Origin of the sequence: Labilibaculum manganireducens, from assembly GCF_002843385.1 — a bacterium.
In the GTDB taxonomy this organism is placed as follows: Bacteria; Bacteroidota; Bacteroidia; order Bacteroidales; family Marinifilaceae; genus Labilibaculum; species Labilibaculum manganireducens.
Genome location: NZ_MVDE01000009.1, coordinates 1 through 115,343, shown reverse-complemented (window position 1 = coordinate 115,343; position 115,343 = coordinate 1). Strand labels below are relative to the sequence as shown.

Sequence of the window (115,343 nt, the reverse complement as noted above, 5' to 3'; positions counted from 1 at the left end):
AAAGTTCTGTTGGGTTTTATATTTTTGTCACAAGCTAAATTTCATAAGAATATCATGAATTTGAATTTAAAGAATCCAATTGCCTTTATCGACCTTGAAACAACAGGAATTAATGTTGCGAAAGATCGTATTGTAGAAATGTGTATTGTAAAAGTGAATCCTAATGGTGGTGAAGAGGTGAAGACCTTTCGGGTAAATCCGGGAATGCCAATTCCGGCTCAGTCAAGTGCTATTCATGGCATAACTGATGAGGATGTTAAAAACGAACCATTGTTTAAAGAAGTAGGTAAAACTATTGCAAAATATTTGGAAGGGTGCGATTTGGCCGGATATAATTCCAACCGATTTGATTTCCCTTTACTGGCAGAGGAGTTCTTACGTGCGGATATTGATTTTGACATGAAAAAAAGAAAGTTTGTGGATGTGCAGACTATTTTTCATAAAATGGAACAGCGCACACTTGTTGCAGCCTATAGGTTTTATTGCAATAAAGAACTAGAAGGTGCTCATGGTGCCGAGGCAGATACAAAGGCGACGTATGAAGTTTTAAAATCACAGTTAGACAAGTACGACAATCTTGAAAATGATATCGATTATTTGTCTAAGTATTCATCTCAGAATAATAATGTTGATTTCGCCGGTTTTATTATCAAGGATGAAAATGGGATTGAAACATTTAATTTTGGAAAAAATAAAGGTGTGGCTGTAGAAAAAGTATTGGCTGATCAACCTGGTTATTATGGTTGGGTGATGAACAGTGATTTTCCATTGTACACCAAAAAAGTGCTTACAGAGATTAAATTGAGAGGGTTTAATAAGTAATAGATTATTGATGAAAATTTTAGCAATAGGAAGAAATTACGAAAATCATGCTAAGGAGCTTAATAATCCGGTTCCTGAAGAGCCTGTGGTGTTTTCAATGCCCGACTCTGCACTTCTAAAAAACAATAATGATTTTTACTATCCTGACTTTTCAAAAGACATTCACCATGAGGTGGAAGTGGTGGTGAAAATTTGTAGAGTAGGTAAGAACATACCTTTGGAATTTGCTCACAGGTATTACGATGAAATCGGTTTGGGCATTGATTTTACCGCCCGGGATATTCAAGCTGAATGTAAAAAGAAAGGCTTGCCATGGGAAAAAGCAAAGGCATTTGATGGTGCTGCACCAATCAGTAAATTTATATCGAAAGATAAGTTCAGGGATGTTAATCAGTTGAATTTTCATTTGGATATAAATGGAAATCGGGTGCAGACAGGTAATACTTCAAATATGATTTTTTCAATTGATTATCTGATCTCGTATTTGTCACAATATTTCACGCTGAAAATCGGAGATCTGATTTATACAGGAACACCGGAAGGTGTAGGGCCGGTTAAAATCGGCGATCATCTGATTGCTAAACTGGAAGGGGAGAAGATGATGGATTTTAGCATTCGCTAAGTAAAATACTGTATTATTTCTTTATTTAATATATGGAACGACCGAAACACTTATGTTTACGGTCGTTTTTTTATAACCTGTTGAGAGGTAACTACTTTGATGATGTTTTGTTTGAGAGATGTTCTATTTCTATGATATTTAACACTTTAGCTTATTGGCTTTGCTTTCGAAAACCTTTTAATAGTAAGGAAACATCACTATCTTTGCGCTAATATCACAACTAAATGACTTTTATGGAATATCAACATTGGGGCAAATTAATTCGAGATCGTATTGAAAAATATTCAGATCGAATTGCTATGCACTATAAGGATGAAAAAAGTGGGGAATGGGTTGGTGTAACCTGGACTGAATTTGGATTGGAAATTCGGCAAATATCAAAAGCGCTGATAAAAATAGGTGTTGAGGAAAAGCAAATGGTTGCTATATTCTCACAAAATATGCCGGAGTGGATTACAGCCGATTTGGCGATTATGTGTGTGCGGGGTGTAACTGTTCCAATCTATCCAACGAATTCAACAGCAGAAGCAAAATATATCATTGAAGATTCTGAAACGCAGGTTATTTTTGTTGGAGAACAAGAGCAGTATGATCGCGCAGTGGAATTAATTAAGACAGTTCCTCATGTTAAAATGATTGTTGCTTTTGATAAGGATATTGTATTGTCCGATTTTGAAAGATCAATGCATTGGGATGAGTTCTTGATTTATGGAAAGAATGCTATGAATGGTGCTGCTTTTGAAGAACGGTTTGGAAGAGCAGAATTAGATGATCTTGCTACTCTGATATATACTTCGGGAACAACAGGAGAACCAAAGGGAGTAATGATCGATCACAACAATATTTCAAGTGTACTGGTCTCACATGATAAGGAATTGAATGTATCTGATAAAGATGTTTCTCTTAGTTTTTTGCCTTTAAGCCATGTTTATGAACGAATTTGGTGTTTCTTCTGTTTTCATCGTGGAATAGAAATTTATTTCAATCTTGATCCTAAAAAGATTGGTGATGCGATGAAAGAAGTGAAACCTACCCTAATGTGTACGGTTCCCCGAATTTACGAGAAAATTTATGCGGCCATTCAGGAAAAAAGTAAAGGTGCTTCAGCTGTAAAGAGATCTTTAATGAATTGGGCGATTAAAATTGGCGGTAAATATTATAATGAATACCTCCTGTTTGAGAAGAAAGTTCCTGCTGGTTTGAATTTCAGGCATAAGCTTGCTGATCAATTAGTACTGAGTAAACTTCGTGATATATTTGGTGGCAGAATAAATTTTATGCCTTGTGGCGGAGCTCCGTTAGATTCAAATATTATTGAATATTTTCATGCCACTGGTTTAAATGTAAAAATGGGATATGGCTTAACCGAAACCATGGCAACTGTATGTTTGTACGGTGATAAGTACATAGATTTTAACACAACAGGGCGTATAATTGTTGGAACTGAGATTAAAATTGGTGATAACGATGAAATTTTAGTGAAAGGACCCGGTGTTATGCGGGGATATTACAAGAAACCTGAAGCTACTGCTGAAGTAATAAAGGATGGTTGGTTTTGTACTGGTGATGCAGGTAGAATTGATGAAAATGGTGCTGTAACCATCACCGATCGGATTAAAGATTTGATGAAAACTTCGGGAGGAAAATATGTTGCTCCTCAAAAGTTGGAAAAAACCTTGGTTAACGATCAGTTTATTGAGCAAATAGCTGTAATTGGTGATTGCAGGCAGTATGTAACGGCTTTGGCAGTTCCGGCAATGGAACCTCTCCAAAAATATGCAATACAGAATAATATTGGTTTTGAAACCATTGAAGAGTTATTGGGTAATTCTCAAATAATAGAGTTTTTCGAAAAACGTTTTGAGGAAATGCAAAAAGAATTTTCGCGTTTCGAGAAGATTAAAAAATTTACTCTTTTACCGAAAGAGTTTTCGATCGAGGCTGGCGAGATAACTTCAACTTTAAAATTGAAAAGAAAAGTTATTCAGGAAAAATACAAACATCTTATTGATAAGATGTATAAAGAATAATAAACCCACCAGTTTATTTAGTAAACTCCGGCAGAATTAATTTTCTGACGGAGTTTTTTTGTTTTGCACATCACGTTTTTTGTGCAACAAATCCAATCCATGGACTGTTTTCCTCGAAAGGTTTTCCTTGAAGATCCGACCAATAGTCTTTCACACTAAATCCGCTTTCTTTTATCGTAGAGACAGCTCGTTCCAACGAAAAATAATGTTTCCATATATTATGAGTCCGGATTTCGCCGTTTTTTAAAATCAGCGTGTATTTATCCAGTCTAACCTTATCTTTCTTGTATTTGTAATGAGATTGTAACAAAAGGTGCTCTTCCTCACTCCAAAATCCGTCTTCTTTGCTAATGTACCACGATTGGTCTGGTTCTTCATTCTCGAAATAATGCTTTGTGAATACATCAAAAATCAAGTAACCTCTGGGTTTTAACGCTTTTTTTACTTTTTGCAGAAGTAAGGTTCTGTCATCATGAGATAACACGCATAAATCGCCGTAAATGAGAGTGATTACATCGAATTCTTCTTTGTAATCCATTTCCATATAGTCCTTGCAGATGTATTTAATACGATAGTTAAATTCTTCAGCTTGCTCTTTGGCATAATCAATAGAACTCTGCGAGAAATCAATTCCAGTTACAGCAAAACCCTGACCATAGAAATTTTCGCTGTACAAACCGGGACCACAGCCCAAATCAAGTAATTTACTGTCTTCCGGAAGTTTCAGGTATTCGCTCAGCCAAAGTACAGATTGCAGTATGTCCTGATATTTTCTGGAACCCTGATCCGATTCATCGTCAAGATGAGCATTTAGCAGATGCTCTGAAACGTACGGGTCTTGCCAAAAATTCCCATCGTCTTTTGCAAACAATTTAGGCTTTTTGGTAATTTTTTCAAGAAGGGAGAAGTCGAGCAATCCCTTAGGTGAAATTAAAGTCATAGTTTTCTAAAAAATATATTACTGATTTTGTTGCAATTTTACTCTTTTAATTCCTGAAATACTAGAAACATAAGTCAAATCAGTTTATTTTACAGAGTGTAATGCGTGATTTTGTTTTTAATGCCTTCGTTTAATCATTACTTCGTATCCTTCAAGGATATTAAATCCTTGTTCTTTATAAATATTTAGTGCTGTTTTGTTTGAATGATGAACCTCCAGTTTAATTTGCATGTTTAAGCTTTTAGCATGTGCCAATGCTGTTTCTGTGAGAAGTTTTCCGTATCCTTGGTGTTGATATTCAGGATGAATTCCCAAATGGTGCAGATACAGTCGTCTGGAATCATTGGTGACCCAACAAGAACCAATCAGTTTTCGGGTTTTGGAATCTTCAAGAATCCAGAATTTGCCTCCGTGCAACAAGCTTACCTCGATTGTTTCTGCATTGTCGCCACGTTCTTCACCTCCCAAATTGGTTATTTCCCATAATTTAAGAATGTGCTGGTAATCGTCCGATTTATAACTCCTAGGCTTAATTGAGCTCATCATCTTCTTTTTTTATAACATATACCTGACCGGATTCAAAACGGATTACTTCTATGAGTGTGTCTTTGTCTATAAAACCATCCTCCGATTTAGCATCGTAAATTTGGTTTTCGATAAATACCTTGCCCGAAGGACGAAGAACGCTAAGGACGGTTCCTGTTTTCCCTATTAATGATTTGCCTTTCATATCCACACTAACGTAACCATCTTCTGATTTTTCGATTGTGCCAAGAGCTAAATGCCCTAAAAATGAATTGGTGGCAAACAGCCTTTTGCTTGCATAAATTGATCCCAGTATGGAGGCTAACATAGAAAAGACAACCAGCATAATTGCACCAAGCAAAGCTCTTATGTGACGAGGTTCAAAATCAAAAGCAACATTGTCAACCAAACTTAAAGCGAGACCGGTAATAATGAGAATGATTCCGGAAATACCAGCAACACCAAAGCCTGGAATAACAAATATTTCCAGCGCGAGGAGGATGACACCCGCCACAAATAAAAGAATTTCCCAGTTTTCGGCCATTCCTTCCAAATAAAGGGGCGAGAAGTAGAGAACCGCCGCAATCGCAGATGCCAGTATCGGAAATCCGATTCCCGGAGTTTGTAATTCAAAATAAATTCCTCCAATAATAATCATGATTAAGATACCTTGTAAAATAGGATTAATCATGAAATCAATCATTTTTTCAATTCCCGTTGGCTCATATTTTTTAATCGTATATTCTTTTATCCCAGCCTTAGCAAGGACTTCTTCCACACTGTTTGCGATTCCTTCGCAGTATCCGTTTTTAATTGCTTCAGCCGGAGTGAAAGTTAAAACTTTTCCTGTGTCAATCACATTTTCAATATAGGTACGGGGATCAACCATCGCTTCAGCAATTAACGGATCTCTTCGCCATTTGTAGATTGTGTCACCTTTTTGAATCAATGTGTCCTTTCCATGCGATTCGGCTGTTGCGCGCATTGTCGATCGCATGTACGATTGATATTTATCGGGCATTGCTGCACCTGTTTGATTTACAACGGTTGCAGCTCCAATATTGGCTCCGGTCCTCATGTAAATACTATCGCAGGCAATAGAAATAAGAGCTCCGGCAGATGCTGCATTGTTATCAATAAAAACATAAACAGGAATTTTGCTGTTTAAAATGGCTGTTCGAATTGAATCTGCATGAATCACCGTACCTCCGTAGGTATTCATATGAATAAGAATGATATCAGCATTCCATTCAACGGCTTCCTGAAGTGCATCTTTTGTCTGTCTCCAGACTGCAGGCCCAATCTCCCGTTTAATATCAAACTTGTAAACCTGTGTTTTGTTAATTTCGGGAATACTGTCAGCAGACTGATTTGCCATGAGCTGGAAAGCCAGCGATATAGAAAAAATGATAAGAAGAAAGCGACGAATGTTATTCATATTTGTATTTGTTTTACTGTGTCCGATTGTACTCAAAACCTAAGCCTGATAATTCACAGGAGGAATTTGAACTTATATGTAAGATAGCAATTAAGTTTAAATTTTGTTTGATTTTCTATTTAGGTATTTGTCATCATCCCAAATTTCGTTTACAGCTAAAGTTCCTGCAACAACTGAAATAATAGCCGCAAAACTTGAAAAAGAAACGCCGCAAAATGGAACGATCAGGCAGAGTGAAAAAATAAAACCATTGGCAATTACGATTCCTTTGTTTTCTCTCATGAACAGAACACTTTGTGTAATGCTCATTTTTTTGCGTTCAATTGCATAGTCAAGAAATGAAAATCCGTAGAAATACGCTGAAATGAAAAACAGGAATATGGCGGCAATCCAACCTATTATCGGGATAAAACTTAAAATAAACATGAGTATCGTTAAAGCCAGTTCTATTAGCAAGTTTCGAACAGCAATAAAAACACCGCGTACAATGTCTTTTAGAAATTGTTTTATTTCAAATGGATAGTCATTTCCTGTTTTTATTTTTTCTGTTCGTTCTGATAAATAGGAGAATACAGGTGACATAATGATGAGGATGATGTAGCCACCAAAGTAGGCGAATATCAAAAAGAATAATAATTTGAATATCACCCAAATAAATCCCCCAAGAGTCGCTTTTAAGAAACCGGAACCCCAAAATTCAGCATTTTTTAAATCCAACCATCCTTCAAGGCAGGTTTGCGATTGCTGAGCCAAATCGCCAATGTAATCCCAGCCAACCCAAAATAAAATGATATTGAGAAGAATTGGGAATATGAAAAACCAAGCCAATCGTTTTCTGAAAATATATTGAATGGCTTCGGTGTAAGTTCGTAAGCCAAAGCTGAAATCTTTAATGAATTTCATCGATTCTTTTTTAAGTTAAGTGACTTAACAAAAATAACATTTATCGATAAAATGCGAAATATAAGGTTCAATGTTTGATTAGATAATGCTTTCTTATTGCAGATCATTCTCTGAAAGCTTTCGGGACTCATCGCTTTTAATTACCTTTGGGCTTCTAAATAACCATTATTGACATTTAATTTTTTTGAAATGCAGAGTTTGACAGCAATTTCGCCGATTGACGGACGTTACCGTGATAAGGTAAACGTTTTAGGAGAGTATTTTTCGGAATATGCTTTGGTGCGATACAGAGTTTTGGTAGAAGTAGAATATTTTATTGCTTTATGTGAGGTTCCTCTTCCACAGCTAAAGGATTTCGATAAGGATTTATTTGCAGATTTGCGTAGTTTATATCTTGATTTTACAGTTGAAGATGCGCAAAAAGTTAAAGATATTGAAAGTGTAACAAATCATGATGTTAAAGCAGTTGAGTACTTTATTAAGGAAAAATTTGATACTTTAAATCTTCAGAAATACAAAGAGTTTATTCACTTCGGATTAACTTCTCAGGATATTAATAATACTGCAACACCCTATTCATTGCGCGATGCAGTGCATGATGTTTATTATCCGCTTTTAGACGAATTGATTAATAAACTGGACAGTCTTTCTGAGGATTGGAAAGAAATTTCAATGTTGGCCCGTACGCATGGTCAGCCAGCATCTCCAACTCGTTTAGGAAAAGAAATTCAGGTATACGTATATCGTTTAAAGAAGCAATTGGATCTTTTAAAAAGTGTTCCATGTTCGGCCAAATTTGGTGGAGCTACCGGTAACTTTAATGCTCATCATGTAGCATATCCTAAAACCGACTGGAAAGAATTTGGGAACCATTTTGTAAATGATATTTTGAAATTGGAACGTGAGGAATTTACCACTCAGATTTCCAATTACGACAACATGGGAGCTATTTTCGATAATCTAAAACGTATCAATACGGTTTTGATTGATTTGAATCGTGATTTTTGGACTTATGTATCCATGAATTATTTCAAACAAAAAATTAAAGAGGGCGAAGTAGGATCATCGGCAATGCCTCATAAGGTTAATCCTATCGATTTTGAAAATTCAGAAGGAAATCTTGGATTGGCAAATGCTGTTTTTGAGCATTTATCGGCAAAATTGCCTATATCCAGATTGCAACGCGATTTAACCGATTCTACTGTTTTAAGAAACATTGGAGTTCCTTTTGCTCATACTATTATTGCTTTTAAATCTTTATTAAAAGGTTTGGATAAATTAATTATTTCGAAAGAAGCGTTTCAGGCCGATTTGGATGCGAACTGGGCGGTTGTTGCCGAGGCAGTTCAAACCATTCTTCGCCGCGAAGGATATCCAAATCCTTATGAAGCATTAAAAGCTTTAACTCGTACCAATAGTCACATCACAAAAGAAAGTATTGCTGAGTTCATTGATACTTTAGAAGTTGATGACGTCTTAAAGGTTGAATTAAAGGCAATTAGTCCTGCTAATTATACAGGAATCTAAAATATTAAATCTTGTTAATACTTTGTAAATAGGCTGTAAGAGTTGTACTTTTACAGCCTTATTTTTTTACTGCTTATTGATGAATTGTAAGCTTTTGTTTCACCCATTAATTACTTGATGAAAGATTTTATTAAGATTCTTAGACGATTCCTTCCTCCTTATAAGAGTGATTTAATAATGAGTTTCGTTTATAATTTACTAGCTGCAGTTTTTGGAGTATTCTCTTTTGCTATGATGCAACCTGTTTTGGAAATACTTTTCAATATTGCAGAGCCAGTAGTAGAACTTGTGCCATGGGAGTTTAAATTTGGTTCAATTAAGGCAAATTTTTATTTCTATACATCACAGGTAAAATTGGAATATGGCTCCGACTCAGCTCTTATTTTTGTTGGGATCTTCCTTGTGATTGCGGTGTTTTTTAAAGTTGCGTTTACTTATCTGGGATCATATCACACAGTTGGATTGAGAAATGGAGTGGTTCGTGATATGAGAAATCTGATCTACAACAAGATTGTTAGTTTACCAATTCCTTTTTTTACTGATGAAAAGAAAGGTGATATTATAGCACGTTCAACTGGTGATGTTCAGGAAGTAGAAAATTCGGTGATGGATTCATTGGACATGTTCATCAAGAATCCGATTATAATTATTGTATCCTTGTCGGCAATGATTATTATGAGTCCTCAACTGACTCTTTTTAGTTTTGTTCTTCTGCCTATGGCCGGTTTTATTATTGGTCGAATTGGTCGAAGCTTGAAAAAAACGTCACGCTTGGGACAAAACAAGATGGGAGAACTTTTATCTACCATTGAAGAAACCCTTTCAGGTCTTCGAATTATTAAAGCCTTTACAGCAGAGGATAAAGTAACAGAAAAATTTTCCGCCGAAAATAATGATTATCGTCGTATCATGAATAGTTTGATGCGTAGAAGAGTTTTGGCTCATCCTGTTAGCGAATTCTTGGGAACGATCGTTATCGTTATCGTACTTTGGTATGGTGGACGTTTAATTTTAAATGGAGAGGGAAGTCTTAATGGTGCCAGTTTCATGGTTTACTTGGTGCTATTTTACTCGATTATAAATCCAGCAAAGGCTTTTTCGAAAGCCTTCTTTAGCATACAAAAAGGTTTGGCTGCTATGGAGCGTATCGATCAAATTTTAGGAGCTGAGTCGACAATCGTAGATCAACCAAATGCAAAACACATAGGTCGATTTGAAAATGCAATTGAATACCGAAATGTAGGTTTCTCGTACAATGGCGAGAAACAAGTTTTGAAAAATATAAACCTTGAGATCCCGAAAGGGAAAACGATTGCCTTAGTAGGCGAATCTGGTTCGGGTAAAACAACTTTCGTTGATTTATTACCTAGATTTTACGATGTAATTGAAGGTGGAATTTTTGTTGATGGCCAGGATATTCGTGATCTCAAAATTGCTGATGTGCGGAATCTTATGGGGAACGTGAATCAGGAATCAATTCTGTTTAATGATACAATTTTCAACAATATTGCATTTGGTGTAGAAAGTGCTACACTGGAAGAAGTTGAAGCAGCAGCAAAAATTGCCAATGCTCATGACTTTATTTCTGCAACAGAAGATGGTTATTATACTAATATTGGAGATCGTGGAGGTAAGCTTTCGGGAGGTCAGCGTCAGAGGTTGAGTATTGCCAGAGCAGTTCTTAAAAATCCTCCTATTATGATTTTGGATGAAGCTACTTCGGCTTTGGATACGGAATCGGAACGATTGGTGCAGGATGCTTTGGATAAATTGATGCAGAATCGTACTTCAGTTGTAATTGCTCACCGCTTGTCAACAGTTAAAAATGCCGATTTAATTTGTGTCTTTCATGAGGGAGAAATTGTTGAACGTGGCAAACATGAAGAGCTTATTGCAAAAAATGGCACTTATAAAAAATTGTATGACATGCAATTGCTATAAAATTCAATATAGTAAGTAGTTATTGGTCTTTGAACTTCAGGATAGAAACTTAAGTATGAGAATTTGTATAGGGCAAACAAATCCGATAAAAGGTGACATTGAAAAAAATATTGATCAGCACAAAAGATTTTTAGACATTGCTGTCCATGAAAATGCTGATATAATGATTTTTCCAGAATTGTCGTTGACTGGTTATGAACCGAAATTAGCAAAGATCTTAGCCACGACACAAGACGACACAAGACTTGATGTATTTCAGGAAATTTCTGACTTGAATAAAATAGTGATTGGAGTTGGATTACCAACTAAAGAAAATGATGATACTTTCATAAGTATGGTGATTTTTCAATCGAACAAAGAACGGCTTATTTATTCAAAGCAATATTTATATCCAACTGAAATAGATGTTTTTACTCCAGGACAGAAGCAAATTTATTTGAATTTTGAAGGTGGAAATGTTGTAGCACCTGCAATTTGTTATGAATTATCAATTTCTGAACACTCAGAAACTGCGCATAAAAATCATGCGAACATTTATATTGCAAGCGTATTGAACTCTATAAATGGTATTGAAGACGATATTAAAAAGTTGTCTGAAATTGCAAAAGAGTTTAAAATGACTGTGTTTATGGCTAATTATATTGGACAATCAGGTGGATATGAATGTGCTGGAAAAACTTCGATATGGAATGAAGAAGGAAAATTAGTTGGACAATTAAATGATAAAAACGAGGGGCTTTTAATTTTCGATACAGAAACGAAAGAAGTGATCGAAAAAGGCATAAAATAAACCATAATTTGATATATCTATCAAATAGATATGGAGTTGCTGTAACTTTTGTCTGACAAAATTGGTTACCACTCTAATACTAAATGATGAGCCAGTTAATTGGCTCATCATTTTTTTTGTCACTTTTTTTTAGTACTTACGTAGAAAATAAATGATAGTGTACACTTAGTTTTTTTTAAAATTTAAAGTTATGTCGAAAACTATTAGATCAGTTCAGCCCCAAAAAGAGAAGAAAAAAAGGTTTCATTCGGAAAAATCAAAAAGAGAGATTCCAAACTATAAATTGAGAGAAGGAATTGTAGAGATGGATGCAAATGAAAAGTACTACTTAAAGGATAATTTATAAAAAAGTGAAAAGCGATCAGAAATGGTCGCTTTTTTTATAAAATAAAAAACCTTCCTAAATAATTAGAAAGGTTTTTGCACGGGTGGAGAGACTCGAACTCCCGACACCTGGTTTTGGAGACCAGTGCTCTACCAACTGAGCTACACCCGTCTGTAATTAGCCTTTTCAAAAATATTTTCCTGAAAAGTCTGCGACAAAAGTAGGATATTTTTTTTGATGTGCAAGTCCTTTTTTTTATCTGGATTTATTTTTTTACAGATGAAACTTTCCTTTGGTTTTGCAGGGGTTTCAGAATGAGATGATTGCTGTTGAAGGAGTAATTTTATTTGTTGGAAAATAATTTAATAATATTCATGAAAATGTAGTAAATTAATAGGTGAAGTAAAAAACATCAAAAATAATGAGCCATGATAAAAACGAAAAAGGAATATTCCAATGGAGTGGTTACAGTAGTGTACGAATCTGATTTATGTATTCATTCCGGTGTTTGTTCTAAAGGATTGCCAGATGTTTTTCAGCCGGGAACAAGACCTTGGGTAAAAGCAAAAGGAGCTGGTACTGAAGAGATCATTAAACAGGTGCAAAAATGTCCGTCCAGAGCACTGTCTTTTTATATGAATAGTCCCGATCGTGAAGACGGCGAAAAAGGTTCGGTTAAAGCAATTGAAGCCGGGCACAAAGTAGAAGTACTTAAAGATGGTCCTATTATGATGGAAGGACCAATAACTCTTGTTGGTTCAGATGGACAGAGAAAAGTAATGGCAGATGCTTGCTATTTTTGCCGTTGCGGTTCTTCTAAAAGTAAACCATTTTGTGATGGTTCCCATAAGGACATCGGGTTTAAAGAATAAAAAAAGAAAAGAGCACCAAAAGTGCTCTTTAAATTTATTGTTCAATGTTAACAGTGATGGAGTTGCGTGTGATGGCATAAACTGCAAAAAAGCCAACTGCATCATTCGAAATATTGCTTCTTATATTGGCGGGCGGACCTGAAAACATGGGTGTTTGTGTTTGATCCATAGTTTGAAATTCGTTAACAAAGTCAAAATAGTCTTCAGTCATAGCATAAGTTTCTAAAGTAATTTTGTCATTATCATAAATTATTTCGTCGGGTTTTTCCTGATCGAAAAATCCAACGTCAACACCTTTTGAATCTCCTCCATTAAAGAAAGTGTCTTCGGCTATCACAACTTCGGTTATGGTATCGTGTACCAATTTATTATTAATTTGGCAGGCAAAACCATAATAATTTTCTGTTTCGATATCATCTTGTAAATACAAGGAAAGAAGCCAATATGCTTTTCTATCACCATCGTCATTCATGTATCTTTTGTCGTAATTCATCTTAATTGAATCAATATCATATGGGAATGGCATCACGGATTGAGCTTGGTATATTTCCTTTTCACCATTCTGATCGATATCAACATCAGAGATTGATAAAGAGTATGTTGTGCCTGGCATTCCCGAAAATTTGGTAACGCTTTCGTAATATCCCTGGCTTGTTTCTTCATAAAGATAATCGGATGTGCCATCGCTGACTTTTATATTCGCTTTAGTAACAGGGATTGCTTCTTTGTTAAAGAATACGTCGCTCGATTCACTTAATTTTACGAAATGCTTTTTGAAATCATTTGTAATTTTGGCTTCAACACATAAGCGGGTAGAAGAGCTGTCTAATTCTACATCCATCTTCTCGGTGCAAGAGCTTAGTATTAATATAGATGTGATAAGATATATTATTCGTTTCATTATTTTAAAATTTAAAATTATAGGTCACTGAAGGAACAAAAGTGAACAGATACGTTTTTTCTGCATAAATCTTTTTAGGATCATTTTCATCCTGAACGAAATTTACGACCCAAGGATTTTTTCTTCCGTAGGCATTGTATAAGGAAAAGTTCCATTCTCCTTCCCATTTCCTATTTGGTTTTTTCTTATTCTTAACGGTTAAAGCCAAATCCATTCGATGATAATCCGGCAAACGGTAGGAATTTCTATCCGAATATATTTTTATAAATGCACCTTGATATTCTGCCCGTCCAGTTGGGAAGGTTATTGGTTTCCCTGTTGAATAGGTAAAATTAGCAGAGATGCTTGTTCTTTTCGTTAATTGATAACTTAGGGCAGCCTTAACATCATGAGGTACGTCGTAAGGTGAGCGATAGGTGTTGCCCTTATTAATACCTGTAACAGTTCGTTTGGTGCTTGCATAGGTATACCCAAACCATCCTTCCAGACGATTTAAATTAAGCTGTGCCATAAATTCTATACCGTAAGCTTCAGAGGAACCAAATCGTAATTCGCCTTCCAGTTCTTTGTTTAAAAGCAGATTGGCAAAATCTTTAAAATCAACAGTGTTTTTCATTTTTTTATAGTACAGCTCCACTGATGTTTCTATTGCATTGTCTTTGAAGTTTCGGAAATAACCTATGGCATATTGATCTGATTTTTGTGGTTTAACATTAGGCGAAGAGGGAAACCAAACATCCAAAGGCATTCCCCCTGAAGAATTCTGAGCAAGCTGCATGTATTGTGAGGTTCTGGAATAGCTCATTTTAACAGAAGAAACCTCATTTAAGGAATATTTTGCTCCAAGTCGTGGTTCCCAGTTGGTATATGTGTTATATATATTTCCTGATTTGTAAATTGTAGAATCAGTAACTTCATAATTGTTATTAAAATCATAAACGGTACCTTTTCCAATATTGTTAAACATCGAAAAACGTATTCCATATTTTAATGTTAATCGTTCTCCTATTTTTTGTTCGTTGGAAACAAACAGGGCTTCTTCCAATGCATTCGAATTATTAACCTTGTATTCTGATATAAAGGATTCCTCACCAATTCCGCGTGCATAACCAGGTTCAAATTTATGGTAGGTGAATATTCCTCCGAATTTGATTGTGTTATTTGAGTTTAAAAAATAATTGAAATCTTGCTTTACGGACAAATCTTCAAGTTTAGAATCCCACATAAAGGCATTAGCTCCACTGCTATTAGATAATTCATAATTGTATTTGCTCCAAAGCAGAGACGTATTTGAGAAAAGTTTGTTTGAAAATAAATGATTCCATCTAAGAGTTAAGGTTTGATTTCCAAACGAAAGTTGGTTGTCGTTGTTTTTAAACTTGTCTTTCCCAAAATAGGTCGAAATAAATATTCGATTCTTACCATTAATCCGATGATTAATTTTAGCGTTTAAATCGTAAAAATACACGATGTTGTCTTTTACATCTTCATTTGAAGAAAGACGAAGAAATAGATCCAAATAACTTCTTCGGCCACTTAAAATGAATGAGGTTTTATCATTTTTTCCAATTGGTCCTTCCAAAGTTAAGCGTGATGAAATGGTTCCTATTCCACCGCTTCCAGAGAATTTTTTAGAATTTCCATTTTTCATTCTGATATCTAAAAAAGAGGATAACCGGCCTCCTATGCTTGCAGGAATATCTCCCTTGTAGAGTTTTAAATCGCTGATGGCGTCGTTATTAAAAATGGAAAAGAAACCTAAAAGATGAGAAGCATTGTAAACGGGAGCTTCATCCAAAAGAATTAAATTTTGATCTGGATTTCCTCCACGAACGCTAAATCCGGTTCCTCCTTCGGCAGCAGGTTTTACTCCGGGAAGCATTTGAATGGCCTTGATTAAATCAACTTCACCCATTAGTGCAGGAAGTTTTTTTACCGTTGAAACAGGAAGTTTTACAACACTCATTTCATTTCGCTTGATGTTTTTGGCAGCACCTTCTCCGGTTACCACAACTTCATTTATTTGCTGACTTTCATTGTCTAATTCAACAGTTAAAACTTTATCTTCTTCAATTTCAATAATCGATTCGTTTGTTTTGTTGCCTAAAAAGGAATAGCTAACAGTGTATTTCCCGGAAGGTATACTGAGCGAATAAAATCCGTACACATTGCTAACTGTTCCCCTTGCCAATTCTTTAATGTAACATGCCGCTCCAATTAAGTCTTCACCCGTATTCTTATCACGAATATACCCACTAATGGTTACTGTTTTTTTTTGTATGATTTTAAATGATATCTGTTTCTCAATTATCCTGTATTTAAGTTGCAGTTGAAGAGATATTTTGTCTAACAGAAGATCCAGTGCATATTCCTTTTTACCCAGATTAATTGTTTTTTGACTGAGATCACTATCTGTTGGATACGTGTAATTGTATCCGGATTGAGTCTTTATCAGGTTCATTAATTCATTAAATGTATAGGAATTCTTTTCTGTTTTTATAATATTATTGATTCTATTTTGTGACAATAGATTTGTACTCCCCAGCAACATTATTATGCAGCTAAGAGTAAGAATGATGTGCTTCATTTATTAATTTATTTTAGTAGGATTATATTTTCTTTTTGTTCGGATTCGAGGTTAAGAGTGAAGCAAAGAGATTTTATTATGCTTTCCAGATTTTCATCCTCAAATACCGCAGAAAGCGAAAGTTGAGATTTTGCTACATTTTGGGTCTGAATTGTAGTATGAAAGAGTTCGCTTAAATCTTTGCAAATAACTTCTAACCTCTCGTTATTATATTTTAATAGCTTTACAGTAAAATCAATTTCACTAGATTCAGAATCCCTTTTTAGAACCACTTTTTGATTGTTTACAAATTGTGCACAATCACCTTTCAGTAATCTGGTTTTATTTTTCGGATTTCCTTTTTCCATAAACTCCACAATTCCAGTCCGAACTGTTATCGTTGTTCTGTCAATTTCTTCTTTTATTCTAAAAGATGTTCCAACGACCATTGTTCGGGTTTGCCCAGATAAAATAACAAAAGGTTTTTCTTTATTTTTGGCAACATTAAAAAAAGCTTCTCCCTTTAAGGTAACCAGTCTTTCTCTCTTCGAAAAATGATCTGGATATTCAATTCTGGATCCTTCTGCAAGAATAATGGATGTACCATCAGGAAGTACCAGAGTTTTTTCAGTTTGTTCCATGTTCGAAACAATTAAGTTTGAATTTTCAGGAGCAATAAAAAGATATCCGAACAAGCTGGTTGAAATAAAAGCAACTATAAGGGCCGCATACCGAAGTGTTCTTTTTAGATATTGTGATTTTATTTTTGATTTTTTAGCTAATAAATTTTGAAATCCTGCTTCTGAATCGAATTCGATTTTTGCAGTTATGGATTTTTTCGCATCCCAATATATCTTTAGTTCATTAAGATACTTCTGATTATCAGGATCTTTATCGAGCCATATTTCTAGCTTTTGCTTTGTTTTCTCGTCACATTTTTCATTTAAATAATCGGTTAATATTTCGGTGTTTACCTTCATGGCGCATGATATTATTGGCATTCGAAACAAAAAAATTGCAATTTTAGTTGTCAGAGTTTCTACAAAATGTGAGGTGTTTTGTTTAAACTCTATTGGTAAGACAATGATTATGCATTTTACCCCTAGTTGAAAAGTGATTTTTTTTTATTTTTTTTCGAGAAAGAAAAAATAGATTAGAAAATCGGACTTGCTTAATTGAGTTCTCAACTTTTTAATTGCTGAATTCATATGATTTTCAATGGTCTTTTTCGAGATATTCAATTCAATTGATATTTCATTATAAGACATTTGAAAATTACGACGAAGCAAGAAAATTTCCTTGCATTTTGGAGGTAGTGAATTGATCGCTTTTTCAATCTTTTTGTTTAAAGCTGTCAGGTCTTTTTCGCGGTTTAATTCATAAGGGGAGTCAATAGGATCTTCAATTTCTTCAATTGGAATAATCGACTGCTTATAACTTTTTCTCATATGGTCAAAGCAGGAATTTTTAACAGCTTGATATAGGTAAGATGATATGGAAGTGTTAATATCAGGAGATTTATCCCATATTTTCAGGAAAACATCTTGTACCAGATCTTCACATAAATCATGGTCAGGAAGGAAGGAGTATGCAAAATTGCACAATGGAGAATATAACTCTTTGAATGTTTTTTCAAAATCAAGATTTGTTTTTGTTTTAGAAAGCGCAAGCATAATATCTCCGTTTTAAAAGTCAAAAATAGAAAAATAATCTTGTATTAATGGCTTTTATTGTTTCGTTGACAAATAATTGAAGATGGAATAAGAGTAGGGAAGGGAAAAAGAAAACCCCCTGCGAATGCAGAGGGTTGATATTTTATTTGCTGGCTTTTACTTCTTTGTATTTTAATATTTGAGTTCGTAAAGCTTCTGAAACTAGGTCGGCAGCTTCTTCAAAAGAGGTGCTTTTCTTTTTTGCAAAAAGCTCACTTCCCGGAACTTTAATTTTCACTTCAACTACTTTATTGTCTTTTGTACTTGATTTGTCAACATTAAGTATTATATCGTAACCAGTAATTGTACTTTCCAACTTTTCAAGTTTCTTAAATTTTTGGTTAATAAAAGCTTCTAATTTGCTATCTGCCTTAAAACCTACGGATTGCATTTTCATGTTCATCACAATTCCTCCTATATTTTAATATGCAACTTATTGCACAAGTTAATATTCTGTTAAATATAAACCGGTTCTTGTTATTCGCGCGCTAATGACTTTTAAAGCCATAAATGATTAATCTTTCTAGATTGAAAATACGCAAAAAAACTAAGGAAAAGAAATGAAAAAGATGAATTTAAATGTCTTTAACAATTTTAATTTCACAAGAGCTTAAGGATAAGGTGTATAATTTTTATTGAAAATTTAACTTTTAAAATTCTATTGTTTCAATTTACCAAAAGGGGTTGGTTTTTTACAGAAAAAGGCGAAAAACAATACTGTTTTCCGCCCTTTTCAAATCAACTAATATTAACTAATCTATAAGCGTAAAATTAACTTGCTTAACTTCCTGTGAATTACCTCCAACATAAATGTGATATTCTCCCGATTCTATCAGGAATTCTCCTTCCGGGGAATAATATCCCAGGTCTTCAGGTTTTAATTTGAATGATACCTGTATGTTTTCGTCTGGTTTTAGCTTGATTTTTTTGAATTGTTTTAGTTCCTTAACCGGACGGGCATAGGTTGCTTTAGGATCCTGAATGTATAGCTGAACAACTTCTTCACCTTCATATTTTCCTGTATTGGCAAGTGAGATTTTAATCTCAATGGTTTCATCCTTTTTTATAGCACTGGAATTGATTGTTGCTTCCCCATAGGCAAAAGATGTGTAGCTTAAACCATATCCGAATGGATATAATGGTGTATTTGGTGCATCGGTATAGTGTGACCAAAATACATTGTTCGTAGAAGTGGGTCTGCCTGTGTTCATGTGATTGTAGTAAATCGGACATTGACCTGCATTTCTTGGGAAAGACATGGTTAATTTACCTGATGGATTGTAATCTCCAAAAAGAACATCTGCAATTGCATTTCCTGCTTCGGAACCACCAAACCATGTTTCCAGAACAGCAGCTGCATTTTCAGCTATTTCGGGAATGGCAAGAGGCCGGCCATTCATTAATACGACAACAATGTTCTTGTTTACTTTTTTTACTGCATTAAATAAGTCCTGTTGCTGTCCTTTTAAACGAATGTCTGTTTGACTTCTGCCTTCGCCGGATTGCCAGCAATCTTCTCCAAGAGCCATAATTACGACTTCTGAATTCTGTGCCGCTTTTATTGCATCCTGAAATCCTGATTTGTCATTTTGTTCATAAGAGAGCTCCTGAAGAAAACTTCTGTCTCCAATCGTCAGATTACAGCCTTTACTGTAGTTTATTTTCGTTTTTGCAGATACGGCTGACTGAATTCCTTCCAGTAAGGATACAGCCGAGTTTTTAATAGCTTTTGCTCTCCAACTTCCCAGAGGGATATCCTTACTGTCGGCCAAAGGGCCAATAAGGGCAATCGACTTTATTTGTTTAGATAAAGGAAGTAACTGAGCCTTATTTTTAAGAAGTACCATTGAGTGACGGGCTACGTTTCGGGCAGCAGTCCTATTTTCTTTGCTGTAGATTTCTTTTTTCTCACGTTCAATATTAGAGTATTGATATGGATCATTGAACAAGCCTAGTTTGTACTTAATTTTTAAAATGCGTTTAACTGCATCATCAATCAACTTTTCATCTACTTTGCCTTCATCTACCAATTCTTTAAGATATTTGCTGTAGGCATTGGATTCCATATCCATATCCGAACCTGCTTTAATTGCAAGCAGGCCAGCCTCTTTTAGATTTTCGGCAGCTCCGTGATTCGAGATTTCCTCAATGCTTCCCCAGTCAGAAACAACAAATCCTTTAAAATTCCATTTGTTTTTTAGTAAGTTGCGTTGCAGATATGGGTTTGCTGTAGAGGGCGTACCATTTATAATATTGAATGAATTCATGAAAGTAGAAACATCGGCTTCAGCTACCGCTTTAAAGGGTGGTAAAACAATATTGTGAAGTGTATAGGATCCAATATCAACAGTATTGTAGTCTCTTCCGGATTCGGAGAATCCATAGCCGGCAAAGTGTTTTGCACAAGCAGCAATGGTATTGTTTGCCGATAAATCAGTTCCTTGAAATCCTTTAATACGAGCTACAGACAAAACACTTGCTAAATAAGGATCTTCTCCGCAGCCTTCCATTACTCTTCCCCAACGTGCATCTCTACCCACATCCATCATGGGGGCAAAAGTCCATTGTAAACCGGCAGCAGAAGCTTCTTTCGCAGCAACTTGTGCTGATAGTTTAACGATTTCAGGATCCCAGGAAGAGGCTTCAGCTAAAGGAATTGGGAACATGGTTTGATAACCGTGAATTACATCGTAACCAAAAATCATAGGAATGCCTAAGCGGCTGTTTTCAACGGCTAATTTTTGGGCATTAAGAGTAGCTTCTGCTCCAGTAACATTTAGCATGGATCCAACTTCACCATTCTTTATTTGTTCCAGTTGATCCTGAGAGTCATTATTTTTTGGAGCAGGTCCTGTCATTTCCCACCGGCTTGTGTGTTGGTTTAATTGTCCTATTTTCTCAGAAAGAGTCATTTTACCGAGAAGTTCAGACACAAATTCATCTTCTTTAGATACGGGGCTTTTCTCTTGATTACAGGATAAAAGCACAAGTAATGAGATGATGACCAGATTTACTTTTTTAATCATTATTGTAGTATTTTATATGGAATTTTATTTGATTAAAATATAATGGTTTGTATGGCTCTTGCCGGAATTTCAATTGATGTTGCAATATTGGCTCCAATGTATAATTTGTAACTCATAGTTTTTTCTGAACTGTTCATCACAATTGTTGCCATTTTACCATTTTCATTTATAAATGAAGTGCTTTGAAGAAAGCTGGAACTTGTAACAGTACTTACTCTTTTTGCTCCCGGGCGGATATATTTTGAGAAATGTCCCAAATAGTAATACGATGGGGTGTAAATTAAGCTGTCTGTTCTAGTATCTGCATGAATAGGGGAGAAACATAAATTTCCAACATGATTTGGGCCTCCGGTTTCATCCAATAGAATGTTCCAGTCAGTCCAACCAACGGTTCCACGATTAAAGTCATTAATTATTGAACGACCATATCGTTCTGCATTTGGCCAATACTGATATTTTGAAGAATCGAATGCTTCGTTACAACCTTCGGTAAAAAGTAGTTTTTTATCTGGATAGGCTTCTTGTATTTTCTGTACGTTGTCGAACATTGGTTCGCCGCCTCTCCAGGTTTCATACCAATGAAAACCGATTCCCCAAGCATATTTTGCAGCTTCAGGATCATCGAAAATGGTATTTGCCCTGTGTGTGATTAAATCTCTGTTGTGATCCCAAACTACAATATTTTTATCACCAAGTCCTTCTTGTTCTAATATTGGACCTAAATGGTTTTTCAGGAAATCTCTTTCTTCTTCTGCAGTGTAAATGCAAGATTCCCAGCGTTGAACCGCCATGGGTTCGTTCTGGATTGTTATTCCCCAAACAGGAATGCCTTCCTTTTCGTATGCATTAATGAATTTGGCGTAGTATCTGGCCCAGGTATCGTAATATTCAGGAAGCAATTTACCTCCCTGAAGCATGTTGTTATTGTCTTTCATGAATGCTGGCGGGCTCCATGGACTTGCATAAAATAGAATAAAACCTCCGGCTTTTGCAATTGCTTGTTTAATCATTGGCAAACGATATTGTCTGTCGTGATCAATTGAGAAGGTTTCTAAATTTTTGTCTCCTTCTTCGATATATGTGAAGCTGCCACTACTAAAATCGCAGCTGTGAATAGACGTACGAATTAAGGAATAAGCATTTCCTTCTTTGCCATAGTAGGCTGTAATCAGTTCTTTTTGTTTTTCTTCTGAAAGTTTTGCAAATACTTCGGCAGATGCATCGGTAATGGCTCCACCTATTCCGATAAATGTTTGAAATGTATTGTTTGGATTAACAAAAACGGAATTCTCAGTTTCCTGAGCTTGTTTGGTTTTAATAAATTCTACTTCTCCTGTTTTGGTTAATCTAAGATCTGTATCCTTGGCAGTAGTAATTACAGTTGCCGTTTTTCCTTCAGCAATAAATCCTTTAGTAAAATTGGTTTTCTCGTTCTTATTTGGTTGTGAGCATGCTGTTAAGGCAATTGCTATAATGGGGATAAATCTTTTCATAGTCTTTTTTCTATGTTCTAATGAATTAGTAAAAGACTACCCTAAAAATAAGGGTAGTCTTCTCTATGATTCAAATTTGATATAATAATATATTAATATCCAGGGTTTTGATCTGCCTGACTTAGTTCATTATTAAGATCTATTTCGATTTGTGGGATTGGAAGTAATTCGTTTTTTCCAGCTGTAAATTTTGGACCTAATTCAGAAGTATCCCCCCATCGAACACAGTCGAAAAAACGATGCCCTTCAAAAGCTAATTCAAGTCTTCTTTCGTCTTTAATATTTTGCAAACTAACAGAAGATAAATTAGATAAGCCTGCCCTGACTCTAACTTTATTAATTTCGGTTAAGGCTTTGTCTGCTTGACTGCTTTCAAGGTAGGCTTCAGCAGCCATCAATAAAACATCAGCATAACGGATTACTTTAACTGGGAATTGCCAGTTCGTTTCAAAAGCTGGTTTGCCTGTTTCGAGAGTGTCACATGTATATTTCAAACGAAGATATCCTTCATAATCACCCCAGTTGAAAGTTCCAGGCCCCTCATAGTCCTTGTTGTCGCCTGTATAAATGGCTGCAGCTTCGGGGGAATTAATATATCCACCTGCGGCACTGAAATCTGTTCCTGAAATTACAGAAGCTGGACCTCTAACATCACCATTTGCAGCAGATGCTTCTAATAGTTCTCCAATTTCTCGAGTAGGAACATTCATTCCCCATCCATTAATATACTCTTTTCCAAGTGCTACGTCAAGATTATTGAATGAATGATCTCCTCTAATTCCCATTAGCTGGGTCATATAGTTGGATTCACCTGTACCGTCCCAAGTATCCCAATTGTTACCTGATTCACTAGAATAAAGAATTTCAAACACAACTTCCTTACCAGCTTTAGCAACTCCATCATATATTTCTCCATAATTATCTTCCAAATCGTATTCTTCGCTTGAGATTACGGCAGCAAAATTAGTTGCTGCTTCAGCATATTTTTTCTGGAATAGCTGTGCTTTTCCTAAAAGAGCTTGGGCAGTACCTTTTGAAGCTCTAAATTTGTAAGCAGCGCTATAAGCACTTTTTAGTGGAAGTGAGGCTACAGCAGCAGTAAGATCTAATTCAATTTGTGCATAAATCGCTTCAACTGAACTTTTAGCTACATGATTGTCTGCTTCTGTTTTTGGATTTTCTAATCGTAATGGTATTGAACCAAATAGGGTTACTAATTCGAAATAGTTGTATGCTCTAACAAATTTTGCTTCGGCAATTATAGTTTCTGCACTTGCTAGTTCTGGAGGTACATTATCAATAATGTTATTGGCCATATTAATAGCCTTGTAATACCCCTTCCATACGTTTTGTACAGCAGCATTGTCTGCTCTCTGAGTGTAATCATCAATTTCTTGGAATTTTTGCTGATCGGTAGCGCTACCACCTCCGGCATTGGAATCATCTGATAAAAGAACACGTGTAAGAAAAACACTAGACCAATCTTCTTGGTTGTTGTTATTCACCTGCATGCGATCGTAAAGACCGATTAATGCATCAAATGCTTCTTTTTCGGTAGTTAAATATTCTTCACTTGCCAATTTACCCGTTGGCTCTAGTTCTAAAAAATCAGAACTGCACCCCAAAAAGGTAAAAAGGCTAAACAGAACGATTGCTATTTTATATATTCTATTTTTCATTTTATTTTTTTTTAATAGATTAAAGACCTACAGAAAATCCAAACATTACCTTCTTTATAGAAGGATATACTCCTCTATCAATTCCCTGTGAGTCATTACGATTTGTACCTGCTTCAGGATCTAATCCTGGATACTTCGTAAATGTAAAGAAGTCGTCTAATGATACAAATGCTCTGAATTTTGAAAGGTGAAGTTTATCTAGGTATTTTTGAGAAACATTATAGCCTAATTGAATCTGCTTTATTCTTATATAAGAGGCATCTTTTACCATTAAATCGCTACGGTATAAATTATCGCTACTGTTGTCTGGTTTAGGCATAGAAGCAATATCGCCAGCTTGTGTCCATCTATCGGTAAAGAAATACTTAGGTTTGTTAGAATAAGTACGGTCGTTTCTGAACCAAGCCATATAATTCTCATTTCCAGCTGTCCCTTGCATAAATACAGCAAAATCGAATCCTTTATAGGCTAAATTAAGATTTGCACCAAAGATTAAATCCGGATGTGGACTACCAATGTTAGTCATGTCATCAGAAGTTATTTCTCCATCTTCATTTACATCAACGATGTTTACTGATCCATCAGCAGAATTTATACCATCGGTTTTGTATCCTTTGTAGTACCAGATTGGTTCTCCTTGCTCAAACCATGTTAACTTTGAACTTCTAACTTCAGCTCCAGGAACCGGGGTGTTACGAGTTAAGCTGGTAACCTTATTTTTAACTGTTGCCAAGTTCAAGTTGATGCCGAATTCCAATCCATCAAAATTATCTCTGTAACCTAATTCAAAATCGAATCCTTTATTAGAAACATTACCTCCGTTTATCATTGGATTTGCGTTGTTCCCAACTGAAGGAGCAGTTTCCCCGGCAACAATCAGATCTTTAGTTGTTTTTTCGTAATAGTCAGCGGCGAAAGTCAGTTTACTATTAAAAGCTCTCAATTCTACCCCAATATTTGATTGTTCTGATTTTTCCCATCGAAGATCTGTATTTACAGCTTTTTCTACGCGAGTACCTCCGGTAAATAGTCCTCCTGTAGGATTAGGATATCTTAGACCTGATTGCCAAAACTCACGATCTTCGAAACCAGGGGTGTTTGCAACACTACCATTTTGTCCCCAACTGGTTCTCAGTTTTAAATAGTTGATAGCATCTGATTTCCAAAAACCTTCTTCAGATATCAACCATCCTGCTGAAATGGAAGGGAATGTATCCCATTTATTTCCTTCTGCCAAGTTAGAATGACCATCATATCTTAAAGTAGCTTCTACCATGTATTTCGCTGCGTAGTTATATGATAATCTACCGAAATAAGAGTTTTTAGTATTTTCTTCAAGTTTTCCTCCGGTTCTGTCCTGAGTATCATCTAAGGTATAATCATGATAGGCATAATTAGAGCCTTCTTTAACCATTGGGCCTGATTTTAAATAATAGTTAGGATGAGTATATTGTTCAGCCGCTGTACCTAAAAGGAACGTAAAATCATGATCTCCAAAAGTAGTGTTGTATGAAGCAAAGTTTTCCCACAACCAAGTATAATATCTATCAATATTATCTTCGACATTGGTTGTTTCATTTTTTTGCTCGGTTGAAAAGTTATAAAGAGGAGCCCACCTACTTTGGGTGTTGTAGGATAAGTCTAAGCCAATACGAGAGGTAAAGGTTAAACCTTTTAATGGTTTTATGCTCGCAAAAGCCATTCCCAAAACTTTGTCGACAGTATATTTATTGTTACTCATTTCAATAAATGCGACAGGATTTTGAATTTCACCAGTTACATAGTTTGCTTTTCCATAAGCTTTTCCACTTGGAGAAATCCAACCGGAATTGTTCGAGTCAAAAACAGGAGATAAAGGATCAGCTAAAAGAACATTGTTCATGATTCCTCTATACTCATCATCTTCCGAAATGGTTTTTCTGGTATGATGTGAATAACTCATATTTACACCAACATCCAACCATTCTTTCATTTCACTTTTCAGGTTGATACGAGTTGTAAATCGTTCAAAATTTGCATTACTGCCTCCAATAGCTCCATCTTGATTCAGATAAGATCCTGAAAGCATGTAAGATGTTTTATCTGTTCCACCTGCAAAGCTTAAATAATGCTTTTGAATAGAAGCATTTTCTGAAACTTCATCAATCCAGTCTGTATCAACTCCTGAATCATCGCTAATCGAGTTTCCGGCCTCTGTTTGAAATTGCATGTATTCTTGAGCATTCATCATTTCAGCTTTGGTTGAAATCGACTGAATCCCTGTGGAAAAGTTGTAGTTAATTTCACCCTTTTTTCCTTTACCAGATTTGGTTGTAATAATTAATACACCATTGGCTCCTTCGTTTCCGTAAATTGCTGCCGATGCAGCATCTTTAAGGATTTCAACAGATGCAATATCAGCGGGTTGAATGTTATCAATAGCACCTGTTTTCATCCCATCGACGATGTATAATGGATTTGAGTTTCCATTTGAACCTACACCTCGAATACGTATTTTAACACCTGAACCCGGAGCTCCAGAAGTTGGTAAAATAGATACTCCTGCAGATTTTCCCTGAAGTGCTTGTTGCAATAATCCGGTTGATGTTTTTGCAATATCTTCGCCTTTTACGCTGGAAATTGATCCAGTATTAAGTGTCTTTTTCTGAACACCATAACCAACAACAATAACTTCATCCATGCCTATTGCATCTTCAGACATAAGAACATTGATTGTAGTTTGATTACCAACTAGAATTTCTTGGCTTGTGTAGCCAATAAAACTATAAACGATAACGTTTTCGGAATTGGCAGAAATAAAATAATTTCCATCAATATCGGAAACTGTTCCAACTGTAGTTGCCTTTAAGGAAATATTAACACCAGGTATACCAAAACCGGAGGAGTCAGTTATCTTACCAATAATTTCCTTGTTAGTACTTTGACCAAACATGATGGATACATTGCAAAATACCATCAGTAATAACATGGATGACTTCAAAAGCCATCTACGGTTGTTTAGCTTCCCTGTTTTAAGGCAATGTGTGGGAGCATTAAAAATCTCAGATTTTTTCATAAAATTAATTCATTAGCGTATTATGGTTACAATTTATTTCCCAAAAGGAGAGGACCAACACATCCTAATGGGTTTTTGATATAAACTTTTTTTAATCTTTGTTTTTTATCATATGTGTATTTTTAGACTTTAAAATTTATGTGTAGTTACTGAAAATCAGATTTACATCGTTTTCGATATTCACAAAAGAGAAAATAAGAGTATTGTCTTTTGTGAATAGTTGTTTCACTATTGCTTATCAGAGAATTAGTGTTCTTCTAATTCCCCTTTTTTTTTATAAATTTGCGCCGATTCATTAGCGTATTAATAAAATGAATTATTTGTCGGAAGGAGAGGACCAACTAATCTTTCCGGCATTTTTTTATTCTTCTTTACGACCTTTTCCATAAGCATCGATTCCTGAGGTTAAATAAACAAGCGGAGCATTCCAGTTAATGGCAATTTCATTAGTCGAATAACTACATTGCTCATCAGCATAGGATTTAGCAGGGTAAGTAGATCTGATAACATCAGAACCACAATCGTTGGGAACAATTAAATTGGGGCCGCCAACCAAAAAGCCAGGCACAGGTTCATGAACAGAATCGGCAGCAGAAGGTCGGTGGTGAATATTCATTGGGCTCAAAGAACCAAAACCTGTTACAAAGCAATAAGCAGTTGCATTTCGGCCAAGCAAATAGTCTAAACTCTCTCTTGCTGAGTTCAGGTATTTGGAATTCTTTGTTATTTGGTATGCAAGTAATTTCATCATTCCTTGATTGGCAAATTCTGAATTACTTCCCCATTCGTATTTCTCAACAGCGATTTTATATGGTGAATTGTTTTCAATCTCAATTAGTTGATCGATGTTCTTTAAAAAAACATCTTTCAATTCGGTGTATTCACCCTTCATATCAGAAGTTAGTAAGGAAATTATGCCTAAGGTATTTACATCCTGCCATCCCGGAGTTGTAATATTAATATCATTGTTTTTGTGATGCTTATTATACTTATTGTTGGCTGTTGCCAGATATAATTCGGCAGATGCCCAGTACCATTCATCGCTTAAATTAGTATCGTCATAGGCTCCGGCATTTATATCAGAGGCTTGTTCGTATAAGATATTTGGATTTTTAACTGCCCATTTCCATGCTTTTTCTGATTGAATTAAGCAAGAATCAGCCAAACCAGGCAAGCTCGAACTAAAATCAGCAAAAAGCCGGGAAGCATAAGCCATTGTTGCAGCAAAATCCAATGCTGCAGCCGTACTTTTCTGAACCAAATATCTTTTATTGGCAGCTTCATGCGGCATTACAAAACCTTCAAAATTTTTAGTGGTTAGCTTGTGATAAACGCCACCATCAAAAGTATCCTGCATTGTCATCATCCATCGTAAATTGTACAATGCTTCGTCCAAAATATCAGGAATTTCGTTATTTGATTCCGGAATGTTCACGTTCAGTTCATTGAAGTAAGCTGGGAATGATTTATATGCAAAAAGTAAAGTGTAGGTTGAAATACTGCTGTTAACGATGTATTTGTTGTAATCCCCGGCATCGTACCAGCCTTTTGGTGATGATACAATACTATTTTCGGGATGATTTTTATCTGCAGCAGAAGAGTGATAATATACAATTGTATCGGGGTGACCTTCCGGGCGAGCCCAAATTCCACCATACAAACTGTCAATTTTCATTCCTGATCGATTCAGATAGAAAGACTTAAGCGAAGCTTTTGCAAGTTCCGCGTAAGGTCTTTCTGATATGATGATTTTATTTGAGATGATGCTGTCATTTGCTATAATATAATACTCCCCCTTATCTGTTAATTCCGAAAAATCTATTGATTGGATCGTATCACCTGATAATGAACTATATTGTTTCGAACCAACAGCTTTTTCAAGTATGATTTTACCATTGCTGTTTTTAATTTGAAACAGATCGGCACTTGTTCTGATCATTGCCTTTTTAGGAGCATTGTTCTCATATCCAACTTGATTGGCAAGTATGAGTTGTTCGTTTGCCGGAACAGGTTCATCCATTTTTTGGGTACAAGCAAATGCTGTAAATAATACAGAAAGCAGGCATGCGTATATTTTATAGTTCTTGATCTTCATCACTATGTATTTATTATCCTATTATAACCGTTACTTTATGAGTTCCTGATTTTAAAATTGGAATTATGTTGCCATTCACTGGTGCTCCATCAATTTCCATTGATTTTACTCCTTTGTTTTTCCCATCAGGATTCAAGATCTTAATTTCATAACTTACTCCACGAAATTGACGGGTTATGGTGTATTCTTTCCATTTTTTAGGAATACAAGGATCAATTCTTAATCCATCGTAATCTGGTTGAATACCTAAAATGTATTGAGAGATGGCATAGAAATTCCACGATGCAGTTCCAGTCAGCCAGCTGTTTTTTCCTTCGCCTGGTTTAAAAGCATCTTTCCCGGCTACCATTTGGCAGTACACGTAGGGTTCAACTTTGTGTAATTCACTGATTTCTTCTAAGTAAGAAGGACAGATTTTACGGAAATAATCCCAAGCTTGATCGCCTCTTCCTAAAAGGGCTTCACCAATGATTATCCATGGATTGTTGTGACAGAAAATACCTGCGTTTTCTTTGTATCCGGCAGGATAGGTAGAGATTTCACCATACTCAATTTTGTATTCGGTGAAGGCTGGATTATTTAAAACAATTCCGTAAGGCGTATCCATTCGTTCCTTAACACTGTCAAGAGCCTTTTCCATCAAGCCTTCCTCACGGCCAATTTCGGCCATGGTGCACCAACCTTGCGATTCAATGAAAATTTTACCTTCTTTGTTTTCTTCTGATCCCACTTTTTTACCGTAGTAATCATATGCTCTCAAGAACCATTCACCATCCCATGCATGATCCTTAATTGTTTGAGTCATTGCCTCAACATGCTTGGTGGCTTTGTCGGCCTCTTCGGTATTACCAATTCGATTGCAAAGTTTTATGAATTCTTTCCCATAAACCACGAACAATCCTGCAATCATAACAGATTCAGCAGTTCGTCCTTTTTTATTCCCTGTTGTTTGGAATGATTCGTTTGGATTTGTTGAGAAGCAGTTCAGGTTCAAACAATCATTCCAATCGGCACGACCGATTAAAGGCAGTTGATGAGGTCCTAAATTATTGATGACGTGATTGAATGATACTTTTAAATGATGGAATAAAGATTGTGCTTTCGATTCATCATTATCAAAAGGAACCATTTCATCCAGAATACTGAAATCACCAGTTTCTTTGATGTAACATGTTACAGATAAGATTAACCATAGCGGATCATCATTAAAATCGCCGCCTAAGGCATGATTTCCCATTTTTGTTAATGGTTGGTATTGGTGATAACATCCGCCGTCCTCAAATTGGGTGGCCGCTATGTCTAAAATTCGTTGTCGTGCTTCGGCAGGTATCTGATGAACAAAACCAATGATATCCTGATTGGAATCACGGAATCCCATGCCTCGGCCAATTCCACTTTCGAAGAAACTTGCACTTCGCGACATGTTAAAGGTGACCATGCATTGGTATTGATTCCAGATGCTAACCATTCTGTTTAGCTCGGTTTCTTTACTTTTTAAATTGAATTTGTCAAGAAGTTTGGACCAATAACTTTCTAAATCTGCGAAAGCAGCATTTACTTTTGCGGTAGTGTCAAATTGAGCCATCATGGCTTTGGCTTTCGCCTTATTGATGATTCCTTTTGAACTCCATTTTTCTTCGTCTTTGTTTTCTACGTAACCTAAAATGAAAACAAATTCCTTTTCTTCACCTGGCTGCAATTCAACTTCGATGTAATGCGATGCAACTGGCGACCATCCATGAGCAACACTGTTTCCAGCTTTGCCATTTTCGATTGCCTGCGGTTTGTCGAATCCGTTGTGCATACCAATAAAGCTTTCTCGATCGGTATCAAAACCGTTAATTTCAGAATTTACCGAAAAGAATGCATAATGATTTCTGCGCTCTTTGTATTCTGTTTTGTGATAAAGAGCAGAACCTTCTATTTCCACTTCACCTGTCGACAGGTTGCGCTGAAAGTTGGTCATGTCATCTTCAGCATTCCACAAACACCATTCAGCAAATGAGAATAGTTTTACTTTTTTTGCTTTGTCTGTTTCATTTTTAAGTCTCAAAAGATGCACTTCTCCCATGTAGTCGAGTGGGATGAAGCAAAGTAAATTTGAAGCAAGTCCATTTTTACTACTTAAAAAACGGGTATAACTAAGTCCGTGACGGCATTCATATTTATCCAGTTCTGTTTGAGTTGGTTTAAAGCCTGGGTTCCATGTGCACTCCTCATCTTTTATATAGTAATAACGTCCGCCCATGTCTACAGGAACGTTATTGTAACGATATCTCGTTAATCTTCGAAATTTCGCGTCTTTATAAAAAGTATATCCTCCTGCTGTGTTTGATATTAACCCAAAAAAATCTTTATTCCCAAGGTAATTAATCCAAGGGAACGGAGTTTTTGGTGAGGTAATAACATACTCCTTGTTGGCATCATCAAAGAAACCGTACTTCATAATACTAAAATTAAATTGTTTACTCTTTTAGGTGTTGTTGGTACCTAATTATACTTATATATTCTATTTTTTTTCTCTTGTTCTTCTGTCTGTAAGTTCCAGAGTTATTTCATTCATTTTCGTTTGATTCAATGGATATATTGTCATGAAAACTGCACCTAAAATGGCAATGATCGCGGGTACCCAACTCATCAGCATTGTAATTCCTGGAATTGCTCCCTGAATGGCTGAATAATCTTGCCCGTTGTAATGAAAAGTAGCCAAAATAAAACCGATTATTGCACCTGCTATACCACCACCAAATTTGGTGGCAAACGAACCTGCGGAATAAATTAATCCGGTAGCGCGCCGGCCATTTTTAAATTCGGAATAATCGGCAGCATCCCCAAGCATGGCAAAGAATAAGGTTGGGAATATTGCGGCAGCAAATTCAGAAATAATACCTAAGGCAAAAATTGCGCTTATATCGCCCGGGCCGCAAAATATGATTGATGCATTCACTACTCCTGAGAAAATTAGTGCGTAGATGAACAGCTTTTTCTTTCCTAATTTCTTGCTTAAGGGTGCAGTAATCATTGCGCCAGCAATAGAAGCAAACATTAATGCAACCATAAAAGAAGCAGCTAAAATCTGATTGTGTAAATAATGAGTGAAATAAATTACTACGATTCCCTGCTTAATTGAATTGTAGATGCTGAATAACAATCCGATTGTTAATAAGACTACCCAAGGTTTGTTATTGATTAAATCTTTTAAATCTCTCCAAAGATCGCTTTGCTGCTCTTTAGGGGGGTGAACTCTTTCTGTGGTAGTCCAAAAGGTGATAAACATGAAAAGAGCTAAAAAAGCCGACATCAGATAAATGGAATAGCTATAACCACTTTTCTGATCGATCACAATTATTTTGTCTTTGTTTAGGTTCTTTTCACCTGAAACGATAAATGAATATGGCTTGTTGGCTTCCATTGAGAAACTCTTTCCTGTAGTAGGAGAATTAGTTGAATTGTTATTGTTTTCCCAAATAAAGTTTGCAATGCCATCTTTTGTTTTAATGTTTACATTTTCTACATCGGAAGGAGCAGAGACAGTCACCTGAAATCTATCGGAAGCCAACTCGCTTACACTAACCGTTGGATTGATATTTCCAAAATGTGCAACCAAATAGAGTAAAGCTCCTTGTACGAGCATTCCGCCGGCAAAAGCACCTACCATTCTGTACGATCCTATACTAGTTCTCTCTTTGTCGTCACCTGTCATTACCGCCATTAATGCGCCGTAGGGAATATTGTTGGCGGTATAAACTAATGTGAAAATAATATAAGTTGTATAGGCATATATTATTTTGCCTGTAGGACCTAGATTTGGAGCAGTGAAAAGAAGGGAAAGAATTACGCCTAATGGTATTGCTGTAAACAATATCCAAGGTCGAAATTTACCATACTTCGTATTTGTTCTATCGCCGGCAATTCCCATTAGAACATCACTAATGCCATCTGAAAAACGAGCAATTAACATTAGTAAACCTACAGCAGCTGGATTTATCCCAAAAACATCAGTGTAGAATATGAATAGAAAAGTTGCTACACCTCTCCAGGCTATATTAGCAGCGCCATCGCCAAGAGCGTAGCCAAGTTTTTCTTTAAAAGATATTTTAGTTGAATCTGACATTTTTATTTTTTAGACTGTGAAATCAAATAATTCCTTTTTTGTTTTTTCATAAACCTCTCTGCTAAATACATAAAGGCGTGCGGGTTTATGAGCAACTCCTGTTTGTTTTTCATCCGTAGGAATCAAATATTTCATGCGGGCAATTTTTTTTCTGAAATTTCTCTTGTCCAACTCAGTGCTTAATATCACCTCGTATATGTTTTGTAGTTGTGTCAGACTAAATTTTTCAGGAAGCAATTCAAAGCCGATTGGTTCTTGCTTAATTTTATTTCGTAATGCAATTAAAGCTTCCTCCAGAATTTGATTGTGATCGAATGCCAGTTCTCCAACTTCTGATACAGGAACCCATTTCACGTTTCTGCCTTTCCACTCTAAGGTAATATTCTGTGTTGCCAGAAGGGCAAAATATCCAATTGATACAATTCTTTTATCAGGGTCTCTGCCATCGTGAATTAACCATCTTCTGTCATTCTCTTTTTTTAATCTGTCGGGATGCGCAAATGTTTTAAATTGATCAAGGAATACATTTTTTAAACCTGTTAAGTCAAATAAAACACGATAAGCTGCCTGCTCAATAGTTTCATCTTCATAGATGTGATTTCCTGTTAATGTTAAATCAGTAAACTCGGGCTGTCCTGTGGAATTATTAGTAAGTGTTCTATCTACAAGTAAAACTTGTAGTTCTTGTCCATTGTATCCGAATATTACGCAATCTACAGATATGTAATCGTTAAGTGGTCTGCTTGGCATCTTTATAGTTGAGGTTTGTATCTTATTTTTTTAATTAAGTGTTAAAGTAACACTAACTATATTTAATGCTAATGTAAATCCTTTTTTAGAAAAATCAAAAAATGATTTATGTCTTTTTCGAAATCGTATGCGGAGTAGGTTGTATAAAGTACACTAAGCTAGGCTGTTTTTCGGGATTTCAGGATGTTGATTCTCTTTTATAGAAAATGTTATTTATAATAATTATAAATAAAATTAATCTGAAATTGAGGAGGAAGGAATTGACGTGGAAAATCATGCATAGTTAATAACTGTGCATTAGGATGAAGTTGAGGAGGTGTGGTGTAGATTAAATGAGATTTTAGATGTGTCTTTAGTCAGTCATATAAAAACAGCAAAGAGGGTGTCCAAAAAGGAATATTTTGTATTGGATTGTCATGTTGAGCGATTCCGATGGCTATCGGGACGAAACATCTGTTTTTCAAAGGGAAAGATTCTTCGACAGGCTCAGAATGACAATAGAACAATACTTTTTGGACACCCTCTTTGCTGAAGTGTGTTATCTTTTTTTTGAAATTCTATTGAGAATTTCTTCATATTCTTTGAATCTATGTTCTCGAACAGGCCTTATTTTTGGTTCTGTTGAAAAATAAAGTAACAAACAAGGAGTAATGTTTTTGTATTTCTCAACGTATTCGTAACGTATCAATTCATTGTTATTAATCCGTTGTTTAATCTTGTTATGATAGGGATACATTATTTCAAATTTAAACCATTTAAATCCACCGGCAAAAATGAGAAACCGATGAATAGTAAAAATAAAATTTATTTTTTCATTATTGAACTGTAGTTAGCTGGTTATTTTTGTTGAAACATTTATTGATTGCATCCAACAGTGTTTTTTTACCTACCGGTTTTGAAAGATAGAGGTCGCAGCCGGTGGATAATATTTTTTCCCGATCACCAGACATTGCATATGCTGTTTGTGCAATAATTGGAAGTTCCGGTTTTATATTTTTTATTTGTTTTGTCGCTTCATACCCATTCATTACAGGCATATTGATATCCATTAACAGTAAATCAATTTTTTCTATCGTTTTGCAATAATTGACTGCCTCCCTGCCATTTTTAGCATGAACGCATTTGGCGCCTTCTCTGCCAAGTATTTCTACCAAATATGAATAACTTGAAGCGTCATCTTCGGCAATAAGAATCGTTTTTCCTTTCAGACTAAGTTTTTGCTGACAAGTGCTATTGGTATTGATGTGTTTTGTATCGTCCACATAAATGGGAATCGTAAAAAAGAAGGAAGCACCTTTTCCTATTTCAGATTCAACCCATATTTCACCACCTAATAAATTAATTAATCGTTTGCATATAGTTAATCCTAAGCCGGTTCCGCCATATATTCTGGTTTTAGATTCATCGACTTGTCTAAATACCTCGAAAATTAGTTCCTGCTTATCAGGAGGAATACCAATTCCAGAATCAATAACAAAAAATTTCAGCATTGGAATTTGATTCTGGATAGATTCATGGCAGCCAAATTCAACGCTTCCCCAATGTGTAAATTTTAATGCATTTTTTAACAGATTAAGTAAAACCTGTTTGATTCTATTTTGATCTGAATTTAGAATCGGATTTATGTTTCCAAAGTCAGCATACATTTTAAGTTCTATTTCTTCTTTCCCCAAAATTAGCTGCTCATTTTTAATGATGAACTGTACTTCATCTAACATGGATTGGATTGAAAATAATTCACTCTCAATTCTGATATCGCCTGTTTCTATTAAAGAGATATCAAAAAGATCTTCGATAAGAGCTAATAAATTATTACCACTTTTGTTTATTATGTCATTAAAACTGAGAATATCCTCCATGCTTGAATTCTCATTAATAAGTTCTGAAAATCCTATTACAGCATTCAAAGGAGTTCTCAATTCATGCGACATACTTGCTAAAAAAGTCGATTTTATCCGGTCACTTTTTTCAGCATCTTCCTTGGCTGTAATTAAAGCTTCGGTAAGGTTTTTTCTTTGTGTAATATCTTCTATCATAGCTAAATGGCATGAGTCCCCTTTGACCTGTACATCGACTTTCGCAACGGTTAAAGTGATCCATACGTAATCTCCGTTAGGCCTTGTCAGCCTTTTTTCCAATGTAAAATCGGTAATTTCTCCTGTATTTAGCAATTTCATTTGATCCAGGTCTTGCTGTATATCATCAGAATGCGTTATCGATTGCCAATTGATTTTTTTTAAATGCTCTTTGGAGTATCCCGTGATTTCGCAATATTTGGAATTCATTTGAAGAAATTGGCCGTCAGCAGAATTGATCAGGGCAATGCCTAAAGGAGCTCCTTCAAAAATCTTTTGAAATTTTTCTTCGCTTTCTTTTCTCAATTTATCCTCCGCATCTTTAATACGAAGCATAGCATTCAATTGAGGAATTAATTCTTCTTCCTCAATTGGTTTGGAAAGGAATGCATCTGCTCCTATTTCTAATCCTTTAATTCTGCTTTTTTTATCGTCGCGCATGGCTGTAACCAGAATTATGGGAATGTGTTTGGTTTTTGCTTCTTGTTTTAATTTTTCAGAGGTTTCAAACCCATCCATTCCTGGCATAATAATGTCTAAAAGAATGGTGTCGGGTCGTTCTTTTATTGCTGTTTCGATTCCTTCTGAACCCGATTGGCAAGTTAAAATTGTACAGGTAGGATAGTACCTTTTAATTATTGTCTTATAAACCAATAAATTATCGTTATTGTCGTCAATTGCTAGAATTTTTCTCATAGAATTAAATAAAGAATTTTTCAATTTTTGATAGAATTTCCAAATGCCCAACCGGCTTTGTTTCATAAGCGTCGCAATCTGCTTGCAGTATTGCTTCTTTGTCTTCGGTCATTGCCATTGCAGTCAATGCAATAACTGGAATGTGTTGTATTTTTATATCAGACTTAATTTATCTTACTGCTTCAATAATGTCTATGTTTTAAGGAAAAACAGATACTTTCCCCGAGCATAGAAAAAATATTTGTGTAAAATAAAAACTTCGGAAATGCTACTAAAAATATTCATTATAACGCAAATAATCAATATAAATAGATTCTATCTTGTTAAATAAAATATTTATATGTGATGAATGAAAAAGAGAGATGGTAAGTGCTGACGATTTTAGAATAATCCCTTTAAAATTGGGTATTTATCTTGAGAAAGATAAGTTGGAAATAAGTACCTTTGATTTTATTCATTACATTATTCTATAAAGACAAAATAAAAGCGCGTATGATAAATGAAACTGTAAAAGTTCATGATAAATTTTCTGTAGAGATTAAATTGGGCTATGAGCCTCGTAAAGATCGAAAGGTGAGTGAGTTTTCTATAAAAACCTGGCTTTTTATACCCAGTGGTTTGGATATTAATTCGTCAACTTATACAAAAGAGGACTTTTACAATGACTTTAATTCGAACATTCGTCTGATTACACCGACCTATTTATTAAGGGATATTTCTTTAGGCGATCATTCAGTTTTCCAGTATCTGGAGGAAGCCTTTCATAAGCTGGCTGATGAATCTAATTCTAAAAATGAGGCCAATTATGAGTACCATATTCGAATGTTTCATATTATTACCAGATCGGCGCTTCGAAGGGAAATTCAGCATATTCTTCAAAACGAATTGCCTGAAGATCGACAGTACCTTATTGATGAATACATTTCGAATGTTCGGAAAATTGGACGACATTACCGCGATTTGCGTAGAATTGTGAATGTGCCAACAATTCAAAAGGAAATGTTCGATTACTATTTGTTCGGCGATGAGTTCATGAGCAATCAGTTTGAGCAGCATTCCTACTATTTGCATCGGGGACTGCAGAAAATGCACCATTCCGATTTTGAGCTGAGCAAAGATGAGATTCTACGCTTAGTTAGGGAAGAAGTAGCCTACAAAAGAAGCAAGGGATACTTGGTAGTTGAAGACAAGGCACATGATAAGAATCGTTGGCTGGTGCATCGAAGAGGTGCCTTTAATAAATATTTTGAAGGTCAGTTGCTGCTCAACTCCCGTAAGAAAAAGGAGGGGGTTTTGGCCATGCAGGTATTGTACAGTCTGGCTGCAGGTTTGGCTATGATTTTTGGAGCAGCACTTACCTTTCTTTTTCAGAAAAGCTTAGGAACTTTTACCATGCCTTTGTTTGTGGCTCTGGTGATTATTTATATGCTTAAAGATAGAATTAAGGATCTTAGCCGGCTTTATTTGGTGGGGAAGATTAACAAACGCTTTTTCGATCATAAAACCGTTATTCGCGTAAAAGGAAATGAGGAAATTGGTTGGTGCAAGGAGAGTTTTGACTTTGTTCGTGAAGATACTGTTCCTTTGCGGGTGATGAAACACCGCGACCGGTCTAGAATTGTTGATGTTGAAAGTCGTGGAGTTGGAGAGAAAATTATTTTTTATCGCAAACTGCTTCGTTTGGATAGGATGGCATTGGATAATTCGTATGGAGATTACAACATTACAGGAGTAGTTGATATTATTCGATTTAATGTATCGAAGTTTATTCAGAAAATGGATAATCCTGAAATACCGCTTTACTATTTAAAAGACGATGATTTTGAAAAAATATCCGGAGAGAAGGTATACTTCGTTAATATGATATTCCGCTTTAAACTCGACAATCAAACCAGTTACCGCCGTTACCGGATTATTTTTAACCGGCGGGGGATAAAAAAAGTAGAGAAAGTATAAGAAGCTATAAATTGAGAAGAGGCTGTATCAGTATATGATGCAGCCTCTTTTTTTTTGAATATCCTCAAATTATTTTTAGTTGGAGATTGTGTTTTTTTAGCGCTTGTTTTGGTAGTGTTATTAAGTATTTAGGATCAGAACTTTATAATACAGAATACATCTATACGGCAAGTACTTTGCAATACTAGGTAATTTATTTATATTTGCCATGTGGAAATCAGTAATTGTTGTTTGACTGAAATAAAAACAGAAAGAGTCTTATAAAAGGTTAGGAATAACAGCTTTTATTGAGATGTATACAATTGAGTATAGGAAGATGTTAAAAAAATAGAATTCATCATGAACAAGAATATATCCAAAGAGTACGATGTAATAATCATTGGAGGAGGAGCTACCGGCGCAGGAACAGCGCGAGATTGTGCGATGCGCGGGCTAAGTGTTTTGCTTGTTGAACGTCATGATTTTGCTGCCGGGGCTACCGGACGGAATCATGGTTTGCTGCATAGTGGTGCACGATATGCTGTGACCGATCATGAATCAGCTGCAGAATGTATTAAGGAGAATATGATTCTGCGTCGTATTGCGAATCATTGCGTGGAAGAAAATGATGGATTGTTTATTACTCTGCCGGAAGATGATATCTCTTTTCAGTCTCAATTTGTAGATGCCTGTAAAACTGCGGGTATTGGAACTGAGATTATTGATCCAGATTTCGCTCGTCACATTGAGCCTTCTGTTAATCCAAATTTAATTGGAGCAGTTAAGGTGCCAGACGGATCTGTGGATCCTTTCCGTCTGACAATGTCGAATGCTTTGGATGCCAGAATTCATGGAGCAGTTCTTTTAACACAACATGAGGTGACTGGTGTTGTTAAAGAGCAGAATCGGGTGACTGGTGTTGAATTGTTCAATCATGAAATAAAAGAAAAAGTAAAATATTACGGGAAAATAATAGTGAATGCCGGGGGAATTTGGGGGCACCATATTGCTAATTTGGCCGGTGTCAGTATCAATATGTTTCCTGCAAAAGGTTCCTTACTTATTTTTGGACACCGCGTTAATAAAATGGTGTTGAACAGATGCAGAAAGCCAGCTAATGCTGATATTCTGGTACCTGGAGATACAATTTGTCTGATTGGAACTACTTCGGAACGTATTCCTTATGACCAAATTGATAATATGTTTGTATCCAGAAAAGATGTGGATGTTTTGATACGTGAGGGGGTGAAACTTTCTCCGGCATTGGCAGCTACTCGTATTTTACGTGCTTATGCAGGTGTACGTCCTTTGGTTGCTGCAGACAATGATCCAAGCGGACGAAGCATTAGCCGCGGAATTGTACTTCTGGATCATCAGGAGCGGGACGGGCTTTCAGGTTTTATCACGATTACTGGCGGCAAGCTGATGACATACCGTTTGATGGCTGAAGAAGCTACTGATTTAATCTGTAAAAAGCTTTCTGTTGATAAGCAGTGTGAAACAGCCGAAAAATCATTGCCAGGAGCTGAAAAGAGTGAGCATCCACTAAGTATTGCTACGGAAAAAGTTTATACAGGGGCTAATATCTCTCAAAAGTCAGCGAAGGATCGTCATGGTACACTTGCGAAGAATATTTCGAATGGAGACAACTACGAAGATTCATTGGTTTGTGAGTGCGAGGGAGTGTCGATTGCCGAAGTGAAATATGCGGTTAATGAATTGCATGTTAATGATTTGATCGATTTACGTCGCCGTACACGTGTAGGTATGGGCACATGTCAGGGAGAATTGTGTGCCTGCCGTGCGGCGGGTCTCCTTTGCGAATCTTCCGAAAAATCAGGCAAGGCAAAAGATGATTTGGCTAATTTTCTTCAGGAACGATGGAAAGGAATGCTGCCAATTACCTGGGGAGAGGGAATCAATGAGATTCAGTTTACTTCCTGGATTTACGAAGGCATTTATGGTTTGAAACCAGATAACAATTAAGCAGGGATTAGTATGAAATTCGATAACATTATTATAGGAGGTGGGTTGAGTGGACTCACTTGTGGAATTAAATTGGCAGAGCAAGGAAAAAAATGTGCAATAGTTTCATCGGGACAGAGTGCCATCCATTTTTTTTCCGGTTCGTTCGATTTGCTTGGAAAGATGGATGGACAAGATGTAAAAAATCCGCTGGAAGCGATAAAAATATTGCCCGATACGCATCCATACCAACGTGTTGGGATTGAAAATATATCCCGGTTGGTAGTTGAAGCTCCCCGGTTATTGGATCGTGCCGGCTTAAATTTTTTTGGCAAGGCAGACGAGAATCATTTTGTGTTAACCCCAATGGGAATTATGAAACCGACGTGGTTGACTATTGATGATTTTACCCGTTTCGAACAAAATGATGCATTTCCCTGGAAAAAAGCAGTCATCCTAAATTTCAGTGGATTCCTCGATTTCCACACTTTATTTGTTCAGGACGGACTGAAGAAATACGGCGTGGATACGCAAATTAAGAACTTTGCCATGAAGGAATTTGAAGCAATCCGCCGTAATCCGAGTGAAATGAGATCTACAAATATTGCGAAGGTATTTGATAGTGGAGATGCTCTTGACGAATTTGCTCAAAAGGTAAATCAGCTTAGTGAAGGTTTTGAAGTAGTCCTTTTGCCGGCAGTATTCGGGTTGTTTACTAAAAATGTTGCTTTAAATCTTAAAGCAAAGGTAAATAAACCAGTGGTACTCCTTCCGGCCATACCACCATCAGTTCCTGGTATCCGAAGTCAGATATTGCTTCGTAAACGATTCGAAGAATTAGGTGGGACTTATTTTTTGGGTGATAATGTGGAAGAAGGTACTTTCAAAAACAACCGACTGGTTGCTGTTCAAACCAATAATCATGGAGATATTAAACTGGAAGCTGATCAATTTGTTTTGGCCAGCGGAAGCTTCTACAGTAAAGGTATTGTGGCGACGCGTGAGAAGTTATACGAGCCTATTTTGGGGCTTGATATTGATGGAGATACCGATAGTGAAAAATGGCTCGATGAGAAGTTCTTTAACGATCAGCCGTATATGCATTATGGGGTTAAAACCGACAGTGGCTTTCGTGCATTAAAAAACGGGAAACCAATTGAGAATTTATTTGTGGCAGGTTCTGTGCTTGGAGGGGCTAATGCTCTTAAAGAAGGCAGTGGAGCAGGCATCAGTTTATTGACTTCGCTGCATGTAGCTGAGCAAATTTTAAAATAACAGGACGATGAAAAAGGAAATGTTTGAACCATTCAATAGCAGCGATAATAATTTTGAACAGTGTGTGAAGTGTACGATTTGTACTGTTTATTGTCCTGTTCTGGAAGTGAATCCGGATTATCCGGGACCAAAGCAGTCAGGCCCAGATGGAGAAAGGTTACGCTTGAAGGATCAAAATTTTTACGATGAATCATTAAAGTTGTGCCTCAACTGCAAGCGTTGCGAGGTAGCTTGCCCGCACGGAGTGAAAATTGGAGATATTATTCAGCTGGCGCGGATCAAATACAGTAAGAAAAAGCCGAAAGTCAGGGATATGATTCTTGCAAATACTGATATTGTAGGTACTATGGCGAGTACGTTTGCACCTATTGTGAATCCTATTGTTGCTCTAAAGCCTGTTCGGCTTATGATGGATGGTGTGCTGAAAATAGATCATCACCGTATATTCCCTGAATATGCAGGGATGAGGTTCGAAACCTGGTACCGCAGATATGCTGCATCAAAGCAAACTGATTTTAAAAAACATGTCAGCTACTTTCATGGCTGTTATGTAAATTATAATTTCCCTAAGCAAGGCAAAGACCTGATTAAAATTATGAATGCAGCAGGTTATGGTGTTCATCTTCTCGAAAAGGAAAAATGTTGTGGGGTAGCTTTGATTTCTAATGGTCTTATTAAACAAGCCACAAAACAAGCACGTCACAATGTGGAAGCCTTTAAAAAATCGATCGTAGACAAGAATATGCCGGTAATATCCACATCCTCAACCTGCATATTCACCATTCGCGATGAGTATCCGCATTTACTGGGGGTGAAGAACGACGAAATTCGCAACGAAAGCGAGCTGGCTACCCGCTTCCTGTTCCGTTTAATCGATTCAGGAAAGCTTAAATTGGTTTTTAAGAAGGATTACAGGAAACGTATAGCTTACCATACTCCTTGTCACATGGAGAAGCTTGGTTGGTCTGTTTATTCCACCGCCTTACTTAAAATGATTCCGGGAATTGATTTTGTATCGCTTGAATCGCGGTGTTGCGGCATTGCGGGGACTTATGGCTTCAAAAAAGAAAATTACAAAACGTCGCAGGGAGTAGGGAAACCGCTCTTCGATCAGATAGAGAGCTCAGATATCGATTTTGTAGCTACCGATTGTGAAACCTGTAAGTGGCAAATTGAGATGTCGACCACAAAAAAGGTAGAACATCCTATTTCTATTCTTGCCGAAGCATTGGATGTGGAAGCAACTGTAAAATTATGGCAAAAGTAAATTGATGAGAATCATGAGAAGGGTGGCTTAACAGAGTGCCCGGTTTTTATAAATGTTAGGGTGTAATGCCGCAATTATTGGATGATAAAATTCTTTGTTTGTGGCATTATTGTTTCTGGTCGATTCGGTTTTTCTTTCAATAAGTATCGGTAAAAGCATAAAAAGAGACTATCTCATTTGAGACAGCCTCTTTTTAAACTAGTTTCTCTGTTTACTTTTTAAATTTAAGAAATCATTTATGTCATTAGGCTCCTTCCTGAATCAACGAATGTCTAAATGCCTGCTCAACACAATCTTTGTGAGAAAAATAGAAATTACTTTTTAACCAGGTAAACAATTCTACTTGTTCCTTTTCGGTTAACCATTCGAATGATTTCAGAAGTTCTTTTCGAAACAAATGTTTCTGATCTGAAACCGATTGTAAAACAAATTTCTGATGTTCTAACATAGCGGTACTATTTTTGATTTCAGTAACTTTCTTCAAGTTAAGTTCCATTAGGGAAGCAAACTAGTTCTTCCTTTTCTTGTCTTTAGGTAATAGAAATACTTCTTGAAGGTTTAGGTTTTGCTTCTTCCTTTTTGGGCAGACGAATGGTAAGAATTCCATCGTTGTATTTGGCAGAAATTTTATCGCCGTTTACCAAATTGATAGGTAATTGAAATGATCTGTGAAACGACTGATAACAAAACTCCCTTCGTGAGAATTTTCCATCTTTGTTTTCCTTTTCTTCTTTTAGTTCCGAAGAAATAGTAAGCAGATTGTTGTCCACATTAATTTTGAAATCACTCTTTTTCATTCCTGGAGCAGCTACTTCAATAATGTATTCATTATCGTTTTCGCGAACATTTACTGCAGGTAATGTGGTGTTGGTGTTCGAAAAGTTCGAATTGTTCCAATCCATCCAGTCTCTTGAGAAGAAGTTGTCGAACAAAGATGGAAAGAGATTGTCTGAATTTCTTTTTACTAGTGTCATGATAAATCCTCCTAATTTTACAGTTCTTAATTCAAAAATAAATAAGTACGTACTTGCAAAAGTATTCGAATCGTGATTCATTATAATCCAATCAAAACAGATGCCAAGATAGAAAAGATTAGGAGTGTAATTCTTTTGTAAATGTAATAAAACCAAGTGTTTGAGGCAAAAACTTTTTGATGGTACAGGCAGTCTTTTTGCTTGACATTTTGGCGCTCAGGATTCGAAATGAATGTCATTTTGACGTTTCAGATTCGAAATAAATGTCATCCTGACTTAAGAGAGGCAAGCACTGTTGCATCTCCATGCAAAAGCCGCCGAACATAAGCATTATTAATTTTTAGGAGTCCTTAAATATTTGAAATCAGCTTGTTGTTGATGCGTTTTTTTGACCAATTTATTTTTTTGTTTTGCCAACGAATAAGATTTACTTTTACAAGGCTGTTGAGAATGGCTGCAGACAGTGTTTTAGCCGTCATCAGGAAAGAAAAATATTGTAAAATTAAATACAAAGGAGATTGATATGAGTAAGTTGAAAATGATTTTACTTATGGGATTTGTGTGCTTGTACAGCATTAAATTGCAGGCACAATACATCATCGAACAGATAGAATATGAGATTCCCATTAACTACGAATTGCTTCCGGAGGATATGGAGTTTGATGATATTGCCGATGAGGCCCGGTTTTTTCTTCAGCTTTCCGAAAGTAAATTGAGAGATGCGGCTCAAAAAGAGTACGGGGATATCGAGATTATTAAATCAACAATTTATATCGACGGCGATAACTTTGCGGTGGAATCTTCCTCACAGGAGGACGGAAAAACCACCGTGATTCTAAATCATAACAAAGGCCTAATTTACTACGTTTTATGGTCGCAGAAGAAGATTTACGAGATGTCGGCTGAGGATATGGCAGAAATTCAGAAAGGTGTTGGTGATGCCATGCAAAAAATGATGGCAGACTTGCCGCCCGAAATGAAGGACCAGCCGCAAACCGCAAAACAAATTACAGCAACCGGACGCGGGATGGTTAAATACGGACAGCGATGCAGCGAATATTTATTGGAAGATGAGCAGGAGATGATGGTAATTTGGGCCTCGGACGATAATATGGGTTTGGCCAAAAAAGCAAAAAGCATGTCGGAGAAACTGGCTGAAATTTTTCCTTCGATGGATGAGGACGAGCAGGACGAATGGGATTTAGTGGCAGGGAAAATACCCGTTGAAGTAAGAACCTTTCGCCTCGATGCAATGGATGATGCTCAAATGGGGATTCAGGCAATTACCCGGATTATGAAAACAACTCCGCCTGCCGAAAAATTTATTTTGCCTGCCGAGGCTGTCGGCTTCGAGAGAGGTTCTTTTAAAGACATGATGACCCAAATGCAGAAAATGATGCAGGGAATGGAAGAAGAGTAATCTCGAAGATTAATTTTTTAGCATTAAATAACTACTCGTTAAAGTAAGCAATTTTTCTTTTTTTATCGGTTTTGAAATAAAATCGTTGCAGCCTGCGGCTATCGCTTCTTCTTTCTCCTGAGATGTTGTGTATGCTGTCTGTGCAATAATGGGTAGGTTGTACTTCAATTGTCTTATTTTTTTGGTGGCATCGATACCGTTCATTACCGGCATTTTAATGTCCATAAGAATTAAGTCAATCTGATTATTGGTTTTACAAATATCTAAGGCTTCTTTTCCATTTTTTGCGCGAAGGATTGTTAATTTGTCATCAAACTCGGAAAGAAGAATTTCTAAAAACAGGAAATTAACGTCTTCGTCTTCGGCAACCAAAATGGTAAAGTTTCTTGTTTTGTCTGAGTTGGGAACAGGACTGCTTGGTGTATGACTTATGGTTTGTTTTATTGACTTATAAGGCAGACTCACATAAAATGTTGTCCCTTTCCCTTTTTCCGATTCCAAAGTGATTTTTCCACCCAAAAGTTCTGCGTTTTCTTTGGCTATTGATAAACCCAGCCCTAAACCTCCAACATTCTGAGAGACTTCTTTATCTTCCTGCGAAAATCGTTCAAAAACAAGCTCTTGTTTTTCGGGATGTATTCCAATGCCTGTATCTTTCAAATAGATTACGATCTTATCATCCTGCAAAGTATATCCCAGTTCTATGAATCCGTCTTGCGTAAATTTTAATGCATTCTCCAATAAATTACTAACGATCCGGTTCAGTTTATAGGGATCGGTGAGCAGGGTGCTTTTGCTGTTGGGAAGTCCCATCTTTAGAGATAGCGGCGTCTGGTTTTTTTTTGCCTTTCTTTCGAATATTGTGAATAATTCCGATAAGAATTCATTTAGGCACAATGCCTCTATTTGAGGTTTTACTTGTTTTGTTCCAAGTGCAGAAATTTCAAGAATATCATCGATAATGTGAAGTAACTGATTTCCGCTGCTTTGAATGATTTGGATGTAGTATTGTCTTTTCGCATTTGTAATATTCTGTTCATTTAATAAATCTGAAAATCCGAGAATCCCATTCATCGGTGTTCGGATTTCATGCGACATATTATTAATGAATTCAGTTTTTAGCCGGTCACTTTCTTCAGCCTTTTCTTTTGCTGTTTTAAGTTCGTATTCGGTTTTTTTCTGATCTGTAATGTCTCTAAATTCTACAACCCGAACATTTTTTTCCCCATATGGAATTTGGCGGGCTTCTAATCTTATCGGGTATTCATCTCCATTTTTCCGCAAGCCAATACTATAATACGGGGTTTCGTATTCGCTTAAGATATTTTCCATAACAAGCTCACGTTCCTGCTCAGCGATCAGCAGCAATCCATTCATTCCAATTAGCTCTTCAGTAGAGTAGCCGGTTATGGCAGCAAGTCCCTGATTGCAGTCTAAAATTATTCCTTTATCGTGTATGGTTATTCCTCCAAAGGAAGCATTGTGCAGTGTTTTAAAACGTTTTTCACTTTTTTCTGCTGTTTCTATAGCTGATAACAATTCTTCATTTTGGGTTTGATATTCTTCGTTAAGAACCAGATATTCTTCATTTTGTTCCTGAAGAAGAGTCTCTGCAATTTTCTTATCGGTAATATCTTCAACACTCGACCATATAAGCTCCTGATCACCTTTCTTAATCATTTTCCCATGCAATCGAATGGGAATTAATTTTCCCGACTTGTGAATGTATTCTTTTTCGTAAGGACCATAAGCTCCGGTATTAGCTAGCGAAGCTAATTGCAGTTCTTCCTGCCTGGTATATTTCTCAGGAGTAATATCCCAATACGTTAATTTTAGCGTTTCTTCTATAGAGCGGCCAATGATATTTGCATATGCGGCATTAACCTCTACCAATTCGCCGGTAAGTTTGGTTAGCACCAAACCAATTGGAGACTCGCTGAAAAGCATTTGAGTGAATTTTTCACTTTGGATAGACTGCTCTTTCGCACGTGTAGTTTCCTCGTGTTTTTGGTGTAATTTTTTTGATTGATCCGCTATTATTTCTTGATTTTTTTGTTTTGAAGCAATTTCTGCCGACAGCCATTTTTTGATCAGAATAGTTAAAATTACAATGGCTGCAATAAGGTTTATCATTTTTGGAATAAATACAACCTTAGCCTGGGCTAAATAGTGGAATATTTCAATTGGAATTATTTCGGAAAGCGAAGTATACCAGGCGCCAAAATAGATGCTTTCGAAAAGAGTGCGGAAAGCATCAATCGATAAAACAATAAGAAGTAATTTCAATAATTTGTCTGACTTACCAAGTAACCTTATTTTTCTGACATAAAATATAAGGATGTAAGACCAGATTAGTACCAATAGCCAATAGGTAATTGGTGTCGCAAATTTAAAAAAATTGTCCATATTATTGGTTTGGTGTTAATACAGCTGTTGATTATTCTACCTAAGATATTCATTTTTTTTAATATGCTGCTGATGATGTTATTGAAAAAGAGTTGCTGTTTGTTGTTGTTTATGTTTTGTTGTGGCTGATGCGGGGGAGAAGCGTGTTTTTGTATCGGTTTAATATAATTCCGATATTTTTTATTTACCTGCTATTTTTTTTAGTTCGTATTTTAATTCTTGTTTGTATTGTTACCAATTTCTTATTTTTTGGAGTTTGAAACTAAATACTTATTTCTAATTTTCAGTGGATTGGATCAATTTCGGAATATGTAATCATTTCATGAAAAATAAAAATTATCACTATGCCGGACGAAGGCAGACAGATTTTTTTTAAAGAGTTTGTAACCCGCTTTATTAATGAGTTATAATACATGTTTTTTTACCGTTTGCAATTAAAAAGTCTAAAATACTTTTATTATATTTATGAGCGTTTTATGACTGATGAAAATGAGGTGGTAAGTAAAATATATGTCAACTCATTTATCTCATGCATGGAGTCTCATTATTTAATTGAAAACCAATATCTAATTAAATATTTTTCGTATGAAAAAAAATACAATTTATTCAATTTTGCTTTTTTCCTTAATCAGCTTCAGTGCGATTGGGCAAAATACAATGACGGTTCATACCGATCTTGCAAAAACAAAAATTAACAAAGAAATCTACGGGCATTTTGCTGAACATTTGGGGCATTGCATTTATGGTGGGATTTATGTTGGTGAAGATTCTCAAATTCCGAATGTAAAAGGATTTCGGGAAGATGTAGTTGGCGCGCTTCTGGATATGAAAATTCCTTTATTACGTTGGCCCGGTGGTTGTTTTGCTGATACATATCATTGGAAAGACGGTATCGGACCCAGACAGCAAAGACCTTCTATGGTGAATATTCATTGGGGAGGAGTTACTGAGGATAATAGTTTCGGAACTCATGAATTTCTTGATTTTTGTAAATTGATTAAAGCGGAACCATATATTAATTTGAATGTTGGATCGGGAACGGTTCAGGAGGCTTCGGAGTGGGTTGAATATGTTACTTCGAAAAACATTAGTCCGATGACTGATCTACGAAAGAAAAACGGACAAGAGGAGCCTTGGAATGTTAAGTTTTGGGGAATAGGCAACGAAAATTGGGGTTGCGGTGGTAATATGACTCCGGAATACTATGCTGATTTGTACAATCGATTTGCTTCGTATTGTGGTGGTAATTTGTATCGTATTGCTGGCGGACCTAATGTTGATGATTACAATTGGATGGATGTATTGATGAAGAAAACAACCCGCCACCGCCATTTGGTTCAAGGTGTTTCGCTTCATAGTTATACATTTACAACAAGTTGGGAAGATAAAGGATCAGCTACTGATTTTGACGAAAGCGGTTGGTTTGCTGATTTGAAAAACACTTTGAAGATGGAAACTCTGATTCAGGAACATTCAAAAATCATGGACAAATATGATCCTGAGAAAAAAATTGGATTGATTGTAGATGAGTGGGGAAACTGGTTTAATGTTGAACCTGGTACAAATCCAGGATTCCTTTATCAGCAAAACACGCTTCGTGATGCATTGGTTGCCGGGATTAACCTGAATCTTTTTAATAATCATGCCGATCGTGTTGCGATGGCTAATATTGCGCAGGCTGTTAATGTGCTGCAATCGGTTATTTTAACCAAAGAGGATGAAATGGTGTTAACACCTACTTATTATGTGTTTAAAATGTACAGTGTGCATCAGGATGCTACTTTGATTCCTACAGATTTGAAATGTGAAAATTATGAGTTTAACGGGAAGTCAATTCCTGCAGTAAATGCTTCGGCTTCGACTAAAGATGGTGTTGTGTCTGTTACTTTTTGTAATTTAAATCCAAACAAGAAGGAAAGTATCGATCTTACACTGGCCGGACAAGAATTTAAAAGTGCATCAGGACAGATTATTACCAGCAAAAATATGAATGATTGTAATGATTTTGGCAAAGATGAAATAGTGAAGATTAATTCGTTCGAGGTAAAAAAACCAAAAAATGGAAAACTTAGCATTGATTTGCCTGCTAAATCAGTTGTTTTGATACAATTAAAATAGAATTAGTTCAATATACCAAAAGGGTGCTGTCACAATTGTGACAGCACCCTTTTTTGTTGAATCGCTGTTTCAGTGTATAAAAACGTGTGTCAGAAAGATTAGGTAATTGTGATTCTGAACGAAGCTGAGGAAATAATTTTTCACAGCTATTTATACTCTATGGTTCGTCGCCATTTAAAATAATCATTTAATACCTGCAGCGGTTTTTCACTGGGAACATTACCAACAAAAGGTTTTGATCCAGATAAATACATCACATTCGGATGCTCGTTACTGAATGTTGGCCATTCAGGGACACCTTTTCCATTAGGGTTTCCATATTTAGTAAAGTTAGTCCAATAAGTACCCATAACTTCGGATAATTTAAAGTCTGATGGGGTTGTATTTGGATTTAAAGAATCGAGATTCATAAAGGCGTAACGAACATCTTGTCCGTGAGGGGAACCATAACCATACTGGGGGGAACCTTTTGGATAATTGGGGTGCTGATCGAAATAATAGTAATACACATTCGATTTTCCGGTTTGCGATTGCAAACGTGCCCAACTCCATGTATGCCACCCAAATGCGGCATCACGCGAAATGTCTCTTGCCGATTTTGGAACGGTATGTTCTCCTACCGGATAAACCTGCAGTAAAGTATCGGCAAATTGTCCAAATCTGTTTTTTACACTGGCTATATATTCTTCAGGTGTTCTTCCCGGAGAAAAGCTGGCACCTTCGTCCGAGTTGTAACCAATAAGCACAGGCACATCGTTGTATTTGTACGCTTCGTATAGTTTGTATTGGTCATCGGGAATTACATACCCATCTATAATGGGCCAACTGCCCGGCAAAGTCCAGGTTTTTGGAATAAATTTTTCAGCAGGTAGCTTGCGCAGGTCTGAAATTGAGGAAGCTTCCATATTTTTCATATATTCAACACCTTCCGATTCAGCCAATTGAAGTGATTTCATGTTTTCTCCCGGTTGAGTCGTTGATCGTTTTGGACCAAAGGAACCGCCACTCTGCGAAATGGCTCCTTTAAAAAGCCCTTTGGCCAATGGAGAAGCACACAACATACTCACCGAAATAGCACCGGCTGATTCGCCAAATATGGTTACCTTTTGAGGATCGCCGCCAAAATTGGCTATATTCTTCTGTATCCATTTCAAACCGGCAATCTGATCGAATAAACCATAATTCCCCGATACATGATTAGGGCTCTCTGCACTTAATTCAGGATGAGCCAAGAAACCTAATTGGCCAACACGGTAGGCGATGCTAACGACAATCACACCTTTTTTTGCCAGATTTTCACCATTACAAGCAGGATCATTGGTGGTGCCAAAACTAAATCCGCCGCCATAAATCCAAACCAATACCGGTAGTTTTTCATCGGATGACATTGCGGGTGTCCAAACATTTAAGTACAAACAATCTTCACTTATCCCTGAACTTGGGGTGACTCCCTGCATCGGGGCAGGTGCATACTCTGTTGTTTGTTTAATTCCTTTCCACTTTTCTGCAGGTTGAGGGGATTTCCAACGTAATTCGCCAACAGGAGGTGTAGCAAAAGGGATTCCTTTAAAAACTCTTAGTCCGTTTTCCATTGTACCTTGAACAATACCTTGTTCAACTTTTACCTGTTCCGGAGGAAGTGTGGAACAGGCACCTGTAATAAACAGGAGCAGTAAAGCAGTAAAATAATTGAAGTTTTTCATTTTTATAATTTAATGATTTAGAAAATTCCGCATTCTATTTTAAAGTTGGTTTCTTAAAGTATTCAATGTCTGTATTTGTGGAAATGCTGCATTTGCTGGTGCAATGATCGCACTCCAAATTCAATTTTTTAATTAAAAAGATTGAATTTGCTTCTCTGTTATAGAAATATTGATGCCCGTTTTTAATTCTTTCCATGCCAAATTGCTGCATGTAAAATAAAGAACGGTGTTCAGGATTAGTTGCAAAAATACACATAAAAAAAAGAGATGAGAATTAGAATTAATTCTCATCTCTAACTACAAACTTTGAACAAATGTATTTACTTAACTATCGAGCCTTTTATCATGGTAAAAGAATGTGCCGGAAAATCGTAAGTGATTTTATCTGTTTTCTTCACTTTTAAAGAAGACTTTTTCTTTGTCTCGACACTTGTTTTCCCGAAGTCATTTTCAGATTTAATGTCAGAACCATTTATTTCGTACACCTCAAATTCGCCGTCAAAAATTCCTTCCTGACAAAGTAAGTCTGTTGTAATTGCCTTGTCTTTATTACGGTTCATTACGCAAACAATTACTTCGCCGTTATTATAGGTAGCCGAAACATCCAAAAATGGAACGTCTTTTTGAATGGTTGTTGATTCGCCCAATCCTATGAAAAATTCGCCGGTATCATACGTCTCACAATCAACATGAACATCCAGAGAGGTTCCTTTTACATTGTTGGCAAATAACTGAATAGGATAGAAGATGGTTTGCTTAAACATTCCTTTTTCGGATGTGAATATAGGCGCAATAACGTTCACAAGTTGTGCCATATTCGCCATTTTCACGATATCTGCATTCCGGATAAATGCATTTAAAAAGCCAGAAATTACCAGTGCATCTTCTAAATTGTAGCGTTCTTCGAGCGCTTTGGTACCTGCCATAGTTTCTTCTCCTCGGGCACGATACCAAATGTTGTATTCATCCCAGGCGATATAAATTGGCGGGCGGTTTCCCCGGTCTGCATTTTCCATTTCGCGGTCAATCAAACCTTTTACAACACGGGTTCGTTCTTCCAGAACTAAAGGAGAGGAAACGAAATTGTAATAATTGTTTTCAACATTGCCAACATACATATGCAAGGCTAAATAATCAATAACATCACGCAATTCGTGAAGTACTTTTTCGTTCCATTCGTTGGGATCTGCATTGGGACGGTAATTTGACGAACCGGCTGCTATCAGCTTAATTTCCGGAGATGTTAGTTTCATCAATTTGGCTGCCTCTCTTGCTTTTTTGCTGTAATCTTCAGCATTTAGATGACCCATCTGCCAAAATCCATCCATTTCATTTCCCAGACTCCAGTATTTAATGTTGTATGGCTCTTCGTGACCATTCTTTTTCCGGAGTTCGGCATAGTAAGGACCGCTTTTAACGTTGCAATACTCTACCCATTCCTGGGCTTCCTTTATTGTTCCTGTTCCCATGTTTACAGAAAAATAAGGTTCTGTTCCCATTCTTTTGGCATAAGCCATAAATTCATCCGTTCCAAAGTGGTTGCTTTCCAAACGCGACCAAGCCAATTCCATTCTGGCAGGACGATCATCTTTTGGACCAATGCCATCTTTCCAATTGTAATTGGATACAAAGTTTCCTCCCGGGTAACGGGTAATCGAGACATTCAGTTCTTTTACAGCATCCAGTACATCCAAACGAATTCCGTTTTCATCGGAAAGAGGAGAATTTTCTTCGTAAATACCTCCGTATACACAACGACCCAAATGCTCTACGAAATTTCCGTAGATATTTTTATCTACCTCACCAATAGTTCGGTCAACATCAATTTTGATGCGTGCATTTTGTGCCGATAATGTTTGCATACCCACCAGAATTGTCAGCGAGCTTAGAACAGCAATTGCATATTTTTTTGATTTTATAATCTTCATATTTACAGCTTTATTTTGTATTGTGTTTTATAATTTAACGGTTGGCCACTGATCTTTATCCCAGGTAATTTCTTTAATTAAGAGTTTTGGAATGCCATTATCAGAAGCATCATAAGCATGGAAAATTAAATAGTCGGTTCCATCAAAACTTACAGTTGCATTGTGTCCAAGTCCGTACCAATCCTTATTTCCTGCTAAAAGAATGGTACCACCTCCTGTGTTCATTGGCTTGTTGTCTCTATCCAGATAGGGGCCATTTACATTCTTTGATCGGCCAATAATCATTTTATAGTTGCTGTTTACGCCTTTACAGCAATAATCAATAGATGCGAAAAGGTAGTAGTACCCGTCTTTTTTAAATATAAAGGGAGCTTCTATGGCATTTCCTCCTGCATCGACAGGATTGTTGTCAATTGCCGGAGGATTGGGTAAACGGGAATCTTCTTTACGAGAGGCTATGGTTGGAATTTCGGTTAAATCATCATCTACCGACATTGCATCATCGGAAAGTTTCACCAATTTGATTCCATCCCAAAAAGAACCAAAACTCAGGTATGCCTGACCTTGTTCATCTACGATTAGATTGGGATCAATAGCATTCCAATTTGTTTTGTTTGGAAAAGATTGGATGATTTTGCCATGATCAACCCATTTAAAATCAGGATCGTTTGCGTTTAGTGTTTTGTTGGTTGCCAAGCCAATACAAGAAGTGTTTTTTCCAAAGGCCGAAATGGAATAGTATAAATAATACTGTCCGTTAAAAAAAGAGATGTCCGGAGCCCAAATATGACCTTTAAAACCATCAACAGCTTCAACAGCCCATTTTGGAGGATTGTCAAATACAGGTTTCTCATCTGTCCAATTTTTCATATCTGTTGAGGACCAAACATTGATTCCCCATCCAGTACAAAACAAGTAGAACGTATCATTCTCGCGGATCATCACAGGATCATGAACGGAAATTTTATTTTGCCCAACAGATATTTGAGTGAACAATAATAAACTTGCAAAAAAGAACAACTTCACAAGCGTTTCACTAATTTTTATAGATGATTTTTGCATTGTAATATAGATTTTGTAACTATTATTTTGTTGTTTTTTTACCCCAAACAGGTCTTCCTCCGGCTGTTAAGCCTGAGTAGGTAAAAGTTGTTGTCCGGGGTGATGCTTCCCAATCCCATCCTTTTTCCAGATTGAGCTGTTGCTCACCAATGGTAAGAATCTTTTTGTCCTGATCGTAAGACCAGGTACCACTTAATGCCCCGGATGCTGTCATGTTGGACGAAAGAATCAGTTGAGATGATTTTTGCTGAACCTTATATTCGTAATTCATTGATATGTTTTCCCACGTACCTGTTAAATCGCTTTCGCTGATGCTTGGTTGTGGCACACCTGCATAACGTTCAGGCATAACAACCGGCCAGCCGTCTTCTGTCCATGCAATTTTTCGAATATTCCCCATCATAATGGCATTGCTGTAGGCATTTCCATTTGTATTGGCAGGCAAGCGGGCTTGCGAGCTGTAGAACCATTCGTTTGTTTCTTCGTTTTTGAAAACAGCACAGTGCGAAATTCCCACCCAGCCTGAATGATTGTTGAACTTGTACGGATGTGTTAACATGGGCCAGCATTCGCCTCCTTCGGTAATATTGGTTCCATTAATACCAAAATAAGGACCTGTGATACTTGTTGATCGGCATACTCTGGTATTGTAGGCAACTGACAGTTCATCGTAAGCCAGGAACAGATAATAGAATCCTGTTTTTTCATTGTAAATAATTTCAGGACCTTCCTGTGCCTGCCAACGATTAAGTTCGCTGTTTTGACGGCGTGCAATAAGAGTTCCGTAGTCTTCAATTGATGCCAGTTTATCGGGTTTTCCTGTTGAAGGATTCACCTGTAATGCGACAATGCCTGAATGCCACGAACCATAAATCAGCCAGTGATTTCCTTCCGGGGTAATAATAAAAGTCGGATCTATTGCATTCCATTTAAAATAGGCATTCCAATCGCCAGTATTTGAACGCGTCCAGTTGTTTTCTCTGTCCGAAACAGAACTAACTACCATTCCTTTATCCACCCAGGTATTACTGCTTAAGTCATCCGATTCCATAAGACCGATAAAAGCATGTTCTGTCCAGGAACCATCAAAGTTTGCAGGAGTATTGGCTTTTCCTGATTCAATGTAATTGTCAATTACAATGCTGTAATACATTCGGTACTTGTTTCCAACTTTCCGAACAACCGGAGCCCAGTGTCCATAAACAGGAGAGTCTATAATATCAAGCCCTGCCTGAATTCTCATACTGTTGAGTGTGTCTTTTACCCATGAAGGAGTTTCGGTCATTGCCATTCCACGAAATTCCCAGTCAACCAAATCCTTTGATCTGCGATAAAGAAAATGTCCGTGCCCCTCGTGTGCATTCCCATAGGAAGCATCTGTTCCGTACATGTAATAATACTCTCCATCATATACTACAGAAGGGTCATGAACATTGGCCAAATTCCAGAAAGTCCGATTGTCCCAACCTGATATGGCTGAATAATCATCAGCATATTCAGGACCGGAAAAATCATCCGCCGGAGGATTTTCTACTACCGGATCCGGTTCTTCGGGATCAATAATATTATCATTACTGGAACAGCCTGCAGTCATTAGAAAAATCACGAACGCTGCTGAAGAAATAAATCTCATCATCTGTTTTTTATAAAATAAGAGTTATTTAGGATTATAATTTCTGTTCTAAATAACTCTATTAATACTACTTTTTTGTCCTTTATTTTAGGGATTGAATTTGATGATTTCATCACCAAAACAGATCTATAGGGTCAGTAATACCAAAGTATTCTTCGTGATCTGATGATTAAATAAGGGGATGTCCACAAAAAGTGGACATCCTCAAAATTAGGTCTGAATTGGCTTAGTAGCCATCATTCTGTACCATTCCCTTGTTTGTATCCATTTCGGATTGAGGGATTGGGAAATATTCACGGCCAGGAGTATAGGTGTTGAATTCAGCATCCCTTGATTTTAGCCAGGCTAATTTAGATGCATCTTCTAACCATCCCCAGCGGCGGATGTCATCAAAACGGTGTCCTTCCAAAGAAAGTTCTAAAAACCGTTCATGGGCAATTTGCTCTCTCATTGCGGTTTGTGTCATGTTTGGTTTAACGGTTGCTAAATCAGGCAGGTTTACACGATCCCTCACCATTTGTATGTACTGATAGGCATCATTGGTGGCTCCGGTCTCGTTTAAACATTCCGCATACATTAACAGCACATCTGCATAACGCATGATGCGTTCGTTAATTCCAGATCTCCAATCATACTCGTTTGCAAAATCGCCATCAGAATTTTCATACTTTCTGCAGTATAAATCATTTAGATTGGATTCGTTAGCTGCATAAAATGTTGCGAAATCCTGACCGTATAATGACATTCCAACACCGTCGTATGCATTTTTATTGTAGAATATTGTTGCGTCTAACCGCGGATCTACTTCTCCATCAACTGTTAATTCTTCTCTGTATTCATTAAACAATGCCCAGGTAGGTTGTAAATCTGCATATCCAAAGCCCGCAGCACCATATGTAATTGCTCTTCCTGAGGTTCTTCCCCAACCAGGTGCAGGCGTTCCTCCCCAGCTTAGATCTACGCCACCAGCTTCTCTGCTAAATTGTACTTCAAATACAGATTCTGAATTGTTTTCGTTTGTTACGGTGAAATTATCACGGTAATCAGCAACTAAAGAGTACACTTTCAAATCGAGAACTTTCTTAAATGTCACTTTTGCAGATTCGAAGTCTTTTGTAAACAATTGTGCTTTTCCTATATAGGCCAAAGCTGCACCTTTTGTTGCTCTTCCTATTTGCCCTGCGTCCAGTCCGGATACATCATCGTAGGAAACAGGCAATAAACCGACAGCCATTTCTAAATCAGAAATTACCTGAGCCCAGCCTTCTTCATTTGTTTTTTGTTGGTGATATAATTCACTGTTGGATAATGGCAACGGAACATTTTTAAACATGTTTACCATGTGGAAAAAATACAAGCCTCTTAGAAAATAAGCCTGCCCCAGAACACGGTCTTTCAAATTGCTATCTTCCATTTCAATGGACGGCACATTATCCAATACCTGATTTGCGCGGTAAATTCCCTGATAAAAATCACGATACGCCCAACTGTAAATATCTGGATTTGCAATACTCGAGTTGAATTTGCCGATAACGGACATTGCGGTCCAAGGGCTGTTACTTCTGGTTGCATCATCCTTTAAATCCAGCATCATAGGAGTGCTTCTCATGTAACTGCCGTCTATTAGCATACTGCCATACACTGAATTAATTCCTTTAAGCGCATCGTTATCTGTCTTCCAAAATGCTTCTTCCGTATCAACATTTGGATCTATCTGTACTAAATCGTCCTCACTAACACAACTTGAAACCAAACTGGTCAGCGCAAACAAAATAGCTATACTGTAAATATTTTTATATTTCATTTTATTTCTGTTTTATTTAAGCATTTTAAAAGTCAATCTCTACACCTAAAATAAAAGTTCTTGGATTTGGAAAAGACCCGTAATCGAAACCTCTGGAGAATAATCCATCACTCATAAAGTCAGGATCATAGCCTTTGTATTTACTAATGGTCAACAAATTTTGTCCTGAAACATAAACTTTTGCATGTTCCACTATATTATTTGCTTTTAATGGAATATTATAGGCCAGCTGGGCATTTTGTAGTTTGATATAGTTTCCGCTCTGGATAAATCGGTCAGATGCTCTTGCATTTTGATTGGTTTCCAATTGATCAGGACGTGGAATGTTTGTATCTGTATTGGTTGGAGTCCAGTAATTCAACATGTCTGTATGATGATTTACAAGCCCGCCAATCATCAAACTATTGTAAGTTCCATTGTAGATTTTATTACCTGCACTACCTTGCCAGAACATTGAGAATTCCCAGTTTTTGTAAGATCCGTTTAAGTTTAAACCATAGCTAATTTTAGGAATTGAAACGCCTTGGTAAGTTCTGTCTTCATCGGTAATTAAACCATCTTTATTTACATCTTTAAACTTAACATCACCTGCAACAGCTCCCGGCTGAGTTGCATGAGAATCAACATCTGCCTGACTCTGAAAAAGATCTTCTGTTTCGTACACATAAAGTTCACCAATAGACCGTCCTACTTCGGTTCTTGAGTTCGTCCCATTAATTGGAGTATCATCTGTTCCTATTTTTAATACTCTGTTTTTTAGTGTTCCAACATTTGCCGAAATATTGTACTTAAACTCTTTTGAGGAGTTGTTATAACTCAATAAGAATTCAAAGCCTGTGTTTTTTACTGCCGCTGCATTTGTCATAACTGATGATGACCAGTCGTTGCTAATTGTTCCGGTAGAAAGAGGTAGTGGAACTCTGGCTAACAGATCTGTCGATTTTTTCTCGTAATATTCAGCCGTAAACTGTAGTTTGTTATCAAACATTCCTAATTCTACTGCCGCATTTACAGTTTCAGTATCTTCCCATTTAAGATTAGGATCCGTTGCATCAACAACAATTGTACCTGGTGCTAATGTATTTCCAAAAAGATAGCTTGCAAAACTATTGGTTGTAGGAGTGTAGGCATATACTCCTGCAGTATTGTTTCCTAAAGTACCATAACCTCCTCTTAACTTCGCAGTATTCATCCACTGTGGAAGAGTGATAAAACTTTCGTTGTGCAATTTCCAGGCTCCGGAAACAGAGAAGTAATCTCCTGTATTATTTTGCTTGGCAAAAAGAGATGTTTTGTCTTGTCTGTAATTTGCTGTTAAAAAGTATTTGTTATCAAAATTGTAATTAATTCTGCTTAAATAGGATATGCCGGTTATTGTACTTTCGTATTCACCTGTAGAGGTGTCGTCAGCATATTCCAGATGACTGATTTCATTGTCTTCAAATCCAACTCCTCTTGACCAGTGATTGTAATAATTTGTTTTTTCCTGAACCCATCCTACAAGTGCATCCAACTTATGTTTGTTTATTTCAATGTTGTAAGTAAGCAGGTTGTCCAGCGAAGTAAAGGTTTTACGGCTATCGTTAATGTCAAGCGAAGATTCCGAATTTGTAGTAATATAATACCATCCTAAATCACTTGGTGGAACAAAATATCTTGTGTGAGTATCCAGTTGATCAGCACTGGCACTAATTTTATATTTTAAGCCTTTTACAATTTCAATCTCACCCCAGATATTACCAATAAATCTGTTTCTTTCAGCTTGATTATCAATCAGGTTGTTGAATCCAATCACATTTAAAGTGATTGCCTTTTGAGTCAGGTTATCAGTACCTCCGTAACCACCTAGTCTGTTTTCGTCATAAACAGGCATTGTTGGGATTGATTGAAGCAGGTTTATTACCGATGAGGTACCTACATTGTATTCGTTAAAACTTTCTTTATCTGATTTTGTATAACCCAGTTTAGCACCATATTTAAATTTGCCTTTTTTTCCATTCAAATTTAAGCTGGTTGAGATTCGTTCATAATCCTGAGGAGTATCTATATAACTTGAGTTTTTGTAATAATCTGTATTAAAATTGTAACCGAAATTTTCAGAACCTCCATTAAATGATATTGTATGATTTTGGATGATACCTGTTTTGAAAGCTGCATCCTGCCAGTCGGTATTTACGTTGTCAATATAATACTCGCTGGTAGGATCGTTGCCTGGAAGTATCGCTTGTCCTGAATTCAAGTATGCAGCATTGGTAATTTTTTGATATCCTTCTCTGTCGGTAAGTGAAATTTTCCTGGCAACATTCTGTATGCCAAAAAGAGATTTGAGTTTTACTTTTAAATCTCCATTTTGAACTCCTTTTTTTGTGGTGATGATTACAACACCATTTGCACCTCTCACACCATAAATGGCAGCGGAAGAAGCATCTTTTAGTACTTGCATTGATTCGATATCGCCGGGAGCGAAATCATTAGGATTGTCAACAATCATTCCATCGATTACAAATAATGGGTTGTTATTATTAAAAGAAGTAATGCCTCGGATTTTAATATTCACCGATCCTCCTGGCTCACCCGAAGATTGAACGGTAACTCCGGGAGCTTGCCCCTGCAGCATTTTGGCTACATCATAAGTCACTGTTTTTTTAGCATCATCGGTATCAATAACACTAACAGCACCTGTTAAATCCGATTTTTTTTGTGTGCCATATCCAATAACAACAACTTCATCAAGCTTTGATACATCTTCTTGTAAGGTAACATTGATTGATGTTTGATTATTTATTGGAATTTCCTGTGATAAATATCCTACAAAGGAATAAATCAAACTTGCATTTGGATCTTGAATGGTTAGGGAATAGTTTCCGTTAATATCCGTTATTGTTCCATTTGTTGTTCCTTTTTGAACAACATTAACTCCTGGGAGTGTTGTATTGCCGGTAGTTTCAAAAACAACACCTTTAACGGTAATTTGAGCTTGACTTACTCCTGAAAGAATCAGGAAGCAGAACAAAAATCCGCCTAAAAATATTTTTTTCATAGAATAGAAATTAAATGTTACTTATCGTTTATAACGTTTGCAATGTAAGTCGATAGCTCTTCAAAGAGGTGGACAATTACACAATTGGGGTGGATGATTTCGGAAAATGAAGAAGTGTGCTTATTGGAGAATGTGTGTTACTTATTGTTTTTGAGTTAGTTGTGTGTAAAGTCGGAGGGGCTCATTCCATAATGTTTGCGGAATACTCTGCTAAAATATTTAGGGTCATTGAATCCAACGGCAAATGCAATATCAGAAATTGGGAGTTTGTTTTCCTGTATCAACTCCATCGCTTTTTTTAATTTGAATGCGTTAATAAAATTTGTAATGTTTAAGTCTGTTATTGCTTTCAATTTTTTGTATAACAAACTGCTGCTTACAAACATTTCGCCGGCAAACTGATTGATTGTGAAGTCGGGATTGGTGTAGTTTTTTTCCAGTATTCGATATACTTTATTAATGAATTCTTCGTCAACAGGGTTTGATGTAATGTTTTCCGCAGAAATGTTTTGCGACGAATTGAACATTCGTTTTAATTTCATTCTGCTTTCAATCAGATTTTTCATTCTAATCTGTAACAGTTGCAGATTGAAAGGTTTTGAAATGTAATCATCAGCACCGGTTTCAAGTCCTTCAACCCAGTTTTCAACCATATTCTTTGCTGTTAACAGGATAATAGGAATATGGCTTGTCTGAATCTCCTTTTTCATACATTTACACAGTTCAATGCCGCTAAGCACCGGCATCATCACATCAGAGATGACTAAATCGGGAGAATGCTTTTTAGCCATCGCAAAGCCAATGTTACCGTTTTCGGCTCCCAGTATTCTATAGTCCTCTTTTAAGGTTTGCATTAGAAAGGTACGCAAATCAAAATTGTCTTCAACAATCAGTACCAATGGTTTTGATTTGTCCTGTTTTCCAGTATTTTCAAATCCTAAATTTGATTCTGGGTTAACCATGTTATGAACTAAGGTATCAACACGGGCTTTTAATTTCACCTCAGCCTGGGTGTTGTTGCGGTCTAAATCTTTTTCATTATAACGATCGGTTGTATATGGCAAATAGACTTGAAAACAGCTTCCTTTTTTGATTTCACTTTGAACTTGAATTTTACCGTGTAATATTTTAATAATCTCAGAGGTTAAAGCTAAGCCAATACCAGAGTTATTCTTGTCTAATTCTCTTTCGGATTCAACATGGTAAAACCGTTCAAAAATATATGGCAGATGTTCTTTTGCAATGCCTTTTCCGTTATCAGTAACTTCAATGTAAGCATAAGGTGCAGGGAAAATATTATCAGCATCTTTCTCTACAAATTTAACTTTCATTGTAATTTCACCATTTTCAGGTGTGTATTTAAAAGCATTGGATAACAAATTGTAAAAAATATTTTCGAGCTTTTCAGCATCAAACCATGTTTCTGAATTTGTTTGCTGTGCTTCAAAATGGTACTTCATTTGCATGTGTTGAGCCAAATTTTCAAATGATTCAAAAATATCATGTAAGAATTCATTTAAATTGCCTTTACTCACAAGCAGATCCATTTTTTCGTTTTCGATTTGCCGGAAATAAATAAGACGGTTGATCAGATGAAGCAGTCGTTTGGCATTTCGGTCAATAATTTTTAAAGTGCTGATTGTGCTTTGATCATCGCTTAATTTTTTCATTAATTGTTCCAGAGGATCAATAATTAGGGTAAGCGGAGTTCTAAATTCGTGCGAGATATTCGTGAAAAAACGCAATCGAAGTTGGTTTACCTGTTTCACTTCCTTGTTTAATTCAATCATCTTGTCGCGCTGTTGGGCAATCTTTTTATTTTGAATTTCAAGTTCAAGTTTTTGTCCGCCAATTAACAGTTGCCTGTCAGCTAATTCCTGATTTGTTTGTTGTAAATACTCAGCCTGGTGTCTTAGTTTGTCTTTTTGTTCTTCAATTTTTTCAGTTCGTTCCAGTACCTGATTCTCTAACTTCTTTTTTTGCTCTTTTAAAAAACGTGTTCTGTATTGAATGTAGCTGATTATTATTAAAACGATTGCAATCAGGAGTATAAATTTAAACCACATTGTTTGCCAAAAAGGTGGATGAACTTTTATTTTTAATTCTGCAATCTTGTCTGACCACATACCATCGCTGTTAGAGGCTTTAACCATGAATTTGTATTCTCCTCCCGAAAGATTTGTGTAATTGGCAAATCTTCTGCTCGAAGGAACATTAACCCAATCCTTATCAACACCTTCCATTTGGTATGAATATTTTATTTTTTCAGGTAAAAAATAATCAAGAGCTGAGAATTCTATCGAGAAAACTGCGTCTTTGTAGGAGAGCTCAATAGAGTTTGTTTCAGATATGGATTTATTTAAAATTACATTGGAATGATATTCTTGTCCAATTTCAACGGGTCTGTTGAATACTGAGAATTCAGTAAAAACAGGTTTGGATGCTTCTTGGTAAGATTCAACATTTTCCGGCATAAAATAGTTCAATCCAGCTATTCCCCCAAAATAAAGTTTGCCATTTTCATCAACATCTGATGCTGACCAATAAAATTGGTTACTTAAAAGTCCATCTTTTACAAAGTAATTTTGAAAAGATTCAGTTTTCGGATTAAATTTAGAAAGACCATTGTCCGTACTGATCCATAAATTGCCTTGTTTGTCTTCTTCTATGGCATAGGCTACATTATTGCACAAACCATTTTGGTCATTATAAGTTATAAATTGAAACTTACCGCTATTATCAATAGTGTATTTACAGATTCCACTTCCGTAGGTACCAATCCATACGGTACCGTCTTTCGATTCAAACAAGGAAATGATGTAATTTCCAGGAAGAGAGAATGAGTTATCCTGCTGATTGAAAAAGGCATCATATTTAATGCTTGTTTTTTGATCAAGTTGATTTAATTCATCTTTTGGAATGCGGAATAATCCATTACGGGTACCAATCCAAACCTTATTTTGCTGATCACTTAAAACACATCCAACCTCAAGAGGGTTTAACAGTTTCATTTTCTTGTCGATATGGGTAAATGTGTTCAGCTTGATATTAAATAAATCGAGTCCTTTTAATGTTCCAATCAGCAATTGGTCTTTATCTAATTCTGTTATTGAGGAAACGAAATTCGAACAGAGACTGTTCGAAACTTCAAAGTTATTACGATAGGTATCAATATTTTTGGTGATTACTGATTTTAGTCTTTTTAAACCGTCTCCCCATGTACCTAACCAAAGTTGTTTACTGCTGTTTCTATATATTGAAGTAATAAAGTTCGCGCCAATTTGTTCTTGAGGTGAATTGCTAAGATTAAAATGGTCAACATTTTCTCCATTATTAACGATTCTGTTTAAACCACCGCCAGCGGTTCCTATCCAAAGAATGTTTTTTTCACTTAAAATTGAGTTGATTGTATTGTGACTTATGCTTTTAGGGTTTAATGGAGTATGAGTGATCGAATAAAAAGGCTTTTGATAAATGTTGTAAAAATTAACACCTCCTTTATCGGTACCTATCCATACATTCCCCTGTTTATCAGCTAATAATGAATTAATGAAGGGGTTGTTTAATTTTTGATCTTCTTTGAAATCATCACCTAAATGATAAAAAGAGTGCGAACTTGGATCAAAAAAGTTTAGTCCGGCCAAAGTACCAACGATGATTGTGCCTGAATTGTCTTCAACAATTTCTGTAATTGCTATGTGGTTTAAACCAGATGAATTCTGTGGCTGATGCGTGTAAAAATAGATTTGTTTATTGTCTGGCTCATATTGATATAAGCCATTAGAGGTTCCGATCCAAACATTTTCTTTTGTGTCAACAAAAATGCAATTTACAACAAGGTTTGCTACGGATTTAATTAGTTTGTTTAATGTAGTATCGTTTTGGAAATTTATCTTGTTAACAATCACCAAACCGTTCTCGGTTCCAATTAAAATATTTTCTTCATGAATTAAAATGTGACTGATGTGTTGGTTTGGCAAAACAATTTCAGTAATCTTCTTAGCTGAATATGAGTCTGTTTTATCTTCCTCAATAAGCCAAACTCCGTCATCTTCTGTCGCTACCCAGATCTTATTTTGTTTATCAATCGATATATGAGGTATGGAGTGTCCGTTTAGATTCGACTTGATATTCTCAGGCAGTGAAAAGCGATTCTCATTAAAAAGGAATCTGGTTAACCCATTTTTTGTTCCAATCCAGATATTTCCTTTGCTGTCTTCACTCATCGATTGAATAAAGTTGTCAGGAATACCGCTAAGATCCTTTGTTTTGTTATAGGTCGTAAAAGTGTAACCATCGTAACGGCACAGTCCGTTCCACGTTCCAAACCACATAAATCCCCGGCTGTCTTGCAAGATACAATCTACTGTGTTTTGCGCTAACCCGTTGTTGTTATTTAAGTAATGGAAACGAATATGCGAAATTGGCGATTTTTGAGTTTCTCCAATAAGTGTATTGCTGCAAAAACAAAGAAGGATAAAGAAACTGGAAAAAATACATCGCCGCATGATATACTGTATTTTTATAATTTTAAATTAAGAGTGTATCGAACTATCAAAATGTGGTATTTGTACAAGTATACTTACATTCTTTGAATGTGCAAAACCAAGAATTCGTAATTTGCATCATTTATTGTTGATTCCGACAGGAATAAATTAACCTTAAAATAAATTAATGCTTGTTATTGCTTAAGAGTTTAATATTATTTTTTTGTAAATTTCGTCGGAAATTTATTTTTTTTTACAAGAAAATAATAAAAGTCAAAAATACTTTATATATTTGAGGAGAAAATTAATATTATGAATCCACAATATAAACACCCAAAATATCATGTTGCTGTCGATTGTGTGATCTTCGGTTATCATGAAGGGGAACTGAAATTATTACTTTATCCAAGAGGATTTGAGCCAGCGATGGGAAGATGGTCTTTGTTAGGAGGATTTGTTCAGGAAGATGAGTCAGCTGATATGGCTGCCCGCAGAGTGCTTAAGAAAACAACAGGGCTGAGTGATATTTACTTAGAACAAGTGCAATCGTTCTCAGATCCGTCAAGAGATGAGGCTACGCGTGTTATTTCGTTAGCATACTATGCATTAATTCGAATTGATAAGTACGATACGGATTTGGTTCGCGAAAATGGAGCGCATTGGTGGCCAATAAGTAAGCTTCCTACTATGATTTTTGATCATGAAAATATGGTTCACGAAGCGTTGGACAGACTCCAGAAAAAAGCAAGTTTTGATTTAATAGGAGAGGAATTGCTTTCAGAGATGTTTACACTCCTGCAATTACGAAATTTATACCAGGCAATTTTTCAGAGGGAGTTTGATCCGGGAAATTTTAGAAAAAAGGTTTTATCCTTAGGGCGACTGGAAAAATTGAATGTTAAAAATACTACAGAATCCAAGAAAGGGGCATTTTATTATCGGGCGATTAAAGGAGATATTGAAAAAACATTTGATAGAGTCGTTAAATTTTAAAGCTTGATAATTTAAACTAAAGAAGCATTTTTTTGCTTTTTTTACTTAGTATAAAAGTAGAAAGTACTGATAAAATACTTATTTGAATCTGCTGGTAAATCTTATTGTTATTAATGTGAAGATTAATTGTATTTAATAAAAAAGTATAAAATACTATAAGAATAAAATGAAAGAGCTAAAAGAAAAAGAGATTTGGTTTGTAACCGGAAGTCAACACTTGTATGGTCCCGAGACACTAAAACAAGTAAAAGATAATTCAGAAGAAATTGCTGAAGGGCTTAATGCATCAGACGCAATTCCTGTAAAAATTGTTTTTAAATCGGTATTAACAACTCCTGACGAAATTTATAATTGTTGTCTTGAGGCAAATACAGACAACAACTGTATTGGATTGATTACATGGATGCATACTTTTTCCCCATCTAAAATGTGGATACAAGGTTTAAGTATATTGAGCAAACCATTTGCACATTTACATACTCAGTACAACAGAGATATTCCATGGAGTGAGATTGATATGGATTTCATGAATTTGAATCAATCAGCACATGGCGGCCGTGAGTTTGGATTTATCTGCACACGATTGCGATTAAACCGTAAGGTGATTGTAGGTCATTGGAAAGATGAAAAAGTTCGCAAAACCTTAGGAAGCTGGACAAGATCTGCTGTTGGATATAATGAATCCAAAAATTTAAAAATTTGTCGTTTTGGCGATAATATGCGTCATGTTGCCGTAACAGAAGGCGATAAAGTTGAAGCTCAGAAAATATTGGGCTGGCAAGTAAATTATCACGGGGTTGGTGATCTTGTTGTTAGTATGGATTCGATAACAGAGCAAGAAATTGATTCTTTAATGGATGTTTATGCTGTCGAATACAAATTGGCAGATAAAACAAATTCAAACATTCGTTATCAGGCTAAGATAGAATTGGGAATGAAGAAATTCCTGGATGCAAATGGATATAAGGCTTTTACTACCAATTTTGAAGACTTGCATGGGTTGAAACAACTTCCGGGATTGGCTTCTCAACGATTAATGGAACAAGGTTACGGTTTTGGAGCTGAAGGAGACTGGAAACAATCTGCTTTGGTAAGAATCATGAAAGTAATGTCGGCTGGTATGAAAGGCGGATGTTCTTTTATGGAAGATTATACTTACCATCTTGATCCAGCTTGTCCTTCAGTATTAAGTGCACACATGCTTGAGATTTGTCCTTCAATTGCTAAAGAAACTCCAAGTATCGAAGTTCATCCACTTGGCATAGGCGGAAAAGATGCTCCTGCCCGTTTTGTATTCGATGTGCCTGAAGGGGAGGGAATAAATGCAACTCTTGTTGATATGGGAGGACGTATGCGAATGATTGTTAATCCTGTGACAGTTATTACACCTAAAGCATTGCCAAAACTTCCTGTTGCCCGTGCCCTATGGGTTCCACAACCAAATCTGGAAATTGGTGCTGCTGCATGGATTCTTGCCGGAGGTGCTCATCACACTAGTTTTAGCATGGCATTAAACAAAGAATGTCTTGAAGACTTTGCCGAAATGGTTGGTGTTGAATTCGTAACGATTGAAAATACAACAACAATTTCAGATTTTAAAAAAGAGCTAAAATGGAATGATTTATATTACCATTTAGCGAAGGGATTGTAGCGTATATCAAATATCATTTAAACAATACTAATTCAAAATACTCTCGGCTTTTTTGCTGAGAGTATTTATAAAACTAATCACTATGAATGCAGGTTTTACGGCCATTGATTATGCTGTTTTTATTGCTTATGCAATATTAATTGTAAGTCTCGGTTTATGGATTTCCCGAGGAAAAAAAGGTGTAGAGGAAAGTTCTAAAGATTATTTTTTAGCTGGAGGTACACTTTCCTGGTGGGCTATTGGAGCATCTTTAATTGCAGCAAATATTTCTGCTGAACAATTTATTGGTATGTCTGGTTCTGGCTTTGTTGTTGGTTTGGGAATTGCAGCTTATGAGTGGATTGCTGCGATTACTCTTATTTTAGTTGCAAAGTTTCTATTGCCGCAAATGATCGATAAGAAAATTTACACAATGCCTCAGTTTGCCAAGGAAAGATATGGCAGCGGAGTCAGTTTCTTTTTCTCATTTTTCTGGTTATTGGTTTACGTTTTTGTAAATCTTACTTCTGTTGCTTGGTTAGGAGCTATTGCAATGGATCAAATTCTTGGATTCCCAATGGAATATGGAGTGCCGGCTTTACTTCTTTTTGCTGGTATATATTCTGTTTACGGCGGTCTTAAAGCTGTTGCCTGGACTGATGTTGTGCAGGTTGTCTTCCTTGTTGGAGGAGGATTAATAACTGCATGGTTTGCTTTGGATGCAGTAGCAGGTGATGGTTCTGCAATAGATGGTTTTTTGCTGGTTCTTAGTAAAGTTAGAGAAGTTCCCGGAGATGTTCATTTCAATATGATTATTGATGAAAATATAGATGCGACAGTCTTCAAAGATTTACCTGGTCTTGCTGTTATTTTTGGAGCTATGTGGCTTACCAATATTGGATACTGGGGTTTTAATCAGTACATTATTCAAAAAGGATTAGCGGCTAAAAATTTGAAAGAAGCAAAAAGAGGACTTCTTTTTGCAGGATATTTAAAAATTCTAATTCCGATTATTGTTATCGTACCAGGTATTACTGCTTACGTAATGTTTAATCATCCTGATTTAAGAGGAGCTATTGATGGATTATCAGGTGCTATTGACAGACCGGATCAGGCGTATCCTTGGTTGCTTCGTAATTTTGCTCCTGAAGGGATTCGAGGTTTAGGGTTTGCAGCACTTGCCGCGGCAGTTGTATCGTCTTTAGCTTCGATGCTGAATTCAACAGCAACAATTTTCACTCTTGATATTTATAAAGAGCATATTAATAAAAATGCATCCGAAAAGAAATTGGTATTGGTGGGGCGTCTTACTGCCGTTTTTGCCTTAATAATCGCTATCGTTTCTGCGAAACCATTGTTGGGAGGATTGGATCAGGCATTTCAGTACATTCAGGAATACACCGGATTTATTTATCCTGGGGTAGTTGTTGTATTTGGAATGGGAATTCTTTGGAAACGAGCAACCAACAGAGCAGCTCTTTGGACTACTATTGCTACTTTACCAATGGGGATTTTTATGAAAATGTTATTGCCGGAATTGCCATTTATTATTCGCATGGGATATGTTTGTATGGCTTTAATTTCTTTGGCAGTAATTCTGGTTCTTACTGATAGTCATAAAATAGAAGCTGAAAAAATTTCAGAAAAAAATCGTGAGAAGTTGCTTTTGGGTGGTAAACTATTTACTGGATTAACAATTATTACTTTAGTTGCAGGTATTGTTTGGGGTACTGATTTGTTTGGTGTTAGTTTAGCTCATCTAGGTTTTCATTCAATTTTCATGATGACATTTATGATGGCCTTTTTGGCCGTAATCATGTTTACCAATGCAAATTCCAAGAAACAGGATGGCAAGGCGTACTCTTTCGATCCTGAACTTTTCCAGACAGATAAAACATTCTTTATTAGTGCAATGGGTATTGTTGTGATTATTGTTGCATTATATGCTTATTTCTGGTAAAATAATATAATAGGTGTGAATTAAATTGCCTGGTAGTTGAGTTAAATATGGTAAGGTTAATAACTATCAGGCAATTTTTAAAATTCAAATAATGGACTTAAATAAGTTAAAAGAAGAGGTTTTTAAAGCCAATCTTGAATTGGTGCAATACGGATTGGTACTCTTTACATGGGGAAATGTAAGTGCTGTTGACCGGGAAAATGGTTTGGTTGTAATAAAACCAAGTGGTGTTTCCTATTCCGAAATGAAGAGTGAAGACATGGTTGTGGTTGATTTGGACGGGAATGTTGTGGAAGGCAAATTACGTCCTTCATCAGATACGCCTACTCATCTTGAGCTGTATAAAAGTTTTAAAGAGATTGGCGGAATTGTTCATACTCATTCAACTTATGCAACCGGATGGTCACAAGCAGGAATTGGGATTCCAATACTGGGAACTACACATGCTGATTATTTTAACGGACAAATTCCTTGTACACGGGATATGAATGAAGCTGAGGTAAAGGGAGCTTATGAAAAAGAAACAGGCACCGTTATAATTGAAGCATTTAAAGAATTGAATCCGATGCATGTTCCTGGTGTGATTGTTAAAAATCATGGTCCGTTTACCTGGGGGAAAAATGCAAATGATGCTGTTCACAATAGTGTTGTTTTAGAGGAGCTGGCCAAAATGGCTTTCATAGCAAAAACCATTCAGCCAAATGCCTCAATGAATTCTCTTCTGACTGATAAGCATTTTAGTCGCAAACATGGTAAAGATTCATATTACGGTCAGTAGGTAAAACTGCTTTGATTTAATGATTAAAAATACAGTTTATGAGTGCAAAGAAATATGTAATAGGTCTTGATTATGGTTCAGATTCAGGAAGGGCTGTTGTAGTAGATGTTGCTACCGGAGAAGAAATTGCATCGTCGGTTATGAATTATCCCCGATGGATGGAAGGTAAGTATTGTGATCCTGTAAAGAATCAATATCGCCAACATCCATTGGATTATATAGAAGTTATGGAGTATCTGATTAAAGATGCTCTGGAAAAATCGCCAAAAGGGGTTGCCGGAAGTCTGGTGGGGCTTTCATTTGATACAACAGGAAGTACTCCTGTGTTGACGGATGAAAATGGCACTCCTTTGGCTTTATTGCCTGAATATGCAGAAAATCCGAATGCAATGTTTGTATTGTGGAAGGATCATACTGCAGTTAAGGAAGCTGCCGAAATTAACGAATTGGTGAAAAAATGGGATGTTGATTATTCTCAATATGAAGGTGGAATATATTCTTCGGAATGGGTGTGGGCAAAAATGCTGCACGTATTGCGTGATGATGAATCCATACGGGATAAAGCAGTTTCCTGGATAGAGCATTGCGATTGGATGTCGGCGGTATTAACAGGAAAACTGAAGCCAACAGAAGTGGTGCGCAGCCGCTGTTCAGCAGGTCATAAAGCAATGTGGCATGAGTCATGGAATGGATTGCCTTCAGAGGAATTTCTGACCAGTCTCGATCCTTTATTAAAGGGTTACCGCGATCAGTTATATAAAGAAACTTATACGAGTGATGTTTCTGTGGGGAAAATTTCTCCAGAATGGGCTGAACGTTTGGGTATAAGCACCGACGTAGCTGTTGGAGTTGGAGCATTTGATTGCCACATGGGTGCTGTTGGGGGCGAGGTAACTCCAAACGTATTGGCACGGGCAATAGGAACTTCAACCTGCGATATCATGATCGCTTCTTACGATCAGATTGGTGATAAATTGATTCCTGGTATTTGCGGACAAGTAGATGGTTCGGTAATTCCTGGTTATGTTGGGTTGGAAGCAGGACAATCAGCTTTTGGTGATTTGTATGCATGGTTTAAAAATGTTGTTGCCTGGCCAATCGAAAATATCCTTTCAAAAACGACTTTGATTGATGAGGAAACCCGTGAAAAATTGATTGATGAAGCTATTTCGAAGATTATTCCGGAGTTAAGCAAAGAAGCTGAAAAAATTTCAATCGAAGAATCTACAATTGTGGCTGTTGATTGGATGAACGGACGACGCACTCCAGATGCAAGTCAGGAAGTAACTGGTTCTATTGCTGGTTTAACTTTGGGTTCATCGGCACCTCGTATTTTTAGAGCATTGGTGGAAGCAACTGCTTTTGGGTCAAAAGCTATTGTCGATCGTTTTGTTCGTGAAGGTGTTGAGATTAAAGGAATAATTGGTTTAGGTGGAGTAGCTAAGAAGTCACCTTTTGTGATGCAGACTTTAGCCGATGTGTTGAATATGCCGATAAAAATTGCGCGTACCGAGCAAACATGTGCTTGCGGTGCAGCAATGTTTGCCGCTGTTGCTGCCGGAGTTTATAAAACAGTAGGAGAAGCTCAAAAAGCAATGGGGCAAGGTTTTGATATGGAATACATACCTAATCCGGATCACGCTAAAAAGTATCTGGAGATTTACGAAAAGTATGTGAAATTAGGAACTTTCACCGAGCAGGAATTGTTTGGAAAAGATAAAATAGTTGAAACAACAGGACAAATTAGTTAGATTAGTTAGCGGGAAACCGAGGGGGAAATGTTAAGTTTCATTCCCTCGGTTTTTTTGTAACATTTCGGAGTTTATGCAAGCTTCATTTAAAAATTAGTGGTGAATTTAGAATCGATTAATATTGATCTTTTCAGGATTTATGCAATGAGAAGAAATTGATAACAATAAACTAAATATTATGAAACTATTAAATGTGTTATGTGTTGTAATTATTCCTGTTATGATGAGTTGTCAGAAGCCACAAAAAAAGGAATTGATTTCTGAAACAGATTTTTCTTGTGATTATAATGGAAAAAAGGTTGAACTTTTTACATTAACTAATAAGAATGGTCTGGTTTGTCAGTTAACAAATTTTGGAGCAAGAGTTGTTAGTTTATGGGTGCCGGATAAAAACGGAAATTTTGCTGATGTTGCTGTTGGATATGGAACAGGAAAGGATTTTATAGATAAAAAAGAATATTTTTTTGGGGGAACAATAGGTCGTTATGGAAACCGAATTGGTCAGGCTAAATTCACTCTGGATGGAATCGAATATCAGCTTGAAGCAAACAATGGAGAGAATCATTTGCATGGTGGATCAAATGGTTTTTACCGACAAATTTGGGATGTGAATCAAATTGATAAGCAAACTTTGGAGTTTAGCCTTCATTCAGCCGATATGGACGGAGGATACCCTGGTAATGTTGATGTAAAAGTAAGATATCAGTTCACAGATGATAACGAATTAAAAATCGAATACTTTGGAACAACAGATAAGCTTACGGTTTTAAATCTTACCAATCATACTTATTTTAATCTTAAAGGAGCAGGAGCAGGAACAATTAACGATCATCAGTTAATGATCAATGCTGATTCTTTCACTCCCGTTGATGCCGGTTTAATTCCAACAGGTGAAATTTTACCTGTAAAAGGAACAGCATTCGATTTTAATAATTTGACTGCTATTGGCGAACGTGTTGATAATGATGAAACGCAGTTAAGCTATGGTAAAGGTTACGACCACAATTGGGTGTTGAATCAATCAGACGAAAAGCTGACTTTAGCAGCAAAAGTGGTTGAGCCATCATCGGGAAGAATTCTGGAAGTTTATACCAATGAACCTGGAATTCAGTTTTATGGTGGTAATTTTTTAGATGGAGTTGTTGGTAAAGGGAATAAGAAATATGATTTTCGAACTGCATTTTGTTTGGAAACACAACATTTCCCAGACAGCCCAAATCAGGCAAACTTTCCTGATGTGACAGTTACACCGGGAGAAGAGTATTATTCAATTTGTATTTACAAATTTTCAAGCAAATAATTTTTAGTTAGTGTAAGTGAAACAGGCTGAATCTGTAATGGATTCAGCCTGTTTTATTTCTATTGCGAGTAAAAGAGTTTACAATTCAATTAAATTTCGTTCGAATAAATTGAGAGGTTCGCATCCATCCTTTGTTACCAATAGAGAGTCTTCGATACGCAAACCACCCCATTCGGGGATATAGATTCCAGGTTCCATTGTGATCACCATGCCCGATTGAAATGTAAATGATGCATCGTCTCTGATAAAAGGGGGTTCATGTATGTCCAATCCAACTCCATGACCAATTCCCGGATAATAATATTCTAAATATTTAGAAGGTATTTGTTTTCGCACCATCTCAGCAATTTCTTTTCCCTCAACTCCCTCCCTTATTGAATTGATGGCTAGTTGGCCGGCATTATTTATACAATCGTAAATTTCTCTTTGCTGATCGTTTACTTGTCCAAGAACAAAACTTCGGCTTATATCTGCATGATAGCCATTGTATAAAGCACCAAAATCGAACAGGATTAAATCACCATTTTCGACACGTTTTTTACCTGGTTTCCCATGTAACAGGGAAGTTCTTTTTCCTGACAACACCATCGTTTCAAAAGAAAGATTATCTGCGCCGCACTTTTTAAGGTTGTATTCAAGTTCAGCAACGATATCAATTTCCATAACTCCTTCTTTTATTAAAGAGAGTGTGTTTTCAAGTGCCTTATCGGAAATTTGGCTGGCTTTTCTCAGATTTTCAATTTCATCTTTGGATTTTATAATACGAATCTGTTCCACTAAATTTTGAGTAGGAACTTTTTCACCATTAATTTCAGAATATTCCTGAAATGTGATATGATTACTTTCAAACCCAATTCTTTGAATGAGTAAGGATTTAATGAGAAAATCATAAGTTAAAGAATTGTATCTCTTGTCGTTAATCCATTCAAATACAGTTATATCCTTATAGCATTCATTTTTGGCCTGTTCAGTATATCTGGGGTCTGTTATCAGATAACAGGATTGATTTGCTATGAGCAAGCGTGATGAATCTCCTGTGAAACCCGATAAATAGGTAACATTTGATTCGGAGGTAACCAGTAAAGCATCAATATCCTGTTCTTTTAATAGCTGAAGTGCTTTTTGTATTCTTTCCATGTTTATATTTTCAAATGAGCTTGATGTAGATTCTATGTAAAGTAAATAAAAATTCAAATTCACAACTGCAACAAATGTGTACCAAACTTATATAGGTGTTTTATTTTCCGCTGTAGAAAGAATATATCTATATTAGAAACAGAGAGTAAAAGATTCAAGAAAATTACGATGTTTTAAAACGTATTTAGTACCTTTAAATTCCAATTTAAAGTCTTGTGTTTAGGTAGTTATATGGGGTGTTAGGGCTTTTATTAAAATAATATTTATTTGTATGAATAGAATGATTTTAATTGTTTTTGCTTTCGTTTGCTCAACTTTGGGAAATTTAGCTCAAGCGGATAATGATTTCTTAAAATTTGTTCATTATACAAATGTGGATGGATTGCCATCATCCTATGTGAAGAGTATAACACAAGATCAGGATGGTTTTATCTGGGCTGCAACAAGAAGCTCTGTATGTCGGTTTGATGGAAATAAATTTGAAAATTTTCAATGCATTGATGATGGTAAGTATTCGGATATACAGAGTGATAAAATTTTTGTATTGTGTGATACAATTTTAGTGTGTAGAACAATTAAAGGAAAGTTTTATCAATTTGATTTTAATAATGAATATTTTAAACCCTATGAACCATTAAATGAAATAAAGGGGCTGGAGATTATTGTTCCAACTGAAGGAGGTGCATGGTTATGTGTTCAGCAGCAATTAAAATATTTTGACGGTGAAAGTGGTCAATGTATAAATCTGGAAGATAAAATTAAATTTGCGGTCTTACCTAAGGATACGAAAATTGTTGATGTTAGGGAAAAAAACAATAAAATTGTTGCTTTAACAGAGAATTCGATCATATATGTTATAGATCTTGATAAGAGATTTGTGAAGGGGATAGACTTACCCCCAGAGGCGAAAGGAGAATCCTTTTTGGGATTTTTTTTAGATAGCAGCAATAAGATCTGGCTGGCAACCTCTAATACCGGTATTTGCCGGATTAATATAGAGAATGGGCAATACATTCATTTTTCAGAAGAACAAAAAGGTTCGCGCCATATATTGCACAATATGGTGCATTGTTTGGCTGAAGATTCGATTGGAAGGGTTTGGATGGGGACCGAAAACGGACTGTGTGTTTGGTCACCAGCCACAGAGAAATTCACCTATCAGCAGTTTGATCTGACCAATCCTGATGGAATCAATACCAATCCGATATATAATGCTTTTAAGGACAGTAGTGGAAATATTTGGTTTGGATCCTATTTTGGGGGGATAAATCTATGGTGTTCTAATTCAAGGTTTTTTAAGAAATGGAAGGCCGGAACTGGTACAAGAGATTTATCAGGTAATGTAGTTAGTTGTTTGGTTGAAGATCAGAAAGGAGATCTATGGATTGGCCTTGAAGATATGGGGTTGAATAAAATGAATATTTCAACTGGAGAGATAACGAAATTCCAAAGTTGCGTAGAGGGTAATGGCTTGAATTTTAATAATTTGCACTGTCTAATTTTTGAATCCCCCGAAAGATTATGGATTGGAACCTATACCCATGGGATTAATATTTTAAATACTAAAACAGGTCGGTTTGAATACATAACAACAAAAAATCACCCTTTATTACCCTCCGATAATATTTATCATTTTTTGAAAAAGGGAAATCTGATCTATATTTCAACAAGTAGTGGTGTTGCAGTTTTTAATACAATAAGCAAGTCGATATCTCCATTTTTTAAAGAAATATTGGGCGGAGTGCAAATCGAATATATGTGTGATGCCGGTGAATACATCTGGCTTTCATCATTTACAGGTGTGTATCGTTATAACGTGCAGGATCAAACGCTGTCAAAATTTGATAAGATTCCTTTTATGAAAGGAATAAATTTTGTAAAAATAGATTCAAAAAGACGAGTTTGGATAGGTGACTCTTATGAGGCACTTTGTTATTACGATGAAGCGAATGATAAAGTGGTTCGATTCAATAATGATAATGGATTTCCTGTTTCGTGGATTTTTGGTTTGGAAGAAGAAGAAAATGGTGATTTTTGGGCCAGCAGTGATAAGGGCTTGGTTAAATTCAATCCTGAATCAAAGAAATACACTTTATTTGATCTTGATTCAGGCATTCCTTTTGAACAATTCAATTACAGAGCTTCGTATAAGGATAGTCGTGGGAACATATATTTTGGTGGAAATAATGGGATGGTTTCATTTTATGAATCGGGAGAAGAAGTTAAATCTAAACCTCTGGATGTTGTGTTTACCGAAATGCAGCTATTCAATAAAGCTGTAGTTCCTGGTGTTAATTCACCGCTTAAAAAATCACTGAACAGATCATCTGAAATCAACTTAAAATATAAAGAAAATGTTTTTACAATAGGTTATACTGCACTAAACTATGAAAATCAAGGTAAGTGTCAGTATGCTTATTATCTTGAGAATTTTGATAAATCATGGAATTACGTTGGAAACAGGGGGTTTGCTACCTATACCAATCTTAGTCCGGGAAATTATACTCTTCATGTTAAGGCTTCTACCGATAAATCGGAATGGAGCGATCATCAACGATCAATCAATATCCATGTTAAACCGCCATTTTATCTGTCCATATGGGGTTATCTAATTTATTTTTTTATTGTTTGTTTCATATTTACAGGTATTTATTTTGTTGGTTCCCGCATTCAAAAATCTAAGGCTATTGCTAATCTGGAAAGACGTGAGAAAGAATATGCCGTAGAGTTGAATCAGGCAAAACTTGAATTTTTCACTAATATTTCACATGAATTCAGAACTCCTTTATCATTAATTATTGGTCCTCTTTCGAATATGATTGAAAATGAGAATATCAGTTTTTCGGTAAAACAGAAATTTATTGGGATTGAAAAAAATGTAAAAAGGTTATTACGGCTTGTAAATGAAATGCTTGATTTTAGAAAGGTAGAGCGGGGAAAAGAAACATTACAGGTCAGCAAAAACAATATCAATACTCTTTTACAGGACTTGAAGGAATCATTTTCGACTACAGCTGAAATGAAAGGTGTTGATCTTATCCTTGATACAGAAGGTTCTGATTCCGAAGTATGGTTTGATTATTCTAAAATGGAAAAGGTGCTTGTTAATTTATTATCCAATGCTTTCAACTTTACAGACAAGGGTGATTCAATCAGACTGACCGGAAAGGTGCAAAACGAAATTTGTTTAGATAAAGAATTGAAACAGACTCTTGTGTTGTCGGTGTTGGATACTGGACATGGAATAGAATCCAATAAGCTTGATAAAATTTTTGACAGGTATTTTCAAGCCGAAGATAAGGTCAAAGTTTATTCAGGATCGGGAATTGGATTGGCATTTGTAAAGGGATTGGTTACTCTTCATAAAGGAAGTATAGTTGTAGAAAGTAAACTTCAGGAGGGGACTAAATTTACGATTTCACTACCAGTATCTGAATCGGATTACTCTGATGATGAATTGACAGACTGTTGCGGCAGGAGAAGTATTCTTGAGGATATTGAAGTGGAAGACGATCATAAGAGTTATGCTTTGGCAGATAAACCGGAACAAATAAAAAATTCGCCGTCCATTTTGGTCATTGATGATAATCTGGAATTGCTTGAATTTATTCGTGAAAGTCTTCAGGAAGATTATAATGTAACAACGGCTTCAAATGGTGAAGAGGGGCTGATCCGAATTGCTGAATGTGCTCCGGAACTCATTATTAGTGATGTTATGATGCCGGGAATTGACGGTTTGGAACTAACGAAAAGAATAAAAACCAATATTGAAACATCGCACATTCCAATAATTTTATTAACTGCAAAAGGAGGAACTAATAATGAATACATCGGTTTAAAAACGGGTGCTGATTTATTTATTGAGAAGCCTTTTTACCCACAGATATTAAGTCAGAATATTTGTAATATATTAAATACCAGAAGAAATGTTATTGAGCGATTTAAGAAAGATGCCTTTATTGCACCTGCTGACATAACTCATTCTGAATCGGATCGTGAGTTTGTTCAGAGTCTTACTTCTCTTATCATTGAAAATTTAGATCAATCTTCAATGGATGTTTCTTTTATCACAAAGGAAATGGGGATTAGCAGATCTCTTTTGCATATTAAATTGAAAAGAATAACGGATTGTTCGGCAACTGAATTTGTTCGTACTGTTCGGTTAAGAGAGGCTGTGAAATTAATTTCTGATGGGAAATGTAATATCTCTGAAGCTGCTTATCGAACAGGATTTTCCAATCCTGCCTATTTTAGCCGAAGATTTAAAGAATTTTTCGGGAAATCTCCGCGTGATTATTTTGAAATTTAGTTTTCATTTTCCTTATTTTTTGACAAGAGACTTCCTGCATCATTAAAATTCTGAGTTTTTATTATTGATTTTTTTTCTCAATTGAAGTTTGAACTGCATAATTTCTATTTTTTCGGAATCGATTTCAATGAATTTCATCTTCTGTCTTTGTCAGACATTTATCTTCCATATTGTAATATCTCGAAAGCTCATAGTTTTATTGGTCAAGATATTGATATTCAGTAGTATTTATTGTCGTATTACTTTCAATTACACATGTGTGTATGTTATTTCAACATACGTGCATGCACTTTTGTCATTGTAAATACATCTTTGAAATATCAAAATGATCCTAAATCTATTTATAAAATTAGAAACGTATGAGAAAAAAACTAGAACAAAAGAGTAGAAGTAATTTAAAACATTATCAGTTGATGTTTTTATTATTTCTAAGTGTTGTGTTTTGTTCCTCAACTATTGGCTTAGCCCAGGAAAAAGTTGAAGGAATTGTTTTGGATGAAATAGGTTCTCCTTTACCTGGAGTTACTGTTCTTATTAAAAGTACAACAATTGGTACCATTACTAACTCTGAAGGATATTTTAATCTTGATGCAAAAGTGGGTGATATTGTAAGTATATCTTTTATTGGATATAAAACTTATGATATTAATGTAGTAAAAGAAATGCCAAAGCAGGAAGTGCATTTAGAAGCTGATTTTGTTGGCTTGGAAGAGGTTGTGGCAATTGGTTATGGAACCCAGCGAAAAGGGGATGTAACTAGTGCGATAACCAGTGTAAAATCAGAAGATTTTATTGTTGGTAAAATTGGTGATGCCGCCGAGCTTGTAAAAGGAAAAATTGCCGGTTTGAGCATTACTAAATCTTCAGGTGATCCGAATGCAACATCAAGCATAATGCTTCGTGGTATTACTACGATTAAAGGTAGTGTTCAACCACTTGTATTGGTAGATGGAATTGAGGGGTCGTTAACTACAGTAGCACCCGAAAATATTGCTTCAATCGACGTTTTAAAAGATGCTTCGGCTGCAGCTATTTATGGTACGCGTGGTGCCAACGGAGTAATTATTATTAGTACTAAATCGGGTAAACGCGATTCTCAGGCAACCGCGACTTATTCTGCTTATGTCTCATTATCAGAATGGTACAAGACTCTCGATTTTATGGATACTAATGATATTATTTATGGTCGCACTAATTTCGAATATGGAGGTTATGATACAGACTGGTTGGAGGCTGTTAGCAGAAAAGCAGGCTATACGCAAAATCATTCGCTGAGTTTGACAGGTGGTACTAAATCTTCGACATACGCTGCTAGCATTACGTTTTCGGACGAAGAAGGAATAATGCGTAAGAGTGATAGCAATGACATTAAAGCCCAGATGGACTTTAGTCAATATGCGATGAATGACATTCTGAAGTTCAATATTAATGTACTTTACACGACTCATAAGAACACAAATAACAACAATAATTACGTGTATCGTCAGGCTTTAATACGTAATCCTTCCTCACCTGTTTACAATGAAGATGGCACTTATTTCGAAGAATTTAGTCGTTTTCAATATTTTAATCCGGTTGCCATTCAAAATGAAATGATTGGAGATACCCGTACTAAATATGCGCGTGTAACCGGTAATATCACTTTTGAGCCGATTAAAGGCTGGAAAACCAATCTGATGTTGTCAAAAAAAGAAATAGAAACAACTGGTGAAACATACTATACCAGCCAGTATTATACTCAGGCTACAGGTGGTATAAAAGGTTCTGCTTCAAAATCATCGGGTAACGATGTTAGTGATAATCTGGAACTTACTACCAGCTACGATTTTTCAATTGAAAAGAGTCGTATAAGTGCAATTGTAGGTTATAGCTATTTATATAACGTTCACGATGGATTTAGCGCATCGAACTCTAATTTTCCTTCAGAATCTTATTTGTATAATAATTTAGGACAAGGTACTTATCTGTCAGATGAAGACCATGTGGCAGGCATGGCTTCTGACAAGAGAGACGATAAATTAGTTGGTTTTTTCGGACGTGCAACTTATGGTTATGACAATCGTTTTAATGCAATGGTAAGTTTTCGTCGTGAAGGTTCGTCAAAATTTGGTGAAAATAATAAATGGGGTAATTTTCCGGCAGCATCATTAGGATGGACAGTTAGTAACGAAAATTTCATGAAATCCATTTCGTGGTTAACAAATTTAAAACTTCGCACGGGTTATGGTGTAACCGGTGTTATTCCAACTGATTCTTATTTGTCTCTTACCACATTCGACTATGACGCATATGGTAAACATTTAAATACAGACGGTAAGTGGACACCTTCATTGAAAGTAGCTCAAAATCCGAATCCCGATCTTAAATGGGAAAAAACCAGCGAATGGAATATCGGTTTAGACTGGGCTGTTCTTGATTCACGATTGAGTGGAGCCATTGATGTGTATACAAAGAAAACGGTTGACTTACTTTATGATTACGCTGTTCCTGTGCCTCCTAATATGTATGATGTTACGACAGCTAACGTTGGTCAAATGCGTAATAATGGTATTGAGGTAATGGTAAATGCAATTCCTGTTAAAACAAGCGAATTTGAATGGAATTCTACCCTAACTCTTTCTCATAATGAGAATAAGCTCTTGAGTTTATCAAATGATTTGTACGAAACTGATAATTTCTCTGAAGTTGGAGGGGTTGGTGATCCAATTTCTGTAGCAACTCATGCAATGGAGATAGGTCATCGTCTTGGTGATTTCTGGGGATTAAGATCTGTTGGAGTAAGTAAGGACGGTGTTGTGCTGGTTCAAGTGAAGAATGATGATGACACTTGGAGTGTTAAGGAATTTGACACCAAATACAACGAAGAAAAAAACCGTCAGCGTTTGGGAAATGGTCTACCGCAAATTTATGCCGGATGGAGCAATACTTTCCGTTACAAAGGTTTCGATCTTAATCTTCAGTTTACCGGTCAGTTCGGATATCAGATTCTGAATTCTCAGCGTAGTTTTTATGAAAATAACTCTATTGCCTACAACCGTTTAAAGTCGGCGGCCAATTTGTATGGTGCAGTTGATGCTGCCGGTGCAGCGGTTATTAATCCCGAAACAGGCAGTCAGCTGCAGGTAGGCTTGACCAATTCTATGTCGCAAGGTGTATGGAGCGATCATATTGAAAATGGTGATTTTGTAAAACTATCTAACGCAACTTTGGGTTATACCATTCCTCTTTCAGCTAAAGCGAAAAGTTATGTGAATAACCTCCGTGTTTATGTATCGGGTCAAAACCTTTTCTGTATCACAGGTTATTCCGGTCTGGATCCAGAAGTTGATAACAATTTCTTAGCTCCAGGTATTGATGGTCGTGATAAGTATCCTACTGTACGTTCATACACAATTGGACTTTCTGTTAACTTTTAAAATTTGAGAATTATGAAACTCATTAAATATATATTTATTAGTCTTGCTGTAAGCTCTTTATTGATATCAGGAGCATGCACTGATTTGGACGAAAGTGTTTATGATAAACTTACTGATGAAACTGTTGATGTAACCGATTCCGAAGTCGTAGGATCTATGATGGGAGAAGCTTATGCCCAGTTTCGATTTTTGTATTGGGGATGGAATGGCTATTTTGACTTCAATGAGGAGTGCAGCGATACTTATATGACACCCAAACGTATTGGTGTTGGTTGGGGCGATTTGTACGTCAATATGCATAAACATAGCTGGAATTCGGGTCAAGGACATTCAGAAGGTTTGTGGTATTATGCCTATGTTGGTATAGGATATGCCAATAAAACTTTGGATGTATTACCGGATACAGGTTCGGAACAGGCACAGATGCGTTTTTTACGTGCACTCAACTACTATGTATTACTTGATGCCTTTAGAAATGTACCTTTGGAAACAACTCAGGAATTTGAAGCGGGATATTTGCCGGAGCAGGTTACTGCTGACGTTATTTACGATTTTTGTGTGAGTGAATTGGAGGCCATTAAGGACGATCTGGGAACAGCCAAAGTACATGGCTATCCTAACAGATATGCGGCGGATATGGTATTGGCAAAGTTGTATTTGAATCACAATGTATATTTTGAAACAAATGATGATACATATTATGACAAAGCCCTAACTGAAGTAGAAGATATTATCAGTAATGGTGGATATTCTCTTGCTACAAACTACCTTGATAATTTTAAAGAGGATATCTCTACTTCACCGGAAGTAATTTTTGCCCTGCCTCTTGATAAGAAGAATGCGAGTCATAATTACTTAGTTAATAAATGTTTGGTAGGGGCAGGTGCTGCGGCATACGGATTCGATGGTTCTCCTTGGAATGGTAGTTGTGCAGTTCCTCAATTTATTGAAAGTTACGAAGACGGTGATAATCGTTTGGCTTATACATGGGCTGGTGGTATACAATATCAGGCAACTGAAGATGCATCGGGTAACACAATACCTCAATCGGGTGACCCAATTGCTTTCAGCACTGATGATTGGGCTGGTCAGGGCGTTTTGAATTATTCTCAGCAAGTTCACTCTATTGATAACCCTGGTGCTTATCAACAAGAAGGTTACCGTTTTGTTAAATATGAAATTGTGGCTGGCGACGGTGGAACCGGGGGCGACGACGTACCTTTTTTCCGCTTAGCGGATGCAATGTTTATAAAAGCAGAATGTCTGTTGCGTCTTGGACGCGATGAACAAATTGCAGCGGATTTGATTACAGATATACGTATGCGTTCGTTAGAGTCGGTTGCGAAAGCTACACGTACTATTGCTCAATTAAAAGGAGGTAGTATTTACGATTACGGACATCGCGAATATACCAGCGAAGGTTTTGCTAACTGGGATACTTATGTAACAACAAGCGAAGGTGGAGCCGATATTGAGTTAGGTGGCTTGCTTGATGATCTGGGCTGGGAGTTTGTAGGTGAACATCATCGTCGTCAGGATCTTATCCGATTCAAGATGGCAGATGGCAGAAATGTCTTTAATGGTAAGTCGTGGTTTTGTAAAGATGCGACTTCAGAGACTCACTGGAACTATTTTCCGATTCCTAAATCGGCTATAGATGCGAATATTTCTCTCATTCAAAATGAAGGATACTAAAGTTCTTCGAATAAAGTGATGAATTTAGTTGCCTGTTGTTTGCCGTAAATTATGTGAATTTAGAGTTAAGCAACAGGCAGTAAGTATCGTAAAATAAATTATACACAGATGAAAAAAATACATATATATATTATTCTGTCCATGCTGATTGCAGGATTGTTTAGTTGTGCCGATAATGAAGATTTTAGCAGCGTACATGAGATGACTGCTGATGAAATAGCTGAAATAGCGCGTCAGGATTCAATTCTGCAAGCTCAGAAAGAGAAGATCAATGCGGATTTGGTACTTGAATATTCTGTAGAAATAACCACGAGTAAATCATTATATGATGGTGCCCCTGCAACAGTCGAAATTGATAAAATTGCTGAACTTTTTGGTATTTCGGAAGAAGAAGTTCTTGCTGGTATTAACGGTGAAAGCGGAGCTCCGGAAATTAAGGGTTTTGCCATTGAAGGTACCACACATGCAGATGCTGGAAGTATAACGAATACAAATGCTCCTTGGGGTCATTGGTGGGATGCTAATGGTGATCTTTCAGAATGGGGTGAGAACGCCATGGTTTTTGCTGAATTTGATACTGAAACCAGTGTTTTCAATGTGGGGCAATACCCAGGGCATTTAACCGATGGTCAGACAATTAAAATTATTGAATGTTTAAAGTACAATGAACAACGTGTGGCAGTTGTTATTACAATTAATGTTGCTGCACCAGGACAATTAAGCGCAACTGTGGTTAGTACTCAGGATCTTGCTATTAATATTATTCCTAAAAGCAGTTATGATCCTGATTCGCTTCAGTTTAATCTGACTCAGGCGTTAATTGATCTGGGAGTAAGTTCAATGGATGAGGTTGGTTTTGTTGGAGTCAATGAAGATGGTTCTTATAATCAGGAAATTGTTACCGGGAATGGTTTTTGGTACGATATGAATGGTTTTGTAGGAGAATATGGTGATAATGCGAGTGTATATAGTGATTATGGCGATTTTTCTGCTGACAAAATTAGTCTTGGACAATACCCGGGACATTTAACTGCAGGACAGACATTTGTTATTAAATACGGCTTGCTTGCCAATAGCAAAATTGTGATGTTGAATGTTACGGTTAATGTAATTGCTTATGAGGATCCTGAAACTGCTCCTGCCGGTGATCCGGAAGACGTTGTAATGGATGTTGAGCTGGGTAAAGCTTACAGTGACGATTATGCAAGTATACAATATGATGTTAAAGAAATATTGCGTAATGCATTTAAGAAGACAACCTATCAGATTTATCAGGCAATTATTTCTGGTGATCTGAAATTATATGAGGGTTCTGTTGGTGATACAGATCCTGTTTACACTTCAGATGTACCGGGTTATTGGATTAAAGCCGACGGAACAACGGGTGAATGGGCCGAAGGTTTGATTTATTTAAGTATTGGACATAACGAAACCGAACTATATCTATATGGAGGTAATCATCCTGATAATGCTGTTTCTGGAGATACTGTAAGTACAAAATTGATAGCTGCTTACAATGGCGTGACTGTTACTCTTAATATCACTTACAACGTAGAATAACTCAGAAATGAAAGAAAATAAATCCTATTTTAAATTGTATAAGTCGGGTTTTTCCGGCTTATACAATTGCTTTTTACTTGTTTTGTTTGTTATTGTTACATCTGTTTATACTAGTGGATGTGGTAAAAGTGACATTCCTGAAACTCGTCCGGAACCTACTCCTGTAGATACAACAGCTATGGTAGATACTACATCTGCCGTAACAATCCTTACAGAATCAGATGTACCTGATTATGATCGATTTTATAAGCCGGAAGAACACAAGAGCCTTGATATGTTGCGAGGTGATAGTAAATGGTCGTTTGTCCGAAGTAAGCAATCGGATCATTTTATTGTTTTTTGGGAACCTGATTTTGGGCTTGATCCCAATGCTAGTAGTGTACCTGAATTTTATCGTGTAGATATTGACGATTTACTTTTGAAAGCCGAATCGTTCTACGATTTAAATATTAACACGTTAAAGTTTGCGGAAGTGGGAGTAGGTAAATCTAATCTTGATGACTACAAAATGCAAATTTATCTGTTCTATACAGACGAATGGATGGCGTATGGATCAGGTTATGATGATGTTATTGGTGCATTGTGGATAAATCCGGCTACTGTTCATCCGGTGGGATCAGTAATTGCACATGAAATTGGTCACAGTTTTCAATATCAGGTTTTCTGTGATCTAGGTAATGGTGCAGGATTACGTTATGGTTTTGGAGGAAATGGAGGCAATGCCTTTTGGGAACAAACTGCCCAATGGCAGGCTATGCAAAGTTATCCTGAAGAAATTTTTGAGGGCTATCATTACCCAGTGTATTGTGATAATTATCATCGACATGTTTTGCATGAGAACTATCGTTATGCCAGTTATTTTATTCACTATTACTGGGCTGAAAAGCATGGGAAAGACATGATCGGAAAAATTTGGCGTGAGGCTAAAGAACCAGAAGATCCAATTCAAGCTTATATGCGTATAAACGGATTAACAGTGGATGGATTAAACGCAGAATTGTATGAGGCTGCGACCAAGTTTGTTACTTGGGATCTTGATGCTCTTCGTTCGCTTGGCGAAAACTATATTGGTAAGCATACCTATAAGTTTTATCAACTTACCGATGGAAGTTATCAGGTGGCATACAGTAAATGTCCCAGTTCTACTGGATACAATGTAATTCCATTAAATGTACCTACTGTTGGAACTGTTATTACGACAAGTTTTACAGCTTTAACACCTGGTTCGGCGCTGGCCACGGGAGATCCGGGTACTGCAACAAATTACAATAGTAGTTCCCTTACAAGGGCAGGTTGGCGTTATGGGTACGTTGCACTGCTAGACAATGGTCAGCGTGTTTATGGAGAAATGAACAGGAAGACAGCTGGATCGGTTGAATTTACTGTACCGGAAGGATGTGTAAATTTATGGTTTGTAGTATTGGGAGCACCGTCTACTTATGAAGCTCATCCTTGGGACGAAAAAGAAAGCAACGATGATCAGTGGCCTTATAAGTTGAAATTTTCCAACACTGATATTTTGGGTAATATAACTATTGATCCAAATGCTGCGCCCGAAGATTTGACATTAACCTATGATATTTCATTTGCTGCGGCTGATGATTATTCAGGAGCTACTGTAAACCTTAATGCTAATGGTGATATTAATAAGGTGGCTCAGGCTTTTGTAATGCAACCTTCTGCCATTTCAAGTAATATGCTTGGCGCGAAAGAAACGCCTTCGGAGGGTAAAATTGCCTTCGCCGCTGTTGAGTCTGACGGATCACTAAATTACGAGACCACAGCTAACGGATATGGTTTTTGGTTCGATAGTGTTGGAGGTGTAATCGGCTGGGGTAGTGAGAATGACAGTAAATTATTTTCCGAGTTTTCTTCAAGTAGTTTTGAATTGAACATCGGACAATATCCAGGGAAAAGTGCAGTAGGTAACACTTATACTGTTAAGGAAGCACTTATTTACACCAAGGATGGTACACAATATCAGGTTACTTTTGTAATGAATATTACAATTAAGTAATATACATAATAGACTATACAGACAGGCGTAGCCATTTGGCTGCGCCTGTCTAATTATTTCCAAAAGAGAATTATCATTTCTTTTGTATTTATTTTTTTATGATGAAAATTTATTATCATGCTCAAAAAAGGCTTGTATCTTTTACTATTGATATTTCCGTTCTGCTTAAATGGACAGGAAACAGGACATAAAATTAAGGGGATAGATAACCCATTACTACCAGGCTACTTTGCCGATCCAACCATTAAAAAATTTGGGGAAACCTTCTATCTGTATTCCACTACCGATGGAATTAAATTGGCTTCGGGAGAACCACAGGTTTGGGTAAGTAAAGATTTTGTGAATTGGTACAACACCGAAATGGATATTGAGTTACCGGATGGCTTAACCAATTGTTGGGCTCCTGATGTGATGAAAGGGAAGGATGGAAAGTATTACTATTTTATGGGGAATTGTGAACATGGCTGTAATATTTATGCCTATGTTTCTGATTCACCAATCGGGCCATGGAAAAGTCTGAAAAATGGACAGGCTGTTATTCCTGTGGGAACAGCGATTAAGGGGTTACCTGCTTTGGATGCTCAGTATTTTTTGGATGATGATGGATCAATCTATTCCTATTTCGGGACTTGGTGTTCTAGTTTCGGTGGACTTGGCTGGGCTAAAATTGATCCCAAAGATCATTGTACAATATTGGAAAGCGGATCAATTCCAATCACTCAAATTCCTGAAGTATTTGAAGCCGCTTATTTATTAAAACACAATGAAAAGTATATTCTGATGTATTCGTCAGGCGATTGCAGGTTGAGCAGCTATGCAGTTCATTACTCTTATTCTGATTCTCCGGTAGGTCCCTTTAACTACGGAGATAATTCTCCAATACTGAAAACAAATCAGGACGGAAGTATTGATAGTCCCGGGCATCATTCGGTTTTAAAAGATGGCGGTGATTATTATATCCTGTATCATCGTCATGATAATCCACATAGTACTGGTGGTGAGTTCAGACAAGTTTGCGCTGATAGACTTGATTTCCTGAATGACAGTACTATTCTTCCGGTAATTCCAACGCATAAAGGAATTGGTTATTTGAGAAAAAACCAGATCCCTGAAAAAGATTTGGCCTTTAAAGCCAAAACAACAGCTACATCTTATTATCATTTGGAATCACCGGCAACAAAATATACAAATAGCCCGGTTGATTATAAATATCTGCCTGAATATGCCACAGATAATAATAACGGAACGATGTGGAAGGCGGCATCAAGTACATACCCTCAATCATTGGTTATTGATTTGGGCAAAAAAGTGAAAGTTGCCAGAGTAATGACTCAGTTTGAGTATTCAACTTTTTACTATCAGTATAGAATTGAATGTTCTTCTGACAGCATTAATTGGTTTTTATTTTCAGACAGAACAAATAACAGGCAAAGTGGGTCACCAATGATTGATGATAACAATACAAATACCCGCTATGTTAAATTGACAGTAACCGGAGCTGAAAAAGGAGGATTGTTTCCTGCAATATGGAATTTAAAAGTTTATCCTGATTTATTTGAAATTCCTGAATTGGCCTTGCTGTCGAAAACTTCTAAGGATAATCTTTTAACGGATGATCATTTATTAATGAATTTTGACGTCGAAAATTTCGTAATGGACTCATTTGATTATTCCTTCAAAAATTCAGGAAGTTTAGGGGGATATTTTATGAAAGAAGGTGCTCCCGAAATAAAGTATATAGACAATGTAAAAGCAATTTCTTTTGATGGAGAAAGCTTTTTTAAATTAAGTGAACCTGCTCCTAACAGTTTAAGCTGGAACTCACCGTATACTGTATCTTCGTGGGTGTTTAATCCTGAAATTGGAGATGGAGAATGCCTGATAACCTGGAATAGTCGTGAAAATATGCTGCAAGGCTCCTATTCAGCATTAATGTATGGTAAAAGTAATTTTGGAGCTGTGGCTCATGGAGATGGATCTGTTGATTTAGCCTATAAAGAAATCCCCGAAGCATCAAAATGGCATCACATAGCACTGAGCTTTGATGGAATGGTTGAATCGGTATATGTTGATGGTGTTATAAATACTCAACAACCAATTAATCTATTTGTTAAAAACAGTGATATTCTGATTGGCGCAAGTGGTTCATACGCAGAGAATTATACAGGTTATATTTCAAATTCCCAGCTTTTTAACAAAGCATTAACCGTGCAGGAAATTATTGAATTAATGAAGATTACATCTCCGGATAAATAATATTCATTAATCAGTTTATTTTTCGGCAATAAGTTAAATCCAGTAAAATTAAAGGCGAAAATATTTACTCTTATGAATGGAGTGGATAAAGCCTTGATAAATCGATGTAATTGAAGAATTAAAAACATTTGTACTATTATTTTGAACAAACCGACAACTTAATGTGAGCATTTCGATACAATTTTACATTTGAAAAGTAATTAATTTCTGAAATAGTAATATTAAAAAACAGGATATAACAATGACAACAATTAAAAGAGTTTTAACACTTGCACTTTGCATTTTGTGTTTTGCTGCAAATGCTCAGGAAAAAAATAAAACAGGTGGATATCCCATTTCTCCTGTTCCTTTTACTTCAGTAAAAGTTACAGATTCGTTTTGGGGACAAAGACTGAAAGCAAGTCGTGAAGTGACTATTCCATTGGCTTTTAGTAAGTGTGAAGAAACGGGTCGATATGAAAACTTTATTAAGGCAGCACATCCAAGTGATACGATTAAAGTGGAAGGCTTTTCATTTGATGATACCGATGTGTATAAAACCATTGAAGGAGCAAGCTATTCAATGCAGACTTTTCCGGATAAAAAATTAGACAAATATATTGACAGTGTGCTGACAATTGTGGCCGCTGCGCAGGAGGCAGATGGATACTTATACACTTCCCGGACAATGAACCCTGCACATCCGCATGAATGGGCAGGAACCAAACGTTGGGAAAAAGAGGAAGACCTTAGCCATGAGTTGTACAATCTGGGACATATGGTTGAGGGTGCATTGGCACATTATCAGGCAACTGGGAAAACAAATTTTTTAGATATCGCGAAAAAGTATGCCGATTGTGCCGTAAGGGAAGTTGGCGATAAACCCGGACAGGTAACAGTAGTTCCAGGTCATCAGATTGCAGAAATGGCTTTATCAAAACTATATGTTGCAACGGGCGAACAGAAATATCTGGACTTTGCAAAGTTCCTGCTCGATAAGCGTGGTTACACCACAATAAAAAGTGAATACAGCCAGTCGCACAAACCCGTTTTGGAACAGGACGAAGCTGTTGGGCATGCCGTTCGTGCTGCCTATATGTATACCGGCATGGCCGATGTGGCTGCACTTACCGGTGATACTACCTATGTAAACGCCATCGATAGAATTTGGGAAAACATTGTGGGCAAAAAATTATACATCACAGGAGGTATTGGTGCTACAGGGCATGGTGAGGCTTTTGGTGAAAATTATCAGTTGCCTAATATGTCGGCGTATTGTGAAACCTGTGCTGCCATCGGAAATGTTTATCTCAATTACAGATTATTTCTGCTTCATGGCGAATCAAAATACTACGATGTACTGGAACGCACTCTTTATAATGGGTTGATTAGTGGTGTTTCATTGGAAGGCGATGGATTTTTCTATCCAAATCCTCTTGAATCAATTGGTCAGCACCAACGCCGGCCATGGTTTGGCTGTGCCTGTTGTCCGTCAAATATTTGCCGCTTTATTCCTTCTGTTCCCGGATATATTTATGCAGTGCATAAAAGTGATTTGTATGTAAATCTGTTCATGTCAAATAATTCGGAAATTAAGGTAGATGGAAAACCGGTAGTATTGAAACAAACAACCAATTATCCTTGGGTTGGTGATATTAATCTGGATGTAAATCCAAAGAAAAAACAAAACTTCAACCTTAAAATCCGTATTCCGGGATGGGTGTTAGGTCAGGTAGTACCAAGTGATTTATATACTTTCACCGATAACAAAAAATTATCATATTCAGTTAAAGTAAACGGGCAGTCTGTTACAAGTCAACTTAAAAATGGTTATTTCACCATCTGTCGTACTTGGCGTAAAGGCGACAAGGTTGAAGTTCATTTCGATATGGAACCGCGTACCGTAAAAGCCCATCCATTGGTAGAGGCAGATCAGGGCAGAGTTGCAATTGAGTGCGGTCCGGTAGTTTATTGTGCTGAGTGGCCTGATAATGATTATAGTGTATTGAGTGCTGTTATTCCACAAAAACCGGTATTTACTGTTGAAAACAAACAAGACTTGCTTTATGGCATCAATATGATTCATACCGATGCTCAGGTACTTAATTACAACAAACAAGGTAAAATCGAAGTAAAAGATGTTCAATTGAACATGATTCCTTACTATGCCTGGGCTCATCGTGGAAGCGGTGAAATGACAGTCTGGCTTTCCAACGATTTAAGTACAAGTCGTCCCATGCAGCAACCCACTCTTGCTTCCGAAAGTAAAGTTAATGCCTCGCATTTGGTGAAAGCAATTAGTGCGGTTAACGACCAACTCATCCCTAAAAATGGTAAGGCTCAAGCTGTACCTTATTACCATTGGTGGCCTAAAGAAGGAACCACAGAATGGATTTCATACGAATTTGACGGTGAGGAAACTGTAAGTGGTTCAACAGTTTATTGGTATGATGATGCTCCTTGGGGCGGTTGCCGTATTCCAAAAGAGTGGAAAATCTACTATAAAAATAAAGACAGTGAGTGGATGCCTGTTGAGAATAATGAACCCTACACTGTAACAAAAGATGTTCCCAGCAAAGTTTCATTCAAAGCAGTGAAGACCACTGCAATAAAACTTGAAGTGAAATTGCCTGAAAAAAACGCGTCAGGAATTTTCGAATGGGAATTGGAATAGTTCCGATACCGAATTTTCATACTAAATATAGATATATAATGAAATTAAGATATTATAGTTTCCTGATATTGTTTGGTTTTCTTGCATTTTCTTGTGCTAAAAAGGAGAATGAAACTGTAGGACATTTAAATCCGGTTCCCTTTACCTCTGTTCATTTAAATGATCAGTTTTGGGCTCCTAAAATTGAAATTAACAGAACGGTGTCAATTCCATCAGCATTTAAAAAGTGTGAAGAGACCGGGCGAATGGATAATTTTGCTCTTGCCGGAGGTTTGATCAAAGGAGAACACCAAGGTGATTTTCCATTTGATGATACGGATGTTTATAAGGTGCTGGAAGGAGCTTCATATACGCTGGCTGTAGAGTACGATGCTAAATTAGACCATTATTTGGACAGCCTGATTACTTTAATTGGAGCAGGACAAGAAGAGGATGGTTACCTGTACACTTGCTTAACCAACAAATGTGAGCGTTTAAAAGGCTGGTACGGAAAAGGGCGCTGGGATCGGTTAAACAGTCACGAACTTTATAACTGTGGTCACTTGTACGAAGCTGCAGTTGCTCATTATCAGGCAACAGGAAAACGTTCCTTACTTACTATTGCGATTAAAAATGCTGATTTGGTGAATCAGGTTTTCGGCCCGGGCGAAGGACAAAAGAAAGTTCCATCAGGGCATCCGATTGTGGAGATGGCTTTGGTAAAATTATATCGGGTTACAAATGATGAAAAATACCTTAAACTGGCACGATTTTTTATCGACGAAACAGGTAAGGGTACCGACGGTCACAAATTGAGCGAATACAGTCAGGACCACAAACCAATTGTGGAACAGGATGAAGCAGTTGGTCATGCTGTTCGTTTGGGATATCTCTACTCAGGTGTAACTGATGTTGCTTCCTTGATGCACGATAAGCAATTGATGGAAGCCACCAAATGTGTTTGGGAAAATGTGGTTTCGAAAAAATTATACATTACTGGTGGAATTGGTTCCCGTGCTCAAGGTGAAGGCTTTGGCCCGAATTACGAATTGCCTAACATGACTGATTATTGTGAGACTTGTGCTTCGATATCAAATGTTTACTGGAACTACCGTTTGTTTCTGAATGATGGAAATTCAAAATACTACGATGTACTTGAACGTGTGTTGTACAACGGAGTGATTTCGGGTGTATCCTTAAGCGGCGATAAATTTTTCTACGATAATCCTCTTGAATCTGTTCATAATCATGATCGTGCACCTTGGTTTGGATGTGCTTGTTGTCCGGGCAATATCACCCGGTTTATGGCCTCGATACCAGGTTATGTTTATACTACTGATGAACATTCTGTGTATGTAAATTTATTTTCTGAAGGTCATGCTGACATTGCGGTAGGAAAGGATACCCTGAGTCTGTCACAAAAAACACAATACCCTTGGAGTGGTAAGCTTACAATTTCAGTTGATAAAAAGACAAATGAACGTATTGGTCTGAAAATTCGCATTCCGGGATGGGCACAAAATCAACCTGTACCATCTGATTTGTATCACTTTGTTGAAAATAGTACTGATACTTATACCATTAAAGTAAATGGAAAGAAGAAATCACCCGAAATGGTGAATGGTTATGCCATTTTGAGAGAAAAGTGGGATGCGGGAGATCAGATAGAAGTTGAATTTCCAATGCCTGTGCGCAAAATTAAAGCCAGTGAAAAGGTGATCAATGATCATAACAAATTGGCTTACCAACGTGGTCCAATAATGTATTGCTTCGAGGATAAAGACAACAATAATGCGTATTTATTCGATGAGTTTGTATCGCCGGATGCAAAGGTGAGTTCTCAATTTGAAGAAAACCTTTTAGGTGGGGTGGTAACACTTACAATGAAAGCAAGCAGGGTAAGTCAATCGGGAGATGCAAAAACAATTGAACCTGCAAATCTTAAAGCCATTCCATATTATGCATGGAACAATCGGGGAACAGCAAATATGTTGGTTTGGCTGCCTTCCGCTGAAGAATCGGTTATCGTAAAACCAGCTTATTCACCTGCAGATTCGGCCAAGGCATTTTCATCAACAGATTGGGCTCCGGGTTTGAATGATGGGTTTACACCTAAGAATTCAGGTGATACCGATAAATCATATTTCTACTGGTGGCAGAAAGAAGGATCGGAGGAAACTGTTGATTATGAATTTAAAGAACCTGTTGTATTGTCTCAGTCATCGGTTTATTGGCTTAATATGGATCACTACGACGGCAATTATAAGGTGCCCGAAAAATGGTCATTATTATACAAAGACAGCAAGGGGAAATGGGTTCCTGTTGAAACAAGCGATGCTTTTACAGTGGAACTTGATAAATACAATACAGTGAATTTTAAGCCTGTAAAAACAAAAGCACTTCGAATTACGGCTCAACTGCAAAAAGACGAGTCGGGTGGTATTTTGGAATGGAAAGTAAAATAATTGAGACTGTAATTTTCTGATAACTATATAATTATTAAAATATGAGATTCGATTTTTGTAGTGCTTTATTCTTTTCAATTTGTATTGGAGTTGGATTATCTTCTTGCTCAGGTATCGAAGATAATCGGATAAGCACGAACGGTCCTGAAGTGGTTGAATTTAAAGTACTGCCATTTGATTTAAAGGATGTTAAATTGCTTGATGGACCTTTCGAAAAGGCCATGGAATTAAATGTGCAGAGCTTGTTGAATTATGAACCAGACAGATTGCTGGCAAAATTTCGGATCGAAGCAGGTCTTCAGCCTAAAGCAGAGCATTATGATGGCTGGGAGGCAAATACAATAGCAGGACATAGCTTAGGGCATTATTTAAGTGCCTGTGCCTTAATGTATAATTCAACAAACGACAAGCGTTTTCTTGACCGGGTTAACTACATTGTTGATGAATTGGAAGCTTGTCAGAATGCTGATGGTGAGGGATATATAGGTGCTTTCCCTGACGGAAAGCATATTCTTGAAGAAGAAGTAGCAAAAGGAGATATACGTTCGAAAGGATTTGATTTGAATGGAATTTGGGTGCCCTATTATACCGAGCATAAAGTGATGGCTGGTTTGACTGATGCTTATAATTTATGCGGGAATAAGAAGGCTTTACAAATCAATATAAAATTTGCAGATTGGTTAATAACCATTGTAAAAGACTTAAATGATGAACAAATTCAGAACATGCTGGATTGTGAGCATGGAGGAATTAATGAGTCGTTGGCTGATCTTTATGGATTAACCAAGAATGAGAAATATCTGCAGCTGTCTAAGGTTTTTCATCACAAAAAGGTGCTTGATTCTTTGGCTCATCATGTTGATATTTTGCCGGGAATACACGCGAATACACAAATTCCAAAATTAGTTGGATGTGCACGTCGTTATGAGCTTACCGGGGATTTGTCTGATAGAGAATCGGCTGAGTTTTTCTGGGATCGTGTTGTAAATCATCACTCCTATGTTACAGGAGGTAATTGCAATCATGAGTATTTTGGGGAGTCGGATCATTTGCGCAACCGCCTTAGTCAAAATACCACTGAAACATGTAATGTGTACAATATGTTGAAGCTGTCCCGTCATCTTTTTGAGTGGGATGCCGCTCCTGAAGTTGCCGATTTCTATGAAAGAGCATTATTCAATCATATTTTATCCTCTCAGCACCCTGTTGATGGTCGGGTGATCTATAATTTGTCATTGGAAATGGGTGGTCATAAGGTATATCAGGATCCGTATTGGTTTACATGTTGTGTGGGCACAGGAATGGAGAATCATTCAAAATATGGAGCAAACATTTATTTTCACAACAATAATGAATTATATGTGACTCAATTTATTGGTTCTCAATTAAACTGGAAAAGCAAAGGTGTGATTGTAAAACAGACAACTGTTTACCCAGAAGAACAAGGAACAAAATTGGAGTTTAACTGCGAAAAACCAAGCAAATTTGTACTTAAGTTACGCTACCCAAAATGGGCAGAAAATGGTGTGGAGATTTATATCAATAAGGAAAAGATATCTGTTGATCAAAAGCCGCAAAGTTTTATTTCCATTGAAAGAACCTGGAAAAATGGAGATGTATTGGAATATAAGATGCCTTTTTCACTTCGTTTGGAAACCATGCCTGATGACAGCAACCGTGTTGCGGTTATGTATGGTCCGATGGTAATGGCTGGTGAATTGGGCCCGGAAGACGATCCAAAAGCAACTGATGCAATGTATGTGCCTGTAATTATGACAGAAGATAGAGATCCTTCGAATTGGTTGAGTTCTGTTGAAGGAGAAGTAAATACATTCAAAACCGACTCGGTTGGATATTTGCATGATTTTGTTTTGAAGCCATTCTATAAAGTGCATGATGTAAGGTATTCTGTATATTTTGATATTTTCAACCAGGAATCATGGGCGAAATACCAAAAGGAATACCAAGCTAAACAAGCACAGAAAAAGAAATTGGAAGAAATGACAGTTGACTTTTTCCAACCAGGAGAAATGCAGCCCGAACGGGATCATAATTTTACAAGCGAAAAATCATCCGTTGATGTGATAAAAAATAAAAGATCCCGTGTTGTTAACAGAGGTGGTGTAATGTCCTTCGAAATGGGATTGATGAAAGGAAATCGATTGGCTTTGGCTGTTGAATATTGGGGCGGAAGTACCGGTGCTAAAACATTTGATATCTTGATTGACGGAAAATTACTTGCTACAGAAAATATCGCAGATAAAAAGCCGGGTGAATTCGTTGATATCTTATACCAATTGCCCGATGATATTTGCATGACCAAAGATAAAGTGTTGGTTACATTTAAACCTCACGAAGGGCATAGAGCAGGACCGGTATTTGGTGTAAGAACTGTTAAGCAATAAATAAGGAAAGAATATTTTAGTTAGTTTTTTAATGGTGGATAGTTCTGAAAACTGCAAATCTCAAAAGAGAGATTTGCAGTTTTTTTTTTTGTCTGTGAGAGGATATTTTTTTTCAATAAAATGACTTATAACACATGCTTGTTACTTTTTTAAACAATAGTGATAGTCCAAAGCCTAAAGAATAGACAGATTTGAGTCATATTTTTTAACCCAAAAATAACATTTATGAAAAAAATTGTCATCCCCCCTCAACAGCTTGGTAATAAAAACAGCTGTTTAAGGTTTTTACTTGTTTTAGTGATTTTTATGTGCTTATCTGGGCAGGTTTTCTCCCAAAAACTTGCTCAAGGTTCTGTCGTCGATGATTCTGGAGTTCCATTACCGGGTGTTTCTGTATTTATTGATGGAACAACCGTTGGCACAGTGTCCGATATCGATGGTAAATTTATGATTCAGGCATCTGCTGGAGATGTAATTCATTTCTCATTTATTGGATTTAAAGATCAGAAGGTTGAGTATACTGATCAGGTATTAAGCATTGTTATGAGTCCGGATGTTTTTGGACTGGATGAAGTTGTTGCAATCGGTTATGGTAGTGTTAAAAAAGGTGATGTTACCAGTGCTATTGCATCCGTTAAGTCTGATGATTTTATTAAGGGAGCTGTAAAAGATGCTGCTCAATTGATTCAAGGAAAAGTTGCAGGTTTAACCATTGCAACACCTTCAGGAGATCCAACAGAAGGAGCGGCAATCATGTTGCGGGGAAATTCCTCATTGTTAGGAAGTTCTGCTCCTTTGGTGTTGGTTGACGGTGTTCCGGGAAGCCTTGAATCTGTTGCTCCGGAAGATATTGAATCTATCGATGTATTAAAAGATGGATCGGCTTCGGCAATATATGGTACCCGGGGAACAAATGGAGTTATCATTATTACAACAAAAAGAAGCACTAAAGGTATGGAACCTACCATTTCCTACGATGGTTATGTCTCAATTGCATCTATCAGCCGAAAGCTCGATTTTATGAATGCTGAAGACTTAAGAGCAAAGTGGAATGAAGGTTATTCGTTTACAGGAGCTAATTTGGAAGATTATGGAGCCAATACAGATTGGCTGGATGAAATTACAAGAAAAGCTGTCAGCCATGTTCATAATGTTGTTTTTAGAGGTGGCACTAAAAATACAAGTTTAACAGCCTCACTTAATTATAAAAATAATCAAGGTGTTTTTATTAAAACAGATAATGAAAAATATACCGGTCGTATTGATGTTAGTCACAGCATGTTTGATGGTAAATTAACTGCAGATATCGGGACTATAATCAGCGAACAAAATTACTGGACTGGTGGAGATGGATATAGTTTTAATAAATATGTTTACCGACAGGCATTAATCCGAAATCCGACTGAACCAATTAAAAATGAAGATGGTCGTTGGTATGAGCGCGATGTATATTTTTACGATAATCCAGTGGCATACCTGAAAGAATCTGATGGTGAAAACAAGTACCGTAATGTGAGATTTAAGGCCAGTTTAACTTATAAATTATTTGAAGGGCTTAATGTAAAGGGAATGTACACCAGAAAAAGCAATTCAAACATTCGCGGATATTATGAAACTAAAAATCATGTATCAACCACTAAGTATGGGTCAGAAGGTTTTGCTTCCCGTGGTACCGAAAATTATTTGGGTAACTATACAGAGCTAACTGTAAATTATAAGAAAGTGATAGCCGGGGATCATAATTTATCTGTTCTTGCTGGTTATAATTATGAAGACAACATGACGGAAGGATTCTGGGCCAACAACAAATACTTTCCTACTGATGGATATACGTACAATAATCTAGAAATTGGAAGTGGTTTGACCAAAGGAGAAGCCGGTATGGATAGTTATAAATACTCTGATAAATTGATTGCTTTCTTTTCCAGAGTAAGTTATTCTTTTGCCAATAAGTATTTATTCATGGCAAGTCTTCGTAGAGAAGGTTCTTCCCGGTTTGGTAAGGATCATAAATGGGGAAATTTCCCTGGAGTTTCTTTAGGATGGAGAATGTCTGAAGAAGATTTTGTTAAAGAAATTAACTGGATTGATAACTTAAAATTACGTGCTGGTTTTGGTGTTACCGGTACTAATGTGGCAGATTCTTACAATTCTTTAAGTAGTTTAAATTATAGCGATTATTTTTATTCCAATAAAGAATGGGTTCGAAAGTTAGTTCCTGCCCGAAATGATAATCCTGATTTGCGTTGGGAGAAAAAAGAGGAAATTAATATAGGACTTGATTTTGGATTATTAAATGGTAGAGTTAGCGGAGCTTTTGATTTTTATAACAGAAAAACCAAAGATGCTTTATGGAATTACGATGTTCCAACACCACCATACCTGTATGGCAGCATCATGACAAATGTGGGAGAAATTAAAAATCAGGGTTTTGAAGCTTTGATTAATGTGACTCCTATTAAAACACCAAACTTTGAGTGGAAAGCTAATATGACCTTTTCAACCAACAAAAATGAATTGGTTTCTTTATCAAATGACAAGTTTAAAACCACAAATGATTTTTTCTATCCGGAAGATGGTTATACCGGCGAGCCGATTCAAACAACAACTCATATTGTGAAAATAGGAGGTGAAATAGGAAATTTCTATGGATTAAAGAGTGTTGATATCTCAGATGATGGCATTTGGATAATAGAAAAACCTAATGGTGAAAGAATTTCTGCAGCAGAATCATCAACAGATGATCGTCAGGTATTGGGGAATGGAATTCCAAAATACTATGCCAGCTGGAACAATAGCTTTCGATACAAAAACTTTGATTTGAACATAAACATGAGAGGAGCATTTTCTTATCAAATTTTAAATTTTTCTCGGATGTTTTATGAAAATCCAAAGATTGCATACAACACCTTAAATTCTGCTTATGATAAAGTTTATGGAAAAGCTGTATTGAATGATGATCAGCGTTATGTAAGTTATTATGTTGAGGATGGTGATTATTGGAAAATTGATAATATTACCTTGGGATATACTGTAAATCTTAAAAATAAAGATGTTTTCAAAAATCTAAGGGTTTACGTATCAGGATTGAATTTACACACTTTTACTGGTTACAAAGGGATTGATCCTGAGGTGAAACAAACAGGTTTAGCTCCGGGTAATGATGAACGAGACAAGTATCCTACTACAAGAACATTTACATTTGGTGTTAACGTAACCTTTTAAACTTGGAATCATGAAATTAATATATAAAAAAGAACGTATATATGTAAAGCCGGCATTTACTGGTTTTATTTTATTGCTTGCAATTTTGTTTGGAGGCTGTGTTAAATTGGATGAGGAAGTTTATTCTGAAGTATTGGAAGAAACTTTTACGGCAACCGAAGCTGATGTAACAGCATTAATCGCTTCTGGTTATACCCCGCTTCGTTACATTATGGGGTGGCAGGGCTTATTTGATATTCAGGAGGAACCTGGTGATATTATTATTACTCCAACAAGACCAAATGGATGGGATGATGGGGGAACTTATAAACGAATGCACTTTCATACATGGGATAACGAACAATGGCAATGCCGAAACACCTGGCTGACCTGTTATGAGGCGATAAATAATGTAAATCGGGTGATGTCTCAAATTCAAAGTGGATCACTTCCAATTGAAGAAGAACAATCAGTAAAAGTATTAGCAGAGTTGCGTGCATTGCGTGCATTGTGGTATTCAATTCTTTGTGATACTCACGGAAATGTTCCTCTTGTTATTGCTTATAATGATGAATTGCCTAAACAATCTTCAAGGGCAGATATTTATAAATTTATCATTGATGAGTTAACTGATACTGATGTTATTGAGAATTTAACCGAAGTTGTAGATCAAACGACATACGGGCGTATCACAAAATGGGCTGCTTATCAGCTATTGGCCAGGATGTATCTAAATGCAGAAGTGTATAGTGGCACTGCAGAATGGGAGAAATGTATTCTTGCTTGTAACAAAGTGATTGCTTGTGAGAAATATGATCTTGAATCAAATTATAAGGATATTTTTAAAGTTGATAACGAAGATTCTGATGAAATAGTTTTTGCTGTTCCTTATGACAATAAAAATGGAACTGGCTGGAATGCGCACATGAAACAGCTGCTGCCTGCACATCGTGATGTTTTTAATATGACAGCGCAACCATGGGGTGGTTCAAGTGCAAATCCTCAGTTTATTAATAGTTATGATCCTCAGGATAAGCGATTTGATGCGACATGGTTACATGGTGATCAGCTTAATGCGACTAATGGGAGTGTTGTAATGACTTTAGTCAACAAAATGCCTAGTATTTATGATTGCGAATTTGAGGAAGGTTATCGTGTTTGTAAATATGAAATTGAAGCTGGATGTAAAAGTAACATGAGTAATGATTTGCCTTATTTTAGATATGCAGATGTATTACTCATGAAGGCTGAATGCTTACTTCGTACAGGAAAAAGTGATGAGGCAGCAGTTTTGGTTAGTGAGGTGAGAACCCGTGATTTTGACGATATTAACGATGCAAAGGTAACCGGAGCTGAATTGTTGGGAAATACAACCATTCAATATGGAACATTGGCCGAAGATGGAACAATCGATTCTCCCGGAGATCAGTCTGCTGTATTGTATGGTCGGTTTTTAGATGAATTGGGTTGGGAGTTTGCTGCTGAATTCAGACGTAGAACAGACATGATTCGATTTGGTGTATACCAAACAAAAAGCTGGTACAATCATGAACCTCAAGGGGCGCATACGATCCTTTTTCCAATTGGGCTGGAAGAACTGAATACCAATTCAAATTTGGTTCAAAACCCTGGGTATACCGGAGGTTAATGACCTTTAGAATAGAATAACATATCGCAAAAGCATTTTAAGGTTCTTTTGAACATAGAATGTTTTTGCGATTTTCTTGTAAGTTGGTTTATAATCTTTTTTACTTAGGGGATTCATCTGTAAATAAATAATTTCATCGAACTGAAAAAATATTGAAAATGATAAGAAAGTATTTTTTAATTTTGATTGTTTTTCAGGCATTTCAAGGATACAGTCAAAAATTTGAGGAGTTAGCACTTACGCCTCCAATGGGATGGAACAGCTGGAATAAATTTGGCTGTAATGTAAGCGAAAGTCTGATTATGGAAATGGCTGATGCAATGGCCGAAAGAGGAATGCGGGAGGCTGGTTACGAATATTTGGTGATTGATGATTGCTGGCAGGTTGGCCGCGACAGTCTTGGAAATATTATTGCCGATCCGGAACGGTTTCCGTCAGGAATGAAAATACTTGTTGATTATGTGCATAGCAAAGATTTAAAATTTGGCATTTACTCCTGCGCCGGATCAATGACCTGTCAGTCTCGTCCGGGCAGTCGTGGATATCAGTTTCAGGATGCGCGTACTTATGCATCGTGGGGCGTAGATTATTTGAAATACGACTGGTGTTTCGATGAGGGACAAAAAGCCGAAGCCGCCTACAAAACAATGAGTGATGCTTTAAAGGCATGCGGAAGACCAATTGTATTTTCGATTTGCGAATGGGGCGAAAGTGAGCCTTGGAAGTGGGGGAAAGGAATCGGACATTTGTGGAGAACAACGGCCGATATTCGGGATTGTTACCAATGTACTTTTGATTGGGGCGGGCTTGGAATTCTCGACATCATTGATAAACAAACCGATTTATATGAATTTGCAGGTCCCGGACATTGGAATGATCCTGATATGCTGGAAGTGGGAAATGGAGGCATGACACCGGATGAAAATAAAACACACTTTTCGATGTGGGCCATGTTGGCCGCACCATTGATGGCAGGAAACGACCTGCGAAATTTGGATAAGGGAACAGCTGAAATTCTTATGAATGAGGAGGTAATAGCAATTGATCAGGATTCAGATGGGCACCAGGCCAGAAAATTTATGGACATGGGCGAATATGAAATCTGGGCAAAACCTCTTGCTGACGGAGAAGTGGCTGTTTGCTTTTTAAACCGTACTGATAAAGTTTGGAAACTGGATTACGACTGGAAAAAACAGACGATGTATTTTGCCACAGATGTTAGTATCCATCGAAATGTATATCATGTAAAAGATTTGTGGGAACATAAAATTATTGGGAAAACCAATGAAAATCTTGTTAAAGAAATTCCTCCTCATGGAAGCTTGTTGGTTCGCTTGTCGAAGTTAAATAAATAATAAAAAACATTATAAATGAAAAAAATTCTTATTCTTATCGCGGTTTTGATGCCTTTGTACGTGGCATCTGCAAAGAATGAAAAAACGGATCAGTCAGGGCAAAAAATATTTACTATTACATCTCCGCCTTCCGGTTTTAAATTCGATTCATTCTATAAAAAGTATGTTAACGTGAATGGAATTCATATTATGAGCTCCAATAAGGTTCCTGATTCCGCTTTTTATGTAGCTTGTAATATTGTCGATTTTATGACTAAAAGTTTGCCGGGTGAAGTTTTAAATCAGATGGTTAAAGAAAATGCCCGGCTTGCAATTATGGCTCGCTACGAAGGGACAACAGATATTCCGGAACATGCTCATTTGGCTCAGGACACTACATTGAACTGGGATTTGAGAGCCCGGGGACTTGGCGGTGATATGGAACTGCCGTTAACATCTTGTGCTGAAGAGAATCTGCTTGCTTATCAGATTGATAAATATCATGCTGAAGATATTTTGGTTCATGAATTTGCACATGCAATTCATTTGATTGGAATTGCACCAATCGATTCTACATTCAACAATTTACTGCAGGAAAAATTGGATAATGCCATTGCTAAAGGGAAATACAAAAAAATGTATGCCGCTACCAATATATATGAATACTGGGCCGAAGGAGTTCAGAACTGGTTTAATGTGAATGCCGAAGTTAAGGTTCCTGATGGAAAACACAATTGGGTGAATACCCGGGAAGATATGAAGAAATACGATCCTGATTTGTATGAAATTGTTGCGCGGTATTTTCCTGAATTCGAAAAAAGTCCATCCCGTCATTCTACAGCCAATTTATATCGGGAATAGTAAAAGAAAAAAATGGTTGCTGAATAGGAGTGTGAAAGCCTTTAATAATTTACATCATACTATTAATTAAAAACAAATGAAAGTTCAGAAAATAACGATCATTATATTTTTACTGCTTTGCGCAGGAAATATATTTGCACAGGGAGAGTTGAAAGACTATCAGGAAGCTGAAAAGTGGCTTTACTATAATTCCCGGGCTAAAGTTTATAATGCAGGAATTCAACCCAACTGGATTGGTAAGGGAGATTCATTATGGTATTCAACCAAAACAAGAAAAGGGAATGAGTATTTTTTGGCAGACTTAAAAAAGAAACAAAAAACACCTTTGTTTGATCATGAGAAACTGGCAGAAAAAATTTCCGGTTTTTTGCATAAAGAATACAAAGCGTATGATTTAAAATTAACCGGACTTAGTTTAAAGGGTAGAGATACATTAAAGTTTACTGTAGACACTTCTTGTTTTAAAATCAATTTAAAAAACTATCAATTAAAATTGGCAGTTAATCCCGAAAAAAGAAATATAACTGAGGTGCCTGCTCCAAACAACAAACAAATTGCATTTATAAAGGATTATAATATCTATCTGAAAGACAAAGATGGCAGTAATATTGTTCCCTTAAGTAAAGATGGGTGTGAAACACTTAGTTATGGCAATTCCATTCCGTGGGAATTTGTGCGAAATGAAAGCAAAAAGCAAGATGTAGAATACGGAATAAGTGCGTATTGGTCTCCTGACTCAAAATATCTTATTTGCAGCAAATTTAACCGTAAAGAAGCTCAAAATTTATATATGTATCACAGTGCTCCTGAAAAAGGATTGCGGGCCGAAGTATACTCTTATGAACGTGCACTTGCGGGTGATACATGTCTTGCTAAAACTTCGTATGTTATTTTTAATATCGAATCGGGTAAACAAATAGAATGTGACCTTCCTGAATATGCAAGCTTTTTAGAAGGTGGTTTTGAATGGAAATCTGATAAACATGCTTATATCATTCGCTACCAAAGAGGGTATCAAACAAGGGAATTAATTGATATAAATGTTGAGACTGGAAAATCCAGAACCGTGATTTCCGAAACCGCTGACACCTATGTGGATGTAAATATGCTTTTGTACCGGATAAATAAAACCAGTAACAAAATTATTTGGTCATCGGAGAAAGAAGGATGGAATCAATTGTATTTGTACGATTATGAAACCGGTAAGCAAATAAATAAAATCACCAAGGGTGAATATGTGGTCCGCGAAATCTGTAAAGTGGATGATAAAAAGGGGAAAATATATTTCACTGCCTGTGGTATCGAAAAAGGTGACCCATATTACACGTATTTGTATTCAATCAACATTGATGGCTCAGGATTGAAATTGCTGAGCCCTGAAAATGCAACTCATACCTGTTCAATAAGTCCGAATGGTAAATATGTATTCGATGATTATTCGCGGGTTGATTTGCCAAACCATTTTTTAATTCGAGATGCGAAAAATGGAAATAAGATTTTGGATATTGCACAGCTTGATATTGAGGACCTTGTTGCAATGGGATGGAAAGCTCCGGAGATGTACAAAGTAAAAGCGAGAGATAACAAAACAGACATCTATGGAGTGATTTATCGTCCTTTTAATATGGATTCTACAAAAAGGTATCCGATAATAGATGGAACTTATTCTGGTCCGCAAACAATTCGAACACCTAAATCATTTACTTCGGCCTTGTACAGTATGGATGTGTCATTGGCACAAATCGGTTTTGTGGTGATTACGGTTGATGGACTGGGTTCTGCTTACCGGTCCAAAAAATTTCATGATTTCTCTTATAAAAACCTTGGCGATATAGGTGCTCCCGATCATATCAAAGCCATCAGGGAAATGGCGGTTAAATATCCATATATCGATATCGAAAATGTTGGAATTTATGGTCATTCGGCCGGAGGATACGATGCGGCACATGCACTGTTAACTCATCCTGATTTTTACAAGGTTGGCGTTTCTTCTGCAGGGAATCACGATCACAGAATTGCCAAAGCATGGTGGCCCGAATTGTACATGGGTTTTCCGGCAGGGAAACATTACGACGAGCAATCCAATTTGTCTTTAGTAGATCATCTGCAAGGGAAATTAATGCTGGCGCATGGTAACATGGACAACAACGTAAATGCGGCTTCATCCATGCGAATGGCAGATGCCTTAATAAAAGCCAATAAAGATTTTGAATTGCTGTTGGTACCGGAATGCGATCACAGCAGTCTTTATTACAATAAATATTTCATCAGGAAACGCTGGGATTATTTTGTGAAGAATTTGTGGCACAAAGAAGCTCCTGATTGTTACGAGATAAAAAAATAAATTGTAATTATTTAGTATATATATCATAGGTAATTGACGCCCACTGCTTTAATGGAAAGAAGTGGGCGTTTTATTTGAAATAATAGGCGCTGAATAAGGTTGAACTTAATTTCATTGTTGCTAACAATATGACCGGGAATAGTCGCTTATTTTTTTATGTTTTTTGTAGTTTGACGGGAAAAAAGTGACTTAGCATAAATAAAAAAATACTGTTTTTTACACGAAATGTTAAAAAAAAATTACACATTTTTGTTTAAATTCTGTAATAAAAATCTTTTATAAATGGAAACAATCATCAAAGTAAATTCTATTTCGCAACTGCATAGTATGTTAGCGGTTGCCCCTCCCCAGCATCCTTTAATCAGTGTGATTGATGTGTCGAAATTGAAAATAACAGAAGAGTTAGTCGGTGTTAAAGTTAGTGCTGATTTTTATTATATCGGGTTAAAAAATGCCGATTGTGCTTCTCATTATGGGAAAAATGATTACGATTTTGATAAAGGAGTATTGGCATTTACAGCTCCGCAACAAGTTATTGCAGCAAAATCGACCACTGATTTTGATCAGGAACATGGCTGGATGTTGTTCTTTCATCCGGATCTGATTAGAGGAACTTCTTTGGGTGATAACATTGACAATTATTCATTCTTTAATTACGATACTCATGAGGCATTGCATTTATCAGATAATGAAAAGGAAACATTAAATGACTGTATTCAAAAAATAATAAGAGAATGCAGCTTGAGTACTGATAACCATAGTCAACGAGTTATCGTTTCATGTTTGGAGTTGCTCTTAAATTATTGCCTGAGATTTTATGAAAGACAGTTTGAATCCAGAGCAATCCAGAATAAAGATATCCTGGTGAAAGTTGAAAATGTACTAAAAGAATATATGCAACCAGAGTTGCTTGAGAAGTATGGGTTGCCTAAAGTTTCATACATAGCGGAAAAAGTAAATCTCTCGCAAAATTACCTTAGTGACTTATTGAGAAAAGAAACCGGCAGAAGTGCCAAAGATCATATTGATAGTGTTCTAATTGACAAAGCAAAATCACGCCTTTTATTTACTCAGGATTCTGTTTCCGAAATTGCATATTCATTGGGATTTAAATATCCGCATTATTTTGGTCGCTTATTTAAAACAAAAACAGGTCTTACACCTCAGGAGTACCGAAAATTGACATAAAATAACATAGTTGATCTTTAAAAACAAAAGAGGCTGTTGTGCAAACCGAGCATAACAGCCTCTTTTGTTTTTCCAATTCTCCCAAAATAGTGGTTTTGTGTTGCGAAATCGGTGATTTGTGTTGTCAATACAGTGATTTATGTTGTTGTAACCTCTGGCCAACTTGTATATTTGAACATAGAAAGTTGATTTTAATACGGTGTCTATAGGTTCTAATTCGGAGATTGTTTGTCAGTATCTGTAAGTGTCTTATTCACTTTCATCCAAACAGGCAACAATCGAATAGAAGATAATATCTACAACCTTAACCATTGATTTCATAATTAAAAACCCAATATAATGAAGCCTAACTATTTCTCACTTTTGAAAATCTGTTTTTTATTTTTATTGATGGGGCTAAACCCGTTATATGCAGTCGATAATCCACCAGTAATGAATGGAAATGATACTTCTCCAAAGTATTATACCGAAACAAATACTCCGGTAACTGTATTCCCAAACTTTACCATTACCGATGCTGAAGGTGATAATATTAAAGGATTAACCATATCTTTTAATTCTACCGGCCATCACAGCGACCAGGATAATCTTTCATTTATTAATCAAAGCGGAATAACCGGAAGTTTTGATAAAAATACCGGAATCCTTAAATTAAGTGGAGATGCCTCACCCACTAATTACCAGGCCGCTGTACGCAGCATTACCTATTCAAATGATGCTGCCACCGGTTCTGCGAGCTATGACCAGCGCACAATGACCATTTCATTGGCCAATAGCGATTATTTCTCACAAGATGAAGGTTTGGGGAATGGGCACTTTTATCAGGTTGTATTAACAGCTAAGGGTTTCAATACTTCTTCGTCAGAAGCCAGTGCAAAAACATATTATGGCTTGCAAGGGTATTTGACTGCTATTACATCTGCTGAAGAAAATACATTTATCAAAAATAAAATACCTTCGAATATTGGAGCTGTGTGGCTTGGTGGTAGTGATGCAACTACAGAAGGTAGCTGGTTATGGACCGGCGGAACAGAATCCGGAACAAAGTTTTATGACAAAGGAACTAACGTAAGTACCGGTTATACAAACTGGTATCCGGGAGAACCCAATAACGATGGTGGTGAGGATTGTCTTCTGATGTACAAGGCAAGCCGCACAGCGGGAACATGGGGAGACGGAGCTAATACCACTGGCTTAAGCTATATTGTTGAGTATGGAGGAACACCCTCAGATCCTGATATCAACCTGGCAATAACCACCAATTTGGATATGGTTCTTCCGAAAGCCCCCGGTGGTATTGTCGATAACCTTGAGCTTTGGCTTAATGCCGAAAAAGGGTTTACTTATACCAGTTCGACTAATGCCGAATGGATAGACCAGTCGCAAAATAAAATGGCGTTGAACGTTAGTTTAATACAATCCCCAAGCATTGGTACTGTAGCTCCAACTTTAGCTGAGAATTCGAATAATTTCAACTCAACCATTGCTTTCGACGGAGTGGGCACAGGATTGGCGTCCGCTGTTAATGCAGCCGATTTTGATTTTTCAGAAATGTCGGTTTTTTCAGTACAGCAGGTGGCTTCAGGTGTGTACTCTCATACCGCTTGGCACTATGACAACAATGGTTCTAACGATCTCGCTTTTTTTATAGACGGTAGCACTACTGGCAGCCAGTTCAACATCACAGTAAATAATTCGTCACTGGGAAATCTTACCACTCCTGTTTTGACTGATGATATCCCTCATCTTGTTGGATTTACGAGCAATGCTTCGTCTGCCCAAATTTATGTGGATGCAGCTACAGTGTTAAACGTGGGAGGTCGATCACAATTGGCCGCCAATGGAGCGCTGATGATCGGTCTTGACGCTGATGGAGCAGAAGCCCAGGATGGCGACAATCATTTAAAAGGAAATATTGGCGAAGTAATCATGTTTCGTAAAAAATTGTCCGATTTGGATCGACAGAAAGTTGAGTCGTATCTTGCTCTTAAATATGGCATATCGTTGACCGGGAATTACATAGCCTCAGATGGCATTACGAGTATGTGGACCGACGATAGTGACGGCTATAACATGGACATTTTTGGAATAGGTCGTGACGATGCCAGTGGGCTGAACCAAAAAGTATCTAAATCGGCAAATGATGGTTCAATTCTTACTATAGCATTAGATCCCGATTTTACTTCTGCCAATAATGCAGGTAGAACAACCGACAATGCCAACAACAAACAGTTTTTGGTAATTGCTAACAACGGAGCTACTTTGACGGCTCAGTCCACCGAACTGGATGCTGCCTCAGGCTTTAACGTCCGGATAGGAAGAGAATGGAAGGTAGATGCCACCACCAACTTCTCTCAGAACGTAAATCTTAAATTTGATGGCTATGATAATGATTGGTCTTTGATTGCTACTACTAACGGAGATTTCTCTTCGGGTGTAACCACCGTAGGCGCCTTGAACGCCGATGGTGAAATTACAAATGTGTCCTTAAGCAACGGCGATTACCTTACCTTAGCTAAGATACAAAAGGCGCCGGGCGGAGTAACAAATGGCATTTCGCTTTGGATAAAGGCGAACGATCAGGTTTTTTCTGATTTGGGCGCCACTGAAGCTACAAATAACAATACAATAGAACAATGGAGTGACCAGGGCCCTTATGGGAACAATTTTACTCAGGTAAATCCGGAAAAACCAATATATCTGGAAAATTCTTTAAATTTTAATCCGCAGGTATATTTTAATGGTACCACTGCCATGGATGGTGCGAGTTTAACAGGACTTCCTTCAGGTTCTGATGCCCGGTTGATGCGCGTGGTAGCAAGTCAAACAGCAGCTTTTACAGGAAATCATGTACCTTTTGCCCATGGAACAGCAACCCAAGATCAAGCTCATGTAATAGCGGGTTCGGTAAATAGTAATAGTCTTGTTTATGGTTCATGGGAGGCTACAAACGATATAACCAGCAGTAGTTTTTGGACATTGAACAAACCACACATTATTGGCGGAGGTTTCGATGGCTCATCAACAACATATCTTCAGGCTGACGGGGTAACGTTAACAACCGATACCGACGGTGTACCTCCAACCTGGAACACGGTAAATAGTCGTATGCGCATCGGAGCTGATATCGCAGATGTTACTGGCGAATTCTGGACAGGAAATATTGCTGAGGTTGTGGTATTCAGTGCTAATATCTCCATTGCCGATCAACAAAAGATAGATTCGTACCTTGCACTTAAATACGGTATTACTTTGGATCAAACATCAGCTGGCGATTATCTGACTTCTGATGGTACCGTTATTTGGTCAGCTTCCGATAATACAGGCTATGTAACCGACATTTTTGGTATTGGTCAGGATGACGCTTCAGGATTAAATCAAAAGGTATCACAATCAGTAAATAACAGTAACAGCCCTATTCTGGCAACAACGAATGATTTTACTTCGTCAAACTTTGATGGAAGCAGAACGGTGCTTGGTGATGGGAACTTTATAATGATGGGACACAACAACGGCACGGATAATTCGTTTACTTCAAGTTTTAACGGTGGCACCAATAACCGTTCGGACCGTGTCTGGAAAGTAGATGAGACCCGTATAGTGGGTAATGTATATTTTGCTATACCAAAAACAGCGATAACGTTCCCTTCAGGAATACCTGTTTTGGTTGCATCTAATGACTTAACATTCAACAGTTCTGACGATATTGTTAATTTAGCTGATGATGGAACCTATTATTGGGCTTCGATAAATCCTGATAATGGAGCATATTTAGCCTTTGCATCAACAACACCAGGCTTTACGGTAAGCGAAACAACATTAACAATTGATGAAAATGCAGGAACAGGTACGTTCACAGTTGTTTTAGATGTTCAGCCATCCAACGACGTGGTTTTTGATGTTACGAGCGATAAAACGGTAGAAGCCACGGTAGATATGGCAACACTGATCTTTACATCGGCTAATTGGGACACGCCGCAGACGGTGACAGTTACTGGTTTGGATGACGATATCGACAGAGATGACACGGCAACAATCACTGTTGCCGTGAAGGATGCTTCCAGCGATGACCATTTCGATGCGCTGACCGATCAAACCGTAGGAATCACCCTGACCGATGATGATACAGCTGGTTTTATAGTTAGCGAAACAGCTTTAACAGTTGCCGAAAATGCAGGAACTGGTAGCTTTACCGTAGTTTTGAATGCAGAACCAACAAGTGATGTTGTTTTTGATATTTCGAGTGATAAAACGGAAGAAACCACGGTAGATAAGGCTACTCTGACCTTTACATCGGCTAATTGGAACACGCCGCAGACAGTAATAGTAACAGGTGTGGATGATGATATCGACAGAGATGACATGGCAACAATCACTGTTGCGGTGAAGGATGTTTCCAGTGATGACACTTTCGATGCGCTGACCGATCAAACCGTAGGAATCACCCTGACCGATGATGATGTGGCACCAACAGTTTCTACATCTGCGGTTTCTTCTATCACTTCAAGCTCAGTAACTATGGGAGGTGATATGTCAGATAAAGGTAGTGCTGATGTAACCGAAACCGGGGTTGTCTATTCTTCGATAAACGCATCTCCCGAGATAGGAGGAGCAGATGTAACGCAAGATTCAAATGGGGCAGCGACTGGAATTTTTACTGAAACTATTGGTTCACTTGCTCCCAATACCACCTACAACTTTCAGGCGTATGCAATTAATAGTGCTGGAACGAGCTATGGTGGGGTGCAAAGTTTTACAACCAAACAAACTCAAACCATTACGTTTAATTCTCTTTCAGATAAAGCGTATGGTGACAGTGACTTTAATCCTTCAGCTACGACAAGTAGTGGTTTAACGGTCTCTTATAGTAGTTCAAATACTTCTGTGGCTACTATTGTGGCCGGAAAGATTCATATTGTTGGAGTTGGTTCATGCACTATTTATGCTGACCAAGCCGGTGACGACACTTATGATGTGGCAACCCAGGTTTCGCAAGGATTAAACATCACTCAAAAAGCCATTACGGTTACTGCAGATGCATTACAAACAAAAGTTTACGGAGATTCAGATCCGACTTTCACTTACACCACGTCAGCAACATTGGAAAGCGGTGACTCATTTAGCGGGGTACTTTCAAGAACAAGTGGAGAATCTGTAGGTTCCTACGCCATTTTACAGGGAACACTGACTGCCGGATCGAACTACGATTTAACTTTTGTGAGTAAAGATTTTAGCATCACTCAAAAAGCCATTACGGTTACTGCAGATGCATTACAAACAAAAGTTTACGGAGATTCAGATCCGACATTTACTTACACGGCATCTTCCGCATTGGAAAGCGGCGATTCCTTTAGCGGAGCACTGTCAAGAACAAGTGGAGAGTCTGTAGGTTCCTATGCCATTTTACAGGGAACACTGAGTGCAGGATCGAATTACAATTTAACTTTTGTGAGTAAAGACTTTAGCATCACTCAAAAATCCATTACGGTTACTGCAGATGCATTACAAACAAAAGTTTACGGAGATTCAGATCCGACATTTACTTACACGGCATCTTCCGCATTGGAAAGCGGTGACTCCTTTAGCGGAGCACTGTCAAGAACAAGTGGAGAGTCTGTAGGTTCCTATGCCATTTTACAGGGAACACTGAGTGCAGGATCGAATTACAATTTAACTTTTGTGAGTAAAGACTTTAGCATCACTAAAAAATCCTTGACCATTACAGCCGAAAACAAAAGCAAAGTTTACGACGGCGCGGTTTACAGCCCGTTTACGGTAAGTTATTCCGGTTTCGCAACAGGCGAAGATGAAACTGATTTATCAGGAACACTTGTTTATAGTGGAACAGCAACAACAGCAACCAATGTTGGAACCGGCTATGTCATCACTCCGGGCGGATTGACTTCATCCAATTATGCCATTACATTTGTTGATGGTTCATTGGATATAACCCAAAAAGCAATAACGGTAACAGTTGATGCAGGTCAGACGAAAGTTTACGGAGATGCAGATCCGACATTTACTTACACTGCATCTTCAGTATTGGAAGCTGGAGATTCCTTTAGCGGAGCACTGTCAAGAACAAGTGGAGAGTCTGTAGGTACCTATGCCATTTCTCAGGGAAGCCTGAGTGCTGGATTGAACTACGATTTAACTTTTGTGAGTAAAGACTTTAGCATCACTCAAAAAGCCTTGACCATTACAGCCGAAGGCAAAAGCAAAGAGTACGACGGAGCAGTATACAGTGGATTTACTGTTACTTACGCTGGATTTATAAGTGGAGAAGATGAAACTGATCTGGGAGGAGCACTTGTTTATAGTGGAACAGCAACAACAGCAACCAATGTTGGAACCGGCTATGTCATCACTCCGGGCGGATTGACTTCATCCAATTATGCCATTACATTTGTTGATGGTTCATTGGACATTACTCAAAAATCCTTGACCATTACAGCCGAAAACAAAAGCAAAGAGTACGACGGAGCCGTATACAGTGGATTTACTGTTACTTATGCTGGATTTATAACAGGTGAAGATGAAACTGAT

The 115,343-nt window shown here is 36.9% G+C and carries 65 protein-coding genes, 1 tRNA gene and 1 pseudogene; 36 read left to right on the top strand and 31 right to left on the bottom strand.

Annotated features, from left to right (window positions below; genetic code table 11):
* The first annotated feature begins 54 nt into the window (after positions 1–54).
* The 3 genes from BZG01_RS08015 to BZG01_RS08005 all read left to right on the top strand — a co-directional run bounded on the left by BZG01_RS08015 (position 55) and on the right by BZG01_RS08005 (position 3,474).
* Positions 55–822 carry a 3'-5' exonuclease gene (locus BZG01_RS08015; protein ID WP_101309308.1) on the top strand — a complete coding sequence of 256 codons (768 nt, stop codon included), beginning with the start codon at positions 55–57 and terminating at the stop codon, positions 820–822.
* A 10-nt stretch (positions 823–832) separates the two neighbouring features.
* Positions 833–1,444: a fumarylacetoacetate hydrolase family protein gene (locus tag BZG01_RS08010; RefSeq protein WP_101309307.1), complete on the top strand. Its 612-nt coding sequence runs from the start codon at positions 833–835 to the stop codon at positions 1,442–1,444.
* Between the two features lie 233 nt (positions 1,445–1,677).
* A complete protein-coding gene (locus tag BZG01_RS08005) occupies positions 1,678–3,474 on the top strand; it encodes an AMP-dependent synthetase/ligase (RefSeq protein WP_101309355.1) in 1,797 nt (598 codons plus the stop codon).
* A gap of 70 nt (positions 3,475–3,544) precedes the next feature.
* Here the strand turns inward: BZG01_RS08005 and BZG01_RS08000 are convergent, their stop codons facing one another.
* From BZG01_RS08000 to BZG01_RS07985, 5 genes and pseudogenes are all read right to left on the bottom strand, one after another.
* On the bottom strand, positions 3,545–4,414 hold the full coding sequence (locus BZG01_RS08000; protein ID WP_101309306.1) for a class I SAM-dependent methyltransferase: 870 nt from the start codon (positions 4,412–4,414) through the stop codon (positions 3,545–3,547).
* Between the two features lie 117 nt (positions 4,415–4,531).
* The gene (locus BZG01_RS07995; protein WP_180327259.1) at positions 4,532–4,957 is read right to left on the bottom strand and encodes a GNAT family N-acetyltransferase; all 426 of its coding nucleotides are present in this window, start codon (positions 4,955–4,957) and stop codon (positions 4,532–4,534) included.
* Entirely contained in the window at positions 4,944–5,630 is a 687-nt protein-coding gene (locus tag BZG01_RS22100) for an NfeD family protein (protein ID WP_483868503.1), read from the bottom strand. Before BZG01_RS22100 ends, BZG01_RS07995 begins: the two co-directional genes overlap by 14 nt.
* 48 nt (positions 5,631–5,678) lie before the next feature.
* Positions 5,679–6,317, bottom strand: a pseudogene (locus BZG01_RS22180) (NfeD family protein); the annotation flags it as partial.
* A 156-nt stretch (positions 6,318–6,473) separates the two neighbouring features.
* Entirely contained in the window at positions 6,474–7,280 is an 807-nt protein-coding gene (locus tag BZG01_RS07985) for an EI24 domain-containing protein (RefSeq protein ID WP_101309303.1), read from the bottom strand.
* A 189-nt stretch (positions 7,281–7,469) separates the two neighbouring features.
* Here BZG01_RS07985 and purB point away from each other — a divergent pair, with 189 nt between their 5' ends.
* The 4 genes from purB to BZG01_RS21540 all read left to right on the top strand — a co-directional run bounded on the left by purB (position 7,470) and on the right by BZG01_RS21540 (position 11,884).
* Positions 7,470–8,807, top strand: a complete 1,338-nt coding sequence (purB, locus tag BZG01_RS07980; protein WP_101309302.1) for an adenylosuccinate lyase — start codon at positions 7,470–7,472, stop codon at positions 8,805–8,807.
* Between the two features lie 117 nt (positions 8,808–8,924).
* A complete protein-coding gene (locus tag BZG01_RS07975; protein ID WP_101309301.1) occupies positions 8,925–10,748 on the top strand; it encodes an ABC transporter ATP-binding protein in 1,824 nt (607 codons plus the stop codon).
* Between the two features lie 55 nt (positions 10,749–10,803).
* Entirely contained in the window at positions 10,804–11,538 is a 735-nt protein-coding gene (locus BZG01_RS07970; protein ID WP_101309300.1) for a carbon-nitrogen hydrolase family protein, read from the top strand.
* Positions 11,539–11,728: 190 nt separating this feature from the next.
* A complete protein-coding gene (locus BZG01_RS21540) occupies positions 11,729–11,884 on the top strand; it encodes a hypothetical protein (RefSeq protein ID WP_180327258.1) in 156 nt (51 codons plus the stop codon).
* A 77-nt stretch (positions 11,885–11,961) separates the two neighbouring features.
* Here BZG01_RS21540 and BZG01_RS07965 read toward each other — a convergent pair.
* Positions 11,962–12,034, bottom strand: a tRNA-Trp gene (locus BZG01_RS07965).
* 257 nt (positions 12,035–12,291) lie between these two features.
* On the opposite strand from BZG01_RS07965, the gene BZG01_RS07960 reads away from it, so the two are divergent.
* On the top strand, positions 12,292–12,735 hold the full coding sequence (locus BZG01_RS07960; RefSeq protein WP_101309299.1) for a (4Fe-4S)-binding protein: 444 nt from the start codon (positions 12,292–12,294) through the stop codon (positions 12,733–12,735).
* 34 nt (positions 12,736–12,769) lie between these two features.
* Here the strand turns inward: BZG01_RS07960 and BZG01_RS07955 are convergent, their stop codons facing one another.
* The 14 genes from BZG01_RS07955 to BZG01_RS07885 form a co-directional block, all read right to left on the bottom strand.
* A complete protein-coding gene (locus tag BZG01_RS07955; protein WP_101309298.1) occupies positions 12,770–13,636 on the bottom strand; it encodes a DUF4249 domain-containing protein in 867 nt (288 codons plus the stop codon).
* Positions 13,637–13,640: 4 nt separating this feature from the next.
* Entirely contained in the window at positions 13,641–16,223 is a 2,583-nt protein-coding gene (locus BZG01_RS07950; protein WP_101309297.1) for a TonB-dependent receptor, read from the bottom strand.
* An 8-nt stretch (positions 16,224–16,231) separates the two neighbouring features.
* The gene (locus tag BZG01_RS07945) at positions 16,232–17,182 is read right to left on the bottom strand and encodes a FecR family protein (protein ID WP_180327257.1); all 951 of its coding nucleotides are present in this window, start codon (positions 17,180–17,182) and stop codon (positions 16,232–16,234) included.
* Between the two features lie 144 nt (positions 17,183–17,326).
* A complete protein-coding gene (locus BZG01_RS07940; RefSeq protein WP_101309295.1) occupies positions 17,327–17,875 on the bottom strand; it encodes an RNA polymerase sigma-70 factor in 549 nt (182 codons plus the stop codon).
* Positions 17,876–18,017: 142 nt separating this feature from the next.
* A complete protein-coding gene (gene hpf, locus BZG01_RS07935; protein ID WP_101309294.1) occupies positions 18,018–18,317 on the bottom strand; it encodes a ribosome hibernation-promoting factor, HPF/YfiA family in 300 nt (99 codons plus the stop codon).
* A 349-nt stretch (positions 18,318–18,666) separates the two neighbouring features.
* On the bottom strand, positions 18,667–20,940 hold the full coding sequence (bglX, locus tag BZG01_RS07930; protein ID WP_101309293.1) for a beta-glucosidase BglX: 2,274 nt from the start codon (positions 20,938–20,940) through the stop codon (positions 18,667–18,669).
* Positions 20,941–20,972: 32 nt separating this feature from the next.
* Positions 20,973–22,433, bottom strand: a complete 1,461-nt coding sequence (locus BZG01_RS07925) for a glycoside hydrolase family 30 protein (protein WP_101309292.1) — start codon at positions 22,431–22,433, stop codon at positions 20,973–20,975.
* A 92-nt stretch (positions 22,434–22,525) separates the two neighbouring features.
* Complete coding sequence (locus tag BZG01_RS07920; protein WP_101309291.1) at positions 22,526–24,112, bottom strand: RagB/SusD family nutrient uptake outer membrane protein; 1,587 nt, start codon at positions 24,110–24,112, stop codon at positions 22,526–22,528.
* Between the two features lie 19 nt (positions 24,113–24,131).
* Complete coding sequence (locus tag BZG01_RS07915; protein WP_101309290.1) at positions 24,132–27,167, bottom strand: SusC/RagA family TonB-linked outer membrane protein; 3,036 nt, start codon at positions 27,165–27,167, stop codon at positions 24,132–24,134.
* A gap of 361 nt (positions 27,168–27,528) precedes the next feature.
* A complete protein-coding gene (locus tag BZG01_RS07910) occupies positions 27,529–29,262 on the bottom strand; it encodes a glycoside hydrolase family 9 protein (protein ID WP_101309289.1) in 1,734 nt (577 codons plus the stop codon).
* A 13-nt stretch (positions 29,263–29,275) separates the two neighbouring features.
* Positions 29,276–31,708 carry a glycoside hydrolase family 94 protein gene (locus BZG01_RS07905; protein WP_101309288.1) on the bottom strand — a complete coding sequence of 811 codons (2,433 nt, stop codon included), beginning with the start codon at positions 31,706–31,708 and terminating at the stop codon, positions 29,276–29,278.
* A gap of 63 nt (positions 31,709–31,771) precedes the next feature.
* Positions 31,772–33,376 (bottom strand): MFS transporter, encoded by a 1,605-nt coding sequence (locus tag BZG01_RS07900; protein WP_101309287.1) that lies wholly within the window; start codon positions 33,374–33,376, stop codon positions 31,772–31,774.
* Between the two features lie 9 nt (positions 33,377–33,385).
* Positions 33,386–34,126: an NUDIX hydrolase gene (locus BZG01_RS07895; RefSeq protein ID WP_101309286.1), complete on the bottom strand. Its 741-nt coding sequence runs from the start codon at positions 34,124–34,126 to the stop codon at positions 33,386–33,388.
* 815 nt (positions 34,127–34,941) lie between these two features.
* Entirely contained in the window at positions 34,942–36,897 is a 1,956-nt protein-coding gene (locus tag BZG01_RS07885) for a response regulator (RefSeq protein ID WP_180327256.1), read from the bottom strand.
* A gap of 492 nt (positions 36,898–37,389) precedes the next feature.
* Between BZG01_RS07885 and BZG01_RS07880 the strand changes: the two genes are divergently transcribed.
* The 4 genes from BZG01_RS07880 (at position 37,390) to glpC (ending at position 43,339) form a co-directional block, all read left to right on the top strand.
* Positions 37,390–38,853, top strand: a complete 1,464-nt coding sequence (locus BZG01_RS07880) for a hypothetical protein (protein ID WP_101309283.1) — start codon at positions 37,390–37,392, stop codon at positions 38,851–38,853.
* Between the two features lie 339 nt (positions 38,854–39,192).
* On the top strand, positions 39,193–40,818 hold the full coding sequence (gene glpA / locus BZG01_RS07875; protein ID WP_101309282.1) for an anaerobic glycerol-3-phosphate dehydrogenase subunit A: 1,626 nt from the start codon (positions 39,193–39,195) through the stop codon (positions 40,816–40,818).
* Between the two features lie 12 nt (positions 40,819–40,830).
* Positions 40,831–42,072 carry a glycerol-3-phosphate dehydrogenase subunit GlpB gene (gene glpB / locus BZG01_RS07870; protein WP_101309281.1) on the top strand — a complete coding sequence of 414 codons (1,242 nt, stop codon included), beginning with the start codon at positions 40,831–40,833 and terminating at the stop codon, positions 42,070–42,072.
* A 7-nt stretch (positions 42,073–42,079) separates the two neighbouring features.
* Positions 42,080–43,339 (top strand): anaerobic glycerol-3-phosphate dehydrogenase subunit GlpC, encoded by a 1,260-nt coding sequence (gene glpC, locus BZG01_RS07865; protein WP_218973049.1) that lies wholly within the window; start codon positions 42,080–42,082, stop codon positions 43,337–43,339.
* Between the two features lie 244 nt (positions 43,340–43,583).
* Here the strand turns inward: glpC and BZG01_RS07860 are convergent, their stop codons facing one another.
* Together BZG01_RS07860 and BZG01_RS07855 are read right to left on the bottom strand one after the other, a co-directional pair.
* On the bottom strand, positions 43,584–43,787 hold the full coding sequence (locus BZG01_RS07860; RefSeq protein ID WP_143470858.1) for a hypothetical protein: 204 nt from the start codon (positions 43,785–43,787) through the stop codon (positions 43,584–43,586).
* A gap of 82 nt (positions 43,788–43,869) precedes the next feature.
* On the bottom strand, positions 43,870–44,394 hold the full coding sequence (locus tag BZG01_RS07855; protein WP_281256421.1) for an Hsp20/alpha crystallin family protein: 525 nt from the start codon (positions 44,392–44,394) through the stop codon (positions 43,870–43,872).
* Positions 44,395–44,836: 442 nt separating this feature from the next.
* On the opposite strand from BZG01_RS07855, the gene BZG01_RS07850 reads away from it, so the two are divergent.
* On the top strand, positions 44,837–45,733 hold the full coding sequence (locus tag BZG01_RS07850) for a hypothetical protein (protein ID WP_101309279.1): 897 nt from the start codon (positions 44,837–44,839) through the stop codon (positions 45,731–45,733).
* A 9-nt stretch (positions 45,734–45,742) separates the two neighbouring features.
* Here the strand turns inward: BZG01_RS07850 and BZG01_RS07845 are convergent, their stop codons facing one another.
* Positions 45,743–48,139, bottom strand: coding sequence for a PAS domain-containing hybrid sensor histidine kinase/response regulator (locus BZG01_RS07845; protein ID WP_101309278.1), 2,397 nt, complete (start codon positions 48,137–48,139; stop codon positions 45,743–45,745).
* 585 nt (positions 48,140–48,724) lie between these two features.
* Here BZG01_RS07845 and BZG01_RS07840 point away from each other — a divergent pair.
* A complete protein-coding gene (locus tag BZG01_RS07840) occupies positions 48,725–50,257 on the top strand; it encodes an alpha-N-arabinofuranosidase (RefSeq protein WP_101309277.1) in 1,533 nt (510 codons plus the stop codon).
* A gap of 146 nt (positions 50,258–50,403) precedes the next feature.
* On the opposite strand, the gene BZG01_RS07835 is transcribed toward BZG01_RS07840, so the two are convergent.
* The 7 genes from BZG01_RS07835 to BZG01_RS07800 form a co-directional block, all read right to left on the bottom strand.
* A complete protein-coding gene (locus tag BZG01_RS07835; protein WP_101309276.1) occupies positions 50,404–51,960 on the bottom strand; it encodes a carboxylesterase/lipase family protein in 1,557 nt (518 codons plus the stop codon).
* Between the two features lie 320 nt (positions 51,961–52,280).
* The gene (locus tag BZG01_RS07825) at positions 52,281–53,888 is read right to left on the bottom strand and encodes an alpha-N-arabinofuranosidase (RefSeq protein ID WP_180327255.1); all 1,608 of its coding nucleotides are present in this window, start codon (positions 53,886–53,888) and stop codon (positions 52,281–52,283) included.
* A 27-nt stretch (positions 53,889–53,915) separates the two neighbouring features.
* Complete coding sequence (locus tag BZG01_RS07820; RefSeq protein WP_101309274.1) at positions 53,916–54,950, bottom strand: arabinan endo-1,5-alpha-L-arabinosidase; 1,035 nt, start codon at positions 54,948–54,950, stop codon at positions 53,916–53,918.
* 22 nt (positions 54,951–54,972) lie between these two features.
* Entirely contained in the window at positions 54,973–56,583 is a 1,611-nt protein-coding gene (locus tag BZG01_RS07815; protein ID WP_245870315.1) for an arabinan endo-1,5-alpha-L-arabinosidase, read from the bottom strand.
* 226 nt (positions 56,584–56,809) lie between these two features.
* Positions 56,810–58,387, bottom strand: a complete 1,578-nt coding sequence (locus BZG01_RS07810; protein WP_101309272.1) for a RagB/SusD family nutrient uptake outer membrane protein — start codon at positions 58,385–58,387, stop codon at positions 56,810–56,812.
* A 25-nt stretch (positions 58,388–58,412) separates the two neighbouring features.
* A complete protein-coding gene (locus BZG01_RS07805) occupies positions 58,413–61,427 on the bottom strand; it encodes a SusC/RagA family TonB-linked outer membrane protein (protein ID WP_101309271.1) in 3,015 nt (1,004 codons plus the stop codon).
* A gap of 155 nt (positions 61,428–61,582) precedes the next feature.
* A complete protein-coding gene (locus BZG01_RS07800) occupies positions 61,583–65,935 on the bottom strand; it encodes a two-component regulator propeller domain-containing protein (protein ID WP_101309270.1) in 4,353 nt (1,450 codons plus the stop codon).
* A 291-nt stretch (positions 65,936–66,226) separates the two neighbouring features.
* On the opposite strand from BZG01_RS07800, the gene BZG01_RS07795 reads away from it, so the two are divergent.
* The 6 genes from BZG01_RS07795 to BZG01_RS07770 all read left to right on the top strand — a co-directional run bounded on the left by BZG01_RS07795 (position 66,227) and on the right by BZG01_RS07770 (position 74,326).
* A complete protein-coding gene (locus BZG01_RS07795) occupies positions 66,227–66,907 on the top strand; it encodes an NUDIX hydrolase (RefSeq protein ID WP_101309269.1) in 681 nt (226 codons plus the stop codon).
* 166 nt (positions 66,908–67,073) lie between these two features.
* Positions 67,074–68,558, top strand: a complete 1,485-nt coding sequence (gene araA / locus BZG01_RS07790; RefSeq protein ID WP_101309268.1) for an L-arabinose isomerase — start codon at positions 67,074–67,076, stop codon at positions 68,556–68,558.
* An 82-nt stretch (positions 68,559–68,640) separates the two neighbouring features.
* Positions 68,641–70,497 carry a sodium:solute symporter family transporter gene (locus BZG01_RS07785; protein WP_101309267.1) on the top strand — a complete coding sequence of 619 codons (1,857 nt, stop codon included), beginning with the start codon at positions 68,641–68,643 and terminating at the stop codon, positions 70,495–70,497.
* Positions 70,498–70,588: 91 nt separating this feature from the next.
* Entirely contained in the window at positions 70,589–71,275 is a 687-nt protein-coding gene (locus BZG01_RS07780) for an L-ribulose-5-phosphate 4-epimerase (RefSeq protein ID WP_101309266.1), read from the top strand.
* Between the two features lie 38 nt (positions 71,276–71,313).
* The gene (locus BZG01_RS07775) at positions 71,314–73,026 is read left to right on the top strand and encodes a ribulokinase (RefSeq protein ID WP_101309265.1); all 1,713 of its coding nucleotides are present in this window, start codon (positions 71,314–71,316) and stop codon (positions 73,024–73,026) included.
* Between the two features lie 178 nt (positions 73,027–73,204).
* Positions 73,205–74,326 carry an aldose epimerase family protein gene (locus tag BZG01_RS07770; RefSeq protein WP_101309264.1) on the top strand — a complete coding sequence of 374 codons (1,122 nt, stop codon included), beginning with the start codon at positions 73,205–73,207 and terminating at the stop codon, positions 74,324–74,326.
* 78 nt (positions 74,327–74,404) lie between these two features.
* On the opposite strand, the gene BZG01_RS07765 is transcribed toward BZG01_RS07770, so the two are convergent.
* The gene (locus BZG01_RS07765; RefSeq protein ID WP_101309263.1) at positions 74,405–75,463 is read right to left on the bottom strand and encodes a M24 family metallopeptidase; all 1,059 of its coding nucleotides are present in this window, start codon (positions 75,461–75,463) and stop codon (positions 74,405–74,407) included.
* 271 nt (positions 75,464–75,734) lie between these two features.
* Here BZG01_RS07765 and BZG01_RS07760 point away from each other — a divergent pair, with 271 nt between their 5' ends.
* From BZG01_RS07760 to BZG01_RS07680, 16 genes are all read left to right on the top strand, one after another.
* Positions 75,735–79,772 carry a hybrid sensor histidine kinase/response regulator transcription factor gene (locus BZG01_RS07760; protein WP_101309262.1) on the top strand — a complete coding sequence of 1,346 codons (4,038 nt, stop codon included), beginning with the start codon at positions 75,735–75,737 and terminating at the stop codon, positions 79,770–79,772.
* A gap of 359 nt (positions 79,773–80,131) precedes the next feature.
* Positions 80,132–83,188: a SusC/RagA family TonB-linked outer membrane protein gene (locus tag BZG01_RS07755; RefSeq protein WP_101309261.1), complete on the top strand. Its 3,057-nt coding sequence runs from the start codon at positions 80,132–80,134 to the stop codon at positions 83,186–83,188.
* 12 nt (positions 83,189–83,200) lie between these two features.
* Entirely contained in the window at positions 83,201–84,883 is a 1,683-nt protein-coding gene (locus BZG01_RS07750; RefSeq protein WP_101309260.1) for a RagB/SusD family nutrient uptake outer membrane protein, read from the top strand.
* Between the two features lie 108 nt (positions 84,884–84,991).
* Positions 84,992–86,443: a DUF4859 domain-containing protein gene (locus BZG01_RS07745; RefSeq protein ID WP_101309259.1), complete on the top strand. Its 1,452-nt coding sequence runs from the start codon at positions 84,992–84,994 to the stop codon at positions 86,441–86,443.
* Positions 86,444–86,450: 7 nt separating this feature from the next.
* A complete protein-coding gene (locus BZG01_RS07740) occupies positions 86,451–88,460 on the top strand; it encodes a DUF4859 domain-containing protein (protein ID WP_101309258.1) in 2,010 nt (669 codons plus the stop codon).
* Between the two features lie 117 nt (positions 88,461–88,577).
* Positions 88,578–90,716, top strand: a complete 2,139-nt coding sequence (locus BZG01_RS07735) for a family 43 glycosylhydrolase (protein ID WP_101309257.1) — start codon at positions 88,578–88,580, stop codon at positions 90,714–90,716.
* Between the two features lie 241 nt (positions 90,717–90,957).
* A complete protein-coding gene (locus tag BZG01_RS07730; protein ID WP_101309256.1) occupies positions 90,958–93,369 on the top strand; it encodes a glycoside hydrolase family 127 protein in 2,412 nt (803 codons plus the stop codon).
* Positions 93,370–93,407: 38 nt separating this feature from the next.
* Positions 93,408–95,813, top strand: coding sequence for a glycoside hydrolase family 127 protein (locus tag BZG01_RS07725; RefSeq protein ID WP_101309351.1), 2,406 nt, complete (start codon positions 93,408–93,410; stop codon positions 95,811–95,813).
* A 41-nt stretch (positions 95,814–95,854) separates the two neighbouring features.
* Positions 95,855–98,218, top strand: a complete 2,364-nt coding sequence (locus tag BZG01_RS07720) for a glycoside hydrolase family 127 protein (protein WP_101309255.1) — start codon at positions 95,855–95,857, stop codon at positions 98,216–98,218.
* A 225-nt stretch (positions 98,219–98,443) separates the two neighbouring features.
* Positions 98,444–101,443, top strand: coding sequence for a SusC/RagA family TonB-linked outer membrane protein (locus BZG01_RS07715; protein ID WP_101309254.1), 3,000 nt, complete (start codon positions 98,444–98,446; stop codon positions 101,441–101,443).
* A gap of 10 nt (positions 101,444–101,453) precedes the next feature.
* Positions 101,454–103,070 (top strand): RagB/SusD family nutrient uptake outer membrane protein, encoded by a 1,617-nt coding sequence (locus BZG01_RS07710; protein ID WP_101309253.1) that lies wholly within the window; start codon positions 101,454–101,456, stop codon positions 103,068–103,070.
* Positions 103,071–103,228: 158 nt separating this feature from the next.
* Complete coding sequence (locus BZG01_RS07700) at positions 103,229–104,425, top strand: glycoside hydrolase family 27 protein (RefSeq protein ID WP_101309251.1); 1,197 nt, start codon at positions 103,229–103,231, stop codon at positions 104,423–104,425.
* A gap of 15 nt (positions 104,426–104,440) precedes the next feature.
* Positions 104,441–105,265, top strand: a complete 825-nt coding sequence (locus BZG01_RS07695) for a M90 metallopeptidase family protein (protein ID WP_101309250.1) — start codon at positions 104,441–104,443, stop codon at positions 105,263–105,265.
* Between the two features lie 76 nt (positions 105,266–105,341).
* Positions 105,342–107,609: a S9 family peptidase gene (locus BZG01_RS07690; protein WP_101309249.1), complete on the top strand. Its 2,268-nt coding sequence runs from the start codon at positions 105,342–105,344 to the stop codon at positions 107,607–107,609.
* Positions 107,610–107,891: 282 nt separating this feature from the next.
* Entirely contained in the window at positions 107,892–108,797 is a 906-nt protein-coding gene (locus BZG01_RS07685) for a helix-turn-helix domain-containing protein (RefSeq protein ID WP_101309248.1), read from the top strand.
* Between the two features lie 339 nt (positions 108,798–109,136).
* On the top strand, positions 109,137–115,343 hold a 6,207-nt coding region (locus BZG01_RS07680; protein ID WP_281256420.1), incomplete at its 3' end, for an MBG domain-containing protein.

Excerpts from the sequence above, each read along its gene's own strand:
- BZG01_RS08015 (WP_101309308.1), top strand. The coding sequence starts at position 55 with ATGAATTTGAATTTAAAGAATCCAATTGCCTTTATCGACCTTGAAACA.
- BZG01_RS08010 (WP_101309307.1), top strand. The coding sequence starts at position 833 with ATGAAAATTTTAGCAATAGGAAGAAATTACGAAAATCATGCTAAGGAG.
- BZG01_RS08005 (WP_101309355.1), top strand. The coding sequence starts at position 1,678 with ATGGAATATCAACATTGGGGCAAATTAATTCGAGATCGTATTGAAAAA.
- BZG01_RS08000 (WP_101309306.1), bottom strand. The coding sequence starts at position 4,414 with ATGACTTTAATTTCACCTAAGGGATTGCTCGACTTCTCCCTTCTTGAA.
- BZG01_RS07995 (WP_180327259.1), bottom strand. The coding sequence starts at position 4,957 with ATGAGCTCAATTAAGCCTAGGAGTTATAAATCGGACGATTACCAGCAC.
- BZG01_RS22100 (WP_483868503.1), bottom strand. The coding sequence starts at position 5,630 with ATGATTAATCCTATTTTACAAGGTATCTTAATCATGATTATTATTGGA.
- BZG01_RS07985 (WP_101309303.1), bottom strand. The coding sequence starts at position 7,280 with ATGAAATTCATTAAAGATTTCAGCTTTGGCTTACGAACTTACACCGAA.
- purB (WP_101309302.1), top strand. The coding sequence starts at position 7,470 with ATGCAGAGTTTGACAGCAATTTCGCCGATTGACGGACGTTACCGTGAT.
- BZG01_RS07975 (WP_101309301.1), top strand. The coding sequence starts at position 8,925 with ATGAAAGATTTTATTAAGATTCTTAGACGATTCCTTCCTCCTTATAAG.
- BZG01_RS07970 (WP_101309300.1), top strand. The coding sequence starts at position 10,804 with ATGAGAATTTGTATAGGGCAAACAAATCCGATAAAAGGTGACATTGAA.
- BZG01_RS21540 (WP_180327258.1), top strand. The coding sequence starts at position 11,729 with ATGTCGAAAACTATTAGATCAGTTCAGCCCCAAAAAGAGAAGAAAAAA.
- BZG01_RS07960 (WP_101309299.1), top strand. The coding sequence starts at position 12,292 with ATGATAAAAACGAAAAAGGAATATTCCAATGGAGTGGTTACAGTAGTG.
- BZG01_RS07955 (WP_101309298.1), bottom strand. The coding sequence starts at position 13,636 with ATGAAACGAATAATATATCTTATCACATCTATATTAATACTAAGCTCT.
- BZG01_RS07950 (WP_101309297.1), bottom strand. The coding sequence starts at position 16,223 with ATGAAGCACATCATTCTTACTCTTAGCTGCATAATAATGTTGCTGGGG.
- BZG01_RS07945 (WP_180327257.1), bottom strand. The coding sequence starts at position 17,182 with ATGAAGGTAAACACCGAAATATTAACCGATTATTTAAATGAAAAATGT.
- BZG01_RS07940 (WP_101309295.1), bottom strand. The coding sequence starts at position 17,875 with ATGCTTGCGCTTTCTAAAACAAAAACAAATCTTGATTTTGAAAAAACA.
- hpf (WP_101309294.1), bottom strand. The coding sequence starts at position 18,317 with ATGAACATGAAAATGCAATCCGTAGGTTTTAAGGCAGATAGCAAATTA.
- bglX (WP_101309293.1), bottom strand. The coding sequence starts at position 20,940 with ATGATTAAAAAAGTAAATCTGGTCATCATCTCATTACTTGTGCTTTTA.
- BZG01_RS07925 (WP_101309292.1), bottom strand. The coding sequence starts at position 22,433 with ATGAAAAGATTTATCCCCATTATAGCAATTGCCTTAACAGCATGCTCA.
- BZG01_RS07920 (WP_101309291.1), bottom strand. The coding sequence starts at position 24,112 with ATGAAAAATAGAATATATAAAATAGCAATCGTTCTGTTTAGCCTTTTT.
- BZG01_RS07915 (WP_101309290.1), bottom strand. The coding sequence starts at position 27,167 with ATGAAAAAATCTGAGATTTTTAATGCTCCCACACATTGCCTTAAAACA.
- BZG01_RS07910 (WP_101309289.1), bottom strand. The coding sequence starts at position 29,262 with ATGAAGATCAAGAACTATAAAATATACGCATGCCTGCTTTCTGTATTA.
- BZG01_RS07905 (WP_101309288.1), bottom strand. The coding sequence starts at position 31,708 with ATGAAGTACGGTTTCTTTGATGATGCCAACAAGGAGTATGTTATTACC.
- BZG01_RS07900 (WP_101309287.1), bottom strand. The coding sequence starts at position 33,376 with ATGTCAGATTCAACTAAAATATCTTTTAAAGAAAAACTTGGCTACGCT.
- BZG01_RS07895 (WP_101309286.1), bottom strand. The coding sequence starts at position 34,126 with ATGCCAAGCAGACCACTTAACGATTACATATCTGTAGATTGCGTAATA.
- BZG01_RS07885 (WP_180327256.1), bottom strand. The coding sequence starts at position 36,897 with ATGAGAAAAATTCTAGCAATTGACGACAATAACGATAATTTATTGGTT.
- BZG01_RS07880 (WP_101309283.1), top strand. The coding sequence starts at position 37,390 with ATGATAAATGAAACTGTAAAAGTTCATGATAAATTTTCTGTAGAGATT.
- glpA (WP_101309282.1), top strand. The coding sequence starts at position 39,193 with ATGAACAAGAATATATCCAAAGAGTACGATGTAATAATCATTGGAGGA.
- glpB (WP_101309281.1), top strand. The coding sequence starts at position 40,831 with ATGAAATTCGATAACATTATTATAGGAGGTGGGTTGAGTGGACTCACT.
- glpC (WP_218973049.1), top strand. The coding sequence starts at position 42,080 with ATGAAAAAGGAAATGTTTGAACCATTCAATAGCAGCGATAATAATTTT.
- BZG01_RS07860 (WP_143470858.1), bottom strand. The coding sequence starts at position 43,787 with ATGTTAGAACATCAGAAATTTGTTTTACAATCGGTTTCAGATCAGAAA.
- BZG01_RS07855 (WP_281256421.1), bottom strand. The coding sequence starts at position 44,394 with ATGAATCACGATTCGAATACTTTTGCAAGTACGTACTTATTTATTTTT.
- BZG01_RS07850 (WP_101309279.1), top strand. The coding sequence starts at position 44,837 with ATGAGTAAGTTGAAAATGATTTTACTTATGGGATTTGTGTGCTTGTAC.
- BZG01_RS07845 (WP_101309278.1), bottom strand. The coding sequence starts at position 48,139 with ATGGACAATTTTTTTAAATTTGCGACACCAATTACCTATTGGCTATTG.
- BZG01_RS07840 (WP_101309277.1), top strand. The coding sequence starts at position 48,725 with ATGAAAAAAAATACAATTTATTCAATTTTGCTTTTTTCCTTAATCAGC.
- BZG01_RS07835 (WP_101309276.1), bottom strand. The coding sequence starts at position 51,960 with ATGAAAAACTTCAATTATTTTACTGCTTTACTGCTCCTGTTTATTACA.
- BZG01_RS07825 (WP_180327255.1), bottom strand. The coding sequence starts at position 53,888 with ATGAAGATTATAAAATCAAAAAAATATGCAATTGCTGTTCTAAGCTCG.
- BZG01_RS07820 (WP_101309274.1), bottom strand. The coding sequence starts at position 54,950 with ATGCAAAAATCATCTATAAAAATTAGTGAAACGCTTGTGAAGTTGTTC.
- BZG01_RS07815 (WP_245870315.1), bottom strand. The coding sequence starts at position 56,583 with ATGAGATTTATTTCTTCAGCAGCGTTCGTGATTTTTCTAATGACTGCA.
- BZG01_RS07810 (WP_101309272.1), bottom strand. The coding sequence starts at position 58,387 with ATGAAATATAAAAATATTTACAGTATAGCTATTTTGTTTGCGCTGACC.
- BZG01_RS07805 (WP_101309271.1), bottom strand. The coding sequence starts at position 61,427 with ATGAAAAAAATATTTTTAGGCGGATTTTTGTTCTGCTTCCTGATTCTT.
- BZG01_RS07800 (WP_101309270.1), bottom strand. The coding sequence starts at position 65,935 with ATGCGGCGATGTATTTTTTCCAGTTTCTTTATCCTTCTTTGTTTTTGC.
- BZG01_RS07795 (WP_101309269.1), top strand. The coding sequence starts at position 66,227 with ATGAATCCACAATATAAACACCCAAAATATCATGTTGCTGTCGATTGT.
- araA (WP_101309268.1), top strand. The coding sequence starts at position 67,074 with ATGAAAGAGCTAAAAGAAAAAGAGATTTGGTTTGTAACCGGAAGTCAA.
- BZG01_RS07785 (WP_101309267.1), top strand. The coding sequence starts at position 68,641 with ATGAATGCAGGTTTTACGGCCATTGATTATGCTGTTTTTATTGCTTAT.
- BZG01_RS07780 (WP_101309266.1), top strand. The coding sequence starts at position 70,589 with ATGGACTTAAATAAGTTAAAAGAAGAGGTTTTTAAAGCCAATCTTGAA.
- BZG01_RS07775 (WP_101309265.1), top strand. The coding sequence starts at position 71,314 with ATGAGTGCAAAGAAATATGTAATAGGTCTTGATTATGGTTCAGATTCA.
- BZG01_RS07770 (WP_101309264.1), top strand. The coding sequence starts at position 73,205 with ATGAAACTATTAAATGTGTTATGTGTTGTAATTATTCCTGTTATGATG.
- BZG01_RS07765 (WP_101309263.1), bottom strand. The coding sequence starts at position 75,463 with ATGGAAAGAATACAAAAAGCACTTCAGCTATTAAAAGAACAGGATATT.
- BZG01_RS07760 (WP_101309262.1), top strand. The coding sequence starts at position 75,735 with ATGAATAGAATGATTTTAATTGTTTTTGCTTTCGTTTGCTCAACTTTG.
- BZG01_RS07755 (WP_101309261.1), top strand. The coding sequence starts at position 80,132 with ATGAGAAAAAAACTAGAACAAAAGAGTAGAAGTAATTTAAAACATTAT.
- BZG01_RS07750 (WP_101309260.1), top strand. The coding sequence starts at position 83,201 with ATGAAACTCATTAAATATATATTTATTAGTCTTGCTGTAAGCTCTTTA.
- BZG01_RS07745 (WP_101309259.1), top strand. The coding sequence starts at position 84,992 with ATGAAAAAAATACATATATATATTATTCTGTCCATGCTGATTGCAGGA.
- BZG01_RS07740 (WP_101309258.1), top strand. The coding sequence starts at position 86,451 with ATGAAAGAAAATAAATCCTATTTTAAATTGTATAAGTCGGGTTTTTCC.
- BZG01_RS07735 (WP_101309257.1), top strand. The coding sequence starts at position 88,578 with ATGCTCAAAAAAGGCTTGTATCTTTTACTATTGATATTTCCGTTCTGC.
- BZG01_RS07730 (WP_101309256.1), top strand. The coding sequence starts at position 90,958 with ATGACAACAATTAAAAGAGTTTTAACACTTGCACTTTGCATTTTGTGT.
- BZG01_RS07725 (WP_101309351.1), top strand. The coding sequence starts at position 93,408 with ATGAAATTAAGATATTATAGTTTCCTGATATTGTTTGGTTTTCTTGCA.
- BZG01_RS07720 (WP_101309255.1), top strand. The coding sequence starts at position 95,855 with ATGAGATTCGATTTTTGTAGTGCTTTATTCTTTTCAATTTGTATTGGA.
- BZG01_RS07715 (WP_101309254.1), top strand. The coding sequence starts at position 98,444 with ATGAAAAAAATTGTCATCCCCCCTCAACAGCTTGGTAATAAAAACAGC.
- BZG01_RS07710 (WP_101309253.1), top strand. The coding sequence starts at position 101,454 with ATGAAATTAATATATAAAAAAGAACGTATATATGTAAAGCCGGCATTT.
- BZG01_RS07700 (WP_101309251.1), top strand. The coding sequence starts at position 103,229 with ATGATAAGAAAGTATTTTTTAATTTTGATTGTTTTTCAGGCATTTCAA.
- BZG01_RS07695 (WP_101309250.1), top strand. The coding sequence starts at position 104,441 with ATGAAAAAAATTCTTATTCTTATCGCGGTTTTGATGCCTTTGTACGTG.
- BZG01_RS07690 (WP_101309249.1), top strand. The coding sequence starts at position 105,342 with ATGAAAGTTCAGAAAATAACGATCATTATATTTTTACTGCTTTGCGCA.
- BZG01_RS07685 (WP_101309248.1), top strand. The coding sequence starts at position 107,892 with ATGGAAACAATCATCAAAGTAAATTCTATTTCGCAACTGCATAGTATG.